The sequence below is a fragment of the Leifsonia sp. Y862 genome (genome assembly GCF_057669585.1).
This window is the reverse complement of the sequence record NZ_JBYHFR010000003.1, coordinates 285,138-399,246: the sequence shown is the minus strand read 5'-3', so window position 1 is coordinate 399,246 and position 114,109 is coordinate 285,138. Positions and strand designations below refer to the sequence as shown.

The 114,109-nt window shown below is 64.5% G+C and carries 105 protein-coding genes (2 of these 105 only partly in view); 31 read left to right on the top strand and 74 right to left on the bottom strand.

Annotated elements, in window-relative coordinates; all coding sequences use genetic code 11:
* Both AC25Z0_RS16155 and AC25Z0_RS16150 read left to right on the top strand, forming a co-directional pair.
* On the top strand, positions 1-193 hold the 3' portion of the coding sequence (locus AC25Z0_RS16155) for an SDR family NAD(P)-dependent oxidoreductase (RefSeq protein ID WP_488121115.1). It extends 719 nt beyond the left edge of the window; only the last 193 of its 912 coding nucleotides appear in the window; its start codon lies beyond the left edge, outside the window; the stop codon is at positions 191-193.
* Positions 194-303: 110 nt separating this feature from the next.
* Positions 304-930: an N-acyl homoserine lactonase family protein gene (locus tag AC25Z0_RS16150; RefSeq protein ID WP_488121114.1), complete on the top strand. Its 627-nt coding sequence runs from the start codon at positions 304-306 to the stop codon at positions 928-930.
* Positions 931-986: 56 nt separating this feature from the next.
* On the opposite strand, the gene AC25Z0_RS16145 is transcribed toward AC25Z0_RS16150, so the two are convergent.
* From AC25Z0_RS16145 to AC25Z0_RS16115, 7 genes are all read right to left on the bottom strand, one after another.
* Positions 987-2,387: an FAD-dependent oxidoreductase gene (locus tag AC25Z0_RS16145; protein WP_488133853.1), complete on the bottom strand. Its 1,401-nt coding sequence runs from the start codon at positions 2,385-2,387 to the stop codon at positions 987-989.
* Positions 2,388-2,473: 86 nt separating this feature from the next.
* Complete coding sequence (locus AC25Z0_RS16140) at positions 2,474-2,824, bottom strand: metalloregulator ArsR/SmtB family transcription factor (RefSeq protein ID WP_488121112.1); 351 nt, start codon at positions 2,822-2,824, stop codon at positions 2,474-2,476.
* A gap of 90 nt (positions 2,825-2,914) precedes the next feature.
* Positions 2,915-5,140 (bottom strand): glycoside hydrolase family 3 C-terminal domain-containing protein, encoded by a 2,226-nt coding sequence (locus AC25Z0_RS16135; protein WP_488133852.1) that lies wholly within the window; start codon positions 5,138-5,140, stop codon positions 2,915-2,917.
* The gene (locus AC25Z0_RS16130; RefSeq protein WP_488121110.1) at positions 5,137-7,788 is read right to left on the bottom strand and encodes a family 78 glycoside hydrolase catalytic domain; all 2,652 of its coding nucleotides are present in this window, start codon (positions 7,786-7,788) and stop codon (positions 5,137-5,139) included. The genes AC25Z0_RS16135 and AC25Z0_RS16130 overlap by 4 nt, the downstream gene beginning before the upstream one ends.
* 2 nt (positions 7,789-7,790) lie before the next feature.
* Entirely contained in the window at positions 7,791-8,675 is an 885-nt protein-coding gene (locus tag AC25Z0_RS16125; RefSeq protein ID WP_488133851.1) for a carbohydrate ABC transporter permease, read from the bottom strand.
* Positions 8,676-8,680: 5 nt separating this feature from the next.
* Positions 8,681-9,565, bottom strand: coding sequence for a carbohydrate ABC transporter permease (locus AC25Z0_RS16120; RefSeq protein WP_488121108.1), 885 nt, complete (start codon positions 9,563-9,565; stop codon positions 8,681-8,683).
* A gap of 88 nt (positions 9,566-9,653) precedes the next feature.
* On the bottom strand, positions 9,654-10,973 hold the full coding sequence (locus AC25Z0_RS16115; protein ID WP_488133850.1) for an ABC transporter substrate-binding protein: 1,320 nt from the start codon (positions 10,971-10,973) through the stop codon (positions 9,654-9,656).
* 180 nt (positions 10,974-11,153) lie between these two features.
* Between AC25Z0_RS16115 and AC25Z0_RS16110 the strand changes: the two genes are divergently transcribed.
* The gene (locus tag AC25Z0_RS16110; RefSeq protein WP_488133849.1) at positions 11,154-12,233 is read left to right on the top strand and encodes a LacI family DNA-binding transcriptional regulator; all 1,080 of its coding nucleotides are present in this window, start codon (positions 11,154-11,156) and stop codon (positions 12,231-12,233) included.
* Positions 12,234-12,238: 5 nt separating this feature from the next.
* The gene (locus tag AC25Z0_RS16105) at positions 12,239-13,150 is read left to right on the top strand and encodes a LysR family transcriptional regulator (protein ID WP_488133848.1); all 912 of its coding nucleotides are present in this window, start codon (positions 12,239-12,241) and stop codon (positions 13,148-13,150) included.
* A gap of 11 nt (positions 13,151-13,161) precedes the next feature.
* Here the strand turns inward: AC25Z0_RS16105 and AC25Z0_RS16100 are convergent, their stop codons facing one another.
* Together AC25Z0_RS16100 and AC25Z0_RS16095 are read right to left on the bottom strand one after the other, a co-directional pair.
* Entirely contained in the window at positions 13,162-14,367 is a 1,206-nt protein-coding gene (locus AC25Z0_RS16100; protein ID WP_488133847.1) for a cytochrome P450, read from the bottom strand.
* A gap of 28 nt (positions 14,368-14,395) precedes the next feature.
* The gene (locus AC25Z0_RS16095) at positions 14,396-15,379 is read right to left on the bottom strand and encodes a PDR/VanB family oxidoreductase (RefSeq protein WP_488133846.1); all 984 of its coding nucleotides are present in this window, start codon (positions 15,377-15,379) and stop codon (positions 14,396-14,398) included.
* Between the two features lie 115 nt (positions 15,380-15,494).
* On the opposite strand from AC25Z0_RS16095, the gene AC25Z0_RS16090 reads away from it, so the two are divergent.
* Positions 15,495-16,358 (top strand): IclR family transcriptional regulator, encoded by an 864-nt coding sequence (locus AC25Z0_RS16090; RefSeq protein WP_488133845.1) that lies wholly within the window; start codon positions 15,495-15,497, stop codon positions 16,356-16,358.
* Between the two features lie 97 nt (positions 16,359-16,455).
* Positions 16,456-17,424: a LysR substrate-binding domain-containing protein gene (locus AC25Z0_RS16085; RefSeq protein ID WP_488133844.1), complete on the top strand. Its 969-nt coding sequence runs from the start codon at positions 16,456-16,458 to the stop codon at positions 17,422-17,424.
* Here AC25Z0_RS16085 and AC25Z0_RS16080 read toward each other — a convergent pair.
* From AC25Z0_RS16080 to AC25Z0_RS16055, 6 genes are all read right to left on the bottom strand, one after another.
* Entirely contained in the window at positions 17,421-18,668 is a 1,248-nt protein-coding gene (locus AC25Z0_RS16080) for an MFS transporter (protein ID WP_488133843.1), read from the bottom strand. The two genes, AC25Z0_RS16085 and AC25Z0_RS16080, sit on opposite strands and share 4 nt — an antisense overlap.
* A 68-nt stretch (positions 18,669-18,736) precedes the next feature.
* A complete protein-coding gene (locus tag AC25Z0_RS16075) occupies positions 18,737-19,711 on the bottom strand; it encodes a fumarylacetoacetate hydrolase family protein (protein ID WP_488133842.1) in 975 nt (324 codons plus the stop codon).
* Positions 19,708-20,721 carry an amidohydrolase family protein gene (locus AC25Z0_RS16070; protein ID WP_488133841.1) on the bottom strand — a complete coding sequence of 338 codons (1,014 nt, stop codon included), beginning with the start codon at positions 20,719-20,721 and terminating at the stop codon, positions 19,708-19,710. Before AC25Z0_RS16070 ends, AC25Z0_RS16075 begins: the two co-directional genes overlap by 4 nt.
* A complete protein-coding gene (locus AC25Z0_RS16065) occupies positions 20,718-21,851 on the bottom strand; it encodes an FAD-dependent monooxygenase (RefSeq protein WP_488133840.1) in 1,134 nt (377 codons plus the stop codon). Before AC25Z0_RS16065 ends, AC25Z0_RS16070 begins: the two co-directional genes overlap by 4 nt.
* Before the next feature lie 29 nt (positions 21,852-21,880).
* Complete coding sequence (locus AC25Z0_RS16060) at positions 21,881-22,876, bottom strand: cyclase family protein (protein WP_488133839.1); 996 nt, start codon at positions 22,874-22,876, stop codon at positions 21,881-21,883.
* Entirely contained in the window at positions 22,873-23,904 is a 1,032-nt protein-coding gene (locus AC25Z0_RS16055; RefSeq protein ID WP_488133838.1) for a fumarylacetoacetate hydrolase family protein, read from the bottom strand. The genes AC25Z0_RS16060 and AC25Z0_RS16055 overlap by 4 nt, the downstream gene beginning before the upstream one ends.
* 257 nt (positions 23,905-24,161) lie before the next feature.
* Here AC25Z0_RS16055 and AC25Z0_RS16050 point away from each other — a divergent pair, with 257 nt between their 5' ends.
* The 4 genes from AC25Z0_RS16050 to AC25Z0_RS16035 all read left to right on the top strand — a co-directional run bounded on the left by AC25Z0_RS16050 (position 24,162) and on the right by AC25Z0_RS16035 (position 27,590).
* On the top strand, positions 24,162-25,181 hold the full coding sequence (locus AC25Z0_RS16050; RefSeq protein ID WP_488133924.1) for a VOC family protein: 1,020 nt from the start codon (positions 24,162-24,164) through the stop codon (positions 25,179-25,181).
* Between the two features lie 151 nt (positions 25,182-25,332).
* On the top strand, positions 25,333-25,782 hold the full coding sequence (locus tag AC25Z0_RS16045; protein WP_488133837.1) for an arsenate reductase ArsC: 450 nt from the start codon (positions 25,333-25,335) through the stop codon (positions 25,780-25,782).
* Positions 25,783-25,853: 71 nt separating this feature from the next.
* A complete protein-coding gene (locus AC25Z0_RS16040) occupies positions 25,854-26,738 on the top strand; it encodes an aldo/keto reductase (RefSeq protein ID WP_488133836.1) in 885 nt (294 codons plus the stop codon).
* 45 nt (positions 26,739-26,783) lie between these two features.
* Entirely contained in the window at positions 26,784-27,590 is an 807-nt protein-coding gene (locus AC25Z0_RS16035; RefSeq protein WP_488133835.1) for a hypothetical protein, read from the top strand.
* A gap of 20 nt (positions 27,591-27,610) precedes the next feature.
* Here AC25Z0_RS16035 and AC25Z0_RS16030 read toward each other — a convergent pair whose 3' ends face one another.
* From AC25Z0_RS16030 to AC25Z0_RS15995, 8 genes are all read right to left on the bottom strand, one after another.
* The gene (locus AC25Z0_RS16030; protein WP_488133834.1) at positions 27,611-28,120 is read right to left on the bottom strand and encodes a hypothetical protein; all 510 of its coding nucleotides are present in this window, start codon (positions 28,118-28,120) and stop codon (positions 27,611-27,613) included.
* 30 nt (positions 28,121-28,150) lie between these two features.
* On the bottom strand, positions 28,151-28,996 hold the full coding sequence (locus AC25Z0_RS16025) for an ATP-binding cassette domain-containing protein (RefSeq protein ID WP_488133833.1): 846 nt from the start codon (positions 28,994-28,996) through the stop codon (positions 28,151-28,153).
* A complete protein-coding gene (locus AC25Z0_RS16020; protein ID WP_488133832.1) occupies positions 28,993-30,039 on the bottom strand; it encodes an ABC transporter permease in 1,047 nt (348 codons plus the stop codon). The genes AC25Z0_RS16025 and AC25Z0_RS16020 overlap by 4 nt, the downstream gene beginning before the upstream one ends.
* Before the next feature lie 67 nt (positions 30,040-30,106).
* Positions 30,107-31,102, bottom strand: a complete 996-nt coding sequence (locus AC25Z0_RS16015; RefSeq protein WP_488133831.1) for a sugar ABC transporter substrate-binding protein — start codon at positions 31,100-31,102, stop codon at positions 30,107-30,109.
* A gap of 195 nt (positions 31,103-31,297) precedes the next feature.
* Positions 31,298-33,535: a heavy metal translocating P-type ATPase gene (locus tag AC25Z0_RS16010; protein ID WP_488133923.1), complete on the bottom strand. Its 2,238-nt coding sequence runs from the start codon at positions 33,533-33,535 to the stop codon at positions 31,298-31,300.
* A 113-nt stretch (positions 33,536-33,648) separates the two neighbouring features.
* Positions 33,649-33,861 (bottom strand): heavy-metal-associated domain-containing protein, encoded by a 213-nt coding sequence (locus tag AC25Z0_RS16005; protein ID WP_488121087.1) that lies wholly within the window; start codon positions 33,859-33,861, stop codon positions 33,649-33,651.
* Positions 33,862-34,036: 175 nt separating this feature from the next.
* On the bottom strand, positions 34,037-35,608 hold the full coding sequence (locus AC25Z0_RS16000) for a glycoside hydrolase family 30 protein (RefSeq protein WP_488133830.1): 1,572 nt from the start codon (positions 35,606-35,608) through the stop codon (positions 34,037-34,039).
* Between the two features lie 28 nt (positions 35,609-35,636).
* Entirely contained in the window at positions 35,637-38,882 is a 3,246-nt protein-coding gene (locus tag AC25Z0_RS15995; RefSeq protein WP_488133829.1) for a glycoside hydrolase family 3 C-terminal domain-containing protein, read from the bottom strand.
* A 434-nt stretch (positions 38,883-39,316) separates the two neighbouring features.
* Here AC25Z0_RS15995 and lhgO point away from each other — a divergent pair, with 434 nt between their 5' ends.
* Complete coding sequence (gene lhgO, locus AC25Z0_RS15990) at positions 39,317-40,549, top strand: L-2-hydroxyglutarate oxidase (RefSeq protein WP_488133828.1); 1,233 nt, start codon at positions 39,317-39,319, stop codon at positions 40,547-40,549.
* Positions 40,550-40,591: 42 nt separating this feature from the next.
* Here the strand turns inward: lhgO and AC25Z0_RS15985 are convergent, their stop codons facing one another.
* The 4 genes from AC25Z0_RS15985 to AC25Z0_RS15970 all read right to left on the bottom strand — a co-directional run bounded on the left by AC25Z0_RS15985 (position 40,592) and on the right by AC25Z0_RS15970 (position 43,343).
* On the bottom strand, positions 40,592-41,071 hold the full coding sequence (locus AC25Z0_RS15985) for a 2'-5' RNA ligase family protein (RefSeq protein ID WP_488133827.1): 480 nt from the start codon (positions 41,069-41,071) through the stop codon (positions 40,592-40,594).
* 9 nt (positions 41,072-41,080) lie between these two features.
* On the bottom strand, positions 41,081-42,796 hold the full coding sequence (locus tag AC25Z0_RS15980; protein WP_488121082.1) for an FAD-dependent oxidoreductase: 1,716 nt from the start codon (positions 42,794-42,796) through the stop codon (positions 41,081-41,083).
* An 8-nt stretch (positions 42,797-42,804) separates the two neighbouring features.
* Positions 42,805-42,993, bottom strand: a complete 189-nt coding sequence (locus AC25Z0_RS15975) for a hypothetical protein (protein WP_488121081.1) — start codon at positions 42,991-42,993, stop codon at positions 42,805-42,807.
* Between the two features lie 113 nt (positions 42,994-43,106).
* Complete coding sequence (locus tag AC25Z0_RS15970) at positions 43,107-43,343, bottom strand: metal-sensitive transcriptional regulator (RefSeq protein WP_488121261.1); 237 nt, start codon at positions 43,341-43,343, stop codon at positions 43,107-43,109.
* Positions 43,344-43,471: 128 nt separating this feature from the next.
* Between AC25Z0_RS15970 and AC25Z0_RS15965 the strand changes: the two genes are divergently transcribed.
* Positions 43,472-43,870, top strand: a complete 399-nt coding sequence (locus AC25Z0_RS15965) for a DUF1622 domain-containing protein (RefSeq protein ID WP_488121080.1) — start codon at positions 43,472-43,474, stop codon at positions 43,868-43,870.
* A gap of 3 nt (positions 43,871-43,873) precedes the next feature.
* On the opposite strand, the gene AC25Z0_RS15960 is transcribed toward AC25Z0_RS15965, so the two are convergent.
* From AC25Z0_RS15960 to AC25Z0_RS15945, 4 genes are all read right to left on the bottom strand, one after another.
* On the bottom strand, positions 43,874-45,745 hold the full coding sequence (locus AC25Z0_RS15960; protein ID WP_488133826.1) for an alkyl/aryl-sulfatase: 1,872 nt from the start codon (positions 45,743-45,745) through the stop codon (positions 43,874-43,876).
* A gap of 107 nt (positions 45,746-45,852) precedes the next feature.
* Positions 45,853-46,323: a GNAT family N-acetyltransferase gene (locus AC25Z0_RS15955; protein ID WP_488121078.1), complete on the bottom strand. Its 471-nt coding sequence runs from the start codon at positions 46,321-46,323 to the stop codon at positions 45,853-45,855.
* A gap of 103 nt (positions 46,324-46,426) precedes the next feature.
* The gene (locus AC25Z0_RS15950) at positions 46,427-46,699 is read right to left on the bottom strand and encodes a DUF2277 domain-containing protein (RefSeq protein WP_488133825.1); all 273 of its coding nucleotides are present in this window, start codon (positions 46,697-46,699) and stop codon (positions 46,427-46,429) included.
* Positions 46,700-47,192: 493 nt separating this feature from the next.
* On the bottom strand, positions 47,193-47,453 hold the full coding sequence (locus AC25Z0_RS15945) for a hypothetical protein (protein WP_488133824.1): 261 nt from the start codon (positions 47,451-47,453) through the stop codon (positions 47,193-47,195).
* Positions 47,454-47,881: 428 nt separating this feature from the next.
* On the opposite strand from AC25Z0_RS15945, the gene AC25Z0_RS15940 reads away from it, so the two are divergent.
* Together AC25Z0_RS15940 and AC25Z0_RS15935 are read left to right on the top strand one after the other, a co-directional pair.
* Positions 47,882-48,271 (top strand): YciI family protein, encoded by a 390-nt coding sequence (locus AC25Z0_RS15940; protein WP_488133823.1) that lies wholly within the window; start codon positions 47,882-47,884, stop codon positions 48,269-48,271.
* Entirely contained in the window at positions 48,258-49,604 is a 1,347-nt protein-coding gene (locus AC25Z0_RS15935) for an RNA polymerase sigma factor (protein ID WP_488133822.1), read from the top strand. Before AC25Z0_RS15940 ends, AC25Z0_RS15935 begins: the two co-directional genes overlap by 14 nt.
* 160 nt (positions 49,605-49,764) lie before the next feature.
* On the opposite strand, the gene AC25Z0_RS15930 is transcribed toward AC25Z0_RS15935, so the two are convergent.
* From AC25Z0_RS15930 to AC25Z0_RS15910, 5 genes are all read right to left on the bottom strand, one after another.
* The gene (locus AC25Z0_RS15930) at positions 49,765-50,181 is read right to left on the bottom strand and encodes a VOC family protein (RefSeq protein WP_488133821.1); all 417 of its coding nucleotides are present in this window, start codon (positions 50,179-50,181) and stop codon (positions 49,765-49,767) included.
* A gap of 345 nt (positions 50,182-50,526) precedes the next feature.
* Positions 50,527-51,873: an MFS transporter gene (locus AC25Z0_RS15925; protein ID WP_488133820.1), complete on the bottom strand. Its 1,347-nt coding sequence runs from the start codon at positions 51,871-51,873 to the stop codon at positions 50,527-50,529.
* A 127-nt stretch (positions 51,874-52,000) separates the two neighbouring features.
* The gene (locus AC25Z0_RS15920) at positions 52,001-52,723 is read right to left on the bottom strand and encodes a TetR/AcrR family transcriptional regulator (protein WP_488133819.1); all 723 of its coding nucleotides are present in this window, start codon (positions 52,721-52,723) and stop codon (positions 52,001-52,003) included.
* A 79-nt stretch (positions 52,724-52,802) separates the two neighbouring features.
* Complete coding sequence (locus AC25Z0_RS15915) at positions 52,803-54,074, bottom strand: ABC transporter permease (protein ID WP_488133818.1); 1,272 nt, start codon at positions 54,072-54,074, stop codon at positions 52,803-52,805.
* A complete protein-coding gene (locus AC25Z0_RS15910) occupies positions 54,071-54,796 on the bottom strand; it encodes an ABC transporter ATP-binding protein (protein ID WP_488121069.1) in 726 nt (241 codons plus the stop codon). Before AC25Z0_RS15910 ends, AC25Z0_RS15915 begins: the two co-directional genes overlap by 4 nt.
* Positions 54,797-55,071: 275 nt before the next feature.
* Here AC25Z0_RS15910 and AC25Z0_RS15905 point away from each other — a divergent pair, with 275 nt between their 5' ends.
* Both AC25Z0_RS15905 and AC25Z0_RS15900 read left to right on the top strand, forming a co-directional pair.
* Positions 55,072-56,529 (top strand): basic amino acid/polyamine antiporter, encoded by a 1,458-nt coding sequence (locus tag AC25Z0_RS15905; protein WP_488133817.1) that lies wholly within the window; start codon positions 55,072-55,074, stop codon positions 56,527-56,529.
* Positions 56,530-56,614: 85 nt separating this feature from the next.
* Positions 56,615-56,974, top strand: a complete 360-nt coding sequence (locus AC25Z0_RS15900; protein ID WP_488121067.1) for a DUF5655 domain-containing protein — start codon at positions 56,615-56,617, stop codon at positions 56,972-56,974.
* On the opposite strand, the gene AC25Z0_RS15895 is transcribed toward AC25Z0_RS15900, so the two are convergent.
* From AC25Z0_RS15895 to AC25Z0_RS15885, 3 genes are read right to left on the bottom strand one after another with little or no spacing between them, the layout of a single operon-like run.
* Positions 56,971-57,795 carry an anti-sigma factor gene (locus tag AC25Z0_RS15895; RefSeq protein ID WP_488121066.1) on the bottom strand — a complete coding sequence of 275 codons (825 nt, stop codon included), beginning with the start codon at positions 57,793-57,795 and terminating at the stop codon, positions 56,971-56,973. The genes AC25Z0_RS15900 and AC25Z0_RS15895 overlap by 4 nt on opposite strands.
* Positions 57,792-58,406, bottom strand: coding sequence for an ECF RNA polymerase sigma factor SigK (gene sigK, locus AC25Z0_RS15890; protein WP_488121065.1), 615 nt, complete (start codon positions 58,404-58,406; stop codon positions 57,792-57,794). The genes AC25Z0_RS15895 and sigK overlap by 4 nt, the downstream gene beginning before the upstream one ends.
* An 18-nt stretch (positions 58,407-58,424) precedes the next feature.
* Positions 58,425-60,143, bottom strand: coding sequence for a cytochrome c biogenesis protein DipZ (locus AC25Z0_RS15885; RefSeq protein WP_488121064.1), 1,719 nt, complete (start codon positions 60,141-60,143; stop codon positions 58,425-58,427).
* Between the two features lie 235 nt (positions 60,144-60,378).
* On the opposite strand from AC25Z0_RS15885, the gene AC25Z0_RS15880 reads away from it, so the two are divergent.
* Positions 60,379-61,035, top strand: coding sequence for a fasciclin domain-containing protein (locus tag AC25Z0_RS15880; RefSeq protein WP_488121063.1), 657 nt, complete (start codon positions 60,379-60,381; stop codon positions 61,033-61,035).
* 110 nt (positions 61,036-61,145) lie between these two features.
* Here AC25Z0_RS15880 and AC25Z0_RS15875 read toward each other — a convergent pair whose 3' ends face one another.
* Positions 61,146-61,610 carry a MarR family winged helix-turn-helix transcriptional regulator gene (locus AC25Z0_RS15875; protein WP_488121062.1) on the bottom strand — a complete coding sequence of 155 codons (465 nt, stop codon included), beginning with the start codon at positions 61,608-61,610 and terminating at the stop codon, positions 61,146-61,148.
* 123 nt (positions 61,611-61,733) lie between these two features.
* On the opposite strand from AC25Z0_RS15875, the gene AC25Z0_RS15870 reads away from it, so the two are divergent.
* Both AC25Z0_RS15870 and AC25Z0_RS15865 read left to right on the top strand, forming a co-directional pair.
* Positions 61,734-62,459, top strand: coding sequence for an NADPH-dependent F420 reductase (locus AC25Z0_RS15870; RefSeq protein ID WP_488121061.1), 726 nt, complete (start codon positions 61,734-61,736; stop codon positions 62,457-62,459).
* A gap of 114 nt (positions 62,460-62,573) precedes the next feature.
* Positions 62,574-63,608, top strand: coding sequence for an LLM class flavin-dependent oxidoreductase (locus AC25Z0_RS15865; RefSeq protein WP_488133816.1), 1,035 nt, complete (start codon positions 62,574-62,576; stop codon positions 63,606-63,608).
* Between the two features lie 41 nt (positions 63,609-63,649).
* On the opposite strand, the gene AC25Z0_RS15860 is transcribed toward AC25Z0_RS15865, so the two are convergent.
* Positions 63,650-64,186, bottom strand: coding sequence for a dihydrofolate reductase family protein (locus AC25Z0_RS15860; protein WP_488133815.1), 537 nt, complete (start codon positions 64,184-64,186; stop codon positions 63,650-63,652).
* A gap of 171 nt (positions 64,187-64,357) precedes the next feature.
* A complete protein-coding gene (locus AC25Z0_RS15855) occupies positions 64,358-65,491 on the bottom strand; it encodes an AI-2E family transporter (RefSeq protein ID WP_488133814.1) in 1,134 nt (377 codons plus the stop codon).
* 207 nt (positions 65,492-65,698) lie between these two features.
* On the opposite strand from AC25Z0_RS15855, the gene AC25Z0_RS15850 reads away from it, so the two are divergent.
* On the top strand, positions 65,699-66,493 hold the full coding sequence (locus AC25Z0_RS15850; RefSeq protein ID WP_488133813.1) for a putative protein N(5)-glutamine methyltransferase: 795 nt from the start codon (positions 65,699-65,701) through the stop codon (positions 66,491-66,493).
* Positions 66,494-66,579: 86 nt separating this feature from the next.
* Positions 66,580-67,635 carry a hypothetical protein gene (locus AC25Z0_RS15845; RefSeq protein ID WP_488133812.1) on the top strand — a complete coding sequence of 352 codons (1,056 nt, stop codon included), beginning with the start codon at positions 66,580-66,582 and terminating at the stop codon, positions 67,633-67,635.
* A 1-nt stretch (position 67,636) separates the two neighbouring features.
* Here the strand turns inward: AC25Z0_RS15845 and AC25Z0_RS15840 are convergent, their stop codons facing one another.
* The gene (locus tag AC25Z0_RS15840; protein WP_488121055.1) at positions 67,637-68,164 is read right to left on the bottom strand and encodes a DUF2127 domain-containing protein; all 528 of its coding nucleotides are present in this window, start codon (positions 68,162-68,164) and stop codon (positions 67,637-67,639) included.
* A 205-nt stretch (positions 68,165-68,369) separates the two neighbouring features.
* On the opposite strand from AC25Z0_RS15840, the gene AC25Z0_RS15835 reads away from it, so the two are divergent.
* A complete protein-coding gene (locus tag AC25Z0_RS15835) occupies positions 68,370-69,305 on the top strand; it encodes an aggregation-promoting factor C-terminal-like domain-containing protein (RefSeq protein WP_488133811.1) in 936 nt (311 codons plus the stop codon).
* A 96-nt stretch (positions 69,306-69,401) separates the two neighbouring features.
* On the opposite strand, the gene cls is transcribed toward AC25Z0_RS15835, so the two are convergent.
* Positions 69,402-70,874 carry a cardiolipin synthase gene (cls, locus tag AC25Z0_RS15830; RefSeq protein WP_488121053.1) on the bottom strand — a complete coding sequence of 491 codons (1,473 nt, stop codon included), beginning with the start codon at positions 70,872-70,874 and terminating at the stop codon, positions 69,402-69,404.
* Between the two features lie 68 nt (positions 70,875-70,942).
* Here cls and AC25Z0_RS15825 point away from each other — a divergent pair, with 68 nt between their 5' ends.
* A complete protein-coding gene (locus AC25Z0_RS15825) occupies positions 70,943-71,587 on the top strand; it encodes a dienelactone hydrolase family protein (RefSeq protein ID WP_488121052.1) in 645 nt (214 codons plus the stop codon).
* Positions 71,588-71,681: 94 nt separating this feature from the next.
* Here AC25Z0_RS15825 and AC25Z0_RS15820 read toward each other — a convergent pair whose 3' ends face one another.
* From AC25Z0_RS15820 to AC25Z0_RS15785, 8 genes are all read right to left on the bottom strand, one after another.
* Positions 71,682-72,347, bottom strand: a complete 666-nt coding sequence (locus tag AC25Z0_RS15820; protein WP_488121051.1) for a response regulator — start codon at positions 72,345-72,347, stop codon at positions 71,682-71,684.
* Complete coding sequence (locus AC25Z0_RS15815) at positions 72,347-73,597, bottom strand: sensor histidine kinase (RefSeq protein WP_488133810.1); 1,251 nt, start codon at positions 73,595-73,597, stop codon at positions 72,347-72,349. The genes AC25Z0_RS15820 and AC25Z0_RS15815 overlap by 1 nt, the downstream gene beginning before the upstream one ends.
* A 17-nt stretch (positions 73,598-73,614) precedes the next feature.
* Entirely contained in the window at positions 73,615-74,460 is an 846-nt protein-coding gene (locus AC25Z0_RS15810) for an ABC transporter permease (RefSeq protein ID WP_488121049.1), read from the bottom strand.
* A complete protein-coding gene (locus AC25Z0_RS15805) occupies positions 74,457-75,386 on the bottom strand; it encodes an ABC transporter ATP-binding protein (RefSeq protein WP_488133809.1) in 930 nt (309 codons plus the stop codon). Before AC25Z0_RS15805 ends, AC25Z0_RS15810 begins: the two co-directional genes overlap by 4 nt.
* A 125-nt stretch (positions 75,387-75,511) precedes the next feature.
* Complete coding sequence (locus AC25Z0_RS15800) at positions 75,512-77,506, bottom strand: YhgE/Pip domain-containing protein (protein ID WP_488133808.1); 1,995 nt, start codon at positions 77,504-77,506, stop codon at positions 75,512-75,514.
* Positions 77,503-80,400 (bottom strand): MMPL family transporter, encoded by a 2,898-nt coding sequence (locus AC25Z0_RS15795; protein ID WP_488133807.1) that lies wholly within the window; start codon positions 80,398-80,400, stop codon positions 77,503-77,505. Before AC25Z0_RS15795 ends, AC25Z0_RS15800 begins: the two co-directional genes overlap by 4 nt.
* A gap of 520 nt (positions 80,401-80,920) precedes the next feature.
* Entirely contained in the window at positions 80,921-83,011 is a 2,091-nt protein-coding gene (locus tag AC25Z0_RS15790) for a YhgE/Pip domain-containing protein (protein WP_488133806.1), read from the bottom strand.
* Positions 83,008-85,962 (bottom strand): MMPL family transporter, encoded by a 2,955-nt coding sequence (locus AC25Z0_RS15785; protein WP_488133805.1) that lies wholly within the window; start codon positions 85,960-85,962, stop codon positions 83,008-83,010. The genes AC25Z0_RS15790 and AC25Z0_RS15785 overlap by 4 nt, the downstream gene beginning before the upstream one ends.
* A gap of 141 nt (positions 85,963-86,103) precedes the next feature.
* Between AC25Z0_RS15785 and AC25Z0_RS15780 the strand changes: the two genes are divergently transcribed.
* Positions 86,104-86,769 (top strand): TetR/AcrR family transcriptional regulator, encoded by a 666-nt coding sequence (locus tag AC25Z0_RS15780; protein ID WP_488133804.1) that lies wholly within the window; start codon positions 86,104-86,106, stop codon positions 86,767-86,769.
* Between the two features lie 28 nt (positions 86,770-86,797).
* Here AC25Z0_RS15780 and AC25Z0_RS15775 read toward each other — a convergent pair whose 3' ends face one another.
* From AC25Z0_RS15775 to AC25Z0_RS15765, 3 genes are all read right to left on the bottom strand, one after another.
* A complete protein-coding gene (locus AC25Z0_RS15775) occupies positions 86,798-87,313 on the bottom strand; it encodes a DinB family protein (RefSeq protein ID WP_488121042.1) in 516 nt (171 codons plus the stop codon).
* A gap of 73 nt (positions 87,314-87,386) precedes the next feature.
* Positions 87,387-88,670 (bottom strand): serine hydrolase domain-containing protein, encoded by a 1,284-nt coding sequence (locus tag AC25Z0_RS15770; RefSeq protein ID WP_488133803.1) that lies wholly within the window; start codon positions 88,668-88,670, stop codon positions 87,387-87,389.
* Between the two features lie 180 nt (positions 88,671-88,850).
* Positions 88,851-89,696: a helix-turn-helix transcriptional regulator gene (locus AC25Z0_RS15765; RefSeq protein WP_488133802.1), complete on the bottom strand. Its 846-nt coding sequence runs from the start codon at positions 89,694-89,696 to the stop codon at positions 88,851-88,853.
* Positions 89,697-89,797: 101 nt separating this feature from the next.
* On the opposite strand from AC25Z0_RS15765, the gene AC25Z0_RS15760 reads away from it, so the two are divergent.
* Entirely contained in the window at positions 89,798-90,544 is a 747-nt protein-coding gene (locus AC25Z0_RS15760; RefSeq protein ID WP_488133801.1) for an SDR family oxidoreductase, read from the top strand.
* Here AC25Z0_RS15760 and AC25Z0_RS15755 read toward each other — a convergent pair whose 3' ends face one another.
* Complete coding sequence (locus tag AC25Z0_RS15755; protein ID WP_488133800.1) at positions 90,545-91,846, bottom strand: ATP-dependent DNA helicase; 1,302 nt, start codon at positions 91,844-91,846, stop codon at positions 90,545-90,547.
* A gap of 116 nt (positions 91,847-91,962) precedes the next feature.
* On the opposite strand from AC25Z0_RS15755, the gene AC25Z0_RS15750 reads away from it, so the two are divergent.
* Positions 91,963-93,006, top strand: coding sequence for a hypothetical protein (locus AC25Z0_RS15750; protein WP_488133799.1), 1,044 nt, complete (start codon positions 91,963-91,965; stop codon positions 93,004-93,006).
* Between the two features lie 159 nt (positions 93,007-93,165).
* Here AC25Z0_RS15750 and AC25Z0_RS15745 read toward each other — a convergent pair whose 3' ends face one another.
* The 14 genes from AC25Z0_RS15745 to AC25Z0_RS15680 all read right to left on the bottom strand — a co-directional run bounded on the left by AC25Z0_RS15745 (position 93,166) and on the right by AC25Z0_RS15680 (position 106,547).
* On the bottom strand, positions 93,166-95,142 hold the full coding sequence (locus tag AC25Z0_RS15745; RefSeq protein ID WP_488133798.1) for a bifunctional copper resistance protein CopD/cytochrome c oxidase assembly protein: 1,977 nt from the start codon (positions 95,140-95,142) through the stop codon (positions 93,166-93,168).
* A 123-nt stretch (positions 95,143-95,265) separates the two neighbouring features.
* The gene (locus AC25Z0_RS15740; protein WP_414804623.1) at positions 95,266-95,553 is read right to left on the bottom strand and encodes an HU family DNA-binding protein; all 288 of its coding nucleotides are present in this window, start codon (positions 95,551-95,553) and stop codon (positions 95,266-95,268) included.
* Positions 95,554-95,834: 281 nt separating this feature from the next.
* On the bottom strand, positions 95,835-96,140 hold the full coding sequence (rpsN, locus tag AC25Z0_RS15735) for a 30S ribosomal protein S14 (RefSeq protein ID WP_488121035.1): 306 nt from the start codon (positions 96,138-96,140) through the stop codon (positions 95,835-95,837).
* Between the two features lie 2 nt (positions 96,141-96,142).
* Positions 96,143-96,310 (bottom strand): 50S ribosomal protein L33, encoded by a 168-nt coding sequence (gene rpmG / locus AC25Z0_RS15730; RefSeq protein WP_066598602.1) that lies wholly within the window; start codon positions 96,308-96,310, stop codon positions 96,143-96,145.
* The gene (gene rpmB, locus AC25Z0_RS15725) at positions 96,310-96,546 is read right to left on the bottom strand and encodes a 50S ribosomal protein L28 (protein WP_414804621.1); all 237 of its coding nucleotides are present in this window, start codon (positions 96,544-96,546) and stop codon (positions 96,310-96,312) included. Before rpmB ends, rpmG begins: the two co-directional genes overlap by 1 nt.
* A 194-nt stretch (positions 96,547-96,740) precedes the next feature.
* Positions 96,741-98,399, bottom strand: a complete 1,659-nt coding sequence (locus AC25Z0_RS15720; RefSeq protein ID WP_488133797.1) for a DHA2 family efflux MFS transporter permease subunit — start codon at positions 98,397-98,399, stop codon at positions 96,741-96,743.
* A gap of 59 nt (positions 98,400-98,458) precedes the next feature.
* Positions 98,459-98,884, bottom strand: a complete 426-nt coding sequence (locus tag AC25Z0_RS15715) for a Fur family transcriptional regulator (protein WP_488121033.1) — start codon at positions 98,882-98,884, stop codon at positions 98,459-98,461.
* A 101-nt stretch (positions 98,885-98,985) separates the two neighbouring features.
* Positions 98,986-99,873, bottom strand: coding sequence for a metal ABC transporter permease (locus AC25Z0_RS15710; RefSeq protein ID WP_488121032.1), 888 nt, complete (start codon positions 99,871-99,873; stop codon positions 98,986-98,988).
* Positions 99,870-100,697: a metal ABC transporter ATP-binding protein gene (locus tag AC25Z0_RS15705; RefSeq protein WP_488121260.1), complete on the bottom strand. Its 828-nt coding sequence runs from the start codon at positions 100,695-100,697 to the stop codon at positions 99,870-99,872. Before AC25Z0_RS15705 ends, AC25Z0_RS15710 begins: the two co-directional genes overlap by 4 nt.
* 85 nt (positions 100,698-100,782) lie before the next feature.
* Positions 100,783-101,727 (bottom strand): metal ABC transporter solute-binding protein, Zn/Mn family, encoded by a 945-nt coding sequence (locus tag AC25Z0_RS15700; RefSeq protein ID WP_488133796.1) that lies wholly within the window; start codon positions 101,725-101,727, stop codon positions 100,783-100,785.
* A 75-nt stretch (positions 101,728-101,802) separates the two neighbouring features.
* Entirely contained in the window at positions 101,803-103,242 is a 1,440-nt protein-coding gene (locus AC25Z0_RS15695; RefSeq protein WP_488133922.1) for a dihydrolipoamide acetyltransferase family protein, read from the bottom strand.
* Positions 103,243-103,334: 92 nt separating this feature from the next.
* On the bottom strand, positions 103,335-104,330 hold the full coding sequence (locus AC25Z0_RS15690; RefSeq protein WP_488133795.1) for an alpha-ketoacid dehydrogenase subunit beta: 996 nt from the start codon (positions 104,328-104,330) through the stop codon (positions 103,335-103,337).
* The gene (locus AC25Z0_RS15685; RefSeq protein WP_488121258.1) at positions 104,327-105,427 is read right to left on the bottom strand and encodes a thiamine pyrophosphate-dependent dehydrogenase E1 component subunit alpha; all 1,101 of its coding nucleotides are present in this window, start codon (positions 105,425-105,427) and stop codon (positions 104,327-104,329) included. Before AC25Z0_RS15685 ends, AC25Z0_RS15690 begins: the two co-directional genes overlap by 4 nt.
* 31 nt (positions 105,428-105,458) lie before the next feature.
* Positions 105,459-106,547: a histidinol-phosphate transaminase gene (locus AC25Z0_RS15680; RefSeq protein WP_488133921.1), complete on the bottom strand. Its 1,089-nt coding sequence runs from the start codon at positions 106,545-106,547 to the stop codon at positions 105,459-105,461.
* A 147-nt stretch (positions 106,548-106,694) separates the two neighbouring features.
* Here AC25Z0_RS15680 and AC25Z0_RS15675 point away from each other — a divergent pair, with 147 nt between their 5' ends.
* Entirely contained in the window at positions 106,695-107,087 is a 393-nt protein-coding gene (locus AC25Z0_RS15675) for a phage holin family protein (RefSeq protein ID WP_488121029.1), read from the top strand.
* 30 nt (positions 107,088-107,117) lie between these two features.
* Here the strand turns inward: AC25Z0_RS15675 and AC25Z0_RS15670 are convergent, their stop codons facing one another.
* Together AC25Z0_RS15670 and AC25Z0_RS15665 are read right to left on the bottom strand one after the other, a co-directional pair.
* On the bottom strand, positions 107,118-108,650 hold the full coding sequence (locus AC25Z0_RS15670) for a hypothetical protein (RefSeq protein ID WP_488133794.1): 1,533 nt from the start codon (positions 108,648-108,650) through the stop codon (positions 107,118-107,120).
* Positions 108,647-108,931, bottom strand: a complete 285-nt coding sequence (locus AC25Z0_RS15665) for a hypothetical protein (RefSeq protein ID WP_488133793.1) — start codon at positions 108,929-108,931, stop codon at positions 108,647-108,649. Before AC25Z0_RS15665 ends, AC25Z0_RS15670 begins: the two co-directional genes overlap by 4 nt.
* A gap of 164 nt (positions 108,932-109,095) precedes the next feature.
* On the opposite strand from AC25Z0_RS15665, the gene AC25Z0_RS15660 reads away from it, so the two are divergent.
* Both AC25Z0_RS15660 and purB read left to right on the top strand, forming a co-directional pair.
* Complete coding sequence (locus tag AC25Z0_RS15660) at positions 109,096-109,623, top strand: low molecular weight protein-tyrosine-phosphatase (protein ID WP_488121026.1); 528 nt, start codon at positions 109,096-109,098, stop codon at positions 109,621-109,623.
* On the top strand, positions 109,620-111,002 hold the full coding sequence (gene purB / locus AC25Z0_RS15655) for an adenylosuccinate lyase (RefSeq protein WP_488121025.1): 1,383 nt from the start codon (positions 109,620-109,622) through the stop codon (positions 111,000-111,002). The genes AC25Z0_RS15660 and purB overlap by 4 nt, the downstream gene beginning before the upstream one ends.
* 114 nt (positions 111,003-111,116) lie before the next feature.
* Here purB and AC25Z0_RS15650 read toward each other — a convergent pair whose 3' ends face one another.
* The gene (locus AC25Z0_RS15650) at positions 111,117-112,082 is read right to left on the bottom strand and encodes a zinc-binding dehydrogenase (RefSeq protein WP_488133792.1); all 966 of its coding nucleotides are present in this window, start codon (positions 112,080-112,082) and stop codon (positions 111,117-111,119) included.
* A 93-nt stretch (positions 112,083-112,175) separates the two neighbouring features.
* Between AC25Z0_RS15650 and AC25Z0_RS15645 the strand changes: the two genes are divergently transcribed.
* Positions 112,176-112,775: a TetR/AcrR family transcriptional regulator gene (locus AC25Z0_RS15645; RefSeq protein ID WP_488121023.1), complete on the top strand. Its 600-nt coding sequence runs from the start codon at positions 112,176-112,178 to the stop codon at positions 112,773-112,775.
* A 17-nt stretch (positions 112,776-112,792) separates the two neighbouring features.
* Complete coding sequence (locus AC25Z0_RS15640) at positions 112,793-113,917, top strand: epoxide hydrolase family protein (RefSeq protein WP_488133791.1); 1,125 nt, start codon at positions 112,793-112,795, stop codon at positions 113,915-113,917.
* 32 nt (positions 113,918-113,949) lie between these two features.
* On the opposite strand, the gene AC25Z0_RS15635 is transcribed toward AC25Z0_RS15640, so the two are convergent.
* On the bottom strand, positions 113,950-114,109 hold the 3' portion of the coding sequence (locus AC25Z0_RS15635; RefSeq protein WP_488121021.1) for a hypothetical protein. The gene runs 116 nt beyond the window's last position; only the last 160 of its 276 coding nucleotides appear in the window; its start codon lies beyond the right edge, outside the window; its stop codon occupies positions 113,950-113,952.

Sequence of the window (114,109 nt, the reverse complement as noted above, 5' to 3'; positions counted from 1 at the left end):
GGTGCGCGCCGCCACCGATCCGGAGGTCGTCGGCGGCCAGTACTACGGTCCAGCCCATGGGGGTCAGAACCGCGGATATCCGAAGGTGGTCACTTCCAGCGCCGACTCCCACGACCAGGAAATCCAGCAGCGCCTGTGGACTGTCTCCGAGGAGCTCACCGGCGTGACATTTCCCGTGGGGGCTAAGCGGTGACTCCTTAGTGGGCGGGCCAGCCGGACGATGCGGACGACTTCCGCGTTGCCGGCGAGTTCATCGGCGATGCCTCGCCTAGACATAAGCTGCAGTCAACATTGGAGGTCACAATGAACACCCCGGCCGCGATCACCATCACGCCAGTCCACGTTGCCGACCTGCTCGCTGAGGGCGAGCGGATGCCGGTGTACGTGCACGTTATCGACCATCCCGATGGGCGCGTACTGGTCGACACCGGCATGACGGCCCTGCACCCGGCGGTGGCCGACCTCGATCCCCTTCTGCATCCGCTAAGCGAGCAGCACGACTTCGACCTCGACGGCATCGATATCGTCGTCAACACCCACCTGCACTTCGACCACTGCGGCGGCAACCACCTCTTCGCCGGTAAACCGATCTATGTGCAGCGCAGGGAGCTCGACGACGCGCGCAGCGAGGACGACTACACGATTCGCGAGTGGGTCGATGCGCCCGGCGTGCAGTACGTGCCGGTCGATGGAGAGCGTGAGCTGCTTCCGGGGCTCCGGCTCATCCCTGCCCCTGGCCACACCCCAGGCACGCAGGTAGTCGTCGTCGAGACTGCGGGGCGCCCAATCGTCATCGGCGGTGACGTGGCGGTGTGGTTCGGCGAGCTCGACGAGCCGCACACCGAAGGCCAGCTGCTCGTGCGCGCTCTCGACCCCGAACTGGTTTGGCTCGCCCACGAGCCCGAGCCGTGGCGACCCCGATCCGCCTAGGCCATCACGCCGACACGGCTAGGCGCGGCTGCTTCGTCGCTCGATGAGGATCGCGTCTAGCCGCAGCAGCTTCCCTGAGCGGATGTCGATGACGGCGTTCCGCAGGATGCGCCCTCGTTCGTCGCCAGCAGCGGCAGAGTTCCATCGTCAGTCGGCAGGGCGGTCGAGCACACACCGGTTTCGGGGAGAACGAGCTGCACGATGCGGGCCGCCTCCGTGTTGCCGGCAAGCTCATCGGCGATGGAGCGCACCTGCTCGTATCCGGTCAGCAGCAGGAAGGTCGGCGCACGGCCGTAGCTCTTCATGCCCGCAATGAAGAAGTTCGGTTCGGGGTGCGCCAGCTCGTCGACGCCGTGTGGGTAAACGGTGCCGCAGCTGTGCAGGTTCGGGTCGATGAGGGAGGCCAGTCGCGTCGGCGCCTCCACGATGTCGTCGAGGCTCAGCCGCACCTCGCGCAGCATGTCGAGGTCGGGACGGAAGCCGGTGGCGTTGACCACGACATCCGCTTCAATCGACGTTGCCTCGCGACGCCTGCGCCCGACAACCGTCACGCGCCCGTCGCCGGTCGGCTGAACGTCGTCGATTTCGAACCGGTCGACGAGGGTGACCGTGCCGGCGCGAACCAGGTCGTGCACCGCTGTGCCCAGCTGGCCACGGGCGGCCAGCTCGTCGTTCTCCGAACCGTAGACGCGGACGGGGCTCACCGAGCGCACCACCCAGGTGATGGTCGTTTCCGGTACTTCGCCGGCGAGTTGGGCCAGCTTGAGGAGCGTGTTCGCCGCTGAGTGGCCTGCCCCGACAACGACCGCGTGCTTGCCGGCGAACTGTGCGCGGTCGGCGCCCAACACGTCGGGCAGGGCGTGCGTGATATGTGCGGCGACGTCCGCCGCGGCCGCAGGCTGCAACCCGCTGGACAGCACACCGTTCGGGGTCGAATACGTTCCAGACGCGTCGATGACAGCGCGGGCCAGCTGCTCGGTCGTGCCCTCTGCGGTCTGCACGCGGAGCAGGAAGGGAGCGGATGCCCGGTTGTTCGAGCGGGTGCGGTCCATGCCCTGGCGAGAGACGGCCGTCACTGTGCTGTTGTAGCGGATGCGCGCGGCGAGTTCAGGTGTCTCCGCGAGCGGAAGCAGGTAGTTGGCGACCAGGTCGCGGCCGAACGGGAGTCGCTTCGCGGACGGGGCCTCCCAACCGGCCTTGTCGAGTAGCCTCGCAGCGGCCTCGTCGACGAGCACTTCCCACGGGGAGAACAAGCGCGTGTGGCCCCAGGACTGCACCGCAGCACCAGCCGACGCACCCGACTCGAAGACGACGACGTCAAGGCCACGCTCGATGAGCTGAGCTGCGGCAGCCAGACCAATGGGCCCAGCGCCGATGACGGCGACGGGGAGCCCGGTGAGGCGGTCGAAGGACGAGGGCGTCGGCGTTGTAGTGAGTGGAAGCTCGGTGATGGTCATGCGGGTGCTCCTCGAAACTGGTTTGTACGGATGCTGGTTAAAGCGGATGCCGGCGAAGCGGATGCCGGTCGGCGGGCGGCAAGCGCCTAGATCGTGATGAGCAGGCGACTGATGGAGTCGAGTGCCCCAGGCACGAGACGGTAGTACGCCCAGAGCCCTCGTTTGGAGCGGGTCAGGAAGCCGGCATCCACCAGGATTTTGAGGTGGTGCGACACCGTCGGCTGCGACAACCCGAGCGGCTCCGTGAGGTCGCAGACGCACGCCTCGCCATCTTCGTGCGCAGCGACCATCGAGACAAGGCGGAGCCTGGCCGGGTCAGCCAACGCCTTCAGCGACCCGGCCAGTGCGTCAGCGTTCTCAGCGCTCAGTGCCTCGCGAGTCAGCGGTTCGCAGCAGGCGGTCACGTCAGTCACGGGCAGCAAGTCGGTCAACGTCATACGACCATCCTGCCTCACTATATTGACAAACGTCAATGTAGTGAGCAGGAAATCCGATAGGCGGTGCCCCACCCGCGGGTTAAGAAGCGATCAAGAAGCGTTGTCGCGAAGGCCTACAAGTACTTCGTGGAGGATCCCGATGGTGAGAGCGTTGCCCGCATCGACGGACAAACGGTGGACCGGCATCCCGCCGATCATGGTCAGCGCCATCGGATTGGTCAGCAGCCCGACTGTCTGGCCTGACGGTTCAACCTCGAGAAGGCGGCGCGTCAGGTCGGGCCCTGCTTCCGGGTGGGACATCCATTCCGCGAGCGTTGCGTCGATGCTGAGGGCCGGCAGCCTTGTCACATTCGACTCAATGTCCACCGCAACCACGCAGCGGATGTCGCGTGACGAACAACCGATGGCGACCGTCCACTCCCCGGCGTCGAAGGCCCAGTCTCGAATCGACTCGTCGTACCGGGCGAACGCACGTCTGGGAATACGGATCGTGACGGTTGCGGACTCGCCGGGTCGCAGGTGCACCTTCCTGAATCCCCCGAGGGTGTGCGCCGGGCGCTTCACCTCTGTGGAGGGAGGTCGAAGGTACACCTGCACCGTCTCGGCCCCCTCAACGTCACCGCTGTTGGAGACGAGTGCTGATGCGAGGAGCGTGTCGCCATCCCAGCTCACTGACGGTTCAGCCACGACGAAGGTGGTGTAGCTGAGTCCATGTCCGAAGGCAAAGCCGACGGGCGCCGCGACTGAGTCGAAGTACCGGTATCCGACGAAGACGCCCTCCCCGTAGTAGCTCTTTCCGCCTTCTCCGGGGAAGGAGACGGCGGAAGGGTGGGACGCGAGTGACACAGGAATGGTCTCCGCGAGCTTTCCAGACGGGCTGCACACCCCGAAGAGCACGTCAGCGAGCGCTTGAGGTCCGGCCTGGCCCGGCAGCCCGACGGTGAGGATGGCATGTGCCAGCTCTGACCACTCCGTTGAGAGCACTCCCCCGCTGTTCAAGACCACGACGAGATTGGCTGCAACGTCGGCAACTGCGTTGAGAATCGAGACCTGGGCGTCGGGCAACTGGATGCCGGTGCGGTCGTATCCCTCTGACTCGGCGTCGGCGGGCAAGCCCAAGACGAGAATCGTCGTCTCGGCGGAGCGAGCGGCCTCGACGGCTTCGGTCGTCAGATCATCGTCGGTAGTTCCCGCGTCGAGATCGTATGCACGGGCGTACCGCACTGACGGGTTGACTGCGTGGACCGCGGACAGCAACGAACTCGTCGTCCGCGCATTCACGGCGGAGCTACCCCCGCCCTGGATGCGGAGGCGGTCTGCGAGCTCTCCGACCAGGGCGATCGATTCGCCGGCGGCAACGGGGAGCGCGCGGTCGTCGTTCTTGAGGAGGACGATTGACTCCCGGGCTGCGTCCAACGCGAGCGAATCGTGTTGGAGCTGATCGACCACGCTATCGGTGGTTCCAGTGTGTGCGCGACGAGCCAGCGCCACCAGACGGTCGGCTGATGCTCGCACTGCGTCCTGCGAGAGCACGCCGCGTCGAACCGCCTCCTCTATCTGACGATCGGAGGCGCCGGAGGTCGACGGCATCTCCAGGTCGAGGCCAGCGGCGAGGGACTTCACTCGATCATCGACTGCCCCCCAGTCGGACACGACGACGCCGTCGAACCCCCAGCTGTCCCGAAGCGTTTCGGTCAGGAGCCACGGGTTCTCTGCGGCGTAGACGCCGTTGATGCGGTTGTACGACGCCATCACCATCCACGGCTTTGTGTCCGTGACCACCTGCTCGAACCCCGCGAGGTAGATCTCGTGCAGCGCGCGATCGGAGACCTCTGCGCTGACGCGCATTCGATCGGTCTCCTGGTTGTTCACGGCGAAGTGCTTGATGCAGGCTCCGACGCCCGCAGACTGCACACCACGCACGAAGGCGCTTGCAGCAGCGCCGGTCACGAGCGGGTCTTCGGAGTAATACTCGAAGTTCCGACCCCCAAGCGGCGAGCGCTTGATGTTCATCCCTGGCCCAAGGAGGACCTGCGCTCCAGCCGCGCGCGCCTCGAGGCCGATTGCGCGACCGACGTGTTCGATCAGTTCGTTGTTCCACGTCGATGCGAGATTCGTCGCCGTCGGAAAGCACGTGGCCGGCACCTTCCCCGACCAGTCCGCCAGATTCATGGCGACGCCGTGAGGCCCGTCGGTCATGACGACAGAACGGATGCCGTGATCCGGCAGCGCCTTCGTCGAAGCGAAATCGGCTCCAGACAGGAGCGATGTCATCACGTCGAGTGGGAGCGCCTGCGTGGCCGTCTCGGCATTCATGACGCAATCCCCAACTCGATCATCTGCCTGCGCTCGTCTGGATTGTGGATGTTCCATCGCCGCGGCGCCGAGGGGTCGTCCTCGGCACTGCGCATTGAGGCGGTGAACGTGTGGTGACCCGCCTGCACGACTCGGACGTCGGCGCCGGGGAGCACGACGTCAGCTGTCACGCCGGGCGGGAGGGTGACGTGAACGGTGAGTAGCCCGTCTTCGCGTGTCCATCGCGTGGAGATCAGGCCGTATGCGCTCAGGTGCTCTGCAGAAGCATGGGTCAACTTCCCGCCAGGCTGTGGGGCAATTCGAACCCGGCGATATCCGGGTTCGACGGGTTCAAGCCCACCGATTCGGCGGTGCATGAAGTCGGCAACGGCCCCGAGGGCGTAGTGGTTGAACGACGTCATCTCACCTGGATTCAACGTTCCGTCTGGTCGCATGCTGTCCCAGCGTTCCCAGACCGTTGTTGCCCCCATTGTCACGGCGTACAACCAGGACGGCGCCTTCGTCTGGAGGAGGAGATGGTACGCGTCATCCATGTGCCCGGTCTGGGCGAGAGCATCGCACACGATCGGCGTGCCCACGAAGCCGGTCTGGATGAGGTATCCGCCGTTCTGCACCAACTCAGCCAACCGCCGTCCGGCCGACTCGCGCTGTTCGTCGTTCGCCAGCAGATCAAACGCGATGGCGATGGCGAGACTGGTCACGGTGTCGCTCACGACTCGACCCAGTGGGGCGACGTAGACCTGTTGAAAGGCCAGCTTCGCGCGTGCCGCGATGTCCGCATACCGCTGCTGACCAACCGTGTCTCCCAGAACCCCGGCAGCCTCGGCGACGATCGCCGCGGAGCGGGCGTAGTGCGCAGTCGCTACCAGGTAAGCATCGGTCGCGGAATCTCCGGGGCGATCCGGCGGGGCAGCAGGGTCCAGCCAGTCTCCCAGCTGGAATCCGGTGCCCCACAGGCCGGACGGATCGGCGAGCCCGGTCACCTGATCCACCCACGCGCTCATGCTCGCGAACTGATCGCTCAGCAGGTCACGATCACCGGTGCGCTGGTAAAGAACCCAGGGCACGATGACGGCAGCATCGCCCCACGCCGCGGAGGGGTCTTTCGGGAAGCCGCAGTCGATCCACGGGTGGAAGTTGAGGACCGACCCGTGTTCTTTCTGTTCGGCAGCCAAGTCCCTGAGCCAGTTGGTCAGCAATCCGATGCTGTCGTAGAGATAGGCCGCGGTTGGCGCGAAGACTTGGATGTCGCCGCTCCAGCCGAGCCGTTCGTCACGCTGCGGACAGTCCGTCGGCAGGTCAACGAAGTTGTCGCGCATGCTCCACACGACGTTTTCGTGGAAGCGATCGAGCATCGCGTTCGAGCTGGAGAACCAGCCGGTGCGCTGCATGTCGGAGTGGACGACCGATGCGTAGATCGCATCCGTGCCCTGGTCCTCCGGCCAACCAACGATCTCGGCGTAACGGAAACCATGCAGCGTGAACCGCGGCGTCCATCGTTCACCCGCTTCCCCGGCGGAGGTGTAGCTGTCCACCGACGTAGCTGTGCGAAGCGGGCGGACGGCGAGCTCATCGTGCTCCAGCACTTCGGCATGGTGCAGTTCGATCCGGTGCCCGGCTGGCGCCGTGACGTCGAAGCCGATCTTGCCGGAGATGTTCTGTCCGAAATCCAGTCGAAGCCTGCCGTTGGGACGACGTTCAATCGAGATCGGGGCCAGGATCTCAGTCACCCGCACGGGTGGGCCGGTTGGTGCTTCCAAACGGTGGGGGAACTCATCGCGCTTCAGTGTGGTCGTACCGTTCCATTCGCCCGCGACAGACCCTCCCGTCGACCAGCCTGCGATGGCGAGGCGCTGGTCGTGCTGCTCCCCTTCGTAGAGGCCCGTCGCCGTGATGGGACTCTCGGTCCACGACCACGAGAGAGGAACTACTCGGGTTCCGTCGTCGTCAGAGATCTCAAGCTGCAGGAGCAACGCGACGTCGGTTCCGTAGTTGTCCCAGAGACCGCCGTTGAATCCCAGACGGCCTCGGTACCAGCCGTCGGCGAGCCACACGCCCAGTGCGTTGGGCCCGGCCTGGATCATGTCGGTGACATCTATGGTGCGGTACCGAAGCCGATGCGAGTAGCTTGACCAGCCCGGAGAGAGGATGTCGGTGGCCGGGTGGCCGTTGACCTCCAGGTCGAAGACTCCGTGCGCTGTCGCATAAACGCGCGCGGCCGTGATCGCTCCCTTCACCTCGAACTCGGAGCGAAGGAGGAACGCCGGCCGGGCCTCGTCATGCGGAGATCGAATGGCTGGGGAGACGAAGTCGACGCTCCAGTCAGACGGGGAGAGGAGTCCGGCTTCGATGCGCAGGGATGGTGTCCACTCCGTGACGCTGCCATCGTCGAGCCTCGCGCGAACGCGGACCTCAGCGATTTCTCGGGAAACCAGGGGCTCGCCCACCCACGGCACGAGGACGCTCAGGTCGCTGAGAACCCTGGTAGAGAGTGGATCCCCGGCGGAACGAACGATCTCAATGTCGAACCCGCTTTGGGAGACACCGTTCGGTGCGTCGGTGATGGTCCAGCTCAGTCGTGGCAGAGCGGTGCCGACTCCGAGTCCGTTTTCAAGGTGCTCGACCCGCAGGTCAGATGTGAATGTCATGGTCAGCCCTTCACCGATCCAGCAGTCAGGCCCTTCATAACCCGCTGGTTGAGGAAGAGGTAGATGACGAGTGTGCCGAACACATTGACGCAGATCGCCGCGAAGGTCGGTCCGTACTGGACCTGCCCGAACTGGCCGGTGAAGTTCAGCAGTCCGACCTGGATGGTGCGGAGGTCATCTCGGTTGGTGAAGGTGAGCGCGATGAGGAGGTCGTTCCAGATGAAGAAGAACTGGACGAGGGCGACGGTGAAGATGGCGTTTTTGACGAGGGGGAACCCGATGGACAGGAAGCTGCGGAAGATGCTTGCCCCGTCAAGGGTGGCCGCTTCGAAAATCTCGCGTGGCACGCCTCGGAAGTATGTCGCCATCATGAAGACAGTGAGCGGCAGACCAATCGCCGTGTACGTGATGATCAGGGGCCAGAGCGATCCCGTGAGGCCGGTCTGGAAGTAGATCGTGAAGAGCGGAAGGAGGATCATCTGTCCAGGCACCATGATGCCGGCGAGGAACAAGAGCAGCACCGTTCCACGGCCTTTCCACACCATCACTTCGAGGGCGAAGCCTGCGGCCACCCCGAACACGATGGTGAAGAACAGCGCGGGAATGGTCGCGAGGATGCTGTTGCGGATGTAGGTGCCGAGGTTGCCGGTGGTGAACGCCTCGATGTAGTTGTCGAAGTTCGTCCAGCTCTCCGGGAATGCCCAGGACGGGCTCGTGAGGAACTCGCTTTGAGACTTGAACGATCCCATGAGCAGCCAGAACAACGGGTAGACCACGATGACGAGGAGCACGGCGACGAGGAGCCAGCCGGGGATGCGCCGCACGGTGCGACCGAATGCCTCGCGGCGTCGAATCGAGGTCACAGTTGAGGAAGTGGCTCTGGACATCGTCGTCAGCCTTTCGTGAGGTCGTTGCGCGACGAGCGGAAGATGAACAACGTGACGATGAGGCAGAGCATCGTGAGGAGAAGTGCAATGGAGCTGCCGTAGCCGTACTCGCCATAGGTAAAGGACGTCTGGTACATGTACAGCGTCAGCGGCGTTGTGGTATTACCCGGCCCGCCGTTCGTTAGGGCGAGAACGGAGTCGAACACTTTCAGGGTGCCGTTGACACTGAAGATGATCGAGGAGAGCAACACAGGCAGAGAGAGCGGAATCACGATATGGCGAACGAGTCGCCATCCCGCCGCGCCGTCGAGTCGAGCGGATTCGAAGAGGTCCTCTGGGATGTCGACGAGGCCGGCGTAGAGGAGCACTGCGTAGAAGCCCATCGACCGCCAGATGTCCATGATGATGATCACCCAGAAGGCACTGCCGGCTGTCGAGAACCAGTCGACGGAGGGAATGCCGACCAGGTTGAGTGCCGAGTTGACCAGGCCGTTTTGGGGCGCGTATTCGAACAGCTTCTGGAACAACAGCGCGACTGCGACGGTGGGAAGCACTACAGGGAAGAACACCAGGGTGCGGATGAGTCCCGATGCCTTCTTCAGCCAGAAGATGTACGCAAGTGAGAGCACGTAGCCGAAGGCCACCTGTCCGATGGTCAGCACGATGGCGTACTTCACGGTGAAGAGGAGGGCGTCGCCCACCTTGGGGTCGGTGAAGAGCGCAGCAAGATTGTCGAGGCCGACGAAGGTGAACCCGGTGATGGGGTTGCCTTCGAATACCGTGTAGCCCAGCGACCAGAGGATGGGCACGAGCATGACGAGTGTGTAGACGAGGAGTGCGGGGCCCAGGAGTATGGTGACGGCCCGCCAGTCACCGAGAACGCGATTCACGACATTGGTCTTTCGTTGTTGCAGCGGAACGCGGGCGCGCTGCAGGGTGGGAGTTCCACCCCGCAGCGCTCACGCGTCATTTCTGGTGTCAGTTGCCGAGGTCGGCTTGGACCATTTCCATGAACTTCTCCGGAGCGATCGCACCGGTTACGAGCTGAGATGCGTTCGTCTGGCTGGTGGTGGCCGCCTTCGCGTTGAAGAGGGCTTCGAACCAGAGCACGCTCTGCGTGGTGTTGTCGATCTGCTCCTGCACGGTCTTCGTGAGCGGTGGCAGGTCTTCGACCGGCGTGTTGACCTTGAAGCCGGTGATGACTCCCTGGTTCTTCAGAGAGCTTGAGCCGAAGTTGTCCGCGATGCAGCCAACCCACTTCGCCACGTCATCGGTGTAGCTCGCTTGTGAGAGCGCCAACGGCACGCCAACGTTGGCAGCGAGCTGGTCGATCGATCCCTTGCCGCCCGTGACCTCGGGGAATGGCATGAAGCCGATGTTGTCTGCGCCGATCACGTTCTGGGCGGGGTCTGCGTAGTTGCCGAGGATCCAGCTGCCCATGTAGAACATGGCCGCATCCCCAGAGAGGAATTGCGTAACCGCGGTCGTGTAGTCGATCGAGCCGACGGACGGCCCGAAGTACCCCTTCTCCCCGAGCTTCGCGACCTCGTCGGCCGCCTTGACGTACTCGGGGTCGGTGAGCTTCGCGTCTCCGTCAGCCACCTTCTGGAGGGCGTCGGGTCCGAGGTCGCGGAAAATGTAGTTTCCGACGAGACGGGTCAGAGGCCATCCGTCCTTGCCGTCGGCGGAGAACGGCGTCACGCCGGCCGTGTTGAGCGTGTCTGCGGCCGCGGTCAGCTCGTCCCAGGTTGCCGGAACATCGATGCCGTTGTCAGCGAAGATCTTCTTGTTGTACCAGATGCCTTCGACGTTGAATTCAGTCGGGAGGACGTATTGGTCGCCGTCGTACAGCGCGTCGATGGTCGACTTCGCGGCAGGGATGATGTCGTCGCTCTTGCCGAGCTCCTCGAGTGCCGCTTCGATGTCGACGAGCTTGCCACCCTTGTTGAGGTCTTTCGCGACCTGGGGCGTGTTTCCGCTGGCCATCAGGACGGGCAGAGCGTTCTGGCCGGCGAGTAGCTGCAGCTGCTGGTCGTAGCTTGCCTGCGGCTGGGTCGTCACCTTCAGAGGAAGGGCGTCGTTCTCTGCGGAGCACTCATCGGTACTGAGGGCGGTCAGGGTGTCCTTGATGGATGTGTTCTCCGCGAAGGACAGGTAGGTGAAGTCCTCTGGTGCGGTAGTGGATCCGCCACCGCTACCACCGGCGCTGCAGCCGGTGATGAGAAGTGCGCTCGCTCCGACAATGGTCACAAGCGGCACCAAGCGACGCACACCACGCTGTGTGAAGGGTGAAGGCAATGTTTTCTCCTTTGAATGTAGGCCTCGTTTGAAGCGCTTCAAGCTGATGTTAGGGGCGCACAGTCACGACCGGAATAGCCGTCGGCCCCGTATCCATCGCCATCTGTAATACCCGATATGCCTCGCAGGCATACGCCGAGGTTTGAAGCGCTTCATGGCATGTCCCGGTAAGTTGGGCGCATGACCTTTGCCGTGCAAGTACCCGCAGGAGGAACCACACCTCCTCCGTCCAGTGCGTCGATCTCCGACGTGGCATCGTTGGCGGGCGTCTCGCAGGGAACGGTGTCTAATGTGCTCAACCATCCGGAGCGAGTGACGCACGTCACGCTCAACAGGGTGCAGCGTGCGATCCAGATGCTCAACTATGTGCCGAATGGGCCTGCACGCTCGTTGGCGGTTGGCCGGACACCATCCTTTGGACTGGTGCTCTCGGATCTGTCCAACTCGCTCTTCGTGGAGATCGCCGCCGGGGCAGAGCGCGCTGCGGAAGAAGCCGGCCTCACCCTCCTTCTGGCAAACAGTGACGGGCGCCTCGACCGGGAGAACACCTACGTGCGCCTGTTCGCGGAGGGACGCGTCGCTGGCGTCCTCCTCACACTCAACGATGAGTCGCACTACCGGGCGATCGCCCAGCGAGCGTCGCCAGGTGGCCCACTCGTGCTCCTGAACTATGCGGCAGATCCTGCTTCGTTCTGCAGCGCCCACATTCGCAACGACGTCGGCGGCTACATGGCTGCCCAGCATCTCCTGGAAACGGGCCGGCGCCGCCTGGCGTTCATCGGTGGCCCCAGCGGATTGCAACCGGTCACCGAACGGCGACTGGGCTTCCATCGAGCCCTGACCGAGCACGGATTGCAGCCTGCACGCGAGATCGATCCGATCGGCGTCAACCGCTCCGACGGATGGGCGGTCGGTCTCACACTCATCGAAGACATCAATGCCGACCGCATTGATGGCATCTTCGCCGCGTCCGATCTCCTTGCGGCCGGCATCGCCCAGGCATTCGCCGCCCACGACGTAAGCGTTCCGTCCCAGGTCGGCATCGTCGGCTACGACAACAACCAGGCAGCATGGGACAGTCCCATCCCGATCACCACGATCGGCCAGCCCGGCGACGAACTGGGCTATCGAGGAGCACAGCTCCTTCTTCGCGAAGTCGCTGAACCTGGCACCCATCGACACGAGCAGATCGAGTTGGAACCGACGTTGATCGTGCGCGAGAGCACCGGCATGGCGGCGTCCCACCCGGGCGTACGGTAGTCACCATGGAACCGGTCAACGTCGATCTGAATCTTCTTCTGCCTCTTCAAGCGCTGCTCGAAGAGAGGAGCGTAAGCCGCGCCGCAGAGCGCATGCACATGAGCCAGCCTGCGCTGTCCCAGTCGCTGAGCCGCCTCCGTCGGCACTTCAATGACGACCTCCTCGTTCGTTCCGGCAATTCGTATGTGCTGAGCCCGCTCGCGGTGCAGCTCAGCCTTGAGATCCAAGCCACAGCAGCCTCCGTGTCCCGAGTCTTCGGATCGCAATCCGATTTCGACCCAGCATCCAGCCAGCGAGAGTTCCGAATCATCTGCTCGGATTATGCGGCCAGCGTCTTCGGAGCGCCCCTGTCCCGCCGCATCGCCAAGTACGCGCCCTCTGTCCAGTTGGTGTTCGAGCAGATGGAGGACACCGTCGTCGACAACGCTCCTGAGTCACTTCGAGACATTGATGGCCTCATCGTTCCCCACGGATATATCAAGGGAGCTGCGCACCAGGATTTGTTCCTGGATCGGTGGGTCTGCATCGCCGACGCAGCCCGCCACGATGCACCGGACCTCTCCGAGGAGGCGCTGGGCCGGCTTCCATGGGTGGTCACATTCAACGGGAGAACAGCGATCTCCCTGGCCATCCGTGAACTGCACACCATCGGGATCTATCCCCACATTCAGGTGGTGAGCCGAAACTTCTTGACCCTCGCTGATCTCGTCGTTGACACTGACCGAATCGCATTTGCTCCCGAATCCCTGGCTCGACGCCTCGCCGAGACCCGTCCAGTCGTCGTGCTCGACCCGCCAATCGACGTGCCAGATCTCCGCAACGCCTTCTGGTGGAATGCTGCTTTCGACGATGATCCGGGTCATCAGTGGTTGAGAGCCCAGATGAACCAGGTCACCGTGCCGGGAATGCGCCGCTAGCTCCTGTTCGATCAGGTGAGGGTGATGCGCACCGGCATGGTCTCCCATGCGCGCAGCGTGTTGTTGAGGTGGCGTGTTGGCCGGTCGGAGAGCTCGATCGTTCGCACCCGTCGCGCCAGCGCCGTGACGAGCGTGGCCGCCTCGAGGCGGGCTACATGCTGACCAACGCACTGATGGATGCCCATGCCGAACCCGACGTGCCCTGACGGATCGCGCGACAGGTCGAACACATCGGGGTGCTCCCAACGCCGTGGGTCGCGGTTGGCCGATCCGAGGAACATGAGGATCTTCTGTCCTTCTGGGATGAGGGTGCCGCCGATGGTCACGTCCCGTGTGGTCGTGCGGAAGAACGTCTGCACCGGGGATTCGAGGCGGATCGCCTCGTCGAAAGCTCGACGAGCCAGCCGCGGGTCGGCGCGGAGGGCCGCCCACTGTTCGGGGTGGGTTGCGAATGCGTGGAGCACTGCACCAATGGCATGAACGGTGGTGTCGACGCCGGCGGAGAGCAGGGAGCGGACGATGAGCGGCGCCTGGGCGCTCGTGATGTCGCCGCGATCCGTCGCCGCCCAGATGTTTGCCCCAAACCCGGTCGGGGAGAGGGACTCCCGTGAGCATTGTGCGTTCACCCAGGCTGACAGTTCCGGTGCGCGTTTCGCGCCGTGCTCGACCAGGAAGTTCTCGGGTCCGAAGGTGTTGAAGAGATGATCGCCATACGGAAGAAGGTGGTCGCGGTCTGAGCCTGGGAGGCCTACCGCGTCGGGGAAAACGCGAAGTGGGAATGCTTCCGCCAGCGCTGCGACGGCGTCGAACTCGAGCGGTCCGTGCACCACATCGTCAACGAGGCGCTCCGCGTCATCCGCCCATGCTGGTTCCAGCTCACGAATGGATCGCGGGCTCAGGATCTTCGCGAGCACCTCACGCGGGGCGTCGTGGTGGGGCGGGTCGGCCTCGAGAAGCAGGCTCGGTGGCCGCCATGGCTTCTCCACCGTGAAGTTGGTCATGCCGACGCCAGCGGCGGATTGAAAGTCCTGCCAGTTCAGCAGGGCGGAACGGACGGTGTCGTACCTGCCCATCGCGTAGACGCCGTATTTCTGAAGGTGCACAACACTTCCAGCCTCGCGCAGCCGCTCCTGAAAGGGAAGCGGATCCTCGAGGATGTCGGCGCTGAACGGGTCTTCAGTGTTCTCAGCCATGGTCGGTGCGTCCGTGATGGTCATGTGGTGCCCTTTCATCAGGCGAGCGTGGTCAGACGGCGATGACAATGCGGTCGCTGCGCGAACGACTGACGCAGGGGAAGAAGCAGTCTCCGGCCACCTGCTCGTCATCGCTGAGAATTGAGTCGCGGTGATCGGGCTCTCCGGTCACGACGGTGGTCTCGCAGGTGCCGCACACCCCACGGGCGCACGACGTGAGGATGTCAACCCCCGCGCGACGCAGAGCTGCCGTGATGGAGGTGCCCGGTTCGACGTCGACTGCGATGTCAGTCCCGAAGACCTGCACTTCGAACGAATCGGCGCGGATCGGCGCATCGAACGTGCGGGCGGTGAACCGTTCGGTTCGCACCCACCCGTGTCTCCACGAGCGAGTGATGTCGTTGACGGATGCCAGGAGCCGAGCAGGGCCGCACGCATAGACCTTGGTCGCTTCGTCGAAGCTCCCGATCCAGTCTGCAAGAGATATGCGCCCGCGTTCGGAGGCTGGATGCAGGGTGATATCGCCGTTCCGCCCACTGATCTCACGCGTCAACGCCATGGTGCTGAGATCCCGCCCGAGGTACAGGAGCCTCCAGCGGGCACCGAGCGCGTCAGCTGCGTGCAGCATAGGAAGGAGTGGGGTGATTCCGATGCCGCCGGCGATGAAGGTGAACGACGGGGACGGGACGAGGACGAAGTTGTTTCGTGGCCCACCGAGTCCGACTCGGTCACCTACGGCAAGCACGTCATGGATGAAGCGTGATCCGCCACGTCCCGCTGACTCACGCAACACCGCGATTCGGTATTCGATGCTGTTCGCCGGATCACCGCAGAGTGAGTACTGACGGGTGATCCCGTTCGGCAGGATGAGGTCGATGTGGGCACCAGGCGTCCAGTCCGGTAAGCGTCCACCGTCGACACGGCGGAGCCTGATCGACACCACGTCCGACGCGATGACCTCTGTGGAAACGACGACGAGGTCCCCTACATTCGAACGCTCGGATTCTTGGGGTGCTGACGATGGTGGGGATTTCACTGGACTCTCCTGCTGTCACCGTTGACGACGAGTGACCACACGATATGACACGGGGCAGAAGCGCGGCTTTGGCTTTCCGTTGAAAGGAAAATGTTAGGCTCGGCGCGGAGGATCGATGGCGAAGGCATCTGCAGGAAAATCGGCGCTCACCAGGCAGCTGCTGCTACTCGACTCTTTCTCGATAGGCCAGCCGTTCCTCACGATCTCTCAGCTCTCCCGAAGTAGTGGTTTGCCGCTCTCCACAACTCATCGTCTGATGGCCGAGTTGACTGACACTGGTCTTGTTGAACGGTTGGATGACAAGACGTATCGGCTCGGAGTGCGTCTCTGGGAACTCGCCTGCCGCACGCCCGGTGCGCTTGGCCTTCGCGAGACCGCGTCCCCCTATCTCCTGGAAGCGCATGCTGTTGTTCGACAACATGTCCAGCTCGGCATCGCCGATGGGCGAGACGTCCTCTTTCTGGAACGCCTTTCGATGCTCGACGCCGTCGTTTCATCGACGATCATCGGGGGCCGGCTGCCGCTGCATGCATCGGCGACAGGGTTGGTGTTGCTGGCGAATTTCCCACCGGATGCACTCGCAACCGTTCTCGCTGCACCTCTGCCGTCGTACACCGACGCGACCATCCACGATCCAAACGTGTTGAGGGCAGCGCTGTCCGATGTTCGAAAACAAGGATTCGCCGTGACTGACGGGCACATACATCCCAGCGCTCGGGGCATCGCGGTTCCCGTGGTCGGGGCCGCTGGTGAGACGGTGGCCGCAATCGGAGCTGTCGTGCCGAATGACGACCAGTCGTGGCTGCACACCGTTGAGACGCTGCGGATAGCCGCCCTGCGAACGGCCACGGCACTCCGCGCGGCTGCGCTCCCGTCCAGCGACCCGGCGGCAAGCCCCGGAGGCCGTTTCCGGGCATTGGTGCATTCCTCGAGTCAGTCGATGGAGTTCCTCTCGCGGGACCGCCGCACCGGCAGCTGAGCCCGTCGCCCAGGCAATCGATCGACGCTATATGGTGTCCTTGAGACATCGACGTCGCTGATGCCGCGTCGATCCGATCTGCGAAGGACACGATGACGTGCCGACCCCACAGAGCATCACCCGACTTGACCTGAACCTACTCGTTTCACTCGATGCTCTCCTCACTGAGCGCAGCGTGACGCGAGCGGCAGAGAGGCTCAACCTCAGCCAGCCTGCGCTGAGCGCATCGCTGGCCAGATTGCGGATCCACTTCAGCGACCAGATCCTGGCGCGCCAGGGTAACTCGTATCAGCTGACCCCGCTTGCCTCACGCCTGGCGGAGCAGACGGGGATCGCCCTTGATGCCGCCCAGCGAGTGTTCGCGAGCCAGGCAGCATGGGACCCGAGCGAATCGATGCGGGAGTTCACCGTCTTCGGTTCGGACTACGGTTTCGCGACAGTCGGGAGGGTCGTCGCCGACCTCGCCGCTGAGCGCGCCCCGCAGGTACGCTTCCGCTTCATGCAGCACACCCCGAAGATCGTTGAGGATGCCGTTAGCAATCTCCGATCTGCCGACGCCATCCTCCTGCCGCACGGGTTCCTGTCTGACCTGCCGTTCGTCGATGTCTCCACGGATGGGTGGGTGATCATCGCGTCAGCTGACAACGATCTGATCGGGGACACCCTGTCGATGGCTGACGTTGCGGCAGCTCCATGGGTGTTCACCTATCAGTCCCGGTCTGCGTTCACCTCGGCAACGCGTCAGCTGCAGCAGCTGGGGGTCGAGCCAAACGTCGTCTGCGTCGTCGAGGGCTTCCTCGCGCTGCCATCATTCATCGCCGGCACGCGACGGCTTGGACTCATCCAGGCGCACCTCACGGAGTTCGCCCTGCAAAACCCCGCCATTCGAGTGTTGACTCCTCCGTTCGAGGCCACCCCGATCACGAACGCACTGTGGTGGCATCCGATTCACCGGCGAGATCCAGAGCACATCTGGATGCGCGACCTCTTCTCGGAGGCTGGCCGATTGTTCGAGAGCCCGATCGGGTCGGGACAAACCCATTCTGGTCCCGACCCCACGCGTTAGCGCTGCACTGAGCCGAGGGGCGCTTCGGCGTACTCCTCGGAGCGAGCACGGAGCCCAAGCCCGAGGGCGACGGCCACGAGTGCGCAGGCGATGCCGACGACACCTACGGCAGTGGGCAAGCCTCCGACTGCAGCGGCAATGCCGCCCATCAGGATGGGGGTCAAGAACTGACCGAAGAAGAATGCTGACTGCCACCAACCAGTCGCACGCCCGCGCTCCTCGAATCGGGTGCCGGAGAGCGCCCACGTGACCATGGAAGGCAATAGAAGTCCTGAGCCGAAGCCCGCGATGACAGCTCCGATCGCAACGCCGGGAACGCCTCCAACCAACCAGATCGTAAGCATGCCGATCGACTGCAGGGCGAATGCGAGTGGGAGGAGGAATCGTGGCCCCCGCTTGGCGAGCTTCGGAAATGACAGCGCTCCCGCTGCTGTTATCAGGGACGCAAGCGCTGCGACAGCCCCGATCGTGGCGGTGTCGTTTGCCTTGACGCCGTTCGCGACCAGGAGATAGCTGGCCTCGATGAGCATGACGTAGAAGGTGAAACCGCCGAACAGTGCGACGATCAGGGGCAGGCGAAGTCGTCGCCACGGAACGGGTACCTTCGTCGCCGACGGGCTATGCGCGTCTGTAGCATCGGCGCGGTTGGGCTCCCAGAGGAGGAAGATCATCGGAACGGCAATGATGAGGCTCAAAGCGTAGACCCAGAAAGGCGTGTGCCAGCCGCCGACTCCGAGGGCGCCGCCGAGGATGATGAAGACGGTTGCGGCAAGCGTGGTGACAACGGTCTGCAGTCCGAGGTATTTGTTGCGTCGCTTCTCCTCATGGAAGTAGTCGATGATCAGTGTGGTGCAGACGGTCATGATCGCCGCTTCGGTGATGCCGACTCCGATTCTGGTGACCAGGATGAGCTGCAGCGACTCGAGGTAGGCAGGAGCCGTTCCGACAAAGGCGTAAGCGATCATCGCGACGATGAGCAGCTTCTTTCGGCCCAGCCTGTCGACGATCTGCCCCGCGAACGGTGCAAAGATTGCGATCATAAGTGCCGGGATCGCCACGATCATCGGCACGAGAACGACGGCGCCTGCCTCTCCAGCAAAATGTTCACTGAGTTGGGCGAGGATCGGTGTGATCAGGACAGCGCCGAGCACGGGCATGCAGCTTCCTGCAAGCAACAGCACCGCCTGCCAGATGCCCGCACTGCGGACGGCAGCCCGCGGAGCTGCGATGGATGAGTTCGTCATTGAATCTCCTGTATTGGGAATGTGGGTGTTACGGAACCGCGTCCACGAGGCGCGGAGTTCTTGACCGACTAGGCGTGCTCCCTGAGTCTGGGTCGCGCACGCGCCGGCGGAATGGGCGGCGCCTCTGCCGGGTGGCCGACCACGTTGCGGATCTCTCCGATGCCTTCGACCCGCATGACAACTTCGTCGCCCTGGCAGAGGGGAGGCGGTGAGACCTCTCCTCGTCGTCCCCACAGTTCAGCGAGGCAGCCACCGTTCCCGGCTGTGCCGGAGCCAAGCACGTCGCCAGGGACAACCCGAGAGGCGCGAGAGGCGTAGGCGATGAGGTCGGCGAACGGCCAGCCCATATTCGACAGCAGGTCCCGGCCGATGGGCTGGCCGTTGACGAAGACTTCCATCACGATCGGAAGGAAGCCGTCCTCATCAAGCCTGCCGGCGAACTCGTCCGCTGTGACGATCCATGGCCCAAGGGTGCTGGCGAAATCCTTGCCCTTGCACGGGCCGAGTCTGACCTTCATCTCCCTGGACTGGATGTCCCTGGCCGACCAGTCGTTGAAGATCGTGTATCCGAAGATGTGGTCGGCCGCCTCGTCTGGGTGAAGGTCGCGGCCATCGGAGCCGGGAACTGCACCGATCACGGCTGCGACTTCGAGTTCGAAGTCGAGCCGATCGGTGAGTGGTGGACGAACCGTCGTCGCAGTCGGGATCATGGAGTGCGGATTGGTGAAATAAAAGGTCGGGAACTCGTACCATTCCGGATCGACACCGTGGCCGCCGCTGACGGATTGCACAACTCCCTCGACGTGTTCTTCAAAGGCAACGAAGTCCCGCACGCTCGCCGGAACGATGGGGATCAGGAGTTCGACGTCTTCGAGAGCAACCGAGGTGGCTGACGTCACACGGTCGACGATCGCTGGAAGTGCCGCGAGACCGGTGGCGACGACATCCGCGACCGTCAGTCCGTCGGGAAATGGAACCACGCGTTCTCCGATGACGAATCCGTCACGGGTGTGACCAGCGTGGGACCACCGTGCGATTTTCATCGCGTCGCTCGCGCGAGCGCGGGTAGGAGCCCGTGCACATTGTCCTGCAGGATCGCGGTCTCGACGTCGACATCGAGTCCGGCGCCGCGCACGAAGTGCACCGGTCTCTCCTCGCCCATATCGAAGGGGTAGTCGCTGCCGAGCACCACGCGGTCGGCGCCCACGGCCGCGATGAGCGTGCGGAGGCCTGCCGCATCGTGGACGAGCGAGTCGAACCAGATCCGTCGCAGGTAGCTCGAGGGTGGGTTGATGCATCCGTGGGCTTCGGGTCGTACCCGCCAGGCGTGGTCGCTCCGTCCGATGTAGCCAGGGAGATAGCCTCCGCCGTGCGCCGCGACGATGCGAAGTGTCGGGTGCCGATCAAGCACCCCCGAGAAAATGAGGTGGGAGAGCGCGACGGCGTTTTCAGTCGGTTGGCCGACAGTGTTCGACAGGTAGAAGCTGTCGAGGCGCTCATCAAGCGTGCAGCCGAAGGGATGCAGGAAGACCACTGCATCGAGTTCGGTCGCTCGTGCCCAGAACGGCTCGAGGCGGGGGTCGGAGAGTTCGACGTCCCCGGCGCTCGACGAGATCTCGACGCCGGCGAGTCCCAGTTCGTTGACCGCGTACTCGAGCGCCCCGACGATGAGCTCAGGATGCTGTAGCGGCACGAGCCCCAGACCGAGAAGCCGGCCGGGTGCTCCCTTGATGTGCTCTGCGGTCATTCGCGATGCTTCGCGGGCGGCCCAACTCGCCAGTTCTGGTGCTGCCCATGGGTAATAGTGCGAGGGCGATGGGGAAACGACCTGGATGTCGACGCCCTGCTCATCCATGTCGGCCAGACGAAGCGGGAGCTGCGTCAGTCGGGGGATTCGCTCGCCGATCATCTGCCCGGAGGCAGCCATCGATTCCGGCCCGTTCCTTCTGGCCTCGAGAGCCGCCGCCGCCGCGAATCCGGTTGGATCTCCTTCCCGTATCGCGGCCTGCAGTGCGGGAAGGAGAACGTGGGCGTGTACGTCGACGATGCTCATGCCGGCTCGCTGACCAGGGCGCCGATCCGACCCATGAGGCCGGGGATATTCGCGTCCCGCTGTTCCTCGATCAGCCAGGTACCGAGCTGCACGGAGGCCTCGACGACCTCGGTGACTCGTGGGATCCGCCGTTCGTGGAAGTCATCCCACAGCTCCTGATCGACGGTGTCGCGTGCGAGGAGCAGTTCCGCCAGAACCGTTGCATCCTCCAGCGCCTGGGCCGCGCCCTGAGCGAGGGTGGGGGGTGCGCTGTGCGCAGCTTCACCGATAAGTACGACGCGCCCGCGATTCCAGGCATCGTGGACGAGGTGCTCGGTGAACCACGTGTAGTTCACACGCGATGCAGTCGAAAGGTCTGCGCGGAAGTCGTCCCACGGACCGTGGTACCCCTGGGAGAGGCCACGCATGATCTCGACCGCTTGTTCTTCCGTGACATCCGACCTGTCCTCGGCCTTCTCCACGAGGTACGCGTACATCGTGTCGTCACCTGTTGGGCAGTAACCCGCGATGTAGCAGGGTCCCCCGTAATAGAGCTCGGTGTGCGTGACGGATGCCGGGCGCTTCACGAAGGCACGCCAGATGCCCATTCCCGTGCGCTGCGGTGCGGCGTCGACGCCCAGGAGTTCCCTCACCCGAGAGTGCAGCCCGTCGGCCCCGATAAGCAGGTCGTATCGTTCGGTCCGCCCATCGGAGAGCGCGACGTCCACGCCGGACTCGTCGGAGTCGAACCCGGTGACGGTGGTCCCGAAGTGCACGGATGCTCCGACGGCCACCGCGCGGTCGACGAGGATGCGCGCGAGATCTGGCCGGTACATGCCCATTGTTGCCGGGTACTTCGGACCTCCCGTTCGTTGGTCCGGGATCTGGGCGATGATGGTCGCGTCTGGGCCTGGCGCACGCAACCCCACGACATCGAACCCATATCCGTGCTTTTTGGCCTCGTCCCACACGCCCAGCCTGTCGAGGACTCGAAGCGCATTTCCTTGCAGGGTGATTCCTGACCCGAGGGCGGTCAGGCTGTTCTTGGCTTCGAAGACGTCGACGGTGACGCCCTTCTCGGCGAGGAGGATCGCGGCGGCGGTTCCGGCCGCCCCGCCTCCGGCGATTGCGACTCGTTCAACTGCAGTCATGTTTGTTCCTTAGTCTGGCGAATGGCGGGTCAGGTGAGGGCGATGGGGTTGACCGGTGATCCGACTGCCCCTGTGATCGGTAACGGCGGGGCGGTGAGGAGGAAGTCGTAGTTTCCGGATGCAGCGCAGTACTCGGCGAGTGCGTCGAGATCCCACATCTCGCCGATAGTCAGTCCGATGTTGGGGATGGCGATCTGATGCAATGGCTGGAAAGCCTCGTCGAACTCGTTCGGACGGACTTCGAATCCCCAGGTATCGGTGGCGATCGCGGCGATCTCAGTTCGATGCAGCCATCCGGCGGTGGTGAATGACAGCCCGGCGCTCGGTCCGCCGGCGTATCCGTTCCAGCCTTCGCGGCGCGCACGGGTGTAGCGCCCTGTCCGAACCAGGACGATGTCGCCGCGGCCGACAGCACTCGTCGCTCCCTGCGCTTCAATGCAAGCGAGGAGCTCAGCGGTCGTGATGGCGTATCCGTCGTCGAGCTCTCCTGATTCGGGTGCCAGGTGCCTGCCAAGATCGAGCAGGACGCCGCGCCCGGTGATCACGCCGGCGGCATGTTCGATGCCCGTGACAAGATCTCCCTCGCTCGTGACGACGGACCCGGCCGGGCGCCCGTTCCACGCGACTCCGTTGTCGAAGATGTGGCCGAGACCATCCCACTGGGTAGAGCATTGCAGGGGCATCGCAACGACGTCGTCTGCTCCGCCAAGGCCATGAGGAAACCCTTGGATTCCGGCGGCGGCATCGGTGCCAGTGTCGAGCATGGTGTGCACCGGATTGGTGCGGCGCCTCCATCCCAGCTGCGGGCCGTTCATGTCGAACGGCTGTGACAGAGAGAAGCTGCGTCCAGAGCGCACGAGTTTTGCCGCACTCGCCCGGCCGGCGTCGTCGATGAAGTTCAGTGTTCCGATGGCGTCATCGTCGCCCCATCGGCCCCAGTTGCGGAAGGCTTTCGCACTCTCGGCGACATGGCGGTCAGCATCGGAGCGGTCGAGTTCGGCGGGGTCTTCTGTCGGTGAGCTCATCGCGTGGCTTCCTCGACGCACCGGACGGCCTGAGTACCGAAGCCGTCAATCGTGGCAACCATGACGTCCCCGTCTCGCAGAAGCCGTCCCCATTTCGCGCCGTTGCCTGCCGGGCTACCGGTGAGCAGCAGATCACCTGGAAGTAGAGGCATGTTCTGCGAGGCGCCGGAGATCAGTGCAGGGATATCGAAGAGCAGATCGCTCGTCGTCGCGTCCTGCATCGTGTCGCCATTGAGCGTGAGTGTCAGGCGCAGATCTCCAGCGTCAGCCACCGCACCCACCGGCACGAGAAAGGGACCGACAGGAAGGAAGCCCGGTGCGTTCTTGGCGCGATACCAGTCGGTGCCGATCTCCTTCATGTCGGTGCGGAAGACCAGGTCGCGGGTCGTGATGTCATTCGCGATCGTGTAGCCGGCGACGTGCTCAAGCGCGTGCTCCCGATCCACCCTGTATGCCGGCTTGCCGATCACGATCGCGAGTTCGATTTCCCAGTCGTGTTGGTCGCTGTACCCGGGAAGGACGAGGTCGACGTCGTCCCCCACAACGCACGCCGGGAGCCCGATGAAGAAGTACGGAATACCCTCTCGTGCTCGGGTGTCCATCATGTTCCCTGCCCATTCACGCAGTTCCTCGACCGGACGGGGATCCGACTTCTGACGACCAGCGACGACCAGGTCGATAACGTGCGTCCGGTAGTTCGCGCCAGTCTGCAGCACCTGTTGGGGCTCGACGGGGGCCGTGAGCGTGACGTCGGCGAGCGGGATCCACGGAGAACCGGCATCCGTCGTCACCGTGTCAGCCAGCTGAGCAAGTCGATCCCACGCGGCCGGGCACTCGGACAGGAAGCTGTTCAGATCGGCCGCGCCGAGTTCAGTCGGAGTGAGCGGCCGAATACGATCAGCCACGACCAAGCCGAGGATCGGCGGGTTGGTGCCTTCGCGAGCGTGGGCATCCGGCGAGGCCGGCGCGCCGAGACGATAGCGGGCAAGTGCGAAGGGGGCCGTTAGGCCTGTTGACGACGATGTCACGTAGATCTCCGATCACGGCCTCGCAGCGTCGCGGGGCGTGATGTTCATCCAAGCGACTCTGACGCCATCAGTGAAGTGCATATCGCTGATGCTCGTCATCGACTGGGCTGATACCCATGTCAGAGCATCGGCGACTCATAACCCAACCTGATGATCGGCATCAGGAGTTTCAGCTTCCTTGATGGAACAGGGGAAGCGACAGTGGGTGAGCTGGCAGAACAATGCCCGCCGACTTTCACGAACCGAAGGGATCAATGATGATCAAACTGCTCTCTCACTTGTCGCACGTCGAGATTACGACTCCGGATGTCGCCGCTTCCGTCAGCTTTTACGAAAAGCAGGTGGGGCTTCGCACCATCCACACCGAGGACGGCAAGCACTACCTGCGGGCGTGGGGCGACTATTACACCCACAGCCTGGTGATCTCCGAAGGGCCGGAAACGACTCTCGCGGTCATGGCCTGGCGCACCGCCAGCGACGAGGCTCTCCATGAAGCCGTTCGTCGGATTGAAGAGGCTGGCCATGCTGGCACATGGAACCAGAAGAGCTTCGGGCACGGCCGCTCCTACACGTTCACCGGTCCATACGGACACACCATGGAGCTTTACTGGGATGTCGAGAAGTACAAGGGCGAGGGCGAGTTTGCTTCGATCTACCCTGATCGGCCTGAGCGCCGAAGCACGCACGCCGTGGCACCTCGACAGCTCGATCACGTGACAGTTGCCGCAAGCGATGTCAAGGGATTCGCCCAGTGGTACGGCGACGTACTCGGCTTCAGGTCGATGGCCTTCACCGAGCTCGATGAGGCTCCGCTCACCGTCTTCGGCGTCATCACAACGAACGAGAAGTCGCACGACCTCGGCATCGTCTATGACGGATCCAGCCGCGCCGGCCGCGTCAACCACTACGCGTACTGGGTCGACACCAGGGAAGAGCTCCTCCAGGGTGCTGACATCCTCATGGAGAACGGCACCAACATCGAGTACGGTCCGTCCATCCACGGCATCGGAGAGCAGAGCTTCCTCTACTTCCGAGACCCGAGCGGCATGCGGGTGGAGGTCAACACCGGCGGGTACCGCAACTACGTCCCCGACTGGGAGCCCTATGACTGGAAGCCGTCGCAGGGGTCGAACAACTTCTACCGCAACGGCTCGATGCCGATGTCGATGACGGAATCGTTCCCGCCAGCCGACGGCCCCAGCGCAACCGAAGAGGGCGTGCACCCGGATACGCTCGCCGCCATCATCAACCCCTATGCAGAGCAGGGGCGCGGCTGAGAAATCCGTATGAGGCCGGTCTCATCATGAGGCCGGCCCCATCCTCTATATTGACAAACGTCAATGTAGTTCTTACGCTTTCGAATAGACAGTTGTCACTGTTTTCACGATGCAGCGTGGCGCCTTAAACCACGCAGAATGGCGCCCCACCATGCTCTCGAACACCGAGCCCTCGAACACCGAAGCACCCGAGAAGCCCACCGTCCTCTTCGTGTGCGTGCACAATGCCGGCCGGTCACAGATGGCCGCCGGCTACCTGCAGGCCCTCTCCGGCGGACGCGTCGACGTGCTCTCCGCCGGCTCAGAGCCGAAGGACCAGATCAACCCGGTTGCAATTGCGGCCATGGCCGAAGACGGCATCGACATCGCGGGCAACATCCCCAAGATCCTCACAACGGATGCCGTGCGCGACTCCGACGTCGTCATCACGATGGGCTGTGGCGACGCCTGCCCCATCTTCCCCGGCAAGCGCTACGAGGACTGGCAGCTTGACGACCCGGCCGGCCAGGGCATCGACGCCGTGCGCCCCATTCGGGACGACATCAAGCGCCGCATCGAGCAACTCCTCGCAGAGCTTCTCGCAGACCAGCCAGAGGCCTAAGGCCTGAGCCTCCCGGCTGGGAGTACTGACAGGACCTGCCTCCCCCGACAACGCAGGCATAGTGTCGGACCATGGACACACACACCATCACACTGGCCGGCGGCGTCCCGATGCCGGCCCTCGGGTTCGGCGTCTTTCAGACCCCACCAGACGTGACAACGGATGCCGTCGAAGCAGCCCTCCAGACCGGCTACCGCCTCATCGACACGGCTGCCGCATACGGCAACGAGCGTGAGGTCGGCGCGGCCATCCGCACCTCAGGGCTGGACCGCGACGAGATCTTCATCGAGACGAAGGTCTGGATCAGCGACTACGGCTACGACGACACGCTGCATGCGTTCGAGAAGAGCAGCCGGAAGCTCGGTGTCGAGACCATCGACCTGCTGATCCTGCACCAGGCGCTCCCCGGCGAGTTCGACCGGACGGTGAACGCATACCGGGCGCTCGAAACCCTGCTCTCCGATGGGCGAGTGCGGGCGATCGGCGTGAGCAACTTCATGCCGCGGCACCTGGCGCCGCTGCTCGAGCACATCGACGTCGTCCCAGCGCTGAACCAGGTGGAGGTGCATCCGTACTTCACCCAGCCAGATGTGCAGAAAGCGGATGCCGACAACGGCATCGTCACGCAGGCCTGGTCGCCGATCGGCGGCATCACCTCGTACCGGGGAGACGAGCGTCGCAGCACGTTCAACGATCCGGTTCTGCTGCGAATCGGTGCGGAGCACGGAAAGACGGCCGCCCAGATCATGCTGCGCTGGCACCTGCAGGAGGGTCGCTCCGCGATCCCGAAGTCGGTGAGGCCAGAGCGCATTCGGGAGAACTTCGACGTGTTCGACTTCGAACTCTCGACTGATGAGCTGCGCGAGATCGACGCCCTGGATACCGGGGTGCGCGGCGGACCAGAGCCTGAGGTGATCACGCTCGAGACGTTCGGGCGCCCAATTCCAGAAGCCTAGGCAGGCTGGCGGGCGGGCAGGCGGGCCGACAGGTGGGCGGTAAAGGTGCCCGACCGCGCCATCTCCGCTATTCTCGACGTGGTGACCGACCCGACACTTCGCCTGCCAGCGACCACCTTCCGCGCCGTCCTTAATCTGGGACATGTTCCGGTCGGCGGCCCATCGCTGCCCGCCCGATTCCAGCACCCCGACTTCGACGCTGAATTGCTCGAAGACGATGGCAAAGAGTTCGCGGCCTTCTACATCGAGTTCCCCGACGGGCAGCTCCACCTTGAGGTCAGCGGCGATCGACTCGACCACCATTTCCACGACGGAGCTGGCGAGCCTCTCGACGCGAGCCCCTGGCCCGCCGCCGACACCGAAGCGCTCTTCGAGTGGATCACGCGCCAGATTGCACACGTGCTGCCGCTCCTGCCAGAGCTGCTCGACGACATCGAGGAGGCAGCGGAGTGGTGCTACATCGGCCTGCCCGTCTACGCGCGGGATTACGAGCCTGTGCCCCTCGAAATCATTGAGGTGCAGGTGGAAGGCGACCTGCTGATGCTCCCCTGGCTCGGTGCCGGCCAGGTTGACCACACGCACCTCGACGGCGCAGACCAGCCGATCGCACTTCTCTGGACGCCGGAGCACGAGCCGGCCGACGTACCGATTGCGCGAGCCTGGCTGAACAGCGAAACCGGCCATCCGGCATCCGCTGCAGAGCCGGGCATCGACTGGGAGACCATCGGAATGCCGGCGGCAGAAGTGCTGGCCTGGTTCGAAGGTTTCTACCTCAACCACCAGGTGATCGCCGACCCTCGCGACCTCATCAGGCGCGCAGCGATGAACCGGATTGCCGGCTTCGGCGCGTAACCAACTCCGCTACAGGCGATTCAGTGGATGAGCGCTTTCAGCGCAATGATTGCTATTCCGAAAGCAGCGGTTCCCACGCAGCCGAGAATCCGAACCGGCAGGCTGCTCCCCCGCAGCGTGAAAGCGCTGTAGCCGATTACTCCGAGGATGACGACGCCTAGCCAGAGCGCGATCCACATCGATAGTTCGTCGGGAATAACCTCGAGCGCCCCGAGGAGAAGAACAACCATGGGCAGCACGGCAGACGTGAGGAAGCCCAGCGAGCGGTGAATTGATCGCTGGAGCGCGGGGCGAATCCTCGTCTCTGCATCCGCCCTCTCAGCGTGGGCAGCGATCGTGCCGGCGTACACATGGGCAGACCAAAAGACCAGCACGGTGCCGAGCATCGCGAGGAAGGTGTGCCACGCTGTCGCGTCGACCGCCCCGGCGCCGACGACAACACCTCCGACAAGGATCGTGCCGTAAACAGACTCTGGCGTGATCAAGCCAGACCAGAAACCCTGTGTCGACGGCGTGTGTGCTGCGCCCACCTCTACCCCCTTCCGAGCACTAGCATCCTGTCACCGCTCGAGCTCGTGCGCCAGCGCCTCCAGCTCATCGCCACCGGCCATGAGCCGGGTCATCTCATCAATCGCGATCTCAGCCTTGGTGAAGGTGCCGATGCTCGTGCCGCGTTTCAGCAACAGGAATCGGTCGCCGACGGGATAGGCGTGCTGCGGGTTGTGCGTGATGAAGACCACGCCGAGTCCGCGGTCGCGTGCCTGCGCGATGTAGCGGAGCACGAGGCCGGCCTGCTTCACGCCGAGAGCGGATGTCGGCTCATCCAGAATGACGATCTTGGCCCCGAAATACACGGCGCGCGCAATCGCCACCGACTGCCGTTCTCCCCCGGAGAGCGTGCCGATCGGCTGGTCGACGTCGCGCAGGTCGATGCCCATCTTGCCGAGTTCGTCCTTGGTGATGCGGCGCATCGCCTTCACATCAAGCCTGCTGAGCGGACCGCGCCCGCGCGTCTTCTCCGACCCGAGGAAGAAGTTGCGCCAGACCGGCATGAGGGGAACGACGGCCAGGTCCTGGTAGACGGTGGCAATGCCGAGGTCGAGGGCGTCCCGCGGACTCGAGAACGTGCGCTCCTCGCCGTAGGCGAGCAAGGTGCCCTCAGAATGCTGGTGCGCACCGGCCAAAATCTTGATGAACGTGGACTTGCCTGCGCCGTTGTCGCCCAGCACGCACAGCACCTCGCCAGCGCCCACCGACGCGCTGACACCCCGCAACGCGATGATCGACCCGTAGGACTTGCCGATGTTGCGCACCTCAAGCAGCGGCTGCGCGCTGGCGCCTGTTTGTGCGACGGCGCCTGCCTGTTCGGCAGCTGGCACGCCAGCGGATGCCTCATCCTGGCTCATGAGCGCACCCCTGCCTGCCTGCGCACCGAGAGATTGACGAGCACCGCGAGCAGCAGCATCCCGCCGAGGAAGGCCTTCAGCCAGTTGTTGTCCCACTGGGCGAAGACGATGCCCTGCAGCGTCATGCCGTAGATGAGCGCGCCGAGAGCGGCACCGATAGCCGAGCCGTACCCGCCCGTGAGCAGGCAACCGCCGACGACGGCGCAGATGATGTAGATGAACTCCTGGCCGATGCCGGTCGTGGCCTGCACGGTGGAGACGTCGAAGAGCTGCAGCATCCCGACGAGCCAGCCGGCGCCTGCCGTCGTCATGAACAGCCCGATCTTGGTTTTCATGACCGGAACACCGGTCTGGCGCGCACTCGCGGCATCGCCGCCGACGGCGAAGATCCAGTTGCCTGCCCTGGTGCGGAGCAGCACCCAGGTGGCGACGGCAACCAGGACGATCCACCAGATGACGGAGACCTTGAGGTCCATGCCGAAGACGGGAACGGAGGATCCGAAGTAGATCTTGACGGTGTCGAAACCGGGGACCGCGCCCATACCCTGGATGGCAACGGTGCCGGTGATGATTTTGGTCACGGCCAGGTTGAGACCCTGCAGGATGAAGAACGTCGCCAGCGTCACGATGAAGCTGGGCAGGCCGGTCTTCATCACGACGTAGCCATTGGCCGCGCCAATCAAGAGAGCTGTCGCGAGGGCGATGGCCATGGCGAGCCAGATGTTCAGGCCCCACTGCGTGGTGATCACGCCAACGATCAGGCCGGTTGTGCCGGTCATCGCGCCGGCGGAAAGGTCAAACTCGCCGCCAATCATGAGGAGGGCGACAGCCACGGCCATGATGCCGAACAAGGACGCGGAGTACAGCCAGGTGGACACCCCGGCCGGGGTCAGGAACGCCTCGGTGATCACCGAGAAGAAAATGAAAATTGCGAGGGCAGCGATCGCCGCGCCGATTTCGGGGCGGCGCAGCAGTGTGACGATCGGGTTGGTCGCCTTCACCCGCTCATCGGCGGGTGTCGTTGTGACGGCAGTCTCGGTCATCGGATGCCGCTCATCGGGGCGTCGTTCATCGGATGCCGTTCATCGTTTGCCATTCATCGGATGCCATTCATCGCGTGCCGTTCTTTGCGAACGTCGCCACCTGCGCGACGTTCTCCTTGGTCACGAAGCCTGGGCCGGAGTAGACCGGCTGCCCGCCACCGACGACGTCGCCATTGCGCGCCTGCAGCACCAGGAACGTGACAGGCAGGTAGCCCTGCGAATACGGCTGCTGGTCAACAGCGAAGAGGATCTTTCCGTCGGTAATGAGCTGGGTGACATCCGCTGACACGTCAAACGTTCCGAGCACGGCCTTGCTCTTCGCCTCTGTCACGGCCTGGCTGGCGGCCACGCCGATCGCGGAGTTGAGCGCGAGCACGCCGTCGATGGACGGGTCGGCCAGCAGCTTGCTCTTGATGGTGTTCTGGGCATCCGCGAGATTGGAGATATCGACCTGCACGTTACTCATCGTGCCGCCGAGTGTGTCGGCTGCACCGTTGCAGCGATCCTCAAGTCCCGTGTTTCCGGCCTCGTGAATGACGCAGATCACGTTCTTCGCGCCGGCATCAGCGAGCTTCTCGCCGGCACCCTGCCCGCCGATGAATTCGCTCTGGCCCACGTGGGTCTGTGCGCCGAACTCCTTCGACCTGTCGAGGCCGGAGTTGATGGTGATGACCGGGATACCGGCGGCGACGGCCTTCTCGACGGCGTCTTTGACGCCATCCGGGTTGGCCATCGACACGATGAGACCGTCTGGCTTCATGGCGATCGCCGATTCGATGAGCTGGCTCTGATTGACCGGATCGCCGTCACCCTGATAGGTGACCGTGGCGCCGAGGTCTGCTCCCGCCTGCTCTGCCCCGCTCTTGACGACATCCCAGAAGGCGTCGCCGGCGGTGCCGTGCGTGACGACCGCGATCGTGACCTTGTCGCCTGAGCCGGAGCCGGAGGCCGACCCGGCCGACGCCGTGCTCGCGGTGCCGGTGGCGGTGCAGCCCGCCAGGGCAAGCGGCAATGCGAGCGGCACAGCGATCAAAGCCGCCAGCCAGCGTGTTCTCTGCTTCACGATGCGTACTCCGTTGGGTTGTTGGTGGTCTGAGTGATGTCTGCCGGATGCCCACCTGGCACTGGCCGATTGATCGGCTGGTACCTACCGCTACCGAAATCGCCCCCTGTAGATGGTACGGGTGCGACGCCTGTGTGCTGAATTCAACGCTGCACTGCACGCGGCGGCAAGGCGCGTACCGCCTACCTGAACGAGCTACCTGAACGAGCGCAGACGCAGGCTGTTGCCCACCACGAACACGCTCGAGAACGCCATGGCAGCCCCGGCGAGCATGGGGTTCAGCAGTCCAAGTGCGGCGAGCGGAATCGCCGCCACGTTGTACGCGAACGCCCAGAACAGATTGGTCTTGATCGTGCCGAGCGTGCGACGGGAAAGCCGGATGGCATCCGCTGCAGCGCGGAGATCACCACGGACGAGGGTGATGTCTGCGGCTTCGATCGCGGCATCCGTTCCCGTGCCCATGGCCAGGCCCAGGTCGGCCTGCGCGAGGGCAGCGGCGTCGTTGACACCGTCGCCGACCATCGCGACGACCTTGCCTTCTGACTGCAAGCGGATGATCACGTCGACCTTGTCACTCGGCATCACCTCTGCGATGACGTCGGTGATACCGACCTCCGCAGCGACCTGTTCGGCGACGGCGCGGTTGTCACCGGTGAGCAGGACCGGCGTCAAACCGAGCGCCCTGAATTGGGCGATGGCTTCGGCGCTGGTGGCCTTGATTGCATCGGCGACGACCAGCACACCGCGGGCCTCACCGTCCCAGCCCACCGCGACCGCGGTCTTGCCCGCGGACTCAGCCGCGGCTTTCGCGAGGGCGAGCTCCTCTGGAAGCTGCTGCGACCAGTCGGCCAGCAGGCTGTCGCGCCCGACGAGCACGGCATGCCCATCGACAATGCCCTGCACGCCCTTGCCCTCGACGTTGGTGAAGGACTCTGGAACGGGCAGCGGCCCGACCTGCTGGGTGGCAGCCTTGGCAATGGCCTGGGCGATGGGGTGCTCTGAGGCGTCCTCCAGCGCGCCGGCCAACCTCAGCAGGTCTTCGCGGGAGGTGCCGTCGACGGTCAGCACGTCGAGCAGCGTCATCTTGCCCGTTGTCACGGTTCCGGTCTTGTCGAGCACGATCGTGTCGACCGTGCGGGTGGACTCCAATACCTCAGGGCCCTTGATCAGGATGCCGAGTTGGGCGCCCCTGCCGGTGCCGACGAGCAAAGCCGTCGGCGTTGCCAGTCCGAGCGCGCACGGGCAGGCGATGATGAGCACGGCAACGGCGGCCGTGAACGCGGAGGCCAGCGGGAAGCCGAGCATGATCCAGGCGCCGAGCACCGCGAGCGCGATGACGATGACGATGGGCACGAAGACGCCGGATACCTTGTCGGCGAGCCTTTGGACATCCGCTTTGCCCGACTGGGCGTCTTCGACGAGTGTGGCCATCTGGGCCAGCTGGGTGTCGGCTCCGACACGGGTGGCACGAACGACGAGGCGTCCGCTGGCGTTCAGAGTGGCACCGGTCACGGCGTCGCCCTCGCCGACCTCGACGGGGATCGATTCGCCGGTCAGCATGCTCACGTCAACGGCAGAGGCGCCGGAGACGATCACGCCGTCTGTCGCGATCTTCTCGCCTGGCCGCACGACGAACTCGTCGCCTACGGAGAGCTGCTCGATCGGGATGCGGGTTTCGACGCCGTCTCTCAGCCGTGCAACGTCCTTGGCTCCGAGTCCGAGCAGAGCGCGCAGGGCGGCGCCGGCCTGGCGCTTGGAGCGTTTTTCGACGTAGCGGCCGGCCAGGACGAACATGGTGACGCCGGCGGCGACCTCGAAGTAGATGTTTCCGGCGCCATCGCTTGGTGCGACGGTGAACTCGAATCCGTGGGTCATGCCTGGCATGCCGGCGGTGCCGAAGAACAGGGCGTACAGCGACCAGATGTAGGCGGAGAGGGTGCCAACGGAGATGAGCGTGTCCATGGTGGCTGCGCCATGACGCAGGTTGGTCCACGTTGCCTTGTGGAACGGCCATGCCCCCCAGAGGATGACGGGCGACGCGAGGACCAGCGACGCCCACTGCCAGTACGGGAACTGCAGCGCGGGGATCATGGCCATGGCGATCACCGGGATCGACAGCACGATCGAGGCGACCAGCCGGGTGCGGAGGGTTGTGAGCTCGGGGTCTGGCTGGTCGGCGGGCAGCTCGCTGGGTTGCGCGGCCAGCGGGTCGCTCGGCCGCGCCGGGCGGGAGCTTGAACGCAGCCTGGTCGTGGACGCAGAGAGAGTTGCCGAGTACCCGGTCTTCTCAATCTCGGCGATCAAGGCCAGCGGATCCAGGTCAGCAGGGGTGGTGACCTTGGCCTTCTCCGTGGCGTAGTTGACTGTCGCGGCGACACCGTCGAGCTTGTTGAGCTTCTTCTCGATGCGCATGGCGCAGGAGGCGCAGGTCATTCCGCTGATCGCCAGTTCGACGACGGCACCCGGTACGGCGGGCGTGTGGGGCGTGGCAACCGGGTCGGGTGCTGCGCCGGTTGCGGATGTCGATTCAGAACTCATCGGACGGTTCACGGAATGCGCACCGCCTGGTATCCGGCCTCTTCGACAGCGGCGATCACGGCGGCGTCATCGAGGGTGTCCTGGCTGGTCACCAAAAGTTGACCTGTCGCTGCAGCGACAGTGAGGGAGTCGACGCCCGCGATCTGGCTGACTTCTTCTCGAACTGACATCTCGCAGTGGCCGCAGGTCATTCCGGTCACCTGGTATTCACTCGTAGTCATAGTTGTCTCCTTTGCTGAATATACCCGTGAGGGGTATCGGAATGTACAACCACGGTACCCCCGTGGGGTATTCCCGCACCAGTGGTTCGCCTCCGGGGTCTCGGGGACTCGGGCCACGGGGTCTCGAGACACTCGCTGGCGCTCGCTCCTCGACCAGCGGGGCCACCGACGTTGGCTAGCCCGCACCCCAGACCAGGGTCGCGAGCGACTTCGCCGGCAGCGTTGCCGTCAGTCGCGCGCCGCCGGCGGCGACCGTGACCCTGGTTGCGGCATCCGCTGAGTTGTAGGCGATGAGGGCGAGTGACCCGTCGGGGTTGCGGAAAGCCACCTGCGCGATGGGGCTGTCGTCGCCGGTGTCAGAGCCGAGGCGGACGGCGCCCGGCTGCACGAACTGCCCGGCCTGGGCGAGCAGGTAGTACTCGGCGTTCCGGGTGACCGTGCCGTCGGGGTGCACGGTCACCACGGCCGTGCACGTGTCGCATCCGCCCACGTGAGGACCACCGTCTGGGTCGAGCGCCAGGTTGAACGTCTGCACCCCCTGCGCCCAGTTGCGCGTGGCCGGAATCAGCAGGTTGGTCGACTGCCAGTCCAGGGTGTCGGCGAAGATCTTCTCCTCGCTGTCCCCCTCACTGTGCGACCCTGAGCACTCGGTGACCCAGATGCCCTTGTCGGGGAACGCGTCATGCAGCTCGGACTGCGCCGAGGCCGAGCCGTAATAGCAGTGGAACGCGGTGCCGATCAGCCACTCGGCAGCCGGTGTGCGCAGCAGGTCTGCGGGGTATTGGTAGGCAGGGTCCTGTCCGTCTGGGGTGGCAGCGGCATCCGCTGGATTCAGCTCCCAGTTGTGGTCGAAGCCCATGATTCCGGTGGCGAGGCCGGCGTCTGTGAGCTTCGGGCCCAGGGTCTCGATGAGTCTGGCTTCCTGGAAGACCGGCATATCGGTTCCTGGATAGCCGTCGGGGTTGCGCAACTGAGGTTCGTTTTGAACGGTGAGCGCCCAGATGTCGATGCCCGCCTCCCGGTAGTCCTGCACGAACCTCACCAGGTACTGGGCATAGGTGTCATACGCCCGCTGGTCGTCGATCAGCGCACCGCCGTCGAGACTGCCCGACGTCTTCAACCAGGCAGGAGGGCTCCAGGGCGACGCGATGATCTTGAGGTCGGGGTTCAGCTCCAGGGCTTGCCGCAGCAGAGGCTGCAGGGTGTTTTGGTCTGGGGCCGTGCTGAATTGCTGGAGGTCCCAGTCCTGCTCACCGCTCGGCACATCGTCGAGGGTGAAGGCCTCAGACGGAACGAAGTCTGAAGCGCCGATCGGGATGCGCAGGAGCGAGATTCGCACCGGCCCTGCCGGGTCGAACAGCTCGGTCATCACGTCTGACCGGCGATCCTCTGGCAACTGCATCAACACGTCGGCGGCCGAGTGCGTGAGTGCGGCGCCGAAGCCGTCCATCGCCTGGTTGTCCGCACCCGTGTCGATGGCGATATCCGGCGTGCCCGACGAGCTGGTCGTGAGCATGACCGGCAGGTCGGCGAGCAGTTTTGAGCCATCGCCAGAGGTCACCCACCCCGCCGCGGGCAGCCCCCCGGTCCTCGACGGCGAGGGTGTGGGCGACGGTGACGTCCGCCCTGTACAGGCCGAGAGCATCACGGCAAGCAGCACAACGCCCAGCAACGCTGGCACGAGAACTCGTGACCAGCGCTGCTGGGAGCGGATGCTGTCAGCCCCTGCGGGAGAGCGTGTGCTCAACCCGCCCAATGGCTGTCACTCACTGGCGTCACCCTGCATCATCCGCTGCCGTTATCTTGTTGAGCTGGAAGGTCTGTGCCGCGTTGCCGTCCTCACAGGTCTGCTGCTCCACCAGCGCCCCGTTGTCGACAGATCCGCCGGTGACACCCAGGCACTTGCCGCTGCTCCTGATGACGAATTGGTAGCCTCCGTCACCGACGCGCACCGGCTTGAACTGCTGGTTGTCCTGGCCTGCATCTGTCCAGAGTTGGAGCTTCGCACCGTCCTCCGTTCCGGCTGGCCCGCCAGCGACGTCAAGCACCTTGGGCGATGCTTCCACGCCGGTGATCGTGAAGACGCCGCGTCCGGACTTCTCGAACTGCCATTGCTGGTTGAGTCCGGGCGCCGGGCAGTCGTACATCTGGATCGGGGTGCCATTCGAGGTGCCGTGATCCAGCGCATCGACGCACTTGGAGGTCAGCTGGTTGGTGATGCTGTAGCTCACTCCTTGCTCGATGCGGCCGCCGCCTTCCTTGTCATCCGAACGCACACGCACCTTGTCGGTGAGTACGAGGTCGGTAGCGGATGTCCCCACTGAGACATCAAGCCGACCAGACGGCATGATCCACGCGTTGGCGTATGAATCCCAGTACGACATCGACTCCTTGTTGAGAGTGACGGTGACCTCTGTGCTCTCACCGGGCTCCAGGCTGACCTTGTCCCACCCGGCAAGCTGCACCGGTGGTGTCGGAACATCGGTCGGGAGTGTGCCGACGTAGAGCTGCGGCACCGTCTTGCCAGCCACGCTGCCGGTGTTCGTCACGGTGAACGTTGCCGTCACATCCGTTCCTGAACTGACCTCAGCATTAAGGTCGCTGTACTCGAAGGTCGTGTACGAGAGACCATGGCCGAACGGATACTGCGGTTCGTAATCGTTGTGCTCGTATCCGCGGTAGCCCATGAAGACGCCTTCGCTGTACTCGACGGTGCCGGCCGGTGTGCCCGGAACCTGCGATTCGTCGACCGGAGCGGTGACGGGCAACCTGCCCGAGGGATTCACGTCGCCGAACAACACGCTGGCGATCGCGCTTCCCTGCTCCTGGCCTGGGTACCAGGCCTGGACCACCGACGCGACATTCTCGTCCCACGTCGACATGGTCGATACTGCGCCCGTCTCGATGACGACAATCGTGTTCGGGTTGACCGCGGCAACCTGCCGGATCAGCTGCGGTTGCTCGTTCGGGAGGTCCAGGCTTGGACGGTCAACAGCTTCGGTTTCATAGTCGCGAACGACGATGATCGCGGTGTCGGCCTTGGCTGCCTCATCGACAGCAGCCTGCATCGCCGGCGCCAGCACGTCCTCTGGGTGAGTCCAGAACATCCGCACCTGTCCACCGGTGTACTGGTTCAAGGCGGGCGCGTCATAGGTGATCGAGACCGTGTGCGGTTCGCCCTCCGTCAACGTGACTGCCTTGCCGACCGAGGAGAGATCGCCTGAGTGCGTGACGAACTCTTCGCCGTCGATGGTCAGCGTCGCATTCCCGCGAGCCGTGAGGCCCAGGGTGTACTCAGCTGTTGCCGGTGCGGTGAAGGTGCCGTCCCACTTCGCGGAGAGGTTCCCCAGCAGGGCGAAGTCGCCGCGAACTGTCGGAATCTTGGGCGACGCGACGTTGAATCCGGGGAAGTTCTGGAACCCGAAGTCCACGTTCACGTTCGTGTCGACCTGCACCAGATGCGGTTCGCCAGAGAACGTGTCGTTCGACCAGTACTGGGCCGAGAGCCCGTGATCGTCCGCTCCGCCGCCCACAGGAGTGAGAACGGATGACGGCACGGGGGCAGCGCCGGGAAGCAGTGCACCTTCTGAGATTCCATCGGTGCCGGGGCTGTACGTGACAGTGGCATCCGCCCCTGCACGCGCCGTGATTCCGGCCAGCGGGTTGTTGTCGGTCACTGTCGGCTTCGACACGGTCGATGAGCCACCGCCCTGTGCGGAGATGTCATCGGCATCAGGGCCGAGCACAGCGATCGAGTCTGAGTCGCCGCCCAGTGTGACCGGCAGCACCTCGTTCTCGTTCTTCAACAGAACCATGCCGTCTGCGGCAACTTGCTCGGCGAGCGCTGCGTCTGCATCGACCTCCAGCGGCTGGATCACCACGGGGTTGTCGATGAGTCCGAGTCCGACCATGCCGCGAAGGATGCGGCGGGCCATGTCGTCGACGCGAGAGATCGGAACCTGCCCGGCGTTGACAGCGGCGACCAGGCGGGCACCGAAGTTGGCCGTGTCAGGTCCCTGGTCACCAGGCTGTTCCTGGTCAAGGCCGGCATTGGCCGCGTTGTTCGTGTCTGGAGTGGCGTTGTAGTCACTCATGATGAACCCGCGGAGTCCGTCTGTTCCCTTGAACATGCTCGTCATCAACGAGTTCGCGCAGGCGTGAACGCTGTTGATCTTGTTGAAGGAGCACATTCCGGCAGCCGGGCGGCCGTTCTCCGTAGCGATGCTGAACGCACGGTTGTAGATCTCGTTCAGGGCTCGCTGTCCGACGAGCACGTTGACCTCAAAGCGGTCTGTCTCCTGGTTATAGACCTGGAAGTGCTTGAGCGTGGCACCGACTCCGACATTGCTCTGAACGCCGCTGATGAATTGACCAGCCATAAGTCCGGAGAGCAGCGGATCTTCGCCATACCCCTCGAACGCGCGACCCCAGAGCGGGGTGCGGGCGAGGTCGGCGCTCGGCGCGAGCGACATGTTGTTGCCGGTCCTGAACGCCTCATCACCAATGAGTGCGCCGTACTTCAGCGCCAACTCCGCGTCAAACGTCGCAGCCAACGAGCTTGCCGACGGCAGCTGGGTCGACTTGCCCTCATTGATCGCTGGGTTGGCGACCCGTACACCGACGGGCCCATCGGCCATGGTCTGGGCCGGGATGCCGAACTCCGGCTGGGCGTTGTTGTAGAACCCATAGAGGTTGTTGAGTTCACCCGTCGCCAGGTCGACCTTCTGCTCGAGGTTCATTTGGGCGAGTATTTGGTCGACCCGCGCCTCGACTGCCGGGTCGTTGTCCCACGTGACCTCGTCCGGCGGCTCCGGTGTCGGAGTCGGAGTCGGTGTCGGTGTCGGTGTCGGGTGATCTGTCGGGTGATCTGTCGGGTGATCTCCTGGCGACCCTGATTGGACCTGCTGCGGCACCGCTGACGCGGCCGTGACCGGAACTGCCACCAGCAGTCCGGCGGTGAGTATGCCAATGGCTGCCACGAGATGCCGCGGCGAGCCAGGACGACCGAAGATTTTCAACATGCGTGTACCCCTTTGTCCACAGTGAACGACCGATCGGGCCGATCTCAACCGGGGTAGGCGCTGCGGCCACACCCCCGGGAATTGGGCTCTTCGTGTGCGAGAGCTGTCCGCCACCAGAGCCCAACGTCGGACCCTCATATTGCGGCGAACCGGAATGCCCCAAGGCTGACACCATCCCTCAGAAGGGTCAAGGGAGACCCAAAAACATGCGTTCTTGCAATCTTTGTGCGCTGAACTCCAACGCGTTGCCGTGAACTCGGCACGCAGCGAGTTCCGATTTCGTTACACGGGAGTGTTGCTTCTTCCCCTCCACGACCGACATCCTGTTGAGTGTGCATGGCCGCATCATCCCGGAGCTGCCCGCGCCCTCGCAGTTCGGAAGGATCCCATGAAGGCCACTCTGAAGCAGGCTCTCGTCGTCGATGTCATGGGCGATGTCTGGCACGCGATCGAGAGCCGCTGAGATGGGCGAGCGGATCGGCATCATCGGCGGGGGCATCGTCGGCATCGCGCTGGCACGCGAGTTGGCCCTACGCGGTCTCGGCGAGGTGACCGTGTTCGAGAAAGAAGCCCGGCTGGCAATGCACCAAACAGGACACAATTCCGGTGTCGTGCATGCGGGCTTGTACTACAAGCCTGGTTCTCTGAAGGCAGAGCTGTGCGCAGCCGGCCGCGTGGCCATCCGCGACTATTGCGTGGAGAAGAGCCTGCCCTACCGGGAGGTGGGCAAGCTTGTCGTCGCCGTTGACGACTCCGAGCTCGCGGCGCTGGCCGACATTGAGCGGCGTTCCATCGCCAACAACGTGCCAGACATGCGCCGCATCGATGATCGGAGCGAGCTGTCAGACATCGAGCCGCACGTCGCCGGCGTCGCTGCCATCCACTCGCCACACACGGCGGTGGTCGACTATGCGGCTATCACCGAGGCCATGGCACAGGACGTGCGTGCGGCCGGCGGAGAAATCCTGCTCGGGCAGGAGGTTATCGGCATCGATATCGACGGATCGGTGGTGCGCATGCGCACCGAAAGCGCTGAGCGCGTCTTCGACCGGGTGATCGCCTGCCCAGGCCTTCATTCTGACGTCGTCGCGCGCCTCACGGGAGCAGACAGCTCGCCCAGAATCCTGCCGTTCCGCGGCGAGTACTGGTCCCTTGCCGCTGACCGCACCGATCTGGTGCGCGGCATGATTTACCCGGTGCCCGATCCGCGTTTCCCGTTCCTCGGTGTGCACTTCACACGCGGCGTCTACGACGACGTGCACGTCGGACCCAATGCCGTCCCTGCGCTGGCGCGCGAGGGGTACCGCTGGCGCAGCGTCTCCGCGCGCGACACCTGGGAGTCACTCACGTGGCCGGGCGCATTGCCGTTGGCGAAACAACACTGGCGGATGGGGGCAGACGAGATCAGCGGATCCCTCATCAAGTCGCTGTACTACCGGAAGGCCAGGCGGTTCATACCGGAGTTGACCATGACGGATCTCACGGCGAAGACCGCTGCGGGAGTCAGGGCGCAGGCGTGGGGCAGGGACGGCACCCTGCTGGACGACTTCGCAGTTGACCAGGTCGGCCCGGTCACGTTGATCCGCAATGCGCCGTCACCTGCGGCCACCTCGTCAATGTCCATTGCCAGCTATGTGATCGAGAACTACCTGGCTGTGCGGTCGTAGGCTTCGCTGACACCTCAGACGGAGCCCGAGGCCCGCGCCGGCTCACCCAGCCAGTGGGAATGCGGCGAGCACCGTTCGGCCACCCGCTGCCGCCCTGGGTGCCATATCGACGAGCGCGATCTGGCCGAGCGTGAGCTCGTCACCCTCGTGCACCCTGCTTTCCCCCTTGATGGTGATGTGCGGGCGGAAGCCGGGCCCGGTGAAGGCAGGCTCGTCGGGAAACGTGGCGAGTGGGCGCATCGCTGCGACGAGATCCCGGTGCAGCCTCGTGAGCTCGTCCTTTTCGTCGACGAGTGTCACCGGCACGTTCTCGCGCCGCCCGAACATCTCGTCGCCACCAGCGCGCACCGTCATTGCCGGCCGGTCGGAGACGACGGATGCGATGACCATGGCCACATCCGCCGGCTCGGCTTCCGTGTGGAAGGGCGGCAACACCGTGATGTGCAGCGGCCAGGCAGCCACCTCGAAGCTGTCACCCTCGTGCAGCGGAGACAGCGGAAGAACGACGACAAGACGGGGCATGCGCCGATTCTAGAGGCGAACGACAGTGCCGCCGAGCCGAGAGGCGGTCCCTGCCTCCCAGGTCTTGTAGCCGCCGTCGAGGTTTCGCACATCGAGCCCGTGCTGCGTCAGCAGCCGCGCGGCAGTGTGGCCGCGCTGGCCCACCTGGCAGTGCACGATGAGCGGCGCATCCGGTAGTTCACCAAGGCGGTCACGAAGTTCGTCGAGAGGCACGTTGATCGATCCGGCGATACCCCCATTCTCGAATTCGCCCGCGGTACGCACATCGATGAGAACCGCACCAGCCAGCTGCCAGGTCTCAAGCTCATGCCACTGGATGCTGTGCACGGTGCCTGCGGCCAGATTCTGGGCCACGTAGCCGGCGAGATTCACGGCATCCTTGGCCGAGCCATACTGCGGCGCATAGGCGAGCTCGAGTTGCGAGAGTGCGGACGCGCTGAGCCCAGCAGTCATCGCGGTCGCGATGACGTCGATCCGCTTGTCGACGCCGGCGCCGCCCACGATCTGGGCGCCGAGAATGAGGTCGGTCTCTGCATCAATCAGCAGCTTCAACGCCATCTGCTCAGCGCCTGGATAGTAGCCGGCATGCGACAGCGGATGCGTGTGCACCACTCGGTGGGCACGCCCGGCTGCCACCAGTCGCTTCTCACTCCATCCGACCATGGCAACGGTGCGATCGAACACTCCGACGATCGCCGTTCCAAGGGCAGGCGGGCTCGGCACGGCCACCCCGTGGATCGCGTCGGCCGCCGTGCGGCCATGCCGGTTGGCGAGGCCCGCCATGGTGACGAGCGTTGGAGTGAAGTCGACGGCATCCGTTTTCTCCACGCCATCGCCAACGGCATAGATGGCGGGATCGTTGGTGCGCTGGAAGTTGTCGACCACGATGCCGCCGGCCTGGCCAATGACCAGACCTGCCCCAGCTGCCAGTCCGGTATCTGGCTGCACGCCGCGGGCTTCGATCACGAGGTCGGCGGGGATCGTGGTGCCGTCGGAGAGGTGCACCGCTCGATCGCCCAGCTGCGTCACGGTGGAGTTCAAGCGAACATCGACGCCGTGGCTGGCGAGGAGAGCCAGGATGGGCGTGGCCATCTCCGGGTCGAGCGGCGACAACGCCTGCTCACCGCGCTGTACGAGGGTGACCTGCAGGCCGCGTTTCACCAGGTTTTCGACGGCCTCGAGTCCGATGAAGCCGCCGCCGACAACCACGGCGCTGGCTGTGCGACCCGAATTGGCTGGGCGACCCGAGTGGCCCGCCGCGGTCAGGATGGCATCGATGGCGTCGACGTCGTCGATCGTGCGGAGGGTATGCACCGGAATGGAGCTCCCGGTCAGCCCGGCACGCGCCGTTGCTCCTGCAGCGAGGACCAGGGCATCGTAGGGCTCCCGAAGCTCATCGCCGGTCACGAGGTTTCGCACGATGACGACCTTCTGGTCGCGATCGATGCCCTGCACCTCGTGTTCGACACGAACGTCGAGCCGGAACCTGGCCGCGAGCGAGTCAGGCGTCTGCAGCAGCAGGCTGTCGCGCTCCTCGATCACGCCGCCGACGTAATACGGCAGGCCGCAGTTGGCGAATGACACGTAGCGGCCGCGCTCGAAGACCACGATCTCAGCGGACTCATCGAGGCGGCGCAGACGGGTTGCCGCCGACATGCCACCCGCGACACCGCCGACGATCACGACCTTCGGGCCGGAGTGCATGCTGGGGGTTCCCTCATTCATGGTTCGCCCTACCGACCCGATCGGCCGGTGAAGAGGCGGGCAAAGAAGCCGCGACCGCTGGCCTGCGGCGTCACGTCGTCAGCGTGCCCCGTGCATCGATCTGACGCGGGGACTCCGGCCATGACCTGATCGACGTGCTGACCGCATCCAGCCCATGTCGTCTTGCCACAGGTTGAACAGGTGGTCGCTCTACACATGCATCTCTCCTTGACGTTTTCTCAAGGCTAACATACCCCCGGGGGTATATTTCTGTGCGGATGCTGTGGCAGGGGCGTTCGGAGCGGGGCGCCAACCCAGCGCAGGCCAGGCGTCAGGCCAGCGTCAGGAACAGCTTTTCCAGCTCAGCCTGGTCGATGCTCGGGTCATCTTGGGCCAGACACTGCTGGAGCGCAGTGGCAATGATCGCGAAGCCCGCCTTGTCGATGGCGCTGGATACGGCGGACAGCTGGGTCACGACGCTCTTGCAGTCGCGCCCCTCCTCGATCATCCGCGTCACGCCGGCCAACTGGCCTTGCGCGCGCTTCAACCGGTTGATGACGGCCCTCATGTCGTTGGGGTCGATGTCCACAATGCCTCCTGGGCTCAATACCTATCGGTGCAGGTTACACCCCCGGGGGTATTGAAGGCTGGTTACTTTCTTGACGCAACGTGCAGCGGATGCGGTAAGAACGAGATATGGATTTCCAGGACGTCATTGAGGTCGTCGGCAAGGTGATCGATGCTGCCGGCGTTGCGGCCATTGTCATCGGTGCGATTGCGGCGACGGTGTTCGCCATCGACGGGGCTTTCAAGCGGAAGCGCGGTGTCTACCAGTCGTTCCGCCGGTTTCTCGGGCGGTCTATTCTCCTCGGCCTTGAGCTGCTGGTCGCCGCGGACATCATCCGAACCGTCGCCGTCACACCAACGCTGGAAAGCGTTGCAGTGCTCGGTGGCATCGTGCTGATCCGAACGTTTTTGAGCTTCTCCCTCGAGGTCGAGATGACGGGCCGGTGGCCGTGGCAGGGGCGAGCCGAGACGCCGACGCAAACTCCAATACCGACGCCGACAACTACGGACCCTGCAGCTACCGAGTAACTCCTACGGCGTGACGATGTTGAACGCCGGATCTCCGCGACCCAACACTCCCAGAAGTGAATCAAGCGCGCCGCGATCTCCGGTGAGCTCGATGCCAGGCCCGTCTGTATCGCCGGCCATGAGGGCAAGCAGTCTGGCTTTGGTCAGTCGCAGGGAGAGGGCTGTGGAGGCGTCGGCGGGGCGTGTGCGATAGACCAGCACTCCGTTTCGGAGCGTGACGTGATAGTTGGTGCCCAGCTCACTGAACGTGAGGTCGATGGCCAGGTCGAGATCCCAGGCCGCGGGCCCGTCGACCGAAATGGCCAGCGAATCGAGCAGCTGCTCTGGGGTGAGCTGGGCGAGGATGGCAGGTGCGGCCGTCACCGCCGGCGTGCCGAAGTTCCCCTCTCGAAGTTCGGTGGTGCCGGAGAGGAAGAAGTTTCGCCACGTTCCGTTCTCGGCGCCATAACCCAGCTGCTCAAGGGTGTCGGCGTAGAGCTCGCGCGCCCCTGCATGGGTGTCGTCGGTGAAGACAGCATGGTCGAGCAGTGTCGCTGCCCACCGGAAGTCGCCGGCGTCGAATGCCACCCTGGCAAGCTCGACAACGCGGTCGATACCGCCGATCGCCTCGACGTATCGGGTAGCCAACGCCTGCGGTGGATGCGGCCACAGCCGGGCAGGGTTGCCGTCGAACCAGCCCAGGTAGCGCTGGTAGATCGCTTTCACGTTATGGCTGATCGACCCGTAGTAGCCGCGGGTGCTCCATGCCCTCTCCAGTGCGGGTGGCATCTGAAACATCTCGGCGATCTCTGGCCCCGTGAAGCCCTGGTTGAGCAGGCGGAGCGTCTGGTCGTGCAGGTAGGCGTAGAGGTCGCGCTGAATGGAGAGGAAGTCGTGGACGCGCTCCGTGCCCCACGTGGGCCAATGGTGGGACGCGAAGACGACATCCGTTCGCGCGCCGAAGGTGTCGATGGCCTCCGTGAGGTACGTGGCCCAGACGTGAGGATCACGCACCAGGGCACCCCGCAGGGTGAGCAGGTTGTGCTGGTTGTGTGTCGCGTTCTCTGCCATGCAGAGTGCGCGGTGCTTCGGGAAATAGAAATGCATCTCAGAGGGAGCCTCTGTGCCGGGCGCCATTTGGAATTCAATCTCGACGCCGTCAATGGTGTGCGTCTCTCCCGTCTGGCTGATGAAGAGCGTGGGAACGATCAACCCGACTTCACCGTTGGACGCGGTTTGCCCGAGGCCAGCACCAACCTGTCCCTGCGGCCCCCGCCCCAGGGCTGCGCCATACATGTACCCGGCACGTCGTCCCATGGCCTTTCCGGCGTAGACGTTCTCTGCCACTGCCGCCTCGACGAATCCTTCCGGCGCGATCACCTGCGTGCGACCGGCATCCACGTCGGCCTGCGTGGCCACGCCAAATACGCCGCCGAAGTGATCGATGTGGCTGTGCGTGTAGATCACCGCAACGACGGGTCGGTCGCCGCGCTCGTCGCGATACAGCTTCAGAGCGGCCGCTGCGGTCTCGGTGGAGATGAGTGGGTCGATCACGATGATTCCGCTGGCGCCCTCGACGATTGTCATGTTCGAGAGGTCGAGTCCGCGCACCTGGTAGATGCCGTCGGTGACTTCAAACAGACCCTGTTTGGCGACCAGGCGCGACTGGCGCCAGAGGCTTGGATTGACGGATGCGGGCGCGTCGCCCGTGAGGAAACCATAGGTGTCGTTATTCCAGACCACACGACCGTCGGCAGCGTGCACGATGCCGGGTGTGAGCGCCCGGAGAAAACCACGATCTGCGTCGTCAAAGTCGGCGGTATCAACGAACGGCAACGCCGCTAACAGGCGTTGGTGTTCGGCTGCAATGGATGATGTCGGCGGTTTCTGGTCCATGGCTCCTGCTTCCTCGCGCGAAGACTGCACTGTCAGTGACAGATTGCCACCGCGGACCTCCGAGGCAAGGGGCTGCAGGGGTTGCAGGCAAGGGGCGCCCGCGCAGGCTACGGCGTGAGCTTCTTCAGCATCCGCATCGACGTCATCTCGTAGCCGAGCGACTCGTAGAGTCCGCGTGCCGGCGCGTTGAACCCGAAGACGTTGAGGCCGAGCGTCGTTCCACCGTGGTCGCGAACGACCTCTTCGGCCAGCAGCATCGCGGCTCGACCGAGTCCGAGCCCACGCTGGTCGGCATTGATCACGATGTCCCACACCCACCACGCTGAGGTTCCACCGTCGTTGTGCGGACCGATCCACAGGTATCCGGCCGGTGCTCCAGCTGAGACGACGGTGAAGACCAGGTGCCCGCCCACGGGAACACCCGCCGGAAAGTACCTCTCGAACGACTCGTCAACGCCGGCCTGGGCTGCATCGAGCGTCTCGCCTGCGCGGAGCAAATCATCGAGGTACTCAGCCTTGCTTGAGACGAACCAGCGCTGCAGGTCGGCAGGGCCCATGGGCGACAACGTTGTGGTCATGGCGCCATTCTTCCAGCCGCGTGCCCCATGGGGTGTCGGTTGCCTGCGCGAGAAGTCAGGCGACGCGTCAGGTCACGGCGAAACGTCAGGCCGCACGGAAACGTCAAGCCGCGGCGTACCGACCGGCAGAACGTGCCTTCGCCTTGGCCGCTTCGATGTCCCTGTCTTTCGGCGGCGCGGCGCTGACAAGGTCTTCGAGCAGATGGCGCGAGATATGGGCGATCTCCGCAACCGCCCTGTCGAAGGCTTCAGTGTTGGCCTTCGATGGCTTGCTGAAACCGCTGATCTTGCGCACGTACTGCAGTGCGGCGGCGTGCACCTCGTCCTCGGTGGCTGCCGGCTCGAAGTTATAGAGCGTGTGGATGTTTCGGCACATGCGTTAACGCTAATAACCGATGCGCGAGTTGGGGAGGGGTTAGTCGTCGAAATCCCCGCGCACCCAGCCGATGTACCGGTGAAAGGATGTGTCGACGTTGGCGTGGGCATCCGCTTGGACGATGCCGAACGCGCTGTAGACCCGATCGAATTCGAGTGGGAGGACGTGTCGAGGAGTCGCTGGATTGCGCGCTCTGGCAGCGGAATGTTGTTCACGTAGCTCCGCATCGCATTGGTGGTGTGGTCGGCGCCCACCGCGATCGTGTCTCCGGTGAGCAAAGCGCCAGCGCCGTTCGCGCCCTGAGGCCAGTGCACCACGCTGCTGCCCGCGAAGTGCCCGCCGCATTGCAGCATGCGCACGCCGGGAAGCATCTCGATCGAGTCGCTCCACAGCCGGATTACGGGGTCTGGCCTGCGGATCCAGGCCACATCAGACTCGGCCACGTACACGGGGATGTGTCCGAAGGCGTGGCTCCACTGAATCGACGAGCCGGTCAGATGCGGATGGCTCGCCGCGATGACGTCGATGCCTCCCCGCTCTCCGACGGCTGCAATGCCGGCGGCGTCGATGAACCCTGGCGGCTCCCACAGAGGTTTCCGCCGTTCGTGCAGAGGAGAAGACCGCGTTGTCCGATGCCGAGTCTCGGGTCTGCGTTGACGCCGTGGAGGTTCGGTTCGAGCTCAGACACCGTGATCCGATAGCCCCGCTGTTCCAGCTCGTCTCGAGTGGTCCAGCTCTGACCAGATGCCGGCACGAACTGCCTCTCATCGGCGCAAATTGCGCATGTGGCCGGTGGCGCGTCGGAGTCAGGATGCTCGATGGCACACGTTGAGCAGCTCCAGATCGTCACTACTGTCCCTTCGAATGAATTCCGCGGCGGCTAGTCACGAATGTTTGCAACGGATGCTGCGGCGGCTCGTCAGGAATGTTGGTAACGGATGCTGCGGCGGCTGTCTGCTTCCAGTAATGGCCCTGCACCCCAGGCCTGGGCAAGCAGTTGGGCCGCGATCACTGCTTCTGCGAGCGGATGCACAGCCAGCGTTTCGCAGCACGGCGAACGCAGTGTCGATTGGGGCTCCCGTCATCCGTCATATGGATATCGGTCGCCTGGTGCGACCATTAACCAGTTGGACAAGAGGCCAGTTGGACAAGAGGCCAGTTGGACAAGAGGAAGGACGCGTCATGCGCTACTCACTGCTTCTGCACAACCCCGAGGCACAGGATGCCGGTGTCACCGAAGAAGACATGGCCCCGATGCGGGCCGCTTTCGACGCCTACGCGAAATCACTCGATGCGGCGGGTGTGCTGGTGTCTGCCGACATCCTGCAACCCGTCGCTGCCGCAACGACGCTCACGCTGCGCAACGGCAGTCTCCAGATCCAGGACGGCCCATTCGCTGAAACCAGGGAGCAGCTCGCCGGCTCCTTCGTAATCGATGTCCCGGATCTTGACGCCGCCCTCGCCTGGGCCGAGAAATGCCCTGGCGCCCAGTACGGCGTCATCGAGATTCGACCCTCCGCCATCGTGTTCCTCGACGGGCAATGGAACGAGATCGGCAGTGTCACCGCCTGATGCGACTGACATGACGCCGGAGGCGCGAGCGGCCGAGAGCGTTGCCCGCGCCTCCTACGGTCGGTTGCTGGCCATACTTGCCGCACCGACTGGCGATATTCCGAGGGCGGAAGACGCCCTGGCCGACGCCTTCGTCCAGGCGCTGGCCACCTGGCCGACCTCGGGCATCCCCGACAATCCGGATGCCTGGCTCCTCACCGTCGCCCGCAACCGGCAGCGCGATCGGTACCGTTCCGCAGTCGAGCGCCTGTCCGTGCCGCTCGACGCCACCGAACGCACGCGGAACAAGACCAGCATGATCAACGGCTCCTACTCCGACATAGACGTCGACAACGACAACGACATCGACAACGACATCGACATCGACATCGACGCGATCCCCGACAAACGGCTCGCGCTGCTCTTCGTCTGCGCCCACCCGGCAATTGAGGCCGGCATCCGCACCCCACTGATGCTGCAGACGGTCCTCGGTTTCGAGTCGGCGCAGATCGCACAGGCGTTCGCCATCCCGGCGCCGGCCATGGCCCAGCGCCTCGTGCGAGCCAAGCGGCGCATCCGCGATGCCCGCATCCCGTTCGTCGTGCCAGATCTGGCAGACATGCCGGCGCGACTTCCCGCCGTTCTCGAGGCAATTTACGGCTGCTATGCCATCGACTGGCAGCTCGCGTCTGGCGAAACTGTGCGCGACTCCCTGTCGGCTGAGGCCCTCTATCTGGCGACCGTTCTCGCCGATCTCCTGCCCACAGAGCCAGAGGTGCTCGGCCTGGCCGCGCTCCTCTACCTGTCGATCTCTCGAACGGATGCCAGGGCCTCCGACCCCAACGGAGCCACCTTCGTGCCCCTCCACGAGCAAGACCCGACGCGGTGGAACCCGGCACTTATTGCCCGCGGCGAAGACTACTTGCGACGCGCGCACTCGTTCGGCAAGATCGGGCGATTCCAGCTCGAGGCAGCCCTGCAGTCGGTGCACTGCGCACGCGCTCGAACGGGCGTCACCGACTGGGCCGCGCTTCGCACCCTCACCGACGCGCTCCTCAGGCTCGCCCCCACCCTGGGCGCCCTGGCCTCACTCGCCGCGATCGTGGGAGAGCTCGACGGCCCTGAGGCCGGCCTGGCCATCCTCGATGAGCCGGGAGGGCCGCCCTCTGCCGGCTCCGCTGACCGAGAGGCCTCCCCGCTCCAGCGGTTCCAGCCGGCGTGGGCGACCCGCGCGCATCTGCTGCACGCTGCCGGTCGCGATGCGGAGGCCGCGGCCGCCTACGAGAAGGCGATCGCCCTCACAACGGATGCCGCGCTCCGCCGCTATCTGCGAAAGCAAGTCGACCAGCTGTAGCGTTCCTCGGCGGTTGATTTCTCGGTGGTTGAGGAGGCCGCCGGGCCGTCTCGAAACCGTCGCTGGCTATTGGGATCGGCTCGTGTGGTTTCGAGACAGGGGCTCGCAAGCTCGCGCCTTCCTCAACCTACGGGTCATTTGCCTCACTGAGCGGCGCCGCCTACCCCGGTGTTCCCGTGATGTTCACCAGCCAGCTGACGCCGAACTTGTCGCTGAGCATGCCGAACGAGTCGCCCCACGGCGCCTTCTCCAACGGCATGGTCGCGGTACCGCTCGCGGTGAGCTTGTCCCAGTAGCCTCGCAACGTGGCCTCGTCATCGCCGCTGAGCGACACCGAATAGTTGTTGCCAGGGGTCAGTGGCATGCTGTTCGGGGTGTCTGCCCCCATCAGCACAAGCCCGCCATTGGCCGTCAGCATGCCGTGCATGACCTTGTTCTGCTCTGCGGGGTCGTCGCTGACCTGGAACTCGCCGAAGGTGCTTATCGTCAGGTCACCGCCGAACACCGACTGATAGAACTCCATCGCCTGCCTCGCGTTGTCGCGGAAGCTCAGGTATGGATTGAGCATGGTCGTCATGATGCGCACTCCTTCGCGTGGTCGGAATCCTGCGTGTCAGTACTCTGCGTGTCGGCACTCTCCGCATCGATGTTCCGCGCGTTGGCGTTGCACCCGACCGAAGCGCCCGACGCTCCGATTAAAGTCTCGTCACCCGCTTGCAGGTAACCCCCAAATCAGCCGAAAGCGCGCATCCGTGAACGCCATGCGTACGGCAAGAGCATCCGCGGCCGTCTGATCGCTTCCCGCCGTCGCGAAAACAGGACGGGTGCTCTGAGAGAGCGCGATCCGTCCTGTTTTCGGTGACAGCAGCGCGATTCGTCCTGTTTTCAGTGCAGGTCGGCACCCGGTCAGACGGTGACCCCGTCACGCAGTGGGATGCCGTGCGTCGTACTCCCTGAAAGCCGGTCGCATCTTGAAGAGCACAGCGATCACCGCCACAATGACCAGCCCGCCAAGCAGCGGGGGGAACCAGAGCGCCAGCATTGACGCCACGATGCCGGCGTAGAGGTCGCCGACGCGCGGCCCGCCGCTGACGACGACCATGAACACGCCCTGGAGCCGGCCGCGCATCTCGTCTGGTGTGGCCGTGAGCATGATGGTGGAGCGGAAGATCGCACTGACTTCGTCGGCCGCTCCCATGCCGGCAAGCGCGAGGCATGCCAGCACCAGCGCGACGACATTCAGCTGCAGGTTCGATGTATTCGCGGTGTCGCCGAGGCCCAGTTGCGTGACGGCGATGACAATGCCAAACAGTGCCGTGCAGATTCCAAACACGCTGATTGCCCTGGCGACGGCCAAACCATGCCGGTAAACATGCTGGATCCGACCACTGAAGAGGCTCGCCAGGAACGCACCGACGGCTGCCGCTGCGGTGAGGAACCCCACGGTGACTGCCCCGCCGCCGATGACGAGTGCTCCGATCGCGGGAAACAGCACGACAGGGCGCCCGAAGGTCATCGCGATGATGTCGAACAGGAAGCTGGTCCGCAGGTTGGGCGCTGAACGCAGGTAACGTATCCCGTCTTTGAGCGACTGCAGCCCTGGTTTGGCCACTGTGGCCAGCGGGGCCAGTCGTGGCAGCCCGATGATGCCGAGGAACCCGGCCGTGAAGAGCAGCGCATCGACGGCAAACGCCGCGGGCAATCCAACGGTGGCAACGAGAATTCCGGCCAGGGCAGGCCCGACGGTGAACTGGAGTCCCCCCGAGATTCCGTTGAGTGCTGTCGCCCGCGACACCATGTCGGCCGGAAGGAGCCGGGGAATCACGGCAGACCGAGTGGCAAGGGAGATGGTGGACGACATCGTCGTGATCGTCGTCAACACATAAATCGGCCACACCGGCACGTGGGAGGATCCGCTCTGGGCCTCCACAATCGACAACCAGACCAGGCCGAAGATGCTTACCCAGCTGACAAGCGACGTCACAATCAGCACCCGGCGCCGATCGAAGGCGTCGGCGAGCATCCCGCCCCACAGGCCCGCGAAAATCATCGGGATGAGGGCAATTCCGCCCACCAGCGACACCGCGAGCGTTGACTCGGTGATCGCATAGATCTGCAGGCCGACGGCGACGAGCGTCAGCTGGGCGCCGATGCCTGAAATCGCAGACCCGATCCACAACCGGGCAAAGACGGGCGATGAGCGCAGCGGTGCCAGGTCAACGAACTGACTCCTGAACGATGGTCTCGAGGAATTGGGCGTCGATCTCATGCGTCACTGCGAATCATTTGGCCCATTCTATGGGCAGCACAAACATGTTTGACGACGGCCAGAGCGCACAATTCGCCAGGTTACACACACCTGTCACGAGGTCGAGCTACGAACTCGAGCTACGAACTCAATGGCTGCTGCTGCCGCCCGCAATCCGGTTGATGAGCCCCGCCGCCTGCTCGATCGTCTCTGCCAATGACTGGTTGCCAGCCGAGCTGAACTGCTTCTGAAGCGAGAAGTGCAGTGCGCTCATGGCGAGGCAGACCACCATGCCGGCTTCGTCGGCCAGGTCTGGCGTGTCTATCTCTGAGCGGCCCTCCGCGCGAAAGCGCTCGCGCACCACGTCGGTGAGGCGTTGCTCCTGGGCCGCCATCCACTCCATATGCTTGCCCAGCAGTTCAGGAGAACTCGTGATCACGCGGAGGTGCGACTCAAGGAGGCTGGGATCCTGCGAGCCATCGACCAGCGCCTTCGAGATCATGCGCAGCAGGTCGAGCACGACGTCGTCGGTTCGGTCCTCGATGAACGACGTGGCCTCGGCATCCGTCATCGACGCCGCCCTGCGCAGGATGACGCCCTCCTTCGACCCGAAATAGTTGAAGAAGGTGCGCTGCGACACAACGCTCGCCTCGCAGATCATGTCGACCGTGACGTTCTCGTAGCCGTGCGTGAGCGCGAGGTCGATGGCCGTTTTCTCAATGGCCGCACGCGTGGCCGCGCGTTTGCGTTCGCGCAGCCCCACAGCGTGTTCAGTGCGGGGAGTGTGGCCGGCACTGGTCGCGACTGACCCCAGAGGGCCGGCATCAGCTGCGCCGGCCCTCCGGTCGTTCACGTGATCTTGCTCCGTCATGTCACCCATTCATACCCCGCGGTTCGCGAGCGAGCCAGCCACGAGCCAGCCACGAGCCGGCCACGAGCCAGCCACCGCGTTACTCGTAGCGAAGTGCGTCGATCGGGTTCTGCTTCGCCGCACGCCTGGCTGGCAGCGTGCCGGCCAGGAAGGCGATGAGCATCACAATTCCGATGATCGTCGCAACGGATGCCGGTGTGAACAGCATGATGTTCAGGCCGGGCAATGTCGAGAGCACGGTGCTCGAGAGGAAGGAGCTGATGCCCGTGCCGAGCAGGATGGCCACGAGTGCGCCAATCGCCGAGCCGAGGAAGCCGATGAAGATCGCCTCAAGGCTGAACAGGGCAAAGATCTTGCCGCTGCCCATTCCCATGGCCTTCATGAGGCCGATCTCGCGGGTGCGCTCCTGCACGCTCATGAGCAGCGTGTTGATGATGCCGAAGCCTGCAGCGATGAGCGCGATGACGGCGAACGCGTTCAGCACACCGATGATGCCGTTGATGACGGCCTGGATGGCCCCGATCTGGTCGGCGACGGTCAGCGCACTGTAGCCCTGGTCAGCCAGGTCGGCCTTGATCGCGTCGATCTGATCAGCGGATGCCGCACTGTCGATGTGCACGACAGCGAGGATGTAGCCGCTCGTGACTCCCGCAGGCATACCGGCGCGCTGCACGCTGTCGAGCGTGTCGCGGAGCTCCGAGTTGATGCCGACGCCTGAGCTGAACAGCGAGTCGTTCTGCACGCCCTGCACGATGGCGTCCTCGACGTGCTGGGTGCCCGCGTAGTCGGTGATGCCGATGGAAACGGTCTCACCGATCGCCGACTCAGCATCAGCGAATCCGAGGTTCTCGAGGTACGACTTCGGCAGCATGATCTGCTTGCCGTCTGCCGTGTCGTCGAGCTGGTCGCCCGCAGCGAGGTCAGCCTCGCTCAGCGTCGCCATCGGATTGACGCTCAGCTCGAATTTGCCGTTGTCGCCGAACTGAATGTAATCGGGCGCCAGCATCACGGCCGGCTGCACGTCGATGATTCCATCGGTCGCTGCGATGGCGTCGAGGTCGGCAGTGGTGAGCAACGACATTCCCTGCGCAGAGGTCTTCGCCTCAGGGTCGTACTCTGCCGGCCCGTCAGTGGTGGCCGCGGCATCCGCTGCCACGGAGACGGTCATCATGTCGTCGCCGCCGATGGATGCGACCTGGGTGTCGATGTAGTTCGAGACGCCGGCGCCGATGGCGCTCGTCAGGGTCAGCGTGAACGCGCCGATGAAGATCGCGATGACGGTGAGTGTGGTGCGCACCTTGCTGCGGAATGTGTTCGAGATCGCAGATCGGAGGATGTCAAGGAAGTTCATGCGTGGGCCCCTGCCGCAGTGACGATGGATTCAGGGTCGATATCGGGGGTCGCCTCACGCCCGTCCTTGATGAAGAATTGCCTGTCGCACCGCGCCGCGAGCTCGAGGTCGTGCGTGACGATGATGAGCGTGATTCCCCGCGTTTTGTTGAGCGAGAACAGGATGTCTTCGACGACGGCGCTGGTGGCCGTGTCGAGGTTGCCTGTCGGCTCGTCGGCGAAGATCACCGACGGATTGTTGATGAGGGCGCGGGCGATGACCGCGCGCTGCTTCTGGCCCCCGGAGAGGTCCGTTGCCTTGTTCTTGGCCTTGTCGGCGAGTTCCATCTGCTCGAGCACGGCCATGCCGCGCGCCTTGCGTTCGCGCGCGCTCACGCCGGCGATCATCAGCGGCAGCGTCACGTTCTCAAGCACTGTCGCGTTCGGCGTCAGGAAGAACTGCTGGAAGACGAACCCGAAGTCCTCATTGCGCAGGGTGTTGAGCTCACGGGACTTCAGCTTCTGGGCATCCCTGCCGCCGACGCTGATGGTGCCGGTGTCTGGGTCATCGAGGAGCGCGAGCAGGTGCATCAGGGTGGACTTGCCCGATCCGCTCTTGCCGACGATCGCGACGGACTCGCCGGTGTGCACGTCGAGGCTCACGCCCTTGAGCGCGTCGAAGCGGCTGTCACCTGTCCCGTAGGACTTCCCGATGTCGCGCGCCTGCAAAATGAGTTCTGTCATAGCGGCAGGCTAGCTGCAGAAGCTGAATATGTGCAGTGACTGCATCGAGCGTGGCGGTGCTGGCAGTCGCTCAGCTTGTCGGCCAGCTCTCGCCCAGCTGTCCGCCGCACCGATTCCGGTACGTAGTATTGAATGTCACCGTGTCTCACGGGACACCCGCGTCGTCTCTTGCCCTCTCAGTGGTGGTGCCGACCCTTTCCCGCACAGCGCGTCGGCATCCGCTTTCGCACGTCACACAACCAACGCCTGGACATCCGTCCTCGGAGGTACCGCGCATGACTCTCCCGCCATCGAGCACCGACCACACCGGGGCGACGAAGAAGCGCACCCTTCCGGTGATCGCGCTGGCCGGCCTGGTCGTGGGTTCAATGGTGGGTGCGGGCGTCTTTTCGTTGCCGCGCAACTTCGCGCAGTCAACCGGTGTGATCGGCGCGGTCATCGCCTGGGCCATTGCCGGTGTGGGGATGCTGACCCTCGTGTTCGTTTTCCAGCGCCTCGCCGTGCGTAAGCCCGATCTCAATGCCGGCATCTACGCCTTTGCCAAAGCCGGCTTCGGCGACTACGTCGGCTTCTTCTCCGCGTTTGGCTACTGGGCAAGCGGATGCGCGGGGAACGTCACATACTGGGTGTTGATCGGGTCGACCCTTGGCGCCGTCTTCCCTGGGTTCGGCTATGGCGACACGGTGCTGGCGGTCGTTGTCTCCTCGGCAGGGGTGTGGCTCTTCCATCTCCTCATCACGCGCGGCGTGCGAGAAGCAGCCATCATCAACACCATCGTGACGGTGGCAAAGCTGCTGCCCCTGGTGATGTTCATCGTCATCGTCGCCGCCATCGGCTTCAACTGGCCCACATTCTCGTTCAATCTCTGGGGCACAGCGCAGCCCGACCTCGGATCGTTGTTCGGCCAGGTCCAATCGACCCTGCTCGTGACGGTATTCGTGTTCATCGGCGTCGAGGGTGCCACCGTCTACTCGCGCTACGCCAAGAACAGGCGTGACATCGGGCGCGCGACCATGCTCGGCTTCTTGGGCGTGCTCGGACTGTTCCTCCTGATGAGCCTGCTCTCATTCGGCGTACTCCCCCGCAGTGAACTCGCTGTGCTGCGGCAACCGTCAGTGGCAGGGGTGCTGGAATCGATCGTTGGCCCGTGGGGATACTGGTTCATCAGTATCGGCCTGGTGGTCTCGGTGCTCGGCGCCTATCTCGCCTGGACCCTGATGGCATCCGAGGTGCTGTATTCGGCCGCACGGAACGAGGATGCGCCCCGCTTCCTGGCTCGAACCAGCGCGCGCGGCGTGCCCGTTGCCGCTCTGGTGTTCACCGCCCTGTTCGTGCAGCTCCTGCTGGTCGTCACGCTCTTCTCAGAGGATGCCTTTACCCTCATGTTGAAGATGTGCGGCTCGTTGGCGCTCATTCCCTACCTGCTGACAGCCGGGTACGCGTTGAAGCTCGAAACGCGAGCGAGCGACGACCCTGGTGGCCGGTCCAAGCGGGGTCGAACTGTGGCGGTGCTCGCGACGATCTACACGCTGTTCCTCGTGATCTTCGCCGGCCCCAGCTTTCTCCTGGTGTCGTTCATCATCTACGCCCCCGGAACCATCCTCTACGTCATCGCTCGGCGCGAGCGTGGCCTGCGCGTCTTCACGCCCTGGGAGTGGGTGCTCTGCATCGTCTCGATTGTGCTTGCCATCATCGCCATCATCGCTCTCGCGACGGGCCTGATCACCCTCTAGCCCAAGGGGTACCCTGCAGGGCATATCCGCTCGTGCCCGCTCCCGTGGCGTCGCAGCGAACGAGCCGGATGGAGGGCGGCGCGACATGGTGCAGGCAACGTGGCAGGAATTCTCCGACGAGATGACCTCGAAAGAGATCGCAATGCTCGAGGCGTTTCGATCACTTGCCCTTCTGCACCCCGACGTCGAAGAGCGCATTCACCGCACCGAACTGCAGTACGTGCGCGTGCGCATTTTCGCGGCATCCTTCATCGCGCATCACCGCCTCGAGCTTGCGATCGATCTTCTCCGCGAGGTCGATCATCCGAGGCTGCGTTCGTCGTTTCCCACCACGGAGACGGTCTTCACGCACCGCCTGTCGATCGAGCAGATCTCCGATCTCGACGCGTCCATCGAAGCGTTGGTCACAGAGGCATACGAGACGGTCGGGCCCGGGACGCGCTAAGCGCTCTGCATCACCAGGATCGGATCCGTCGTCGGCTGGTCTGAGCCGCCCTTCGGTTCCACGGTCACACCGACCGCATCGCCGGCCGACATGGTGCCGTCAAGCACGTGCCACGTTGTACCGACGGGCGACGGGGTAAAGGTTCCGGCCGATGCAGCACCGCCGTCGTCGATGTACCAGGCCTCGTAAACCTGGCCCGTTGGCAGTTCAGGGAGCCCATCGACCAGCACGGCAGACAGCCCGAGCGTGTTCGACCAGACGAGGGTGGCCGTGCCACCTGTCTCGATCGGAGCGGATGCGCGCTGGGCGTCATTCGCCGCAAGAATGTCGGCGAGCGCAGCGGCCGAGGCATCGATAGCGGATGGCGCGCTCTCACGAGTCACGATGCCGCCGACGACGCCCCCTCCCACGAAGAGCGCGACGGCGGCGACCGCGGCCACCAAAATGTTGGCCGGGCGAGTAAACCACCGCACGCGCGCACGCGTCTCGGCCTGCCCGGCGGCGGGAGAAACCGTAGCAGTCGCGGGCGCCGAGGCAGTCTCTGGCACCGAGGCAGGCGCGGGAAGTTGCGGCGTCGACGCGATCTTCGCCATCAGGTCGCTCTTCATCCACGCGGGCGGAGCAACAGGAGTGGCGGCCAGGCCAAGCAGGCTCGCAGTCTCCTGGAGGCCATCCGCTTCGGCCCTCAGTGACTCCGACGCGTCGGCCGCCTGCTCGAAGTCAGCCGCCTCGTCTGGGGTCACCGCGTCGAGCGCGTATGCGCCGCTCAGGTCGCGGGGGTCAGCGTCATCGTGGCCGGTGCCACGTGTGTTGTCGGTCATGATGCCACCCCCATTTCGTCTCGAAGCCTGATCATTCCATCTCGAAGTCTGGTTTTAACGGTACCGAGAGGTACTGAGAGAATCTCTGCAACCTCCGTATGGCTGTAGCCGCCGTAGTAAGCGAGCGTGATCGCCTCGCGTTGAAGCTCGGTCAACCGCGCCATGGCCCTCTTCACCCTTTCGTGCTCTATGCGGATCTCTGCTGTTTCGCTGACCTGGTCGTAGTCGGGCTCTGTGTCCCGCTTGCCGATTCGTTCGTCTCTGTCACGCCCGGCCTGCGATGCCCGCACCCGGTCGATCGCCCGGCGGTGCGCCATCGTCAGGATCCACGTCATCGCTTTTCCGCGTCCGACCTCGAACCGCGTTGCGGTCTTCCAGATCTCCAGGAAGACTTCCTGCGCCACTTCCTCCGACTGCGCGTGATCGACCAGCACCCGCCTGACAAGTCCGAGCACCCGCGGTGCTGTCCGGTCGTACAACTCGGCGAAGGCACTCTGGTCGCCGGTGGCGACGCCCTCGACGAGTCGATCAACGGTCGCCACTGCATCGTCAACGGCCTCGTCGACCTCGGCGTCGCTAGGTTCTCGATCATTGCTCACAAGCTCAAGCATGGCAGCACACCGGTCCCGCTATCCGAAAGTGAAGGAGTAGGCCTGGATACCGGGCGTCACCGACACGTCGATGGTGCCGGATGAGTCGGTGTCGTTCTTCAGGATCTCGTACGAATTCGGTGTTCCGCTCACCGACACCTGCGTTGCCGTGCCGTTGACAGTGACGGTGATCATGCCCTCGCCTGAGAGCACCATCCGCACCTCCTTGCCGGTGTAGTTGAGGCGCAGGGTGGCAGCGTCAGGGCCGACCGGGGCGATCGACTGGGTGCCGAGCGTCCACGATCCGTCGAGCGCGAAAGTGTCGGCCTGCTGGTTCTTCGGGAGGCTGAACTCGGTGGTCGCCGCGCGATACTTCTCAGTGCCGGCGAAGTTCACCTGCTTCGTCGTGCCGAGATAGGTCTCGGGTGTCGTCGTGCCCACCCCCGGCGTATCGTCGGCGATCTCTGTCGCAGCCGGCAGTGTCACATCCGGATTCGCCTGCGTCAGCAGCTCGCGGATGAGCTTCTCGGTCGTCGCATAGCCACCCTCACCGAGCTTGATGTTCCGCACGACACCCTCAGCATCGACCAGGTAGTGCGCCGGCCAGTAGCGGTTGCGGTAGTTGGTCCAGGTCGACAGCGAGTTGTCGATGGCGACCGGGTAGCGGATGCCGAATCCCTCGGCCCCTGCGATCACGTTGCGTGGCTCCTTCTCGAACGCGTACTCGGGCGAGTGCACGCCGATGACCTGCAGGCCAGAGTCCTTGTAGGTGTCGTACCAGGCGGTCACGTGCGGCAGGGATCGTTGGCAGTTGATGCAGGAGTACGCCCAGAAGTCGATCAGCACCACCGTGCCCTTCTCGTCGGCCAGGCTGATGGGCTGGTTGTCAGGGGTGTTGAACCACTGCTGGATGCCCGTGATGCTCGGTGCGGTGCCACAGCTCTCCAGCTCTGTCGCCCCGTCGGTGCACGTGTCGAGATCCTTGTTCTCGTCGTTCACCAGACCACCGAGGTTGAGCGCAGCCGTGACCTCCTTGGAGTCGGCGATCTGCGACTGCAGGTTGCTTGTGTAATCAGGCACCAGCTGCTGCAGCACCTGCGGCACATTGAAGACGAGTCCAATCGCCAGGGCGATCATCACGACACCGCCGGTGATCCGGATGCCCTTCTGGCGCTTGCGGAATGCCTTCACCCGCTCGGCCACCCCGCGGCCGGCCAGCGCGAAGATCAGCAGCGGCAGCGCGGCGCCGAGTGCGAAGGTCACGGTGAGCACGATGGTCTCGACGCCGATCCGCCCGGTGGAGCCGGCCACGGTGATCGCCGCGAGCACCGGACCCGCGCAGGGAACATAGACGGCGCCGAGTGCGAGACCGAGCGGGAAGCCGCCACGGTCGGTGCCGACGGCCTTCTGCGGGATGAGGGAGAAGGGCTTCTCGAGGATGTGCTGGAAGCCCGGCACGATCAGCCCGATGCCGATCAGGATCAGCACGACGATTCCCGCCCAGCGCAGCACGTCCTGCGGGAGGCCGAGCACGCTCAGGATCAGCGAGCCGATCAGCGTCACCAGGCTGAAGCTCGTGATGAGGCCGAGGATCACGAGGTAGGGCCGCCAGCGTGACGGCCTAGCGAGCGCATCGGCATCCGTTCTGGCCCCCTGCACGCCGCCCGAAAAGAAGATGACGGGCAAGACAGGCAGGATGCACGGAGAGATCCCCGTGATGAGGCCTCCGAGAAAGCCGATGAGAGCGAGCGTGAACACGTGTCCTCCAGATGTGGGTCACAAGGGAGTTCGGCACGAACAGCCAATTCGATTGGAAAAAAGAATCTCGAAAAACTTCCAATCCGTTCTGGATGCGTTTCCGAACGACCCTATGAAGGCCGGTTGCGCACCCACCGCGGTGAGCAGGACCAGCCGCCGAAGTTATCCACCGCAATACGCACTGATTTCACTCACAGGTCTCACGTGCAGGTCCCATCTATCAAGGAGAAGTACCATGCGATTCACTAAGCGCCACACCGTTGCAGCATTCGCACTCGTCGCTGTCGCAACGCTCGGCCTCTCGGCATGTTCGTCAACGGAATCATCGACAGAGGACACCAGCTCGCCGTCGTCCAGCGCCACCAGTTCCCCGGCTATGACGGCTGACCCGGCTGCCGACCTCGTCGGCGCAGGCTGCGCCGGTTATGCGGAGGCCAACCCGGACGGACCGGGATCTGTCGTCGGAATGTCGTCAGAGCCCGTCGCTGTCGCCGCATCCAACAACCCGATGCTCACAACCCTGACCGCCGCCGTCTCCGGACAGCTCAACCCGGACGTGAACCTGGTTGACACCCTCAACGGCAGCGAATTCACGGTCTTCGCACCGGTGGACGACGCGTTCGCCAAGATCGACCCCGCAACCATCGAGACGCTGAAGACGCCGGAAGGTGCCGCGACGCTCACCAAGATCCTGACCTACCACGTGGTCCCCGGCCAGATCTCGCCCGATGAGCTCACCGGCGACCTCACCACCGTCGAAGGTGGAACCGTCACCGTCAGCGGCAGCGGAGACGACCTCATGGTCAACGACGCCACCGTCATCTGCGGAGGCGTGCACACCGCCAACGCGACCGTCTACCTCATCGACACCGTACTGATGCCGACCGACTAGGTCGCACCACAGCACACACGCGGAAGGCCCGACCATGCAGGATGGTCGGGCCTTCTGTGCGTTGATCGCTGCTGCGTTGATCGGTGCTGCGTTGATCGGTGCTGTGGCGCCTACGCGCGGTGCGGTTCGTCCAGTCCCACGAGGATCGACTCGGCGATCTCGCCGAGCGACTCAAGCTGTGCGGGGGTCAGCGCTGACACCACATAGCGCTGCACAGCCCGGTCATGCTGGAGCTTGGCTTCCAGGGCAAGCGCACGGCCGGCATCCGTTATGCGCACGACCGAACCGCGGTTGTCCTCGACGCATTCGTCACGCGCGACCAGCCCACGCTGCTCCATACGACGCAACTGGTGCGACAGGCGGCTCTTCTCCCACTCCAGGCCGCAGCGCAGGGCGAGGGCGCGCACGGAATCGTCCGGCGACTCGACCAGGGCAAGCAAGATCTCGAAATCAGCCTCTGAGACACCCGTCTCCCGCGTCAGCTCGCGCCCCAACCGGCCGGTGAGCTTGGCACGCATGCGCTGGTAGCTCGACCACGACGAGGCCTGAGTTGCGGAGAGTGCGGGAACTGACATAGACCCAGTGTAGTTGATATGTCACCCAAAAGAGCTATGGTGGTTGACAGGTCAACCTATAAGGGTGGCCGTCGCAACGCAGATCGACCATTTCGGCTTCTGCAACAGGTAGGAGCAGATTTGATGACAACTATTGGCATACTCGGCGCCGGCCGCGTAGGCACCGCGATCGGTCGTGCCGCGCTTAAGGCGGGTTACACCGTGAATATCGCCACCTCAGGACCTGCCGAAGACATCGAACTGCTCGTCGACATCATCGTTCCCGGCGCTCACGCCATGACCGCCGCCGATGCGGTGCAGGATGTCGACATCGTGGTCGTGGCCGTGCCCCTCCACAAGCACCACACCGTCTCGGCCGACTCGTTGGCCGGCAAGGTCGTCATCGACACCATGAACTACTGGGCCCCGATCGACGGTGAGCTCGACACATTCGAGAACGACCCGCGTACCAGCAGCGAAATCGTCGCCGACCACTTCGCCGCATCTCGTGTCGTGAAGACCCTCAACCACATCGGTTACCACGAGCTGGAAAGCGACCCACTACCGGCCGGTGCCGAGAACCGTCGCGCCCTGGCCATTGCGAGCGACGATGCGGATGCCGCCGCTCGCGTCATGGAACTCATTGAGGGTTTCGGATTTGATCCGGTTTACAGCGGACAGCTCGCCACCGGTGCCGCGGTCCAGCCCGGCACCACGATCTTTGGCGGTCCGCACACCGCGGATGCACTGCGGCGCGAGCTGCGACGCGTAGGCATCGACACTGCAGGGCTCGACACCGCAGGACTTAACACCGCGGGACTCGACACCGCAGATGCCGGCTCGACCGGTTTCGCCCTCGCCGCCTCCTAGGCCAAGCCTGCCTGCGATCCTCGGCGCGGGACATCCGCTCGCCCCTCGCTATCCCACCATTTCCCGTTCACCATTGGACGTCTGAGCGTTCAACCCCACATTTTGGAGCACATCATGGAACTCGGCGTTTACAGCTTCGGCGACACCCAGCGCGAACCAGACGGCAGCCTGCGAACCACCGCAGAGGCCATCAAGAACCTCTTCGACGGCATCGTGCTGGCCGATGAGGTCGGCCTCGACTTCTTCGGCGTCGGCGAACACCACACCCTCGACATGCCGGCGTCGTCGCCCGGCGCCATGATCGCGGCGGCAGCCGGTGCCACGAAACAGATTCGGCTCGGCAGCGCGGTGAGCGTGATCAGCACGGATGACCCTGTGCGGGTCTTCCAGCAGTTCGCGACCGCAGATGCGGTCTCTGGCGGTCGGGTTGAGATCACGGCGGGGCGAGGATCGTCGGTGGAGTCGTATCCGCTCTTCGGTTATGACCTGCGCGACTACGACCAGCTGTACACCGAGAAGCTCGACCTGCTGCTGAAGCTCAACGCGAATGAGCGGGTGACGTGGTCTGGATCCGTCCGGCCACCGCTCAACGACCTCACCGTCGTGCCGCGCCCGGTCAACGACAGCTTGCCCATTTGGGTCGGCACCGGTGGCAGCGCACCGTCATCCGCCCGTGCCGGCAAGCTCGGACTTCCCGTTTCGTACGGCATCATCGGCGGCGCCCCGGCTCGTTTCGCTCCACTTGCCGAGTTGTATCGTCGCAGCGCGGCCCAGGCCGGACACACCGGCGACAACATCAAGGTCTCCGTTGCCGCGCTCGGACTCATCGCCCCGACCAAGAGCGAGGCGCTCGAGCGCTTCTACCCCGGCTGGTACAACCTGAACATCGAGATGGGCAAGCTGCGCGGCTGGCCGGCACCGGACGAGCGCCAGTTCCTCGCGCAGGCCCACGGAGCCGGTGCGTACTACGTCGGCGACCCTGATGACGTCGCCGCACGGATCGTCGACCTGTACGGGCACCTCGGCCACATGAGGCACTTCCTGCAGATGGACATCGGTGGACTGCCACAGAAGGACTATCTGGAGTCGATCACATTGCTCGCCACCGAGGTCAAGCCCCGCGTCGAGCGCCTGCTCGCGCACAAGTAGTCTGGCTTGGATACCTCAAGCGGATGCCGCGACCGCGTTTGCTACTCCGCCGGCGTGTAGGTGAGGATTGCGACGCCCCGCGTCGTGATCTGGCTCTTGACCAGCGTGAACGCTCGCCCCTTGCCGTCATCGAACAGGCGCTTCCCTGCCCCAACGACGACGGGGAAGACCATGAAGCGATACTCGTCGATGAGCCCGCGCTCGCCCAGGTAGGTGAAGAGCTGACCGCTGCCATTGATGAGGAGCGATTCGTTCGTCGTTGCCTTGATCCTGGAGACCTGGCTTGCCACGTCCCCGGCGAGGAAGGTAGCGTTCCACTCCGGCTCTTTCAGGGTGTTCGTTGCGACGTACTTGGGCAGCGCGTTCATGCGTTCGCCGAACTCACCTGTGCCCTCCATCGTCGGCCACGCCGACTTGAAGCCCTCATAGGTGATGCGACCGAGCAAGAGGGCATCGCTCTCGAACAGGTTGTCGGACTGGAATTTCGCGAGTTCGTCGTTGAAGTAGAGCCCGCTCCACCCCGGCTCTTCCATGACGCCGTCGAGCGACAGGTACTCAACTGCCATGACCTTGCCCATCTCGGGCACCTCCGCTCACTCCCCCGACGCCGCTTTCGGGGATAGTCAAATTATCCGCCTCCGCAGCGCCGACCGACAGGTGCCAGCACTACCGTTCCGGCCATTCAGAGCGCCTATTCAGGGGTGCCATCGAGGGCGCCATTGAGGGCGAATCTCCGGTAGCTGTTGCGGCTACTCAGGTCGCTTCTGCTTGGCCGGCTCTGCGGGCTCGTTCGGCCCGTTCCAGATCTTCACGATGCCCCAGGCCACGGCGGCGATCGGCACGGCGAGCACAGCGCCGACAATGCCGCCGACAATTGTGCCGACGGTCAAGGCGAGCAGCACCACGAGGGCATGCAGCTTGAGGGAACGCGCCATGACGACAGGCTGCAGGAAGTTGCCTTCGAGCTGGTTGACGGCAACGACCACGATGATCACGATCAGCGCCACGCCCGGCCCATTCGCCACGAGAGCCACCAGCGCGGCGAGGATTCCGGCCACTGTCGCACCCACGATGGGGATGAAGGCGGTGAGGAAGACGATGACGGACAGTGGCAACGCCAGCGGCACACCCAGGATCGCAAGGGCCACACCGATTCCGATGGCATCAACGGCCGCGACGATGGCCGTGCCGCGCACATAGCCACCGAGCGTTGACACCGTCGTGTCACCGACGCGGCGAGCGCGCTCATACTGGACACCGGTGAACGGACGGAGCAGGAACTCCCAGATCTTCGGGCCGTCCTTGAGGAAGAAGAACAGCAGCACGACCATCAGCACCAGGCCGGTGATGAAGCTCGTCGCCGCGGACACCCCGGCAATGGCGCCACTGCCGAACTGGCTGCTCGTGAAGAAATCGGCCGCGGTCTTCTGCAGGGAGTCCAGCTGATCGGAGGTGATCGCGAACGGCAGGTGCGAGATCGATTTCTGAAGCTCGTCCAGGCCATTGGTGGCCGAGTCGACCAGCTGTCCCCACTGGTTGCGCACCGCGTTGACGATCAGCCACCCCACACCGCCCAGGATGACGATGAGCGAAATGAGCGAAATCCAGGTCGCCAGGATGGCTGGCACGTGGTGCGATCGCATCCAGCTCATCAGCGGGTTAATAGCGGATGCCAGGATCAGCGCGATCACGACGGGAATGAAGACCAGGCTGAGCTTCGTGATCCCGAAAACGAGCACACTGATGACAATCAGTACGGCAATGATCTGCACGCTTCGGGTCGCGAGGCGCCCGAAGCCATCGTTCCACTGCGTCCGAATCGGGCGTGACGACGGTGACGGGGTGACATGCACCACGGTTCGTCGGCGATCGAATAGTCCCATGGCTGCCCCTCAGTACCCTGTCGGCCGATGCCGATGACCCAAGCAAAGCCCAGTTCCAGCGCCGGGAGTACGCTCCACGCCGATATTCACTGATTCATCAGGCGAATCCGTGATGCGGCATGATGCTCGGTGTCGATAGCATGGCCTTCACTCACGACTTCGGCCAGGTGAACCGGGGACCACCCCCGGTCAACCGAAAGGCATCCCATGCCAGTACGTCCGCTCTCACCCTCCCGCTCTGGCGTGATTCTTGCGCTCAGGGCTGCCGGCTGCGTCTTCGCTGAAGATGAAGCCGACCTCATCATCGCCGCCGCGACAACGCCGGCCGAACTCGCCGCCATGGTCGACCAGCGAGTGTCCGGGCGGCCGCTTGAGCACATCCTGGGCTGGGCGGAGTTCTTCGGCGTTCGCATCCGCGTGGAAGACGGCGTCTTCGTCCCCCGCCGACGCACCGAGCTCATCGTGCAGGAGGCTCTGGCCGTCGCCATCGACCCCGCTGTCATCGTTGATCTCTGCTGCGGGTCTGGCGCCGTCGGCACGGCGCTGGCCACCGTGCTGGAGGACGCCGACGTCTACGCCAGCGACATCGATCCCGCCGCTGTGGCGTGTGCACGGCACAACCTCGAGCCGCTCGGCGGCCACGTGTATGCCGGCGACCTCTACGCGCCGCTCCCCCGAATCCTGGCTGGGCGCGTTGACATCCTGGCCGTCAATGCGCCGTATGTTCCAACGGATGCCATTGCCATGATGCCGCCAGAGGCTCGGTTTCATGAACCCCTGATCGCACTCGACGGCGGTGAGGACGGGCTCGATGTGCAGCGCAGGGTCGCCCAGGATGCCGCACGCTGGCTGGCCCCTGGCGGTCACGTGTTCATTGAGACGAGCATGCTTCAGGCCCCGCGAACAGCCGCCCTCCTCGCCGACAATGGGCTGCCCTGCCGTGTCGTGCACTCCGATGAGCTCGACGCGACCGTCGTCGTGGGAACTCGACCCGCACGGTAGGCCCCGGCGCCGAGTGCCAGGCCGGTTGCCCGGCCGGTCGCCGGGTATGTCAGGATGTGCACATCAGCGACGGTCGGGGGGCTTGAGTGGCGAGTGCACGTACCGGCGAAACCGCCTACGAACGGGCCATTCGCGATCAGCGCTACCTCGAAACCGTGCGTGACGCATACGCGGGTAGGAACGAGGTTCTCGACGCACTGTGGTGGATCGAGCATCCGCTTGAGTCGGCGCCGAGTGGCTGCCCATCACCCACTCTCGAGCTTCGGGAACTGCAGAGGCAAGTGTTCTCTGCCGCCGGGAGCGCGGCCGGCGATCAGGATGCCGCAACGCGGCTCCGTGACGTCGACGCAGAGCTCCGGTTCGAACGCCAGGCCATCGAAGCTGCCATCGCAACGGCTGGCACGCACGGTGGTGGAGCGAACGGTGGAGCAACGGCAACGCAGGCGAATCAGAGCACCACAGACAGCGATTCTCGTGCCGCCGCAGTAAACGACGCCGCGTTCGATGACGTCGTATTCGATGACCTTGAACTCGATGATGTTTCAACCGATGACGTCACGACCACCGACCCGGAGGAACCTGCTGCTTTCTGGCGCCGTCCCTCTCGCACTGTCATCGTGAGTGCGGGCGTTGTCGCTGCCCTCATACTCGGTGTCGGAATCGGCACCCAGCTTCGGGATGGCGGGGCGGACGCGTCACCCGCGAGCCAGTCTTCCCCCACCGACACGTCGACGCCCATGCCAGAGTCAATCCGCGCACTGGACGTGTTCGATCGCGCGCAGGTGCCAGAGGACATCCCAGACGAGTTCATGCCGGACACGTTCAACACCAGCACATTCCGGCTTCTCACCCCCGGCGACACCGGCGGCTTCTTCTCGCGTCCATACGCCGTCAGAACGGGATCAAACCTGGTCTGTCTGGTAGTTACCGGGGCCATCACCGACTATGTGTCAACGTGCGTGCTCGATGCAGACTTCCCGGCCACCGGCCTGCGCCTCGCTGTTCCAACACACCTTGTCATGCCAGGTTCGACCGAGGGCCCACTCCTCACGGACGTGGTTACGGTGTGGCGCACAGACGGCACGATCGAATCGAGCGGCACTGGGCGTTCCGAACCAACGCTCGTTAGTGGATCCGACTAAGTCACTGCGACACTGCAGCAGAACCCTTCTCAGCCGTGAGCTCGCGGTATTCCTTGTAGACGAGGTAGATGATCGCCGCATCGAGCACGGTGAAGACGATCATCCACACCGTCGGGTTCGTGACCAGCGCGTAGAGCTGGTAGACGAGGAAAAGACCCAGAAGAGCAAGCGCATACGGGTAGGCCCAGTAGAGCTTCTTGAGCAGGCAAAACACCAGGCCGAGTTTCACGATGCCGTGCAGCACGAGGAAAAAAATCACGAACGTGAGCGGGCCGTGCACGAGCGCGTCGTCAAGTCGCCCGAGATAGTGCGCGGCGAAATGCCCGGCCTCCGAATGACCTGATGCCGCGTCATCCGCTGCCCGGCCAATGAGTGCCGCAAGTGTGCCGGGTGCCAGCCACAACAGCAGTCCGACCAGCAGCTCTAGGGCACCGTCGATGCCCTTGATGACCACTCCTACGGCATAGACCCTGTCAAGCGTCGTCGGCTGCTTTCCACCCTGCTCAGGTGTTTCTTCGGCCGCATTCATGAGGCAATTCTCCCCCCTTAAACCCGCGAAAACACAGGCCTGTGAGCCCGCTATGCATCTTTTGCACAGGTGAAAGTGAGGGATCGTCCAGAATAATCTTGCAGTATTGCAACTTCACCTTTTGGCGAAATACGTCGGAATAAGAACCGAGAGCGACCAGGATGACGCGCGAAGCGCGCTGCCGGCTGCTCACAAATTGGAAGTTATGCACATCGACCCAATTGAAACATCCGCAACGCCCGTAGCAACTCGCACCACCCGCAACTCTCGCAACACCCAGGATCGCTCCAAGCGCCGCATCACCGTGGCCGCAGCATCCGTTCTCTCGCTCGGCCTGCTGGCCGGCTCAGTCTTCTTGCAGGATGCCGCAACGCCCGTCGCCAGTGAGAGCACCGCAGCGGCCTCAGTTTCCGATATTGCCGGAACCGCCGACGAGCACCTGCAGCTCACCTCATTCCTCACGCCGAACCGTGAGCGCACGCACCAGTACGCCGAGGCCACCATTGCCTCAGCCAACGAGGTGATCGCCGGTGTGCAGGACAAGGTTGACGCCACACCGCTCGCCTCATCCGTAGCATCGCTCGGCAACTACCGTTCGCTCGATTCGGTCACAATCGCCACCCTGGCCAAGGCAACCCAGACGGAAACGCAGAAGGTTCAGGCCGCCGCGGCAGAAGTCGACCGCGTTGCCGCTGAAGCCGCAGCCGCTGCAGCAGCCCAGGCCGCCGCAGAGCAGGCAGCGCAGCAGGCCGCCCAGGCCGCAGCAGAGCAGGCCGCCGCAGCCGCCGCCCAGGCTGCAGCCAACGCCGCTGCCGCTGCCTCCGCCGCCAAGACGCCAGCCGGCGCGCGTGCCATTGCCCGCGACATGGCCGCATCGAGCTATGGCTGGGGTGAATCGCAGTTCAGCTGCCTCTCGCAGCTCTGGGAGCGCGAGTCCGGCTGGTCGTACACCGCGTACAACGCCAGCGGCGGTGCCACCGGCATCCCGCAGGCCCTGCCAGGCAGCAAGATGGCCTCGGCCGGCAGCGACTGGGCAACCAACCCAGCCACCCAGATCACCTGGGGCCTCCAGTACATCAAGAGCTCGTACGGCACCCCGTGCGCAGCCTGGGCCCACTCTGAAGCGGTCAACTGGTACTAAACACCACGCAACACCACACAGCGCGGCCCCTGGATCACTCTCCAGGGGCCGCGCTGTTGTGCGTGCCGTGAACAGCCGCCTCGGCGAGCGGGGGCGCTACTGCAGCCCCGACGTCAGACGGGCGAGATTGTCGAGAACTGTCGAGCGGAATGGCCGCTGCATCCACTCGTCGAGTGTGAGTTCACGGCTGGCCGCCCGGTAGCCGTCCTCAATCTTGCGCATCTCCGCCACAAAGCTCCGCCCGCGCACCATGAGCGACACCTCCATGTTCAAGCTGAATGAGCGGATGTCCATATTGCTCGACCCGATCACGGCCACATCGTCATCGATGGTGAAGTGCTTGGCGTGCAGGATGTACGGCGCGCGGTACATCCAGATTTGCACGCCAGCCCGAAGCAGCGCCTCATAGTACGACCGCTGGGCATGGAACACCAGCGCCTGGTCGCCGATCTCCGACACGAACAGCTGCACGTCGATGCCGCGCTGGGTCGCTGTGGTGATGGCATAGAGCATCGACTCATCTGGCACGAAGTACGGGCTCGTGATGATGATCCGCTCTTCGGCGTTGTAGAGCAGTGCGAGGAAAAGCCGGAGGTTGTTCTCCCCTTCGAACCCAGGGCCACTCGGCACGACCTGGCAGTCGAGCCGCGCGCTCGGCCCTGTGACGACATCCGCTCTGATCGGCTCTGTCTCCCTGGCGAGCAGCTCGTCTGTCTCGCTGAACCAGTCGGTGATGAAGATGGCATTCACCCCGGCGACGATCGGGCCGTGCAGCCGGGTCATCAGGTCTTGCCATTGCAGGCCGCGCCTGATGTTCTTCTTGATGTTGTAGCTGCGGTCGATCATGTTCTGCGACCCCATGTACGCCACGTGGCCGTCAACAACCAGCACCTTACGGTGATTGCGCAGGTCTGGCCGCTGGTACTTGCCCTTCAACGGCTGCACGGGGAGCATGAAACGCCACTGCGCGCCGATGCGGTTGAGTGTGGCCACCGTCTCCTTGTGGCGGGGAGATCGCATGGATGCCACGTGGTCGAGCAGCACGCGCACCGTCACCCCGCGCGCGACGGCATCGCCCAGCGCCTTGAAGAAGTCGGCGGTCACCGTGTCGTACGACAGGATGTAGAACTCGCAGTGCACGAAGCGTTCAGCACGGTTGACGTCGGCTGTCATCGCCGCAATCGATTCGTTGTAGTCGCCGATCAGGGAGGCAGAGTTCGCTCCGACCAGCGGCATGGCGCCGAGGGTGCGATTGAGCCGCACCACCGACTCCAGCCAGGCCGGCCATGAGGGCTCCCGCACCACCAGGTCCATGCCCGCCGTGCTTTCAAGAATGAACGCGTTGATTTGCGACTGCTTCAGTCGCCGCTTCTTCGGCAGCTTGGAGCTGCCGATCACGAGGAAGAAAAACAGGCCGACATACGGGATGAAGAAGACGGCCAGCAGCCAGGCCATCGCCGCCGTGGGCTTCCGATTGCGCGGGATGACGATTATCGCGATGATTCGGATGATGAAATCGATGGTCAGGAGCGCGGGACTCACGAACACTGACAGGTCAATATCTTGCATTTAGCCTCCCCGAAGCGCATCCCTTTTGCCCTCACCGTACTGTGTATCCACGGGTTAGGGTGGGCACCATGGCACTCGTCCAGATCCCGTTCCCCGGGCTGCCCCTCGAGTACGGCAGAACCAGTCAACCCGTGGTCGTGGTCGTGCATGACTGGTATGGGCGCCTCCCGTGGTTAGAAGAGTACGGGCGTGCCATCGCCCAGCAGGGCTTTCACGTACTCATCCCCGACCTGTACAACGGATGGGCGACGACCGACGAACGCGCAGCCGAAGACCTGCTCGACGGCCTTGATCTGGTGGAGGCGCTCGACTATATCGGCGACCTCGCCCGCACGGAGCGCGCCGCCGGCGCCCCGCACGTTGGGCTGATCGGGTTTTCAATGGGTGGCTGGCTCGCGCTCACCCTCGCCAAGTCGGGCGAGATCGACGCTGCGATCTCCTACTACGCCACGCTCGACGACGATGAGCACCGGGTGCTGCCGTGTCCGGTGCAACTGCATTTCGCCGAGGTCGACGACTGGGCGCCATCTGGCGACCCCGACTCGTTTGTTGCACGCCTGCGGGAAGACGGCACCACTGTCGAGCGACACGACTACTTCGGCACAGAGCACTCGTTTGCAAATGCGACGGTGCCCGACCTGCTTGACAAAAACGCGGCGGCCCTGGCATTTGCCAGAACCGCCGCGTTTCTTCAACGTCAACTCGTCGACTGAACGACGCCTCTCTGACAGGAGCCGTGCGAGGTCCAGTCGCTCGGCGCCGCAACCGGAGTCGGCGCATCGGTGGCTGTGCTGCTCGTCGCTCCCGTCACTGACCAACGATTCCGAGTTCATAGGCCCGGATCACCGCTTCGACGCGATTGCGCAGACCGAGCTTGAAGAGAACCCGGCCGACGTGCGCCTTGACAGTCGACTCACTCACGAAGAGGGCCGCAGCGATCTCCCTGTTCGTCTCGCCGCGCCCGATGAGGACGAAAGTTTCGCGTTCGCGCTCGGTCAACTCTGACAACTCGCCGGCGTCAACAGTCCGCCGCACACCGAGGTGCGGGGCTGCGACCTCGATGAGTTTCGCAGTGATGCGGGGCGAGACGACCGCGTCACCCGAGTTGACCGCGCGAATCGCCGCAACGAGCTCATCTGGGCGAGTGTCCTTGAGCAGGAATCCGGCAGCACCGGCACCGAGCGCACCGAAGGCGTAGTGATCGAGATCATAGGTAGTGAGCACCAGAACGCGCGTTTCGGGGCGGAGTCCTGTGATGCGTTTCGTGGCTTCGATTCCATCGACGCCTGGCATGCGGATATCCATCAGGACCACGTCAGGACGAAGCCGTTGGGCGGCTCCGATTGCCTGCGCGCCATCAGCCGCTTCGCCGACCACGGTCATCCCTGGTGTGGACTCGAGCATCAGCCGGAAGCCGAAGCGAACGAGTTCCTGGTCGTCGACGAGGAGTATTCGAATTGCGTCTCCCGCCACTACCGCTCTTCCCCTCGCAGTCGCGCGAATACGCGCCACCCACCATCTTCGTGAGGCTCTGATTCGACGATGCCGTCGTAGAGCGCTGCTCGCTCGCGCATCCCTAGAATGCCACGCCCGGCCCTGGCGGGCATCGCTACCGCGGCCGCCGCATCTCTGACGAGGATCGTCACGTCATCGGGCATCCACGTCACCTCGACCGTTGCTGAGCTCACCCTTCTAGCATGGCGCAGAACGTTGGTGAGTGATTCCTGGATGATCCGATAGACGGTAAGGCCGAGTGCCGGGTCAGCCGACGGAGCCCCCGTCATGACCAAGCGCACCGGCAGACCTGCTGCCACGAACTCTGCCACGAGCGAGGCCAACTGTGAGGCGTCGGGCTGCGGCGAATGCTCCGCAGTGGAGTTTCCCTGCTCACCGCGCACCGTCCCGAGTAGTCGACGCACTTCGCCGAGTGTTCTGCGGCCTGTCTCTGCAACGCGCGCGATCGCTTCTTTCGCTACGTCGGGTCGTTCTGCCGCAGCAGCGTGAGCACCGTCAGACATCGCGATCATGACGGAGAGGCTGTGCGCGATCACGTCGTGCATTTCTCGTGCAATGCGTTCACGCTCAAGGGCTTTCGCGATCTCGGCTTGTTGATCGCGCTCGTGCGCCAGCCGCTTCGCATGATCCATCAGCCCTTCGATGTAACGCCGCCGGTGCCCCGCATTCGTGCCCAGCAAGGTCGCGATCAGGAGAATGACCGTGATCATCACAGAGACGTTGGCCCAATCCAGGAACATGTCTCTGGGGTGATTCGACTGCTCGAGTCCCAACAGGGGAGGCCCGACGCTCATCCGAAGGGCGATGCCCCAGGCGCCGAGTGCCCCGCATGCCAGCGCACCAACAAAACTGAGCCAGGCGACAAGCGCACTCCGACGAACGCCAACGGCATACATCGCACTCACGGCAAGCACGGTCTCTGCCCCCGACCCTCCGGCCAACGACAGCACAGCGAGAACCATCGCGCCCACGAACGCCGGCGATGGATATCGACGTCGTACCGCCACAACCGCGACGCCGCACAGGCCGAGAACGACGAGAGACCACAGCGGTGTCACGTACGGCGGTTCAGTTGAAAGAATTCCCGTTGCCACGGCGACCATCACGTACGCCGTCATGACCAGAGCATCCGTGATCCAGAGGCGGCGTCGTCGAGGGAGGTCGTAGAGCGCGCGATTGCGCGGCGCCTCGGTCGAGGCGCCGCGCAATCTATCGTGGGACAGGATCAGGCGTCCCTTCGTCGTAGCTGGATGCCGCCCATCACGATGAAGACAGCCGCCCAGACAGCCGCGACCATCCATCCGGCAGCCGGGCTGACAAACCCGGCAGCGAGATCGAGGAACCCCTCCGCGGCATTCCCAGGGTTGGACATGGCGTCACCGGCCTTCGACATGGAGAGGAGGTGAAGATTTCTGACCAGCGATGACGCGGGGAGAACGGACAGCACGATCGGCAGCAGGAGGATCACTGAGGTGACGGTTGCAATGCCGGCAGCGACAGAGCGCAGCATGGTTCCGATACCGAGCCCAAGGACACCCGAGAGGCCAACGTACACAGATCCGCCGATGAGGGCGAAGCTCACTCCAGGGGCAGCCAATCCGACCTCGATCCCGTTGGCGGCGAACATCGGGTACGTTACAGCCCACGAACCGAACGACGCGACGAAGGCCGCCACCGTCACAGCGAGGAACAGCACGACCGCCTTGGCGGCGAGCACCCTCAGCCGGGATGGAACAGCGATGAGTGTCGACTGAATCGTTCCGCTTGAGTACTCGCCGCTGATCACAAGCACTCCGAGAATCCCTGCGATGAGCTGCCCAAACAGGACAGTTCCGATCGTCACCTGGTCGAGCATGAACCCCGCCGACGCGGTGTCGGGCAATCCGGCATCCTGCATGGTCAAACCCAACGCCACACTCACGCCGAGCCCGAACACGACGATCGCGAGCAAGAGACCGATGGTCGAGCGAAGACTTGTGAGTTTGATGAACTCCGAACGCAAGACGCGGGCGAAGGTCAGGTGGTCGTGACCTTCGATGAAGGTCGCACGCTGCTTTTCCATTGTCCTCATTGGTGTGCTCCTATTTCCGCTGTATTCGACGAGCGGTATTCGACTTCTCCGGCGGTGAGTGCGAGATACGCGTCTTCGAGCGAACCCGACACCGAAGCGATCTCATGGAGCACGACGCCGGCTGAAGACGCTGCGACAGCGACCTGCTCAGCGGTCAGCCCCGAGATCTCGAGTGCGCCGTCTGCCAGGATCGAAACGACGACACCGGGTCCGGCGATCATCGTGATCAAGCGTTCTGCGTCTCGGGTGCGCACGCGCGTCACCGAACGGGTGGCACCAGAGATGATGTCGGCGATGGGGCCGTCCGCCAGGATCCTGCCACGTCCGATCACGATGAGCCGGTCGGCGGTCTGAGCCATCTCGCTCATGAGGTGCGATGACAGCAGCACGGTGCGACCCTCGGCAGCCAGGCTGCGCATGAGTGTCCTGACCCATCGCACGCCCTCAGGGTCCAGACCGTTTACCGGTTCGTCGAGAATGATCGTCGCCGGATCACCAAGCAGGGCGGTGGCAATTCCCAGCCGCTGGCCCATCCCTAAGGAGAATCCGCCCACGCGCTTACCAGCGACGGAGTCGAGTCCAGCCAGACCGATGACTTCCCGCACGCGGGAAGCACCGATACCGTGCGTAGCAGCAATCGAGAGCAGGTGCTTGTAGGCCGAGCGGCCGCTATGGGCGGCCTTCGCATCGAGCAGCACGCCAACCTCTCGGAGCGGAGCGCGATGCTCCTGGTATCGGCGCCCGTTCACTTCGACCCTGCCGGCGGTCGGCCGGTCCAGGCCGACGATCATCCGCATAGTCGTGGACTTCCCCGCCCCATTCGGCCCGAGAAAACCCGTGACCTGGCCGGGCCTCACCGTGAAGTCAATTGCGTCGACGGCGGTCTTATTTCCGTAGCGCTTCGTGAGCGCCTCTGCTGTGATCATGTTGTTTCCCTATGCATACTGCCGAGCGTACGTAGCCTTTCCATCGGCCACATTGGACGACGGTCTCGCATGTGCTCGATCAGTAGTACCTGGGTACTAGACAGGCGTCCTGCTCCGACGTTCCGCTAGGCGATGGCGGGAACCAACTGCCTCGTCGTCACCGTGCGCTTCCTGGCGATGGCCAGGGTGGTCACGGCCAGCGAGCCGAGCGTCCAGACGATGAGTCCGACGACGGCGCCGCCGCCTGATCCGCCCGCGATCACGGCGTGGAACGCGTCAAGGGCTGGTTGCACCGGCATGACGCTCAGGGCGCCGTCCAGGACGGCAGGGGCCGTCGCAATGATGCTCGTGCCGATCAAGACCAGGGCGATGATCATGGCGATGAAGCGACCAGCACCACCGAACAAGGCATTCAGGGCCTGGTTGGTGGCGGCGAATGCCACACCGACCAGTACGGCGATTCCGGCGAAGCCGAACCATCCGGCCAGGTCAAGGTCGACGACGCTCGAGAGGATGCCGGTGACGAACAGTCCCTGCAACGCGCCGACAACCGCAGCCGGCACCCACGCCTTCACGGCGAGGACGAGCGACGACCTGGTCGACCCGAAGGCACCGGTCGGTACCGCGCGCAACACGATGAGGCTCGCCAGCCCGCCCAGCCAGAGCGCGAGGACCGCGTAGAACGGAACACCGTTCGTGCCGAAGCCGAGTCCGCCCGAGTTGTTCGTGACGACCGGCTCTGCGACCACGGTCGCAAGTTGGGTGCGCTCGTCGTCTGAGTACGTCGGGATCTGGTCGACCGCCGTGCCGAGACCGGAGGCGAGCGAGACGGCGCCGTCGTTGACGCCGGACACGCCGTCGGCCAGCCCGGTCACACCGGTGGCCAGGGTGCCCGCACCGGTGGCGAGTTCAGCGGTGCCAGAGCTCACCGCGGAGCTGGCGTCGGCCAGCGCGCTGGCTCCGGATGCCGACTGGCCGATGCCGGCCGTCAGTGCCGGCATGCCGGCTGCGAACTGGGAGAGGCCGCTCGCGACCTGGTTGGCGCCGCTGACCAGGTCTGGCGACGAGGAGACGGCGGACAGTGTTCCGGCCGCAGTGCCAACGGCCGTCGCAACGGCGGTGACCTGCTCCTGCACTGAGGCGCACACGGCAGGGTCGGTGGTGGGCGACGAGCAGACATCGGTGGCGATGCCTGTCAGCGTGGCGAGCTGCTGCTGAAGGGCGGCAGCCTGTCCGGCCATCACCCCGTTCACCTGGTCGATGCCGCCAGCGATGCCCTGCGCGCCGCTGGCCAGCTGGTTCGTCTGGTCTGGCAGCGCTGCCGTCTGCTGCTGCAATGTGGTGAGACCGCCGGCGAGCTGGCTGACGCCGTCTGACAGCTGGGCCACGCCGTCTGACAGGCTTGATGCGCCGCTCGCGAGCTCTGTGGTGCCGCTCGCCAGGGCCGCGGCGCCGTCGGAGAGCTGCGTCGTGCCGGAGGCCAGCGAGCCGGCTCCGGTCGAGGCCTCCCCGAGCTGCTCGCCGAGCGTGTTGAAGCCGAGGTAGATGTTCTCGAGGTACGTCGTCGTGAGCTGGTTGCCGACGATGCCAGCTGCGGTGGTCGTGATGACCTGGCTGATGGCGTCATCCACGAGGCGGCTCTTGTCACTTGTCGTGACGTTGATGGTCGCCTGCTCTGCGTCGGCGGCGTCCCCGGAGAACGAAGTGGCCGCGGCGGAGAAGTTCTCCGGAATGGTCACGACGGCCGCGAACCGGCCGCTGGCCAGTCCGTCTGCCGCGTCGCTGTCGTCGGTGATCACCCAGTTGTAGTTGAGCGCGGCATCCGTTGAATCGGCCGACGAATCTGAGCTGTCGGTACCTGTCGATGCCGCATCCGCCCCGCCAACGAGCCCGGCGGAGAGCTGGCGCCCGAGCGGGACCGTCTGGCCGTTGAGGGTGACCGGCTCGTCGTTGTTGACGATGGCCGCGTTCACGGTGTCGAGGCGCTCCTGCGGGCTCCACAGCGACCAGATCAGGATGCCGGCGACCACGAGCGGCACCAGGATGATGCCAACGATGGAGAGCCAGGTCACCCTGCCGTTGGAGCGGGCAAACCCAAGTCGTGCGAGCGGCGAGCTCATGCGGTTACCTCTTTGGTACGAGTCAAGTCAAACAGGGGAATGTCAACGGTTTCTGCCGTGTCAGCGCCGGGAATCGCGTCGGCGACCAGGTCGGGATGCGTCGTGCCGGCCACGATGGCCAGCGTGCGATCCTCGCGGCTGGCCTTCACGCCCGCCGACACCAGCAGGTCGTAGATGTTGCGGCGCACGACGGCGTCGGTCACGTGGTCGAGCCCGTCGATGACTATGACCTTCGGCTTCTCGCGCAGGGCACCAGAGACAGCGCGCACCGGGTCTGCCGCCTCGCTGAGCGAGACGAACGCGACGCGTGAGCGAACGGATGCCGCCCGCACCGGCAACACGAAACCTGCCACCTTGAGGCGTCCGGAGTCGGCTTCCATGCGACCGGACATGGTGAGCAGCAGCGACGTCACGGCCACCTCCCGCTCACCGCTGACGACGAGCGTGCCGTTCTCAGGCAGGGCGAACGCAATGTTGCTGAACAGCGGGGTACCGCCGGCCGACAGCCTCAGGTCTTCGGCATTCGCGACATCGTGTGTACCCGCTGCCGGCCAGTTGCGCAGCGCGAGTTCCTTGTGCAGGCCGTCGCCCTCAACGTCGAACGACGGGAGCACGCGGTCGAGCCACTTCGGCATGTACCAGGCCTTGTCGCCGAGGAGGGCGAGCACGGCGGGCACCAGCGTCATCCGCACGATGAACGCGTCGACGAACACGCCAACGGCGAGGCCGAGCGCGATGGGCTTCATGTTCACGTCACCCTCAGGCACGAACGCCGCGAAGACGGCGAACATGATGATCGCGGCGGCCGTGACGACCTTGGCGGAGCCGACGAAGCCGGTTTCGATCGACTGCCTGGCTTTGCCGGAGTGCACGTAATCTTCGCGCATACGGGCAACGAGGAAGACCTCGTAGTCCATGGCCAGCCCAAACAGCACGCCCATCAGGATGATCGGCATGAAGCTGATCACCGGGCCTTCCTTGGGCACATTCAGGGCATCGGCGAACCAGCCATATTCGAACACCAGGGCGACGACACCGAACGAGGCTGCAACGCTGAGCAGGTAGCCGAGCGTTGCCTTGATCGGCACGGCGATGGAGCGGAACACCATGGTGAGCAGGATCAGCGAGAGGCCGACGACGATCAGGCCGAAGGGAAGCAGCGCCCCGCCGAGCTTGTCTGAGACATCGATGCCCACCGCGGTGAATCCGGTGACAGACAGGTCGACGCCGTATGTGTCAAGGAAGTGCTGGTGCAGCGAGCGCAGCTCCGTCACCAGGGCCTTGGTCTCTTCAGAGTCAGGGCTGCCGGTGGGGATCACCTGGACGATGCCGGTGTCTGCCGTGGCGTTCGGCGTGGAGAGCGGCACCGCAGCGACACCGTCGAGAGCGGCGATCTCGTCGCCCAGGTCGTTCATCAGGCCAAGAGGGTCTGTGCTCGACACGATGCTGCCCGTCACGATCAGCGGGCCGTTGAAGCCGGGGCCGAAGTGCTCTGAGACCAGGTCGTAAGTCACCCTGGCCGAGCTCTCCTCCGACAACCCGCCGGCATCCGGCAGCGCGAGGCGCAGCCCGAGGGCGGGGGCAGCGATGATGCCGAGTCCGGCGACCACGGCGATGACCGTCACGATCGGGAAACGGGTGACGACGCGCACCCACCCGACGTAGAACCTGTTCTTGCCCGCGTGCAGCTCAGCGGGCGCCACACTGGCGGATGCCGGGTGGCCGGCGTACCCGGCTGCGGCATCCGTTTCTGTGGCGGAGTTGGAGTCGGAATCGGAGTCGGAATCGGGGAACGTCGCGCCTGATGCCGACGTGGCCGCGTCGCGCGCAGTGGCGCGGGCCGCTGCACGGGCGAGCGAGCGCCTGGACTGCTTGGGACGCAGGCGGTCACCGGCGAAGCCGAGGAACGCGGGAATCAGCGTGAGGGACACCAGCACCGCGACGGCGACGCCGACGGCAGCTGCGACGCCCATCGTGGTGAGGAATGGAATGCCGGCGACGCTCAAGCCAACAAGCGCGATCATGACGGTGAGGCCGGCGAAGATCACGGCGGAACCGGCCGTTGCCGTGGCGCGGGCAGCGGACTCCTCTGGATCAAGGCCGTCCTTCAGCTGCTCCTGATGCCGCGAAATGATGAACAGGGCATAGTCGATGCCCACTGCGAGGCCCAGCATGAGCGCAAGCATGGGGGTCGTCGACGTGATGGGGCTGGCGATAGTTGCGAGGAAGATCAACGCGATGGAGATGCCGACGCCGAGGAAGGCGGTCGCGAGCGGCATGCCCGCGGCCAGGAACGAGCCGAACGTGAGGATGAGCACCAGCAGTGCGACGCCGACGCCGATCAGCTCGATGAGGCTGAGGGTCGGCATGTTCTGGCTGAAGAGCTGGCCACCCAGCGACGCAACCGCCCCCTCTGGGAGAGCAGCCTGAATGGCATCCGTCTCGTCTTCGAGGGCCAGTTTGGTGTCGGCGGTGATGTCAGCGACCGCGCCGTCCAGCTGAACGCTGATCAGGGCTGCGGTGGAGTCGTCGCTCACTGCGCCGGTCAGGTTCTCATCGAATGGCGAGATCGCCTGCGCGACCTGGTCGAGGCTGTCGAGGGAGGCGACGGCATCCGTGATGGCGGTCTTCACCGCGTCGTCGGTGACCGTGCTGCCATCGGGCGCGACGACAATGATCTGCGCGGAGGCGCCACTCACCTGCGGGAACGTGGTTGCCAGCGAGTCGAGCGCCTGCTGCGACTCGGTGCCGGGGATGGAGATGGAGTTGTCCATGCCCTGGTTGAAGACCAATGCGCCGCCACCGAGAAGGGCGAGAATCAGAATCCACGCCGCGAGTACCCGCCGTCTGGCCCTGAATGCCCAGCGGCCGAGTGAATACAGCAGTGAGGACACGCGGTCTCCTTATGAAGAGTGAAGCGAGGGGGACGCGCATCAGGCAGCGCGCATGCCAAATACGGCGCCGTATTCAATACGCAAATGTATCCGATACATTTGTGTATCTCAATTTCTCCCAGCATTGTTTCAGCCTGCCAACGGATGCCGGGAGCAGCCCCGTCCCGTTGGTCGAGGAGCGAGCGCCTTGAGACCTTGCGCCCCCCTGCGCCCACCCGGGTCCACTTCGGGCGGAGTTTTTGCGACACGCCGCGCTCACACGCCCGCACCCGGCGTTTCGCATTTTCTCCGCCTGAACGGCCCGCTGGTCGGGCAGCGAGCGCCACCGAGTCGCTCTCCGAGTGGTTCTGAGCGGCACCGGCCCGTTTCCGAGCGGCCAGAGCGGCTCTGACGCGTCTCAGAGCGATTTGCCACGTCGGTTTCATCTGGGCGCGCGGTTTTCCCCCAGGCGCGCGGTATTTCGCGCGCCTGACGGAAAATCGCGCGCCAGGATTCGGCTCGCGGCCGCGCGGCGCCCGGGTCACGTCGCGGCAGAGACCAGGTCCTTCGCCGGAACGCTGCGCTTCCGCGCGATCGCCAGCGTTGTCACCGCCAGCGACCCCGCAGCCCAGAGCAGGATGCCCAGCACCGCGCCACCGCCACTCCCCCCGCTGACGACCGCCTGGAAGGCATCGAGCGCCGGCCGCACCGGCAAGACGCCGAGCAGAGAGGTGAGCACGGCAGGGACCGTTGAGATGATGCTCGTTCCAATGAGAACGAGCGCCACGATCATGGAGACGAATCGGCCGGCACCGCCGAACAGGGCCACCAGCGCCTGATTCGCCGCGCCGAAGGCGATGCCAACGAGCATCGCGATGCCCGCGAACACAAACCAGCCGCTGAGGTCGAGGCTGAGCACCGTCGACAGCACGCCAGTGACCAGCAGCCCCTGCACCGCACCGACAATTGCGAGCGGAATCCAGGCTCGCACGGCCAGCAGCGGCGACGACTTGGTCGAGCCAAGAGCCCGCGCCGGCACCGCGCGCAGCACGATCAGGCTCGCCAGGCCGCCCAGCCAGAGGGCCAGCGTGGCGTAGAACGGAACACTGCTCGTGCCAATACCCAGGCCTCCGGCATCCGTTGTCACGACAGGCTCCGCCACAACGCTGGCCAGGTGCGTGCTTTCGCTGTCGGTATATGTCGGCAACTGCGCGACAGCGCTGGCCAACCCGGCATCGAGCGATTGTGCCCCTGAGTTCACACTGGATGCGCCAGAGGCGACCGATTGTGCGCCGTCGGACACTGAATCGGCACCGGACGCAACCTCTGCTGCGGCCGAGTCGATCGTTTCGCCTGCGGCGGCAAGCGAGGTGGCAGCGGATGCCGACTGGCCGATGCCGCGGGTCACGGCCGGCATCGCGGTGGCCAGCTGCGTCGCCCCTGCGGCAACCTGGTCGGCAGCCGTGGCCAGACCGGCCGGCGACGCAACCGCCTTCAGTGCGGCCACCTCGGTAGTCGCCGCCGCGAGATCGGACTGCAGTGCGGCGCAGGCGTCTGCGATGCGCCCTGGCGCGCACACTGCCTGCGCCTTCATCGTTGCCTGCGCGAGCTGCGATTCAACCGCCGTGATTTTCTGCACGAGGGCGGCGTTGACGTCGGTGAGTGCTGTCGCCACCCCTGTCGCGCCGGCCGCGAGCTGGCTGGTCGCACTCGGCAATGATGCCGTTTGCTTCTGCAGCGTTGTGAGTCCTGCGGCCAGCTGGTCGAGCCCGCCAGAGAGCTCGTCGGTTCCAGCAGAGAGGCTCGTCGCCCCGGCCGCCAGGCTCGACGCCCCCGCAGCCAGTTCAGCTGTCCCGCTGTCGAGCGACGTGGTGCCGGCCGCCAGCGAGTCTGCCCCGCTTGCCGCCTGCCCGAGCTGGTCACCCAGGTTGTTGAAGCTCGTGTACACGTTCTCCAGGTACGTGGTCGTGAGCTGGTTGCCCGCCACGCTGGCGGCCGTCGAGGTGATGATCTGGCTGATGGCGTTGTCGACGACCGTGCTCTTGTCGCCCATGGTCACGGTGATGGTGGCCTGCTCTGCGTTGGCGGCCGGGCCGGAGAACGACGTTGCCGCGGCAGAGAAGTTCTCCGGGATCGTGATCACCGCCGCAAACCGACCGCTGGCCAGCCCCGCCTGCGCGTCCTCCGCATCGGTGATGACCCAGTTGTAGTTCATCGCGCTGTCAGCCGAGAGACCGGATGACCCCGTGGATGACCCCGCGGACGAACCGGCGGACGTCGGTGTGCTCGTCGCAGTCGGCGTTGCCGTCGCGCTCGGCGTGCTTGATGAGCCCGGCGTGCTCGAGGCACCAGGCGTGCTCGTCGAACCGGGCGCCGTCGACGCCCCGGGGCCGTCGACGAGGCCAGCGGCGAGTTGCCGTCCGAGCGGAACCGTCTGGCCGTTGATGGTGACGGGGGCATCGTTGTTGACGATGGCCGCGTTGACCCGGTCGAGACGGTCAGCCGGGTTCCACAACGACCAGATCAGGATGCCGGCCACGACGAGTGGCACCAGCACAAGTCCGATGATGCTCAGCCAATTCACTGCGCCGTTTGGTCGGGTAAAACCAAGTCGTGCAAGTGGGGTGCTCATGCGCTCACCTCTGTCGGTTGGTCGGTCGTGGATTCGCCCGTCGTCGCAACGGTGACGATCTCAGCGGTGTCTGCGCCAGGGAGAATGTCGGTGATTCTGTCGACGGAGACGGTGCCGATGGCGATGGCGAATGAGCGCCCCGCCTGGTTGGCCGCAACGCCGGCGACGACCAGCAGGTTGCCGATATCGGCCCTGGCCGCGGCATCCGTCACATGGTCGATGCCGTCGACCACGACTATGAGGGGCTTCTCGTCCAGGGCGGCTGCGACCTCGCCGACCGGATCGATGGATCGTTCGAGGGAGGCAAAAGCGACCAGCGATCGAGCGGATGCCGCGCGCACCGGCAACACGAAACCCGCCACCTTGAGGCGGCCGTCATCGGCGCGAGCGCGGCCGGACATCGTCAGAAGCAGGGCGGTCACGCTGGCTTGCTGCCCTTCAACGATGAGCGTGCCGTTCTCCGGCAGGGAGAATGCCACGTCGGAATAGAGCGGGATCCCGTCAACGGTGAGGGTGAGGCCCTCGGCGTCTGCGACGTGCCGAGAGCCTGCCTCCGGCCAGTCGCGCAGTTCGATTTCGGCGCGGAGGCCCTCGCCCTCGACGTCGAATTCCGGCAGCGCCTTGTCGAGCCAGGCCGGCATCCACCAGGCTTTCTCGCCCAGCAGCGTGAGCACGGCGGGAACCAATGTCATGCGCACCAGGAAGGCGTCGACGAAGACGCCGACGGCCAGACCGAGCGCGATGGGCTTGATGTTCGCGTCGCCCTCCGGCACGAATGACCCGAACACGCCGATCATGATGATCGCGGCCGCCGTGACGACCTTTGCCGAGCCGACGAAACCGGTGAGCACGGACTGCCTGGCCCTGCCGGTGTGCACGTAGTCTTCCCGCATCCTGGCCACGAGGAACACCTCGTAGTCCATCGCGAGGCCGAACAGGACGCCCATCAAAATGATGGGCATGAAGCTGATCACTGGGCCGATCTCTGCCACGTTGAGCGCGTCGGCCAGGAAGCCGTCCTCGAAGACGAGCGACACGACGCCGAAGGCGGCCGCCACGCTGAGCAGGTAGCCGAGTGTGGCCTTGATGGGCACGGCGATCGACCGGAACACCATGGTGAGCAGCACCAGCGACAGGCCGACCACGATCAGCCCGAACGGGATCAGCGCGCCGGCGAGTTTGTCAGACACATCGATACCGACCGCTGACACACCGGTGACCGAGAGCGAGACGCCGTACTCCTGCTCGAAGTGATCATGCTGCGACCGAATCTCGTTGACCAGCGCCTTCGTCTCTTCTGAGTCAGGCCCTCCCGTCGGAATCACCTGGACGATACCGGTGTCCCCCGACTGGTTAGGGGTGTCCAGCGGCACCGCGGCCACGCCAGGGAGCGTGGCAATCTCCGCGCCAAGGCTGTCCATCAGGCCGACGGGGTCCGTGCTCGACACGACGCTGCCCGTCACGATGAGCGGCCCGTTGAAGCCGGGTCCGAAGTACTCCGAAACGAGGTCATAGGTCACGCGTGCCTGGTCATCCTCTGGCAGCGACCCGGCGTCCGGCAGGGCAAGCCTGAGCCCGACCGCCGGGGCGGCCACGAATCCGATCACCGTGACGATGACGATGATGGTCAGCAGCGGAATCCGCGTGACGGCCCGCACCCAGCCACGGTAGAAGCGGTTCCTGGCTTTCGGCTGAGGCAGCACCTCGGCTTCAGGCCCACGCCCAGACTCACCGGATGCTGGCTCACCCTCTGCAGACTCGTTCACGGCAGTAGCGGGCCCGGCCGCAGGCGCGGCAGTGTCCGCACCAGCAGAGTCCGCACCGGCCATAGCCGCAGCGGATGCCGCCCCACCGGCATCCGCTCTCGCTTGCTCGCGCCCGCTCCCCCTGCGCTTGCGTGCGCGGCGCGGGCGCGGTGTGCGCCGGTGCTTGGGTCGCAGCCGTTCCCCTGCGAAGCCCAACAGCGCGGGAATGAGCGTGAGCGAGACGAGCACTGCGATCGCAACCCCCACAGCGGCGGCGATACCCATCGTGGTGAGAAACGGGATGCCGGCGACGCTCAACCCCACGAGCGCGATCATCACGGTGAGCCCGGCGAAGATGACGGCAGATCCGGCTGTCGCGACCGCACGGGCAGCCGATTCCCGCACATCGAGCCCGTCGCCCAGCTGTTCCTGATGTCGGGAAATGATGAAGAGCGCGTAGTCGATGCCAACGGCCAGCCCCAGCATCAGCGCGAGCACCGTGGTCGTCGAGGTGATCGGACCGAACGCGGTGGCGGCGTAGATCAGCGAGATGGAGATTCCCACCCCCAGGAACGCCGTCATCAGCGGGATGCCGGCGGCGATCAGTGAGCCGAACGTCACGATCAACACCACCAGGGCGACCGCGATGCCGATCAGCTCTGTGAGGCTCACCCCGGCCAGGCTTTGACTGAAGACCTGCCCACCCAGCGAGACCACCGCCCCTGCGGGCAGCGCCTTCTGCAGTGCTGCGGCCTCCGTCTCGAGCGCCTGCGTGGTGTCGTCCGTGATGCGGGCGACGACATCGTCCATCTGAATGCTGATCAGGGCAGCGGATGCGTCGGGGTTGACCGCGTCGGCAACGTCCGGATCGAACGGCGACGTGGCCTTCGACACCTGGTCGACCTGATTGAGCTCGGCGACGGCATCCGTTATGGCAGTGGTGATCGCCGGGTCGGTGACGGCGCCACCTGATGGTGCGACGACGATGATCTGGGCTGTCGCGCCACTCACCTGCGGAAACGTGGTCGACAGGGTGTCGAGTGCCTCCTGCGATTCAGTTCCCGGTACGGTGATCGCGTTGTCGAGGCCCTGGTTGATGAGCGCCGCTCCCCCGCCGATCAGGGCCAACACTGCAATCCAGCACCCGAGAACCAGCCATCGGGCCGCGAAGGCCCACCGACCGAGCGAATACAGCAGTGAGGACACGAGGTCTCCTCTGGCGGGAGCTGCACGTTGTCGACACGGGGTAGCGCGCGCGACGTGCTCCTAGCAAATCACCGGCATACCAGAAGATCAATCCATTCGATACACTGGTGTATCGCAATCTACTCTCTATAAGGTGTCAGGATGCAGCACGATTTGACCCCAGAGCTCGTCCAAGGTGAGAGCGCCAGAAGACGCAAGACCCGCGAGCGACTCTTGCAGGCGGCATATGAGGTGTTCGCCGAGACCGGCGTTCACGCCGCAAGCGTCGAAATGATCGCTGAGCGCGCCGGCTTCACCCGCGGCGCCTTCTACTCGAACTTCGATTCGAAAGAAGAGCTGTTCTTCGCGCTGGCCGAGCGAGAGATGCTCGCACGCTTCGACGACCTGCAGCACGGTATCGAGGAGATCCTGCCCCGCGTTGATGCGTCGGCCGGACCGAGCGCATTCACCGTGGAGGCAGTGGTCACCGAGTTCCTGAAACTGCAGATGGACGACCGCCGCTGGACCCTCATGCAGTCCGAGTTCCGGCTGAACGCCATGCGCGATGCCAGCCAGTCCAGCCGGTTCCTCGCGTATGAACGAGACTTCTGGCACCGCCTGGCCGACCAGCTCGACGCAGGGCTCGCCAGCATCGGCCTGAAGTTCATCATGGATTCAGCGGATGCCACGCGGCTCATCATCGACGTCTGCGAGTCGGCGATGCAAGAGTCGATCCTGTCCAACGACGAATCGCCGAACGTCGCCACGTCGCCGTACGCGACGCGCACACTGCCGATCATCGTGCGGGCGCTGACCGCTCCGCTCTAGCTGGCCACGCTCCATGCCAACCTCGGTGCTAGCCGACGTCGTGCAGGTGATGTGTCGGGTCGTGCACGAAGTACTGCCCGAGGGTCGTCACCGTGAAGGTTGCACCATCGCTGCGGCGTCCGAGCCGTTCACGGTCACCGACCGGCACTGCCCCGAACGCGACGGCTGCATTTTCAGCGGCCTCCGCGAGCTCGACGGACACAACCGCCGGGTCTTGCTCGTTGTACCGCTCGGCGACAGCCGTCGCATCCTGATCCCAATTGGGAAAGAGTGGGTTGTCGTCGCTGAGCATCAGGGCGAGCCGCCCGGTGAACGTGCGAAAGACATCCCGCACATGGGCGGCGTACTCGAGCGCAGACCACGTGTGGTCGTCGGGGCGCACCGCGACATCCGCTCGCTCGAGAACCGGCAGCCAGCCTGCCGCATTCGACCTGATCAGCTGCGGAATCTCGTCAAACGACACGTCGGAGGAGGCAAAACCGCACTCGGGGCAGGGGCGCTCAAGCACCCAGGTCCAATCTTTGGTGTCAGGCTCAATCGTCATGGTCCAACACTAGGGAAACGACAGCACTCGCTGCCCTCGAGATCGTGCCAAACATCGGCGAAGAACCGACAGCTCAACCTGCCGCCGGCTGGCACACCGCCGCGGCCCGCATGGCAGCGTCTGTCTGCTCTTCTGACCAAGGCAGCTCCAGCGTCGGTGCCGGCTCTTTCCCCACCGCCGGCGCCTTCGCCGCAACAGAGACCAGCCGCTCCGCGAGCGTCTCGGCAAATTCGGCACCGGCCGTTGAGTTGTTGAGTGCGACCACCACGGTCAGCCCGCTCTCCGGGTCGGCGTATGCCGCCGACATGAACCCGGGAATCGAGCCGCTGTGACCGCGCATCGGGCCGATCTGCTGCACGCCGAGCCCGTAGCCCTGCCAGGATGCCGCACTGGCACCCTCGGGGATCGTCGCCCATTGCGCATCCGCTGACGCCTGTGACAGGAGCGACCCTTCGGCGAGCGCGCGAGTCCACTGCGACAGGTCTGACACGGTGGAGACGACTCCCCCCGCCACCCAGTCCATGGAATTCGACAGTTCGGTGTCGTCGACCATGGGGTCGCAGGCGGTAGAGCCGTCGTCGTTGACCGAGGCCGAATAGCCGTGCGGACTCGGACGGGGCAGCTTGAAGTCCGTCGGCTGCGGCAGCGAGGTCTCGGTCATGCCGGCAGGGTCGAACACGTATTGGGCATACAGCGACGGCCAGTCCTGCCCTGTCGCCGCTTGCAGCGCGAGCCCGAGCATCACGAAACCGCTGTTCGAGTCTGACCAGGCCTCGCCGGGCGCGGCCGTGGGGGTGGCAGCTGCCCCCGTCGAGAGCACCTCAAGCGGCGGCCACACCCGCGTGGGGTTGTGCACGAACTGGTGCGACAACTCTCCCCGGTAGTCCGCCAGTCCCGACGTGCCCTGACAGAGCTCGCCGAGCGTGAAATCCGTCGCCCCCGGCATCCGCGTCATGTATTTGGATACCGGGTCGCTGAGCTTCACCTTGCCGGCGTCGACCAGGCTGAGCAGCACGGTGCAGGTCATGGGCTTCGTGACACCGCCGATTCGAAAATGCATATCGGCGTCCATGGGAGCCGACCCGCCGATCGTCGTTGTGCCGAGCGCCTTGACCCACTTGCCGCCCCACGGCGCCCACACCTCTGCAATGCCCCCAGAGGCGGCTGACAGCGCGATACCGTCACTCAGCGCCGTGTTCAGCTTGTCGGTGACGTCGGAGCCAAAGGCAGCCGACAGGTCACCATGGCTATCCATCGCGATGTCTTCTGGCGACGTGCACCCAGAGGCCAGCAGCCCCACAATCGCAATGATGGCTAGTGATGTGGCGCTCCGAGCGCACTTTTTCTGCAATTGCATGGCTTCCCCAAACCCGACGTACGTTCCCCTGCACTGGAGCCTACCCGCGCACGCGCCGAGCGCATCCACCCAGGGGGTGACGTTCTGGACACGAATGTGGGTCAGCCCGCCGCGCCTCAGCCCGCTGCGCCGGGACTCGTGCTGTGCGTTTTCGAACCGAACCCCGGCATCCGGTGGTCGTCAACGCGACCCAGCAAAATTCTGTTGACCGACAACGGCGAGCAGTTGGAGTTTCTCAAACGCCTCCGACCGTGGGTTCGCAGTGAGCACGAGGAGAGCCTGGCTCTGGTCTTCGGTGAATAACGCCTGGCAGTCGAGTTCGATCTGACCCAGCTCAGGATGAACAAGCGTCTTGTGGTCGGCGAAGCGCCTGGCCACATCCTGTTGTTCCCATACCTCGCTGAATTCGGGGCTCACCCTGAGCAACTCTCGCAACAGCTTCCCTGCCCGCGAGTGTGGTCCGGCCGCGCTGTATGCGACTCGCAGATTCGCGACCTGCGCCTGGCCCTGCCTGGCCCTGTCTGCTGGCGGATAGAACTCGCGCTCTGCAGGGTTGGTGAACCACCGAAAGACGCTGCTACGCGCCATGCCCGTGTACTGGGAATGATCGCCGAGAAGCGCCGCGGCCAACCTGTTCTGCGCGAGGGTCTCGCCGAGGCTGGAAAGAATGAGAGCCGGCGTCTCGTCGAGGCGATCAAGCACGCGCAGGAGTGCCGGCGCCACGTGAGCGTCGAGCGGAGTGCGTGAGGGCGCACCGCGGCCGGCGAGGCGATAGAGGTAGTCCCGCTCATCGAGGCTCATGCGCAGCGCTCTCCCGAGCGCGGCCAGCATCTGCTCAGACGGCTGCGGACCCCGCGCTTGCTCCAGCCGAACGTAGTAGTCCGTCGACATCCCGGTGAGAACGGCGACCTCATCACGGCGCAATCCGGGTACCCGTCGCCTTGGCCCCGTTGAGAGCCCGACATCCTCGGGGCGCAGCCCCTCGCGGCGAGAGCGAAGAAAATCGGCGAGGGCAGGACGGTCCATATCTCTATCATCCGTCACTACCGGGCCATGAGACAGGGAGCGGCAGTCCTACGACAACAGCTCCTCTCCCGCATGCCGATGCCGCCGCACACACTTGAGTCATGAATATCACTGGGAACACCATCTTCATCCCCGGCGCCACGTCAGGCATCGGGCTTGCCCTTGCGCTGCGCCTGCAGGATGCCGACAACACCGTCATCATCGGCGGCCGTCGCACCGACGTACTGAAGGATCTCGCCACACGGCACGGCCTGCTCACCGTGGCGATCGACACCACCGACCCGGCGTCTGTGCTTGCCGCACGCGACCAGGTGCTGGCCGAGCACGGCGACCTCAACGTCCTCATCGCCATGGCCGGCGTGATGACCATAGAGGACGTACGCGCCACCACCTTCCTGGCAGACGCTGCGCGAATTGTCGACACCAACATCAATGGGCCGCTGCGCCTGGTCGCAGCGTTCATCGAGCACCTTCAGACGCGCCCCGACGCGACCATCATGACTGTCTCCTCCGGCCTCGCCCACACTCCATTGGCGCACACCCCGACGTACAACGGGTCAAAGGCCTTCATCCACCAGTTCAGCGAGACTCTCCGGCTCCAACTCGCGGGCACCACGGTCAAGGTCATCGAGCTTGTGCCACCGGCCGTCCAAACCGAACTCATCCAGGGTGGGTCAGCGAACGAGCACTTCCTCCCCCTCGATGTCTTTGCCGACGAGGTGATGGCGCTTCTGGAATTGCAGCCTGACGCGAAGGAGATCCTCGTGGAAGCCGTGAAGTTCCTGCGATTCTCCGAGGTCGAGGGACGCTACGACGCCACCATCTCGGCGCTCAACCCGGCGGCCTAGCTAGCCCTGACCGATGTGGGCTGCGCGTGCAGTGCTCGTCATGAAGCGCTGCACGTTCTCGTCCACCATGATGTCGCTCGGGCGCAGCGGCCTCGTGAGGTACAGCCCCTCGAGGCTGGTGAGCCTGCTGAGGGCAACGTAGGTCTGCCCAGGGCTGAACGCACGCGCGCCGAGGTCGACGACGGCCCGCTCATACGTGGCTCCCTGCGACTTGTGAATCGTGACGGCCCAGGCCAAACGCAACGGAAACTGCGTGAATTCGGCCACGACGTTGCGGCTCAGCTTCTTGGTCGTGGCGTTGTAGCTGTATTTGTGCTTCTCCCAGACCGCCGGTTCGACCTCGTGGGTGTGCCCGTCAATTTCGACGTACACCGTCGAGTCGATCTTGGTCACAGTTCCGATGCTGCCGTTGACCCAGCGCACGCCACCGTCGGCCGGTGAATCATTGCGGAGGAACATCACCTGCGCGCCGACCTTGAGCTCAAGCGTCTCGTCGGCGGGGAAGGTGCGACCGCCGAAATCACCCGTGACATCCGCTTTGGCAGTGAGCGCCTTGCCGGTGAGGCGTTTCAGAGCGGATGCGTTGATCCGGTTCACCGCATCATTGCGCGTTGCGAGCGTGATGACGCCTTCGGTCGGTGCCGGGCGCGCACCCATCGAATTGAGCGCTCCGGCTATTTCAGCCGTGACCTGGCCGTGCCGCACGGCATTCAGCATGAACTTGAAGTCGGCATCGCTCTGGCGGTGCACCTGGGACAGCTCGAAGATGCGCAGTTCTGCGTCGCGCCACACCTTGGCGTCGAAGAACCACAGTGAGCGGTAGGTATCGGCGAAGTAGGCCCGTTCGTCGGCATCGCCCGGAACGGGTGCCAGCTGGTACGGGTCGCCGAACAGCACGATCTGCACGCCGCCGAACGCTTCGTTCGGACGTTGCCTGGCCTGCCTGAGGCTGCGATCGATGGCATCCATCAGGTCGGCGTTGACCATCGATACCTCATCGATGACCAGGGTGTCGATGGTGTTCAGGAGCTTCCGCACCTGGTCGTTCTGGTCGATTGGGTGATCGGCGATCACGCCGATGGGCAGACGGAAGAGCGAGTGAATGGTCTGGCCGCCCACGTTGAGCGCCGCAACGCCGGTGGGGGCTGCGATCACGATCTGTTTGCTGGTGTTCCACGAGAGGTGGTTCAGCAGCGTCGACTTGCCCGTTCCGGCCCGCCCGGTGACAAACACGTTCTGCCGGGTGCCTTCGATTGCGGCGAACACTTCTGCCTGTTCTAGCGACAACGGAAACTCAGGCACTTTGACACTCTCACTTGGGCTGGATGGGACATCCAACTGTAACCTCCCTGGCTGGTAACCGTCAGTTTGTTCCCCCACGGCACAGGCACCCAGAGGGGGATGAATAGAATGGGGCGGTGAACACTGGGGGCAATCGCAAGGCGCGCGTTCATGTGCGCACGGTTCTGGCCATTTGCCTCGTTTCGCTGCTGCTTCTCGTGGCGCTGGTGTCGGCCATCGGAGCCCTCAACCGCGACCTCTACAGCGCAGGCGGATTCGTGCGCCAGTACCTCGATGCGCTGTCGCGAAAAGACACCGTCGGCGCGCTCGCCCTCGACGGTGTTGTTCCCACGAATGCCGAACTCGAGGCAGCCGGGCTCCCCCAGGATCTCCCCGAAACCCTGCTGCGCTCCTCGGTTCTCGGCACCCTCGACGACGTCGCCCTCGTCAGCGACACCGAGACTTCTCCCGGGGTGCACACTGTCGTGTACTCATTCAGCGTTGCCGGGCAAGAATCGACCATGACATTCTCGGTCGAGAGCGCAGGCACCTTCGCCGGTGTCTTCAACAACTGGCGATTCACGAGCAGCCCGCTCGCCGTCTTGCAGGTCACCGTGTTGCACGCCTCGACATTCACGGTGAACGACCTCACCCTCGACACTCGCGCCCGTGACGAAGCGGATGCGCCGGCCACGTTCTCCAACCAGGCGGCATACCTCGCATTCGCACCAGCCACGTACACGCTCGACCACGCCTCGACGCTGCTCGGGTCTGAACAGGTCGTCACCAGGGTCACGCAGGCCGGACCTGTCGATGTGATCCTCGACGCACAACCAAACGCGAACATGATCACGCAGGTTCAGGCTGAGCTAGACAAGTACCTGGACGAGTGCGCCACCCAGGAGGTGCTGCAGCCCTCGAACTGTCCGTTCGGCATTGAGATCAACGACCGCGTCGCCGACCTCCCCACGTGGAGCATCGTCGACTACCCGCCCGTCGCGCTGACCGCCGGAGAGACGACGTTCGACATGCCGTCCACGCCGGGCGTTGCCCACGTCTCCGTCACAGTTCAGTCACTGTTCGACGGCGACATCAGCACCAGGGACGAAGACGTCGACTTCCAAGTGAGCCTGAGCGTGACCATCAACGCGGATGGCTCACTGGCCATCCAGTTGCACTAGCGCCGTTCCCCGCTGGTCGAGGGCGAGCGCCAGCGAGCGTCTCGAGACCCTTCGCGCTGATTTCGAGACGCGTGCTCCTTCGTCGCGCGCTCCTCAATCACCGGTTGCCGCTGGTCGAAGAGGCCGGCCACGGCCGTCTCGAGACCGTTGGATCCGGCGCTACTTGTCGTGCGCCGCCAGCTTGGCGAGGCGCGCGTTGTACTCGGCGAGTTCGGCTTCGCCGGTGCGCTCGGCATTGCGGTCGCGACGGCGGGTTTCCTTCTCGTCGCTTCGACTCCACTGGATGGCCACCGTGATCGCCAGCGCGATGGTGGGCAGCTCGCCAATGCTCCAGGCGATCCCTCCCCCGTTCTGCTGGTCGACCAGCGGGCTCACGCCCCACGTGCGTCCCATTGCCCCGTACCAGTCGGCGAGGAAGAGCCCGGTACCGGTCATGATCGCCAGGCCGAAGAACGCGTGGAACGCCATCGTGCCGAGCAGCAGCAATAAGCGGAACGGGTACGGCAGGCGATACGGCACAGGGTCGATCCCGATGAGGGACTGCACGAACAGGTAACCGGTGATCAGGAAGTGAATGATCATCCACTGGTGACCGATGTGGTCGGTCGTCGACCAGCTGAACAGCGAGGAGTAGTAGAAGATCCAGAGCGAGCCGGCGAAAAGCAGGGCGGCAACAATCGGGTTGGCCAGGAATCCGGCCGGCTTCGAGTGCACGGCGAGCAGTACCCACTCGCGCACTCCCCTGCTGCCGTCCTTGCGCATCCGCACGGCACGCGCAATGAGCGTCACTGGAGCACCGGGTACCAGCAGCACGGGAACCAGCATGGTGAGCACCATGTGCATGAGCATGTGCGTTGAGAACAGGTACTTCTCGTATACGCTCACGCCACCGTTGGTGATGTAGAACAGTGTGAGCATGCCGAGAACCCAGAGCACCGTGCGGTAGATCGGCCACTTGTCGCCGCGACGACGCAGACGCATCACGCCGGCGATGTAGAAGAAGATACCGAAGCCGCAGAACAGGATCCAGGCGACATCGAAGTTCCAGGTGGTGAAGTACTGGGAGAACGTGAGTTCTGGCGGCAGCAGCTCCCCCGTGAGCAGCTGCGCAGGGGTAGAAGTCGGCACCTCTGTTGCCACGGTCTGGGCAACAGGCGTTGCCGTTCGTGCCAGGGCTGCAGCGACCCCGGATGCCAGTCCCATGAAGGCGAGTTCGGCCGTGACCAGCCACCAGAACCACCGCCCTGCCGGGTTCGCGCTCTTCTGCATCCGGTCAATGAAGAAGCGGCGCTGCATGACTCCGAAGGCGCCGAGCACGATGAGTGCGACCACCTTGACCAGCACGAGGATGCCGTATGGCGTCAGCAGCCTGTCGAGCGTGCCGATACGCAGCTCTGCACTCACATAACCGGATGCCGCCACCACGACGAAACAGACGAGGGCCAGCGTCGAATAGCGTCCGATGATGACGGTGATGCGACCGGCTGCAAGCTGGTTGCGCACCACGACGATGGTGAGGAGGCCGCCCAGCCATACGGCGGCGAAGGCCAGGTGCAGGCCGAGGGACGTGATGGCCGCGTCGTGGCCTGCTGCGCCGGCGGAGTGGCCCTGCTGGGCCATGGGCACCAGAGCGCCGACAGCCAGCACAGTGACGAACACCAGGGCCGTCTGGTTGCGTACGGCGAAGCACAGCACGGTGACGGCGGCTGCGATGAGGGTGGTGATCAGCCACGCCTGCCCGAGGGCGATGTCGGTGATGAACTGTCCGAGGGTTGCGCTGAACCGGTCGTCGAAGCTGAGCGGCACGTTCGTGACCTGCAGGAACGTGATGAAGCCGGTGGCAGCCGATGCCACGGTGAAGAACGCGGCGGATGCGGCAGCAAAGTCGAGCGCGGCATTGAACTCCCGCTCACGTGGACTCAGCGCGAAGCAGGTGAGGGCCAGGGCGCCGATCGTGCCCGCTGCACCGAGGTTGACGAACAGTTTGGCGATGGGGAGTCCCCATCGCACCATGGGCCCTGGATCTGACAGGAGCTGCGGAGCTGCTCCCCCGCCGTACGCAAGGCCGATGATCGTCGCAAGAACCGCGACGAGCAGCAGGATGCTGGGGCCGATGATGCGTACTGAACGGGACACTACCCAAGCTTAACTGCCGTGGTGACTGCTCCGAACCGCCCTGCGCTTTCGCGGGCTGGGATTGCGTTCGGGCATGAAGAAAGGGCGCCGACCGAAGTCGACGCCCTCTTCTAAGCAGAAAGACTACTTAGCGGCAGCCTTGAGCTTGCTACCAGCGGTCAGCTTGACGCGGTGGCCGGCAGCGATCTTGATCTCTTCGCCGGTCTGCGGGTTGCGGCCGGTGCGAGCAGCGGTTGCGGTGCGCTCGACGCCGAGCCAGCCCGGGATGGTGACCTTGCCGTCGTTTGCAACGGTGTCGGCGAGGGTCGCGAAGAAAGCGTTCAGAACGCCATCGACGGAAGCCTGGCTCTGACCGGACGCCGCGGCAACGGCGGCAACGAGCTCGGTCTTGTTCAGCGACTTGTCAGCCATTGAGTGTCCTCCTCGGACCTTGGTCTGTAAAAACAGCAATTTCAGTGTTCCAGTGCGACTCAAAGAACCGCACTGTTGGTCGGTTCGACCGCGTTGAATCTAGCAGAAATCCATGAAGTTCCGCGTATTTACGCGACTTAAGACGCTTTTAGCCCGGCGAGTCGCGCCGTTTTCGCTCTGCGCGGAACTCTATGGGCAAAACCGCGAGAAAACAGGGGGAAAGCAAAAGGGGATGTCGACTCGAAAGTCGACATCCCCTAGAGGCAAGTTTCAGCTAAGAATTACCAGCTGGACTTGGTGATACCGGGCAGTTCACCCTTGTGTGCCATGTCGCGGAAGCGAACACGTGAGATACCGAACTTGCTGAGGTGTCCACGGGGACGGCCGTCAACAGCGTCGCGGTTGCGCACGCGCACCGGCGAAGCGTTGCGGGGAAGCTTCTGCAGGCCGAGGCGTGCAGCTTCGCGGGACTCGTCGGTTCCGGCCGGGTCAACGAGAGCCTTCTTCAGCTCAAGGCGCTTAGCGGCGTAACGCTCTACGATCACCTTGCGCTGCTCGTTCTTGGCAATCATGCTCTTCTTCGCCATGTTTAGCGCTCCTCGCGGAAGTCAACGTGCTTGCGCACTACGGGATCGTACTTCTTCAGCACGAGACGGTCGGGGTTGTTGCGACGGTTCTTCTTGGTGACATAGGTGTAACCCGTGCCGGCCGTCGAACGAAGCTTGATGATCGGACGTACGTCCTGAGCCTTAGCCATTAGATTTTCTCCCCACGTGCGAGCAGGTCCTTGACGACCGACTCGATGCCACGGGCGTCAATGACCTTGATTCCCTTAGCTGAAAGCTGCAGCGTGACGCTGCGGCGAAGCGACGGCACAAAGTACGTCTTCTTCTGGATGTTCGGGTCGAAGCGACGCTTGGTGCGTCGGTGCGAGTGTGAGATGTTGTGCCCAAAGCCGGGAATGGCTCCGGTCACCTGGCAAGTTGCTGCCATGGTCTTCCTCCAATTACCGAAGGGCGAATGCCCTTCCCAAGATCTCTTGTCGGCGAACACGAAGCCACTCACTTCACAAAGCACAGCTTTGAAAAGGGATTGGTTTGCGAGCCCGCAATGCGCGCACAGATATGCACAGCAGGGATCAACATTACGCAATCCGGGCGTGTCGCGCAAGTTGTGGGCTGCCGGCGCTACTCCGATGCGGCTGCCGTCGTCTCCGGCAGCGTTTCCTGTTGAATATCGTCGAGCTTCCGGGGCCGGGGGATGGCGAGAGTGGCGAGCAGTCCGACAATGAGCGCGCCAGACGCGGCGAACGCAACGATCTTGGAGGCGTCGACGAGGGCATCCGCTGCCGCCGTGCCCTGATCTGTCGTGCGAGGGTTGAGCTTCAGGTCGGGAATGACTGATCCATCGGATGCCGTCACAGAGTCGGTGATCTCGGTCACCTCTGCCGCGCTCAGGTTTTGGTCCTCAAGGGACTGCCTGGTCGACGAGCCGAGCACCGCGAGCAGGATCGCTCCCATAATCGCAATGCCGAACGCCGAACCGATCTGCCGCGCCGTCGACTGGGCACCGGATGCCTGGCCAGATTCCGATGCGGGAATCTCACTCAGCACGATGTTGGTCAGTTGCGAGCTCGTCATTCCGGTGCCGATGCCGTACAGGAAGAGCCAGGCGGCGATACCCCAGCCGGAGATATCCGCAGAGAGGCTGAGCCCGAGCCCAAACAGCGCCACCGCCTCGATCGCGACACCGATGCGCACGATGGTGCGGGCGCTGAGGTGATGGGCGATGTTCGGCACGAACGCCGAAATCAGGAAGGTGCCGATGGCGAGGGCGAAGATCAGCCATCCAGTGCCGAGGGCGGTGAACCCGAGAGCGTTCTGCAGCAACAGGGGGAGCACGAACAAGAGCCCGTACTCGCCGAGCGCAATGATGAGGGCCGTGATGGCACCGAAGCGGAACGTCTTGATGCGGAAGAGAGCGAGGTCGAGCAGCACCGTCTTGCCCGCCTTCCTGCGGGAACGTTCGACGAAGACGAAGCCGATCAGGGCGACGATTCCGATGAGGAATGCGAAGGGAACCGGGGAAACCGCGCCGTCTTTCTGCACCCACCAGCCGTAGAACTGGCCTTGAATCAGTCCGAACACGAGTGCGCCCATACCGATGGCAGACAGGATGGCGCCGACGTAGTCAAGCCCGTGCGCTCCCTCCTCTGAGTTCTCCGGCAAGAAGCGGAACGCGCCGATGATCACAAGGATGGCGAACGGGATGTTCAACCAGAACGCCCAGCGCCAGGTCACATCGGTGGCGAGCCAGCCGCCCACGAGCGGCCCGACGGCCGCCATGCCGCCGATCACGGCCCCGTAGGTGGCGAAAGCAATGGAGCGGTCGCGGCCGACGAACATCACGTTCAACGTCGACAGGGCCGTCGGCATCACCATCGCTGCGCCGATGCCTTCGATCAATCGGGCGGTGATCAGCATGTTTCCACTCACCGACGCACCCGCAAGCACCGATCCGATGAAGAAGACAACCATGCCGACGATGAAGATCTTGCGGCGCCCATAGAGGTCGCCGATGCGGCCGACGGTGAGCAGGAGGCCTGCGAAGACGAGCGAATAGATCGCCGTCATCCACTCCACCTGCGCGGAGGTCATCGAGAGATCGCGCAGCACCACCGGGGTGGCCACGTTCGCGATGGTGGCATCCATGATGACCAGCGCGACGCCGACAACGATCGTGTAGAGGGCAGGAAGGCGACTGGGATCAAGTCGCCTGGCGGAGCGGCCTTTGGCCTTCCTGGCCGGTTTGCCGGCCGATTTCGGCTGTGCAGCTGAGTTTTCCATCTCTCACGCTCCCCGAATTCACGGGGCTCATAAACCCCGTGCATCGAGAATAGCGAGGTTTACTCGACTTGGGTCATCCCTGTTGCGGTCGCCATTCGAGCCGAACACGTAGCGCAGAGCCCGAAGACGTCGACGACGTGGGCGGCCTGGGTGAAGCCGTGCTCGGCGGCAACGCTGCGCGCCCACTCTTCGACGGCATCCGCTTCAATTTCGACCGTGAGACCGCAGTTGCGGCAGATCAGGTGGTGGTGGTGGCTGTCAGAACTGCAGGCGCGGTAGAGGCTTTCGCCGTCTGGAGACTGCAGGGAGTCGGCTTCGCCCTGGGCGGCGAGGTCGGACAGGGCACGGTAGACCGTCGCAAGGCCGATGGGCGATCCCGTCGCGTGCAGGGTGGCGTGCAGGGCTTGGGCGCTGACGAATCCACTCGTGGAATCGAGCGCTTCCCGAACGGCATCCCGTTGCCAGGTGTTCCGTTTCACTGCCATGTCGTTACCTATTCCATAAATTGCATACGCCCCATTTGGCGGCGTAACCGGCAGCGACGCTGCCGGCAGTGGCGTTACGTATAACCGTAATCCTCCGCGCCCTATGCCGGGCTAAGCACCCGGCCAGACAAGCCCCTGCGCGCCTTCGATGCCGCGATCAGCCGGCAGACCACGTAGATCGCGAACGAAATTGTCGTGACGTACGGGCTGATCGGAATCGACCCGCCGAGCGCGAGCATGATGCCCCCGACGAGCGAGACGACGGCGAACAGCATGCTGAGCAGCGGCGCGATGACGGGGGAGGAGGTGAGCCGGAGCGCTGCGGCCGCCGGGGTCACGAGAATCGAGAGCACGAGGAGCGAACCGACGATCTGCACTGAGACGGCGACGGCGAGGCCGAGCAGCAGCATGAAGAAGATCGAGAGGCCCCGCACCGGGATGCCCTTGGCTGCGGCCACGGCTGGGTCGACGCTGGCGAACGTGAGCGGGCGCCAGACGATCAGGAGTCCGACGACAACGATGATCGAGATCACGATGAGCGACTCGAGCCTCGGGTTGTCAACGGCCACGATTTGGCCGGTCAGCAGGCCGAACTTGTTGGCGGTTCGTCCTGGATACAGCGCAAGGCACAGGATGCCGAGCCCCAGCCCGAACGGCATCAGCACCGCGATGATCGAGTTGCGGTCGCGTGATTTCGCCCCCAGTATGCCGATCAACAGCGCCGCGATCATCGAGCCGATGAGAGATCCTTCGACGACGCCGATGCCGAACAGCAGTCCAGCTGATGCCCCGGCGAACGACAGTTCGCTGATGCCGTGCACCGCGAATGCCATGTCGCGCGACATCACGAACACGCCGATCAGGCCGCCTACGACGCCAAGCACCGCTCCGGCGATGATGGAGTTCTGCAGCAGGGCGAGCAGTTCGCCGTAGTCGGCGAAGTTGAAGATCTGCGACCAGAGGTCGTCCGAGGCGTCGAAGGGGATCACGGAAGTCGTTCCTCTGGCCTGGTGGCTGCGGTGTCGTCGTGGTGCGCGGCACCATCGGTGTCTGGCAGGCCGTGTGGACTGTCTGGAGCGCCAACCACGATCACGCGACCGCGGGTGCGGATCACGTCGACCGGCGAGCCGTAGAGGTCACTCAGCACGTCGGAGCGCAGTACGTCGTCTGGGGTGCCGATCCGGAATGACCCGCCGGCCAGGTAGAGCACACGGTCGACCATGCCCAGGATGGGGTTGATGTCGTGCGTGACGAACATGACGCCAAGATTGCGTTCGCGGCGGTGGCGGTCGATGAGCTCGCTGACGCCTGCCTGGTGGTTCAGGTCGAGTGAGATGAGCGGCTCGTCGCAGAGCAGCAGGCGAGGGTCTCCGGCCAGCGCCTGGCCGACCCTGAGCCGCTGTTGTTCTCCACCAGAGAGGGTGGAGATCGGCACCTTCGCGTAGTCGGTCGCCCCGACGGCTTCCAGCAGTTCGTCAACCTTGCGATCGCGCGCCTTCGATGGCCACGGCGGCCCCCAGACGTGGCCGTTCAGCCCGAGCGCGACGAGGTCGCGGGCACGCAGGGGAGTGCCGTCGTCGGCCAGCTTCTGCTGCGGGATATAGCCGATCTGGCGGCTGCCCCTGGTGATGGGGTGGCCGAGGAACGAGATCTCGCCAGAGCTCAACTGGTTCTGCCCCAGGATGACCTTGAGCATGCTGGTCTTGCCAGACCCGTTCGCCCCAAGAACGGCAATGAACTCGCCGGCGTGCACGTCGAGGTCGAGGCCGCTCCAGAGCGTGCGATCGCCGAATTTCAGTTCGGCATCGCGCATGCGCAGCACCGACCCTGAGGGCGTCCCGAAGCGGGATCGACCAGCCGCGGCGGGGGAGGGGACGGAAGAAGTCATCCTTGGCAGGTTACTTCCCCGCGGGGGCTGGGGACGGCGCTCCTGCAAGCGCCCCAGCGAGCGCATCGAGGTTCGCCTGCATCCAGCTGATGTAGTCGGTGCCCGCCGGCAGGATCTCGGTGAACGCGACCACGGGAACGTCGTTGTCGTCTGCGGCCTCGATGACGGCATCCGTTTGCGAGCCAGACGTCTGCGCGTTGTAGACGAGCGCACCGATTGAGCCATTGCCCAGGAGGTCGGTGACCATGGCCAGTACGGTGGCCGGCACGTCGGTTCCCTGCTCGACGGCCTCACTGAATTCATCGGGAATCTTATTGACGAGCCCACTGGCTTCGAGCAGGTAGAGCGGCAGCGGTTCGGTGATGGCGACCCCTGTGCCGCCGTGGTCGGACTTGATCTGGGCTTCCTGCGCCTGCAGGGTACCGATCTCGGCGACGAAGGCCTGTGCGTTCGACTCGAACGTTGCGGCGTTGGCCGGATCGAGGTCGGAGAGCGCGACCGCGATCTCCTCTGCCACCGCGGCGACGGTCGGGAAGTCGTACCAAAGGTGCTCGTTGAACTCGCCGTCGGCCGGGTCTTGGTCGTATCCGGAGATCTCTGCGGCGTTCAACACGACAGCATCGGTGTTGCCCGATGCCGAGAGCATGGTGTCGACGAAGTCGTCGTAACCGCCGCCATTCTCGATGACAAGGTCGGCCTTCGACAGGGCCAGCTGGGTGCGGGCATCCGCGTCGTACTCGTGCGGGTCCTTGTCAGGGCTGTCGATGATCGAGGTGACAGAGACCAGGTCTCCGCCCACCTGGGCGGCAATGTCGCCATAGACGTTGGTGGACGCCACCACCCTGATGGTGCCGTCGTCGGTTTCTGCGCTGTCATCGGCACTGCCGCTGCAGCCGGTCAAAGCCAGAACGGATGCCATGACAAGCGTTGGGAGGAGCGGAAAACGACGTTTCACCGTGGAATACCTATTTCAAAGAGCAGAACGGGACTCTCCGAGAATACGGTTATTGAGAATGATTGTCAAAGACGGCTACTCGAGGAGCAGTGCCGGCTCTTCGATGATGCTGGCGACATCGGCAAGGAAGCGGCTGGCCACATCGCCATCGACCACGCGGTGGTCGAAGCTCGCACCGATCGTCGTGACGAAACGGGCACGCACCTCACCGTCGACGACCCACGGCTTCTGCTTGATCGTGCCGAGTGCCACGATTCCGGCTTCGCCGGCGTTCAAGATCGGCGTGCCAGTGTCCATGCCGAAGACACCGATGTTCGTGATGGTGATGGTGCCGTTCGACATCTGCGCCGGCGTGGTCTTGCCGTCGCGGGCCGTGATCGTGAGCTGCTCGAGCGACTGTGCCAGCTCAAGCAGGCTCATGTCCTGGGCTTCCTTGATGTTCGGCACGATCAATCCCCGTGGAGTGGCGGCAGCAATGCCGAGGTTCACGTAGTGGCGAACGATGATCTCGTCGTCGGTGAAACTCGAGTTCACGGTGGGGTTGCGGCGCACGGCCCAGATCATGGCCTTGGCCATGATCAGCAGCGGCGATACCTTCACGCCGGCGAAGTCGGTCGACGTCTTCAGTCGCTTGACGAATTCCATGGTCCTGGTGGCGTCGACGTCGACGAACAGGCTCACGTGAGGTGCCGTGAACGCACTCGACACCATGGCCTGGGCGATGGCCTTGCGCACGCCCTTGACCGGGATGCGCTCCTCGCGGCTTTCCGGCCACTCAGGGGTCTGGATGTTGCGGAACACGCTGGCCTGGTTCGCCTCGCGCAGCACATCGTCACGCGTGACGTCGCCAATCGGACCCGTCGGGGTCACCAGAGCGAGGTCGACACCGAGGTCCTTGGCCAGCTTGCGGATCGGCGGCTTGGCGATCACCGGTCCAACGGATGCCTTGGGCGGCAACACGGGAAGCGGAACTGCGGCAGGCTGCTCGGTGTGCACAGGGGGAGGGGACATGGTTTCGTGGGCCACCGCCTGCGGCTCGTGGCGCTTTCGGCGAGTCGCCATCGTCGCCGAGCTGCCGTGGCCGACCAGCATCGCACCCTGCTTCTCGTCGGACGAGTCCGATTTCTCGTTGGAGATCGTGGCGGCGGTGTCCGCTGCCGCTTCGAGGAGGTCAGCAGCCGGGGGAGCGGCCGGGGAAGCGGCCGGGGAAGCGGCCGGGGCTGCCGCTGCATTCACGGCCGGGGGAGTGGCTGCCGCGCCGGCGCCCGTTTCGGTCCCCGAATCGATGGTGATGATGAGGGTGCCGACATCCACTGTCTCGCCTTCGGCGACCAGGATCTCGCCGACAACGCCGACATAGGGCGACGGCAGCTCGACGAGCGACTTGGCCGTCTCGATTTCGACCAGCACCTGGTTGATCGTCACGGTGTCGCCAGGGGCGACCTTCCAGGAGACGATTTCGGCTTCGGTGAGGCCCTCGCCGACATCCGGGAGGGTGAACTTTGACAGGCTCATCATGTGCCTTTCTTACAGATCTGCGTTCGTGCAGGGGGTGCGTTCATGCTGGGCGAAACTGACCCGGTTTGGCTAGTAGCAGGCCAATGTGGCTAGTAGGAGAGAGCGCGATCCACGGCTTCGAGGATGCGGTCAGGGCTGGGCAGGAAGTGTGTTTCCACCGCAGCAGGGGGGAACGGCGTGTCGAACCCTGACACCCGAAGCACGGGGGCTTCGAGCGAGTAGAACGCCCGCTCTGTGACCGTTGCCGCGATTTCGGAGCCGAGGCTGACGAATCCGGACGCTTCCTGGGCGATGACCAGTCGACCGGTCTTCTGAACGGATGCCAGAATCGGGCCGTAGTCGACGGGGGAGAGCGACCGCAGGTCGACGACCTCAATGCTGATGCCCTCGTCGGCCGCGATATCGGCGGCCTGGAGCAGCACGCTGATCATGGCGCCGTGACCGACGACCGTGATGTCGGTTCCGGTGCGCACCACGCGGCTGGCGTGGAGCGGAATTCCGCTGGCCGTGAAGTCGACCTCACCCTTCGGCCAGTAGCGGCTCTTGGGCTCGAAGAAGATGACGGGGTCGTCGGAGGCGATCGCTTCCTGCATCATCCAGTAGGCATCGTGCGGGTTCGACGGGCTGACCACGCGCAGACCCGGCGTGTGCGCGAAGTACGTCTCCGGGCTCTCCTGGTGGTGCTCGATCGATCCGATGTGTCCGCCGTACGGAATGCGAATGACCACTGGCATGCTGACGCCGCCCTCGTGGCGGTTGCGCATGCGAGCCAGCTGGGTGGTGATCTGGTTGAAGCCGGGGAACACGAATCCGTCGAACTGGATCTCGCACACCGGACGGTAGCCGCGAAGCGCCATTCCGATGGCGGTGCCGATGATACCGGCCTCTGCCAGTGGGGTGTCGAGCACGCGCTTGTCGCCGAATTCGGCGAGCAGGCCTTCTGTCACCCGGAACACGCCACCGAGCAGCCCGATGTCCTCGCCCATGAGCAGGACCTTCGAATCGTTCTGCAGCAACTTCCGAAGCCCGGCATTCAGCGCCTTGGCCATGGGGAGGTTCGCCGACGTCACCTGAACGTCACTCATGCCTGGTCCCCTTCAAATGAAGCCTCGTAGCGATCAAGCCAGGCTTTCTGTTCTTCAATCAACGGATGCGGTTCCGCGTAGACATTGTCGAAAATGACCGATTTCTCTGGCGCGACAATCTCCAGGGCGCGGCGACGAACATCCGCGGCGAAATCGCTGGCCTCTTCGTCGACGGAGTCGAAAAATTTTGTGGGGGCGCCAAGGCCCTCCAAGTAGCGACGGAATCGCACGATCGGATCGCGCTCCACCCAGGCCGCGAGCTCGGCTGGATCGCGGTACTTGGTGGGGTCGTCGGCCGTGGTGTGCGCGCCAACGCGGTAGGTCATCGCCTCGATGAGTGACGGGCCACGGCCGGAGCGGGCGTCGTCCATCGACTTGGATGTCACGGCAAAGCTGGCGAGCACGTCGTTGCCGTCGATCTGGGTGCCTGGCATGCCGAATCCGCCGGCGCGCAGATACAGCGGCGTGCGGGACTGTCGGGAGACGGGAACCGAGATCGCCCACTGGTTGTTCTGCAGGAAGAACACCTGCGGGGTCTGGTAACTGGCCGCGAAGAGGAGCGCCTCGTTGGCCTCGCCCTCAGAGGATGCACCGTCGCCGTAGTAGACGATGACGGCCTGGTCGGTCTCTGGATTGCCGGTGGCCGTTGCGCCGTCGAACTGGATTCCCATGGCGTAACCGGTGGAATGCAGCGTCTGGGAGGCGAGCACCAGGGTGTACAGGTGGAAGTTGCCGTGCTCTTCCGGCTTCCAGCCGCCGAGGGTGACGCCGCGCAGCATACGCAGGATGTCGACGACGTCGATTCCGCGAATCATGCCGACGACGTGTTCACGGTACGAGGGGAACACGTGGTCCTGGGGCTTGGTCGCATACGCTGACCCGACCTGGGCTGCCTCCTGGCCGTGGCTTGGCACCCAGAGGGCGAGCTGGCCCTGGCGCTGCAGGTTAGCGGCTTCCAGGTCGAACCGACGGACGACCGCCATGTCACGGTACATACGACGGTAGTCGTCGTCGCCGAGTCGCTCGAGGTATGGCAAGAATTCTGCCGACCGTTCTGACGTGACCAGCTTTCCCTCGTGAGAGAGGAGTTGGACCATGGGATCGATGTTTGGGGTGCCTGCCACCGTACTAACCTAGCTTCCGTGCTGGGTGGCCTGTTGTTAGGCCATCAACAATCTCTGTGCAGATCTGTAGAAGTTTTCCTACAGCGTCTTCTTCGCCGATGGACACTCGGATGCCCTCAGACGCGAATGGGCGAACGACGAGGCCGGCCTCTCCGAGTTGCTGGGCGATCTGGCTGGTCGCCTCACCGGTCGGCAGCCACACGAAGTTGCCCTGTGGGTATGGGATGTTCCAGCCCGCGGCTGTGAGGCCATCCCAGAGCTCTTCGCGCCGCGCGGCGAGAATCGCCACTCGCTCAAGCAGTTCGTCTTCCGCGTCGAGGGAAGCGATTGCGGCGACAGCGGCCTGGCCGGTCACCGACAGGGGGATGGCCGTCGAGCGTGCGGCATCGAGGATTCTTTCGGCGCCGAGCGCGTAGCCGATTCGGAGGCCCGCGAGTCCGTATGCCTTCGAGAAGGTGCGCAGCACGACAAGGTTGGGGTAGCGCGACAGCAGCGTCGGACCGCGGACAGCCGAGGACTCCGTCACGAATTCGATATATGCCTCATCGAGAATGACCAGCAGGTCACTCGGAACGAGTTCCATGAATGCGTCGAATTCGTCAGCGGTGACGATGGTGCCCGTTGGGTTGTTCGGGCTGCAGACGATGATGACCCGGGTATGCTCGGTGATCGCTGCGGCCATGGCCGGCAGGTCATGGCCGTGATCTGGCCGGTTCGGCACCTGAACGCTGGTCGCGCCGGCGACCGCAACGAGGCTCGGGTAGGCCTCGAACGAACGCCACGAGTAGACGACCTCGTCGCCAACTCCCGCCGCCGCCAGGAGGAGCTGGGCGAGGATTGCCACAGACCCTGAGCCGATGTGTACCTCGTCTGCAGAGAGGCCAAAACGGTCGGCGAGGCGTTCGCGCACGGCCAGCGCCGTGGCATCCGGGTAGCGGTTGAACGACGTGATGGCAGAGGCCGCGGCCACGACGGAGGGAAGAGGTTCGAACGGATTCTCGTTGCTGGAGAGCTTGAAGGCGTCGGCAGCAGCAGGCTTGCCCTGCTTATACGCAGGCAATGCCATGATTTCCGGGCGCAGTCGGACGGTCATCGGGTCACGTTGGCTCACCCGGCGAGTCTACAAGTCCCAATATTCTGAGAGCCGTATGTACGGATGCCGATATCTCGACCCGATATCTCGGCCAGCGGATACTGTCGTGGCCGGCCCATAAGCTGCGAGGTGGAATAGTGTGGCTGTATGGGCTTCCTGATCAAACTCATCCTGAACGCGGTTGCACTCTGGCTGACGAGCGTCATCGTCGCCGGGGTGAGCATTGTGCCGTACGCCGACGACACGCTTGCGGTGATTGTCACCTACCTGCTGGTCGCACTCATCTTCGGTTTCGTGAACAGCGTCATCGGCACATTCGTGCGGGTGCTCGCGTTCCCGCTCTACGTCCTGACCCTCGGGCTGCTGTCCTTCATCGTGAACGGGTTGCTGCTGCTGCTCGCCGCCTGGATCTCCAGCTGGTTCGGCTTCGGGCTTGAGGTCGACGGGTTCTGGTGGGGCGTACTCGGCGCCATCGTGCTCGGCATCATCAGCTGGATCCTCGGCCTGATCGTGCGCCCGGTCTCGCGTTCCGTCTCCTAGGTATCTCCTGGGCCGGTATCTCCTAGGCCGCTAGCGGTCACCGGAGGCACGGATTCCACGCCACGACGTGACGGATCCCGTGCTCGCGGCACCCGTACTTGCGGCACCCGTACTTGCGGTCCCCGTACTCGTGGGCCCGATGGTCGCTGTCCCAGCGCCCACGAGCGCCGCTATTCCTGCGGAGAAGGCCACGAGCCGCGGTTCGCGTGACTCGTCGATGAGGCGCGCCGTCTCCACGTAGGTGGCCATGCCATGCGCCGGCAGTGAAACGTCGGTGGGTACCTGGCTGTCGGCGTACGCCTCCCGCCGCACCAGCAGGTGGGCATTCGAATCAGCGGTTGCGTCCCTGGCTGTGCCGCCGAGCGCCGGCACCAGGTCGTCGGTGTGGGCAACGGCCAGCATCGGCACGGCATCCGGAACCGCCACCTGGCCGGCCGGCGCCCCGAATGTCAGGACAGCGACGGTGTTGAAATCGCCGGATGCCGCCACTTGCGCTGCAATCAGCCCGCCCTGGGAGTGACCAACCTGTGCCACAGGGTCGTCAGGGCCGATTCCAGCCTGCGTCATGGCCTCGACCACCGCGCGGTACGAGCCGGCGTTGTGGTCGGCGACAGCGGCGATGTTGGACGTGAGGTCCCAGGGCTCGCTGGAGGGCACCGCGCTCCAGTCCACCGTTCCGCCGATGTACACGACCCAGCCGGGCCGATCCACCGGCCCATAGCGTTCGATCCGCACCTGCGGGCTGTCGGTCGACGCCCGGGGTATCCGTTCAGCCAGGCCATGCACGCCGACGGGGGCGACGACGGTCCGGCTGCGCCCCACGGGAACCGCGGTCACCGCGGTCTCGCGCATGACACCCATGCGGTTCGCAGCGAAGAGCACCCCGGCAGCCGACGTCGATGCGCCAAGCAGCCCGATGCCCTCGTCTCCGAGGAGCGTGGGCAGCGGCTGCGGTATCCGCAGAAAACCGGCAGCAGCGTCGTCGATCGACGACACCAGCACCCTGACAGCTGCGACGAGCTCCGGGTTGGTGAGCAGGCGCGGATTGTGTGTCAGCACGTCCGCGAGCTGCGTTGCGTCGCCGTTGCGCCCGGTTTGACCGCTGTGACCTGATTGACCGGCAATGAGTGTGCCAATAAACCAGCCAGAAAGCAGGGAGGTCAGCGCAGGGAGCGCGAGCACCGCCAGCACCGGAGACAGCACGCCGAAGACATAGCCGAAACCCGCCCCGGCCAGTCGAGTGAGCAGCGCGATGGTGCGTTCCGCGTCGCCGTAGCCCTCCGCCGCATCCCTCAGGGCCGTGGACAGCGCCCCGCTCAGCTCTGCGAGCCCGTCAAGCGCCCTGGCTGCGGCGTAGAGGGCGAACTCGCTGTCATCCCTGGTCCAGGCCGGGGCAGGTACGGCAGCGCCGGGCACGGGCATGCCCCGAATCTGCGAGAGCTCGGAGCGCCACACCTCGCAGTGACCGCGGAGGAGCTCAAGCACGGCCAACTCGGTGAAGAGCTCGTCGGTGGCCACAGCCGTGCTGCCGCCGCCGGAGAGCACCAAGGTGTCGTCGTTCACAGCAGAGCCTTCAGCTCGATAATTGCTCGTTCGATCGCCGCCAGCGCGTCATTCATCAGCATCGCTGACCGGTCGAGCTCGGCTGCCAGTTCACGTCGCCTGGCCACGTAGCCCCGCGCGGCCGGGGAGCGCCAGGAGCGGAGGCCGTCGGCGCCATCCGCAGAGCCGAACACCCGTCGCGCCATGTCCACCTCATCGCACAGTGCTCCCAGTCGCATCCGTTGGCGGCGGAGCGCCGCGAGTTGCTCGACCCGAACCTGCGCTTCATCGCCAAAAAACAAGCTTTCTGCACCATCCACCGGTTATCTTCCTCGTCCGATTTCTCATCGTTCCCGCATCCGAGTCTGTCCAACGCCCCTACTGCGCCTACGCCGTGCGGATATTGCGTGTGACGCGGCGAAAATCAGCAGGTGTGGAGGAGGCTCATGTGCCCCACAATGGAGAAATGAGTTTTGAGGCGCTCAGCCCAGACGAGTCGACGCCATTTCGGATCATCTTCGTGTGCACCGGCAATATTTGCCGGTCACCCATGGCCGAAGTGATGCTTCGCGATCTCGTCACCCGGTCGGGCCTTGGTCGACTCATCACGACGAGTTCGGCCGGAACCGGCGACTGGCACGTGGGGGAGCAGGCCGACGCGCGCACCATCACGGCGCTGGCCAAGAAGGGCTACGACGGCAGCCACCACCGCGCCAGGCAGTTTGACCCGGCCTGGTTCGCCGATCTTGACCTCGTTGTCGTTCTCGATCGCTCGCAGGAACGGGTCTTGCGCAACTGGGCCCCCACCGAACATGACCGCAACAAGGTGCGCCTGTTGCTGAGTTTCGACGCCAATCAGGCCAGCCTGCACGACGTTCCTGACCCCTACTACTCCGACGATGCAATGTTTGACGCGGTTTTAGGCATGATTGAAGGTGCAAACCTCGCGCTGTTCAAGCAGCTCGCACCAGCAATCAGACAGGGAGTCCGATGAGTCCACTACCCCCACAGGTCCTCAGCCCACTAGACGGTCGCTACCGCGCCGCCGTCACCGAACTGGGCGAATACCTGTCAGAGGCAGGACTCAATCGTGCTCGTGTGCAGGTCGAAGTCGAGTGGCTCATCACCCTCACCGACCGCAGCCTGTTCGGTTCAACGCCGCTCGAAGCTGAGCAGAAGGCCGCCCTGCGCGCCCTCGTCACCGACTTCGGCCAGGCCGAGATCGACGAGCTGGCCACGCTCGAGGCCACCACCCGTCACGACGTGAAGGCTGTCGAGTACCTCGTTCGTCGCCGCCTGTCCGCTCTCGGGCTTGACCACATCGCCGAGTTGACGCACTTCGCCGCAACCAGCGAAGACATCAACAACCTCTCGTATGCCCTCACCGTGCGCGAAGCTGTGCACCAGGTCTGGCTGCCGAAGTTCACGGCCCTCATCGAGGCAATTCGGGTTTTGGCGCTCGACTACCGAGCGGATGCCATGCTCGCCCGCACCCACGGGCAGCCGGCAACGCCGACCACCATGGGCAAAGAGCTCGCGGTCTTCGTCTACCGCCTCGAGCGGGTGCGCGCCCAGGTGACTGCCAGCGAATTCCTCGGCAAGTTCAGTGGCGCGACCGGCACGTTCGCGGCGCATGTCGCTGCCGATCCATCCGTTGACTGGCCGACGGTGTCTCGCGAGTTTGTTGAAGGCCTCGGCCTCACCTGGAACCCGCTGACCACCCAGATCGAGTCTCACGACTGGCAGGCAGAGCTGTACTCGCGGATGTCACACGGCAACCGCATCCTGCACAACCTTGCCACCGACATCTGGACCTACATCTCGATGGGCTACTTCCGTCAGATCCCGCAGGCCGGTGCCACGGGCTCTTCGACGATGCCCCACAAGATCAACCCGATCCGCTTCGAGAATGCAGAAGCCAACCTCGAGCTCTCAAGCGCGATCCTCGACTCCCTCGCGGCAACACTGGTGACAAGCCGCCTGCAGCGCGACCTCACCGACTCCACCACCCAGCGCAACATCGGTGTCGGATTCGGTCACTCGCTGCTCGCGATCGACAACATCGTGCGCGGCCTCGGCGAGATCGATCTCGACCGCACGCTGCTGGCTGCCGACCTCGACTCCAACTGGGAGATCCTGGGCGAGGCGATCCAGACCGTCATTCGCGCGGAGGTCAGCGCCGGACGCTCGTCCATCGAAGACCCCTATGCGCTCCTCAAGGAGCTCACCCGCGGCAAGCGCATCGGCCAGGACGACCTGATTGCGTTCGTGTCGGCCCTCGAAATCGGCGAGGAGGCCAAGGCGCGACTGCTCACGCTCACCCCTGCGCTGTACGTCGGTCTGGCCGACTCACTGGTCGACTACCTGAAGTAGCTCGTTGTACAGCCGGCTCGTCCGGCGACTGGACTGTTGGCTGGGCGCAATGCACCCAGCCAACAGCGGCCAAGCCGCCGGGCGTTGCTGCCGTGTCTGAACCACGGGCCGCTGCTAGCGGGCGGGGGTGGGGACGAGGACGATCCGCCCGAAAACTGAACCGGAATCCATTTGGCGGTGTGCCTCGGCTGCGCTTTCGAGGGATAGGACGTCGTGCACCACGGGGTGCAGTTCGCCGCGAGCGGCCTCGGCAAACTTCTCAGCTCTGACTGCGTCGCGCATTGCAACCGGGACCGTGTTGAGGCTGAATGTGGCGACCGAGCGCGACTGCTGGAACGCGAGTATCAGGCGCATACCGAAATCGGCAGGTGGCAGTCCGGCGACCGCACCCACGACGACCATGCGGCCGTTTGGGGCAAGCCGATCGATGAATGCCGGCACGTCTGGGCCGCCCACAATGTCGATGATGATGTCGAAGGAGGCCGGAGCTTCGGGGTCGCCGTCTCCGGCGCGATCGAGCACATGCGTTGCGCCAAACTCCCCGAGGCGTCGACCGCGCTCGGAAGACGAAGTGGTCACGGCGACGCTGCTCGCGCCGCCACGCACGGCGAGCTCCACGGCGGCGATACCGATACTGCCCGCAGCGCCGCGCACGAGTACGGACTCACCAGGTGCGAAGTGGGCGTGAGCGAGAGCGAAGTGGGCGACCGGCGCCGCACTCCCCAGCGTCACAGCGTCGATTGACGACAGCTCATCAGGAAGGGGCACGATGTCGCCGATCCGCGCCACGGCCTGTTCGACGTAACCGCCGCCGGTGCCGGTGAAGGCCCAAACGCGCCGTCCGATCCATGAGGGATCGATATCTGCTCCGACCGCTGTAACCGTGCCAGCGACCTCGCTGCCGGGGATCAGCCCCTCACTGAACCCGTAGCCACCGAGAGTGCCTCGGCGGATCACCGCGTCAACACCACCGACCCCGATCGCCTCTGTCGTGATGATCACCTGATCGGGTGCCGGACTCGGTTCGGGAACCTCAATCACCGCCATGCCGCTCGGGTTCCCAAATTGCTGAATTGCCACTGCTCGCACCATCATCTCCGTTTCGTTGCCTGAACCTGCGGTACTCTCAGGACAGTAATGGACACCCCCGTCCACTTATCGAAAGTGAGATCAATGGCTGAGCGATTGACTCATCTGCTTCGCTCAGACGCGAAGGACAATCGCGAGCGGGTTCTCGAAGCCGCGCGCTCACTCTTCTCGGAGCGCGGCCTGGACGTGCCCATGCGTGAGGTCGCACGCCATGCCGAAGTGGGACCCGCCACCCTCTACCGCCGATTTCCAACGAAGCAGGCGCTGATCGACGAGGTCTTCGCAGACGAACGAAAATCCTGTCGTCGAATCGTGGAGGCCGGCTGTGCCGACCCTGATCCGTGGCGGGGCTTTCGCTCGGTAATCGAAGGACTCAGCGTGCTGAATGTGCGCAACCAAGGTTTCGTGGACGCTTTCATGTCCGCCAACCCGGAGGCGGTGATGTTCTCCCAACATCGCTCCGCGCTGCTCCAACTGCTCGCAGAGCTCGCCGAACGTGCGCAGCGGGACGGCCAGCTTCGTCACGACTTCACGATTGACGACCTTGTCCTAGTCCTCCTGGCCGGACGGGGGCTGTCATCGACGCTGCTCGTCGATCGGGAGGCCGCAGCGCGACGCTTCGCCGCCCTCGCGATCGACGCTTTCCGCGAGGGCAGTGCGCCGAGGGACTCACCAACTGTGTGAGCAGCGAGAATTGCATGATGACCCCTGGATTCTCACTCGATGTGCCTCGACAAGACGTAAGCGAGCTGCGTGACCGGCTCCGGCGCACTCGGTGGGCGCCAGAGTGGCCGGTGACCGGCTGGACTGCTGGCACCGACCAGGTGGAGCTCCGCCGCCTGGCGTCGTACTGGGCAGACGGTTTCGATTGGGAGGCTCAGCAGCGCCAGATCAATGAACTGCCCTGGCACAGCGCGTTGATCTCTGGCACTGCCGTCAGCTATCTGCGATTCGAGGCGGAGACCCCAGGGGCGCTTCCGATCGTGCTGACGAACGGATGGCCGAGCACATCTCTCGAACTCGTCGAACTGGCCCGACGTCTTGCCACTCCGTCCGCGCATGGCGGCGATGCGGCCGACTCGTTCACCGTCATCGTGCCAGCCATACCCGGGTTCCCGTTCTCACCGCAGCGCCCGACCCACGCCGAGCAGACTCACGAGATTTGGCACCAGCTGATGTTCGACGAGCTGGGATTCGAGCGCTATGCAGCCCACGGGGGCGACCTGGGCGCTGGGATAACGTCGCGACTCGCACAGGCACACCCTGAGGCGGTCGTCGGCATTCATCTTCTCGCCGTTGCGGCTCCGGTCGACGTCGATTCAGCGTCACTTACCGGTGACGAGCAGGCGTATCTGGCTGCGGTGCAAGCTTGGGTGAGCTCGGAGGGTGGGTATCAGCACGAGCAACAGACCCGCCCGCTCAGTCTCGCACCGGCACTGTCTGACTCTCCGGTTGGCCTTCTCGCGTGGATTGTCGAGAAGTACCGGGCATGGAGCGACTCCAATGGAAATCTCTCGGCGCGATTCAGCGACGACTTCCTGCTCACGCAGGCCTCGCTGTACTGGTTCACGAACTCGATCTCGACATCGTTCCGGCCATACTGGGAGTTCGCAACCGGCCTGACGCCGCGTGTTCGGCGCGTCGACGTGCCGACGGCGGTCGCGGTCTTCCCTCACGATCTCACGCAGCCCCCTCGCAGCTGGGCTGAGCGCACGTACAACGTGGAACGGTATACGACAATGCCACGTGGCGGCCACTTCGCACCGCACGAAGAGCCAGACTTGCTCGCTATCGACCTGCGGGAATTTCTACGACCGCTGCGGTAAAGCAGAAGACAGGACAGGTGGCGCGTGGCGCGCTAGTGGCCCTTGTTCTGCTCGTCGAGGTCGGACTTCTCAGCATCATCGGGCTTCATTCCCAGGGAGAAGATCGCGATGACGACCAGCACGATGATGAAGGTGATGCCGAAGCCGACAAGCGTGAAGATCACGTCGCGGGTCACGAGCAACAGCACGAGG

What these genes read in the sequence shown, in the direction of transcription:
- AC25Z0_RS15850 (WP_488133813.1), top strand. Translation starts at nt 65,699, where the DNA reads ATGCCAGTACGTCCGCTCTCACCCTCCCGCTCTGGCGTGATTCTTGCG.
- AC25Z0_RS16045 (WP_488133837.1), top strand. Translation starts at nt 25,333, where the DNA reads ATGCTCTCGAACACCGAGCCCTCGAACACCGAAGCACCCGAGAAGCCC.
- AC25Z0_RS15760 (WP_488133801.1), top strand. Translation starts at nt 89,798, where the DNA reads ATGAATATCACTGGGAACACCATCTTCATCCCCGGCGCCACGTCAGGC.
- AC25Z0_RS16060 (WP_488133839.1), bottom strand. Translation starts at nt 22,876, where the DNA reads ATGAGCTCACCGACAGAAGACCCCGCCGAACTCGACCGCTCCGATGCT.
- AC25Z0_RS15680 (WP_488133921.1), bottom strand. Translation starts at nt 106,547, where the DNA reads ATGACCGTCCGACTGCGCCCGGAAATCATGGCATTGCCTGCGTATAAG.
- AC25Z0_RS15905 (WP_488133817.1), top strand. Translation starts at nt 55,072, where the DNA reads ATGACTCTCCCGCCATCGAGCACCGACCACACCGGGGCGACGAAGAAG.
- AC25Z0_RS15660 (WP_488121026.1), top strand. Translation starts at nt 109,096, where the DNA reads ATGAGTTTTGAGGCGCTCAGCCCAGACGAGTCGACGCCATTTCGGATC.
- AC25Z0_RS15940 (WP_488133823.1), top strand. Translation starts at nt 47,882, where the DNA reads ATGCGCTACTCACTGCTTCTGCACAACCCCGAGGCACAGGATGCCGGT.
- AC25Z0_RS16065 (WP_488133840.1), bottom strand. Translation starts at nt 21,851, where the DNA reads ATGACTGCAGTTGAACGAGTCGCAATCGCCGGAGGCGGGGCGGCCGGA.
- rpsN (WP_488121035.1), bottom strand. Translation starts at nt 96,140, where the DNA reads ATGGCGAAGAAGAGCATGATTGCCAAGAACGAGCAGCGCAAGGTGATC.
- AC25Z0_RS15895 (WP_488121066.1), bottom strand. Translation starts at nt 57,795, where the DNA reads ATGACCGACAACACACGTGGCACCGGCCACGATGACGCTGACCCCCGC.
- rpmB (WP_414804621.1), bottom strand. Translation starts at nt 96,546, where the DNA reads ATGGCAGCAACTTGCCAGGTGACCGGAGCCATTCCCGGCTTTGGGCAC.
- AC25Z0_RS16140 (WP_488121112.1), bottom strand. Translation starts at nt 2,824, where the DNA reads ATGACGTTGACCGACTTGCTGCCCGTGACTGACGTGACCGCCTGCTGC.
- AC25Z0_RS15790 (WP_488133806.1), bottom strand. Translation starts at nt 83,011, where the DNA reads ATGAGCACCCCACTTGCACGACTTGGTTTTACCCGACCAAACGGCGCA.
- AC25Z0_RS15950 (WP_488133825.1), bottom strand. Translation starts at nt 46,699, where the DNA reads ATGTGCCGAAACATCCACACGCTCTATAACTTCGAGCCGGCAGCCACC.
- AC25Z0_RS16125 (WP_488133851.1), bottom strand. Translation starts at nt 8,675, where the DNA reads ATGTCCAGAGCCACTTCCTCAACTGTGACCTCGATTCGACGCCGCGAG.
- AC25Z0_RS15970 (WP_488121261.1), bottom strand. Translation starts at nt 43,343, where the DNA reads ATGAGGGCCGTCATCAACCGGTTGAAGCGCGCGCAAGGCCAGTTGGCC.
- AC25Z0_RS15855 (WP_488133814.1), bottom strand. Translation starts at nt 65,491, where the DNA reads ATGGGACTATTCGATCGCCGACGAACCGTGGTGCATGTCACCCCGTCA.
- AC25Z0_RS15835 (WP_488133811.1), top strand. Translation starts at nt 68,370, where the DNA reads ATGCACATCGACCCAATTGAAACATCCGCAACGCCCGTAGCAACTCGC.
- cls (WP_488121053.1), bottom strand. Translation starts at nt 70,874, where the DNA reads ATGCAAGATATTGACCTGTCAGTGTTCGTGAGTCCCGCGCTCCTGACC.
- AC25Z0_RS15960 (WP_488133826.1), bottom strand. Translation starts at nt 45,745, where the DNA reads ATGGACCAGAAACCGCCGACATCATCCATTGCAGCCGAACACCAACGC.
- AC25Z0_RS15865 (WP_488133816.1), top strand. Translation starts at nt 62,574, where the DNA reads ATGGAACTCGGCGTTTACAGCTTCGGCGACACCCAGCGCGAACCAGAC.
- AC25Z0_RS15875 (WP_488121062.1), bottom strand. Translation starts at nt 61,610, where the DNA reads ATGTCAGTTCCCGCACTCTCCGCAACTCAGGCCTCGTCGTGGTCGAGC.
- AC25Z0_RS15705 (WP_488121260.1), bottom strand. Translation starts at nt 100,697, where the DNA reads ATGCGCGATGCCGAACTGAAATTCGGCGATCGCACGCTCTGGAGCGGC.
- AC25Z0_RS16075 (WP_488133842.1), bottom strand. Translation starts at nt 19,711, where the DNA reads ATGAAAATCGCACGGTGGTCCCACGCTGGTCACACCCGTGACGGATTC.
- AC25Z0_RS15805 (WP_488133809.1), bottom strand. Translation starts at nt 75,386, where the DNA reads ATGATCACAGCAGAGGCGCTCACGAAGCGCTACGGAAATAAGACCGCC.
- AC25Z0_RS15800 (WP_488133808.1), bottom strand. Translation starts at nt 77,506, where the DNA reads ATGAGCTCGCCGCTCGCACGACTTGGGTTTGCCCGCTCCAACGGCAGG.
- AC25Z0_RS15840 (WP_488121055.1), bottom strand. Translation starts at nt 68,164, where the DNA reads ATGAATGCGGCCGAAGAAACACCTGAGCAGGGTGGAAAGCAGCCGACG.
- AC25Z0_RS15810 (WP_488121049.1), bottom strand. Translation starts at nt 74,460, where the DNA reads ATGAGGACAATGGAAAAGCAGCGTGCGACCTTCATCGAAGGTCACGAC.
- AC25Z0_RS15965 (WP_488121080.1), top strand. Translation starts at nt 43,472, where the DNA reads ATGGATTTCCAGGACGTCATTGAGGTCGTCGGCAAGGTGATCGATGCT.
- AC25Z0_RS16110 (WP_488133849.1), top strand. Translation starts at nt 11,154, where the DNA reads ATGACCTTTGCCGTGCAAGTACCCGCAGGAGGAACCACACCTCCTCCG.
- AC25Z0_RS16010 (WP_488133923.1), bottom strand. Translation starts at nt 33,535, where the DNA reads ATGACCTGCGCCTCCTGCGCCATGCGCATCGAGAAGAAGCTCAACAAG.
- AC25Z0_RS16105 (WP_488133848.1), top strand. Translation starts at nt 12,239, where the DNA reads ATGGAACCGGTCAACGTCGATCTGAATCTTCTTCTGCCTCTTCAAGCG.
- AC25Z0_RS16070 (WP_488133841.1), bottom strand. Translation starts at nt 20,721, where the DNA reads ATGAGCATCGTCGACGTACACGCCCACGTTCTCCTTCCCGCACTGCAG.
- lhgO (WP_488133828.1), top strand. Translation starts at nt 39,317, where the DNA reads ATGTCTGGCACGCGATCGAGAGCCGCTGAGATGGGCGAGCGGATCGGC.
- AC25Z0_RS15640 (WP_488133791.1), top strand. Translation starts at nt 112,793, where the DNA reads ATGACCCCTGGATTCTCACTCGATGTGCCTCGACAAGACGTAAGCGAG.
- AC25Z0_RS15955 (WP_488121078.1), bottom strand. Translation starts at nt 46,323, where the DNA reads ATGACCACAACGTTGTCGCCCATGGGCCCTGCCGACCTGCAGCGCTGG.
- AC25Z0_RS15920 (WP_488133819.1), bottom strand. Translation starts at nt 52,723, where the DNA reads ATGACGGAGCAAGATCACGTGAACGACCGGAGGGCCGGCGCAGCTGAT.
- AC25Z0_RS15775 (WP_488121042.1), bottom strand. Translation starts at nt 87,313, where the DNA reads ATGACGATTGAGCCTGACACCAAAGATTGGACCTGGGTGCTTGAGCGC.
- AC25Z0_RS15995 (WP_488133829.1), bottom strand. Translation starts at nt 38,882, where the DNA reads ATGTTGAAAATCTTCGGTCGTCCTGGCTCGCCGCGGCATCTCGTGGCA.
- rpmG (WP_066598602.1), bottom strand. Translation starts at nt 96,310, where the DNA reads ATGGCTAAGGCTCAGGACGTACGTCCGATCATCAAGCTTCGTTCGACG.
- purB (WP_488121025.1), top strand. Translation starts at nt 109,620, where the DNA reads ATGAGTCCACTACCCCCACAGGTCCTCAGCCCACTAGACGGTCGCTAC.
- AC25Z0_RS15770 (WP_488133803.1), bottom strand. Translation starts at nt 88,670, where the DNA reads ATGCAATTGCAGAAAAAGTGCGCTCGGAGCGCCACATCACTAGCCATC.
- AC25Z0_RS15825 (WP_488121052.1), top strand. Translation starts at nt 70,943, where the DNA reads ATGGCACTCGTCCAGATCCCGTTCCCCGGGCTGCCCCTCGAGTACGGC.
- AC25Z0_RS16080 (WP_488133843.1), bottom strand. Translation starts at nt 18,668, where the DNA reads ATGACGAACTCATCCATCGCAGCTCCGCGGGCTGCCGTCCGCAGTGCG.
- AC25Z0_RS16100 (WP_488133847.1), bottom strand. Translation starts at nt 14,367, where the DNA reads ATGACCATCACGGACGCACCGACCATGGCTGAGAACACTGAAGACCCG.
- AC25Z0_RS16020 (WP_488133832.1), bottom strand. Translation starts at nt 30,039, where the DNA reads ATGACCGAGACTGCCGTCACAACGACACCCGCCGATGAGCGGGTGAAG.
- AC25Z0_RS15690 (WP_488133795.1), bottom strand. Translation starts at nt 104,330, where the DNA reads ATGAGTGACGTTCAGGTGACGTCGGCGAACCTCCCCATGGCCAAGGCG.
- AC25Z0_RS16135 (WP_488133852.1), bottom strand. Translation starts at nt 5,140, where the DNA reads ATGAATGCCGAGACGGCCACGCAGGCGCTCCCACTCGACGTGATGACA.
- AC25Z0_RS15740 (WP_414804623.1), bottom strand. Translation starts at nt 95,553, where the DNA reads ATGGCTGACAAGTCGCTGAACAAGACCGAGCTCGTTGCCGCCGTTGCC.
- AC25Z0_RS15985 (WP_488133827.1), bottom strand. Translation starts at nt 41,071, where the DNA reads ATGCCCCGTCTTGTCGTCGTTCTTCCGCTGTCTCCGCTGCACGAGGGT.
- AC25Z0_RS15765 (WP_488133802.1), bottom strand. Translation starts at nt 89,696, where the DNA reads ATGGACCGTCCTGCCCTCGCCGATTTTCTTCGCTCTCGCCGCGAGGGG.
- AC25Z0_RS16005 (WP_488121087.1), bottom strand. Translation starts at nt 33,861, where the DNA reads ATGACTACGAGTGAATACCAGGTGACCGGAATGACCTGCGGCCACTGC.
- AC25Z0_RS15910 (WP_488121069.1), bottom strand. Translation starts at nt 54,796, where the DNA reads ATGACAGAACTCATTTTGCAGGCGCGCGACATCGGGAAGTCCTACGGG.
- AC25Z0_RS15860 (WP_488133815.1), bottom strand. Translation starts at nt 64,186, where the DNA reads ATGGGCAAGGTCATGGCAGTTGAGTACCTGTCGCTCGACGGCGTCATG.
- AC25Z0_RS15915 (WP_488133818.1), bottom strand. Translation starts at nt 54,074, where the DNA reads ATGAACTTCCTTGACATCCTCCGATCTGCGATCTCGAACACATTCCGC.
- AC25Z0_RS15880 (WP_488121063.1), top strand. Translation starts at nt 60,379, where the DNA reads ATGCGATTCACTAAGCGCCACACCGTTGCAGCATTCGCACTCGTCGCT.
- AC25Z0_RS15720 (WP_488133797.1), bottom strand. Translation starts at nt 98,399, where the DNA reads ATGGAAAACTCAGCTGCACAGCCGAAATCGGCCGGCAAACCGGCCAGG.
- AC25Z0_RS15900 (WP_488121067.1), top strand. Translation starts at nt 56,615, where the DNA reads ATGGTGCAGGCAACGTGGCAGGAATTCTCCGACGAGATGACCTCGAAA.
- AC25Z0_RS16150 (WP_488121114.1), top strand. Translation starts at nt 304, where the DNA reads ATGAACACCCCGGCCGCGATCACCATCACGCCAGTCCACGTTGCCGAC.
- AC25Z0_RS15925 (WP_488133820.1), bottom strand. Translation starts at nt 51,873, where the DNA reads ATGAGATCGACGCCCAATTCCTCGAGACCATCGTTCAGGAGTCAGTTC.
- AC25Z0_RS15980 (WP_488121082.1), bottom strand. Translation starts at nt 42,796, where the DNA reads ATGAATGAGGGAACCCCCAGCATGCACTCCGGCCCGAAGGTCGTGATC.
- AC25Z0_RS15870 (WP_488121061.1), top strand. Translation starts at nt 61,734, where the DNA reads ATGACAACTATTGGCATACTCGGCGCCGGCCGCGTAGGCACCGCGATC.
- AC25Z0_RS15695 (WP_488133922.1), bottom strand. Translation starts at nt 103,242, where the DNA reads ATGAGCCTGTCAAAGTTCACCCTCCCGGATGTCGGCGAGGGCCTCACC.
- AC25Z0_RS15685 (WP_488121258.1), bottom strand. Translation starts at nt 105,427, where the DNA reads ATGGTCCAACTCCTCTCTCACGAGGGAAAGCTGGTCACGTCAGAACGG.
- AC25Z0_RS16130 (WP_488121110.1), bottom strand. Translation starts at nt 7,788, where the DNA reads ATGACATTCACATCTGACCTGCGGGTCGAGCACCTTGAAAACGGACTC.
- AC25Z0_RS15975 (WP_488121081.1), bottom strand. Translation starts at nt 42,993, where the DNA reads ATGTGTAGAGCGACCACCTGTTCAACCTGTGGCAAGACGACATGGGCT.
- AC25Z0_RS16025 (WP_488133833.1), bottom strand. Translation starts at nt 28,996, where the DNA reads ATGAGCCAGGATGAGGCATCCGCTGGCGTGCCAGCTGCCGAACAGGCA.
- AC25Z0_RS15645 (WP_488121023.1), top strand. Translation starts at nt 112,176, where the DNA reads ATGGCTGAGCGATTGACTCATCTGCTTCGCTCAGACGCGAAGGACAAT.
- sigK (WP_488121065.1), bottom strand. Translation starts at nt 58,406, where the DNA reads ATGCTTGAGCTTGTGAGCAATGATCGAGAACCTAGCGACGCCGAGGTC.
- AC25Z0_RS16145 (WP_488133853.1), bottom strand. Translation starts at nt 2,387, where the DNA reads ATGACCATCACCGAGCTTCCACTCACTACAACGCCGACGCCCTCGTCC.
- AC25Z0_RS15780 (WP_488133804.1), top strand. Translation starts at nt 86,104, where the DNA reads ATGCAGCACGATTTGACCCCAGAGCTCGTCCAAGGTGAGAGCGCCAGA.
- AC25Z0_RS16090 (WP_488133845.1), top strand. Translation starts at nt 15,495, where the DNA reads ATGGCGAAGGCATCTGCAGGAAAATCGGCGCTCACCAGGCAGCTGCTG.
- AC25Z0_RS15930 (WP_488133821.1), bottom strand. Translation starts at nt 50,181, where the DNA reads ATGACGACCATGCTCAATCCATACCTGAGCTTCCGCGACAACGCGAGG.
- AC25Z0_RS15715 (WP_488121033.1), bottom strand. Translation starts at nt 98,884, where the DNA reads ATGGCAGTGAAACGGAACACCTGGCAACGGGATGCCGTTCGGGAAGCG.
- AC25Z0_RS16040 (WP_488133836.1), top strand. Translation starts at nt 25,854, where the DNA reads ATGGACACACACACCATCACACTGGCCGGCGGCGTCCCGATGCCGGCC.
- AC25Z0_RS15675 (WP_488121029.1), top strand. Translation starts at nt 106,695, where the DNA reads ATGGGCTTCCTGATCAAACTCATCCTGAACGCGGTTGCACTCTGGCTG.
- AC25Z0_RS16050 (WP_488133924.1), top strand. Translation starts at nt 24,162, where the DNA reads ATGATCAAACTGCTCTCTCACTTGTCGCACGTCGAGATTACGACTCCG.